We start from the raw sequence: 115,343 nt of genomic DNA, 5'->3' as shown, positions 1-115,343 counted from the left end.
CGGGACAGCGCCAGCGCCAAGATCGATGCCGACCGCGCAACGCTTGCGTCCGATCAGGTAGCGTTGGAACATATGGAAATCCGTGCTCCCTTCGACGGGAGACTGGGTGATATCAGCGTCAGCCCCGGGGCTTACCTCAGTGCCGGCGTGAATATCGTGACCATCACGAAATACGACCCCATCTCGGTCAGTTTCCGGCTCTCTCAACGCTATCTGCCGCAATTGCGCGAAGGCGTAGCGAAAGACACGGCAGTTGATGTCGACCCTGCGGCGACCGGCGGCGAGGCGATGCGCGGCGTACTGCGTTTTTACGACAACACTGTGGACCAGACCTCCGGCACAGTGCTGGCAAAGGCGGAGTTCAAGAACGACCGCGGCCTTTTGTGGCCCGGTCAGTCCGTCAACGTCACCGCGCATTTTGTTTCCGAAGACGAAATGGTCGTCGTACCGACGGTCGCTGTGAGACCCGGACCGAAGGGCAATTTTGTCTACACGGTCGACGGCGATCATCATGCTCATATGACGCCAGTTGCGGTCGCGCGTTCGAACGGCGACCTCACCGCCATTGCGCGCGGCCTTAATGGCGGAGAGCATATCATCGTCGAGGGCCAGTCGGAACTCGCCGACGGCCAGCTCGTGATCGAGCAATTTTCCGATAAGGGCGGGACGGCAGGCAATCTGGCCGCCAATATTCCGCAGGAAAAGGCTGACCGCCAATGATCCCGAATTTTTGCATCAACCGGCCCGTCGCCACCACGCTTCTCGCCATCGGCCTCGTTCTGGCAGGCCTTGCCGGTTTCCGTTTACTCCCGGTCGCGGCCTTGCCGAAGGTGGATTTTCCGACGATCAACGTGTCGTCATCACTCTCCGGCGCCTCCCCGCAAACCATGGCCACTTCGGTCACCACGCCACTGGTCAAGCAGTTCGAGACAATTCCCGGCGTTAGCGAGATCAGCGCCACCAATACGCTTGGCAACAGCTCGATCGTGCTTCAGTTCGATCTCAACCGCGATATCGACGCGGCTGCTGCCGACGTGCAGGCCGCAATTTCCCGCGCGCAACGGCAGTTGCCGAGCAATATGACGACGACGCCCAGCTATCGCAAAACGAACCCGGCCGATGCCCCGGTACTCTTGCTTGCGGTCAACAGCAAGGAAATGCCCACCAGCAAGGTCGATGAAATCGCCGAGAACATTATCTCCCCGCTCCTTTCCACCATTTCCGGCGTGGCGCAGGTGAGTATCTACGGTGCGCAGACCTATGCCGTGCGCATTGGGCTCGATCCGGCGCAGCTTCAGGCAAGAGGCCTCGGCGTCGATACGGTCACCACCGCCATTGCCCAGGCGAACAATCAGGTTCCCGTCGGCGCACTGCAGAACGATAATCAGCGCCTGACGATCGAAGCCGATACCCAGCGCACGAACGCAGCCGCCTTCCGTTCGCTGGTCGTATCGACGAACAACGGCGCACCCATTCACCTCGGTGATATCGCCAACGTCACCGACAGCATTGACAACACCAATGCGGGCAGCTGGTTCGACGGCGAACAGGCCATCGTTCTCGCCGTTCAGCGGCAACCGGATGCCAACACCGTCGATGTCGTGGACGCCATCAAGGCCAAGCTGCCGGCGCTTCACCAGCAATTGCCACCTTCCGTCAACATCAACGTGATGAACGACGCCTCGACCGCGATCAAGGACGCGATTTCCGACGTTCAGTTTACCCTGTTCCTGACCATCGGGCTGGTGGTGGCAGTGATCTACCTCTTCACCGGGCATCTGACGGCAACCGTCATTCCGGGTCTTGCCGTGCCGTTGTCGCTGATCACGGCTTTCGGCGCGATGTATGTGCTGGGTTACAGCATCGACAATATCTCCCTGCTTGGGCTCACCCTGTCAGTAGGTCTTGTGGTGGATGATGCCATCGTCATGCTGGAAAACATATTGCGCCTGCACGAAGAGGGGCTGCCGATGCGGGAAGCCGCGCTGCAGGGCGCGGCGGAAGTCAGCAGCACCATCCTCTCCATGTCGATTTCGCTTGTCGCCGTCTTCATCCCCATTCTGTTGATGGGCGGGGTGATCGGCAGGCTCTTTAATGAATTCGGCATGGTCGTCACGCTCGCCATCATGGCCTCGGCTCTGGTATCGCTGACGGTCACGCCAATGCTCGCCTCGCGCCTTTCCGGCCACTCATCCCGGCCACCGGCGATCATCCGTTGGTTCGATGCCGGCTTTGAGCGGACGCTTCGTGCCTATGGAAACGCCGTGAGCTGGTGCCTTTCCCATCGCCGTATTGTTTTGGCGTCATTTCTCGCCTCGATCGCGGCATCTCTTTATCTATTCGAAGTGCTGCCCTCCAGCTTCTTCCCCCAGGAAGACATCGGCCGTCTTTCGGTTTCGACGCAGGCGCGAGAGGATATTTCCTACACGGCGATGCGCGATCTTCAGGCGCAGGTTGCCGATCAGATCCGCAAGAATCCGGCCGTGGTCCACGTTACATCCATCGTTGGCGGCAATTCGCGCAATCCGCTGAACAACGGCTCGATGTTCGTCGAACTCAAGCCCAAGGAGGAGCGTGCACCTCTGAGCCAGGTTCTGACGGAACTGGGCCAGGCCAGCTCGAAAGTCGCGGGCATCCGCACCTATATCAACCCGCAGCAGAGCCTGCGTTTCGGCGGGCGCAGCTCTGCCAGCCAATATCAACTCGTGGTGCAGGGCTTGAACGCTGATATCACCAATGAATGGTCGAACAAGCTGATGGAGGCGATGCGCCGCGACTATACCTTCACGTCAGTCACCTCCGATGCCCAAAACGGCGCCATCGCCGCCACGATTTCGGTCGATTCGGAAAAAGCCGCTGCCTTCGGGATTACCAATGATCAGCTGCGCAAGACACTGGAAATGTCCTTCGGCGGTTACACCGCCGCCCAGATCCAGTCGACCGGCGACAGCTACGACGTCATTGTCGAGTTCGACAGCTCGAAGCCGTGGAATGACGATTTTCTGAGCGACATCAATATTCTTTCGGCCAAAACGGGCGTACTGGTGCCGCTTTCCAACTTCGCTGCCATCACCCGGACGCAAGCGCCGGTTACCATCAATCAGACGGGCCAGCTCGTCTCCACCACCATCTCCTTCAACCTGCCGGATGGTGTGGCACTCTCCGACGCCACAAGTCGGATTGACCAGCTCAAGACCACGATAGGCCTGCCGCAGGATGTCTTCACCAGCTATGGCGGCACGGCGGCGATCTTCCAGCAGAGCCAGGGGAACACCGGAATCCTCATTCTGGCGGCGGTGCTCACCATCTATGTCGTTCTCGGCGTTCTCTATGAGAGCTTCATCCACCCGCTGACTATTCTTTCCGGTCTGCCGGCAGCGGCCTTCGGCGCCCTTGTGGCGCTGAAGGTAATGGGGATGGATTTCTCCATCATCGCCCTGATCGGGCTATTGATGCTTATCGGCATCGTCAAGAAAAACGCGATCATGATGATCGACGTGGCGGTGGAGCTGATGCGCGAAAAAGCGGAACCACCCGCAACCGCCATTCACGAAGCCTGCGTGCGCCGGTTCCGCCCGATCATGATGACGACATTCTGCGCATTGCTTGGTGCTCTTCCCATCGCGCTCGGCTCGGGCGCCAGTTCAGAACTGCGCCAACCGCTCGGCATCGCGGTGGTCGGTGGTCTCATCGTCTCGCAATTTCTGACATTGTTCATCACGCCTGTCATCTTCGTGGAAATGGACCGCTTCGGCCGCTTCCTCACAGGGCTATTTTCCCGCAAAAAAGCGACGGAAAAACACGCCGGGCCGCAAACGCCGCAAACAACAGGCGAACCAGACTCTGTTGCCGCTTGACAAAGATTTTCGAGCCGCATCGGTGACTCGAATATCTGTCGAAGATCATGAAAGTCCGGCCGGAGCATACTACTGCCGGGCAAACCGCCCGAAGGCTCCGCCCGAAAAGCACAGCGGATCGCCATCTCGATGGGCGGCGCGCAGCACTTCACCGACAATGATGGTGTGGTCGCCCGCATCATGCGCCGCCGCCTGCCGGCATTCAAAACGGGCCAGCGTTCCGGGGATGACCGGTACGCCTTCATCGTTCAATTCCCAGTCAAGATCATCGAAAGCACGGCCGTTGCGGGTGAAGCGGGCGCTCAGCACGTCCTGATCGGCGCTCAGCACATGAATAGCGAAATGGGTGGCGCCGCTGAAGGCCTGATAACGCGACGAGCTTTTCGCAGGTGACCACAGCACCAGCGGCGGATCGAGCGAGACGGATGCGAAGCTGTTGACCGTCATGCCGATCGGGCCTTCCGGGGTCGTGGCTGTTACCACCGTAACACCGGTGGTGAAAGCGCCGAGCGCATTGCGAAAGCTGCGGCTGTTTTCGCCGCCGGGAACGAATACATGTTCATTGGGCATCTTGATCGCCTCTGCAACTGTCATCACGCCACCTCTTTTCCAATCGCAAGGGTGTAGAGTTCAAACCATGTCTGGCGGTCCATCGTCACGCGAAGCGCATCGGCAGCGGTTTTGATGCGTTCGAGATTGTTGGTGCCAAGCACCGGCACGATCTTTGCCGGATGGCGCAGCAGCCAGGCGATCGCGACGGCCGTCGCGTCGACGCCCTGTTCCTTGCCGACGCGCTGCAGGTTAGCCATGGTGCCGCGATGCGCGCCGGAGAACAGCGAACCGCCACCGAGCGGCGACCAGGCCATGGGCGAAATACGCTTTTCCTGCAGGTAGGCGAGATCGCCATTCGTGAAGGAATCGGTGGCAAGCAGGCTCATTTCGATCTGGTTCGTCACCAGGCGGTTGCTCATGGCCGATTGCAGCAGCGAAAAATCCCACGGGCGGAAATTGGAGACGCCAACCGCCTTGACCTTGCCCGACGCCACCAAGGCATCAAGTGCCTTGCCGGTTTCTTCCGCGTCGATCAGCGGGTCGGGGCGGTGAATGAGCAGCAGATCGACGTGATCCGTTCCCATATCGCGCAGCGACGCTTCCACCGACGCGTTAATGTGGACCGCGGTCGTGTCGTAATGCTTGACGCGGGCGGCAGCATGACGGCCGGCCGGGGCGACGATGCCGCATTTGGTGACGATCTCGATTTTGTCGCGCAGTCCTGGCGCAGCTTTCAATCCGGCGCCAAGAATGGCTTCCGCCGTGTATCCGCCATAGATATCGGCCTGATCCATTGTTGTGATGCCCTGTGCGAGGCAGGCCTCGATCTTTGCCTGTACATGCGCCGGCGAGGTGTCTGCATCGTCACCAATGCGCCACATGCCGTAAACGATGCGGCTGAGTTCGAGTGTGTCAGAAAGAGCGATACGTTCCATCAGTGGCGTTCCCCGTTGCCGAGCGGCGTCGCTGGCGTTACAGAAGGCACCCGGCCATAGGCATGCGGCAGGGAGCAGGTTTTCATCTGCGGCAACACCTTGGTGCCGAAATGTTCCGCCTCGTCGAGATGCGGATAACCGGACAGGATGAAGGCGCGGATACCCATCCTCTGGTAATCCTCCAGCGCCGAAAGAACCTGATCCGTCGAGCCGACAAGTGCTGCACCGCAGCCGGAGCGCGCCCGGCCGATGCCGGTCCACAGATTGGGTTCGACATAACCGAACTTGTCAGCGAGTTCACGGGCCCGTGCCTGATGCGACACGCCGAGTGAACCGCTATCGTGGGCGCGGTTGCGGATCAGCTGGCCGTATTCATCATCGAGCTTGGAGACCAGATGTTCGGCATATTCGCGGGCTTCCTTTTCAGTATCGCGCACCACCATATGGACGCGCAGACCATAATCCAGCGTGCGGCCATGGGCGGAAGCGCGCTCGTTGGCGGCGCGCATGCGGTCCGCCAGCTGGTCCTTCGTCTCCGGCCACATCAGATAGACGTCGCATTGTGCGCCACAGAGCTCAAGGGCATCTGGAGAATAACCGCCGAAATAAAGAAGCGGGCCGCCATTCTGCTGGTAGGGTCTCGCCGGCTCGGTCGATACGCCCTTGAACTGGTAGATTTCGCCGTCGTGGTCGATGGTGTCGCGGGTCCAGGCCTGCCGCAAAATCTCGACGACCTCGTGGCTGCGCTTGTAACGAAAGGCGCTGTCGGCGACTTCGCCCGGGAAATCCGAACTAATGACGTTGAGCGTCAGGCGGCCCTTCAGCATGTGGTCGAGCGTGGCAACCGTACGCGCCAGCATGATCGGCTGCATTTCGCCACAGCGGATAGCGGCAAGGAAATTGATACGGTCGCTGATCGGCGCACAGCCGGCGACAAAGCTCAGCGTATCCTGCCCCACCTGATAGGACGACGGGCAGAGAATGTTGCGGAAGCCAAGTTCCTCGGCTTTTTTGACGATATCCGAGCAATGTTCGAAGCTGGAACGCAGGCCTCCATCCGGCACGCCGAGATAGGCGTAATCATCGGAACACAAAGCGGAAAACCAGGAGACCTCGGCAGCATCAAGATCAGCGGATGTAACGGGTACGACGGTCATGCAATTCCTCCTCAGGGCCGCTCTCGTTGTTCTTGCATAACATCAAGAAATATGTAAATCAATGATGTATCAATTTTTGTTTCGGGTGGAGGAAACGGCCTATGAGACACACTGGTGGCAGTTTGCCCATGTATCTGCAGATCGCCGAAATGCTGGTGCGCGAGGTGTCAGCAGGGCGGCTGATCGACGGCGAGAAGCTTGCGCCGGAGCGCGATATGGCTGCCGATCTCGGCATCGCCGTCGGTACGCTACGCAAGGCGCTCGCCGAATTGCAGGAGCGCGGCCTTCTGGAGCGCGTGCAGGGTTCCGGCAACTACATCCGCGCGGTCAGCGATCCGCAAAGCGTCTACGCTTTCTTCCGGCTTGAACTGATCGAGGGCGGCGGCCTGCCGACAGCGGAGGTTCTGGATGTGACCCGGTTAGCGAAGCCCGCCGATCTGCCCGCTTTTGGCACCTCCTCCGAAGGACACAGGATTCGTCGTCTGCGGCGCATCGCCGGCAAACCGGCCGCCATCGAGGAAATCTGGCTTGATGGTTCCTATGTTGACACGATCACCATCGAAAATATGTCGGAATCTCTCTACCTCTATTACCGCACTCGCCTCAACCTCTGGATATCGAAGGCGGAGGATCGCATCGATCTCGGTGACGTGCCCGAATGGACGCCCGAAGCGTTCGGCCAGAAAGCAGGCGCATCCGTGCCCCGCGTCCTGCGTCTCAGCCAGGCGCAGGATGGTGCGGTGGCAGAAGTTTCCTGGACCTGGTTTGACCACACCGTGGCGCGCTACGTTTCTCGCATACGTTGAGACTACGCAAAATTCGCATGATCTACAGGAGTGACGGAATTTGACGGCAGGCAAGCCAACAACTGCCCGCCAGCGGGCGATTTCGCGGATATATTTGTCTTAATCAATGACTTAGTAGTTTTTGATTTCTGTCAGAAATAAAATTGATACACTATTGATTTCCTTTTAGTGAAAGGTAATATCACGACCTCAGGGAGACAGGCGTTTCGCCACCCCACGTTATTGCCGGACAATCGGGCTCGATTTTCGAAGATGCAGTACGGGGAACTTGAAGGTTGATACCGGCTATTGCGTCCATTGAAATTTCGGGCGTGCCGGTCGTGAGGAGGAAAATATGGCTTCAGTCAGCCTGCGCAAGCTGGACAAGAGTTACGGTGCGCTTCGCATCGTCAAGGGCATCGACCTTGAAATCAACGATGGCGAATTCGTCGTATTTGTCGGCCCTTCCGGCTGCGGCAAATCAACGACGTTGCGCATGGTCGCAGGGCTGGAGAGCATTACTGGCGGCGAGGTGAAGATCGGCGACCGTGTCGTCAACCGGCTGCCGCCGCGCGAGCGCGACATCGCCATGGTGTTTCAGGACTATGCGCTTTATCCGCACAAGACGGTGCGCGAAAACATGGGCTTCAGCCTTAAGGTGCGCGGTGTCAGCGCCTCGCAGGCCAATGCCAGCATCGATGAGGCGGCAAAGATGCTGGGCATCGAGCACCTTCTCGATAGGCGGCCCGGACAGCTTTCCGGCGGCCAGCGTCAGCGTGTGGCCATGGGGCGCGCCATCGTTCGCCGCCCGCAGGTCTTCCTGTTCGATGAGCCGCTTTCCAACCTCGACGCTAAACTCCGCGGACAGGTACGCACGGAAATCAAACGCCTGCACCAGCAGCTCGGCACCACCATCATCTATGTCACCCATGACCAGGTGGAGGCGATGACGCTGGCGGACCGCATCGTCATCCTGCGCGGCGGTGATATCGAACAGGTCGGCACGCCGGATGAGGTTTATAACCGCCCGGAAAGCGTGTTCGTCGGCGGTTTCGTCGGTGCGCCCGCCATGAATTTCGCGCGAGCCAAGGTGAATGGCGACCGGCTGACATTCTCGGACGGCAATTTCCTGCCGATGGCGGCTATCCGGCCATCGCGCGAAACGGGACTTGAAGGCCGCGAAGTCATCGTCGGCATCCGCCCGGAGCATTTTGGTACTGCCGAGAGCCTCGACAGCCAGCTTGCCGTAAAGGTGCAGGTGGTGGAGCCGCTGGGCTCGGACACGCTCGTCCATTTCAGCCTCGGCGACGCGGCGCTGACCGCACGGATGCCGCCGCAGCTTCGGCCAACGCCGAACGAGGAACTGCGGATCGGGGTCGATCCGTCCAAGGTCCATCTTTTCGACGCAACAACAGAGCGCTCGATCCACTGATTGCCGGGCAAAATGCCACGGCCAAGGATTAATAACGGGAGGAACACATGACATTCAAAACTATCCGGGGCAAAGCCCTCATGGGCGCAGCGCTCTGCGCAACAGTGCTCACTTTTTCAGGTCAGGCCTTTGCCGATGCCGAGCTGAAGATCTTCGTTTCCAGCCAGCATCAGCCGGATGTCTGGCGCAAGGCGCTCGATCAATATGAGGCGAAGACGCCGGGCGTGAAGGTGGTCATTGAGACCGGCGGCAACACCTCGGAAATGCAGGCGCAATATCTCAACACTGTGATGTCGGCCAAGGATTCGAGCCTCGACGTATTGATGCTCGACGTCATCCGTCCCGCGCAATTTGCAACAGCCGGCTGGACCAGCGATTTTGCCGGCAAGGACATGTCCGCCTATCTGCCGACCTATGCCGAAGCCAACACGGTGGACGGCAAGATCGTGGCGTTGCCAGCCTTCGCCGACTCCATGTTCCTCTATTACCGCAAGGACCTTCTGGATAAATACGGCATCAAGCCGCCGACCACCTGGGACGAGCTGAAGGAAGCGTCCAAGAAGGTCATGGAAGGCGAAAAGAACCCGGAGCTTCAGGGCCTGTCCTTCCAGGGCAAGGCGATCGAAGGCGCGGTCTGCACCTTCCTCCTGCCCTACTGGAGCGACGGCAAGTCGCTGGTTGAAAACGGCAAGCTGAACTTCGACAACCAGGCGGCGGTGGATTCGCTGAAGCTCTGGAAGAGTTTTGTCGACGAAGGCATTTCCAAGAAGAACATTTCGGAGGTGGCGACCGACGACACCCGCAAGGAGTTCCAGGCCGGCAAGGTTCTCTTTGCCGTCAACTGGTCCTATGCCTGGACCCATTTCCAGGGCAAGGAATCGCAGGTGAGCGACAAGGTCGGCGTCGCCCGCCTTCCCGCCGTCAAAGGCGGTGAGCAGACGACCTGCCTCGGCGGCTGGGAATTCGGCGTGTCCGCCTATTCCAAACAGCAGGATGAAGCCAAGAAGCTTGTCGAATATCTCTCCAGTCAGGATGTATCGAAGTTCATGGCCATCAATGCAGCGCTCCTGCCCACCTACGCCGCTCTCTACAAGGATGCCGACGTGACCAAGGCAATCCCGTGGTTCGCGGATGCCCTGCCGGTCGTCGAAACAGCAAAGGCCCGTCCGGTGACGCCGCGTTACAACGAGGTCAGCGAGACCATCCGCACCACGGTCAACGGTGTGCTCGCCGGTGTCATGACGCCGGAGGATGGCGCAAAGCAGATGGAAAGCCGTCTGCGGCGCGTTCTGCGATAAGCTTCGGGCCGGAAGGCGGCGTGTGCACCGCGCCCCTTCCGGCCGTTTCGACTGACAGGATGAAAGGCGCCTCAAGGGCGCGAAACGGGCCGGACATAAACCGGTCCGACCGGGAGACGATGACGTGAATCCAGTTGCGGGAGTGGCAGACGTGACAATGCCGGAAAGAACCATGGTTCGGGTGGACGAGAAACCGCAGCCGCGCTGGACGCGGTGGCTCGATCTCGGCGACCGGTCGCTGGCCGTGCTGCTGCTCGCGCCAGCGGCGATCCTGCTTTCGCTCATCATCGTCTATCCGGTGGCGCGGCTCGTCTATACGAGCTTCTTCAGCCTGTCGCTGACCTCGGGCCTGCCGGCGGAATTCATCGGCTTTGAAAATTACACGGCGATGTTCGACGATCCGATTTTCTGGGAAACGACCTGGAATACGGTGCTGATAACGCTGATCACCGTACCCGGCGCACTGTTCATGGGCCTTGGCCTCGCATTGCTCGCCAACCTGCCTTTCTCCATGCAGTGGCCAATGCGGCTTTCCCTTCTCATCCCCTGGGCGCTGCCGCTGTCCTTTGCAGGTCTCATCTTCGCGTGGTTCTTCCATTATGAATATGGTGTGGTCAACGACGTGCTGAACCGGCTGGGCTTTGAAGGCATCATCTGGTTCAACTCACCGAACTGGGCCTTTGCCGCGATCTGCCTGACGATCATCTGGAAGACCTCCTCCTTCATGGCGCTCATGATCCTCGCCGGGTTGCAGACCATCCCGCGCTCGCTTTACGAGGCAGCGGATGTGGATGGCGCCGGCAAGATCAGGCAGTTCTTCGAAATCACCCTGCCGCTTCTGAAGCCATCGATTATCGTCGCCCTCATCTTCCGCACGATCACGGCGCTACAGACCTTTGATATTCCTTACATGATGACCGGCGGCGGCCCCGGCACATCCACCACGACGCTTGCCATGTATATCCACCAGAACACCGTCTCCTTCCTCGATCTCGGTTACGGCTCGGCCTTAGCGGTCATGATGTTTGCGCTTTCCATGTGCGTCACCGCCGTTTACCTCCGTATCATCAGGACAAAGGACTGATCCCATGAGCACCGTCGCCACCTCCTCCGGTCTGTCCACCTTCTTCTCTGGCAAGCCGCTGCGCTTCATCGCGGCCTCCATTCTTCTGATAAACGGCCTTTTCCCGGCTATCTGGATCCTCTTCACCTCGCTGAAAACCGAGGCGGAGCTGACTGTCAAGCCGATCACCTGGTTTCCGCACGCGCCGACACTCGCCAACTACATGCAGGCCTTTTCGGATCAGCCGCTGCACCTCTTCCTGTTCAACAGCTTCATGGTGGCGCTGCTTTCCACGGCACTGACCATCCTGATTTCGGTGTTGGCGGCTTACGCACTGGCGCGGCTGAACCTTAAATACCGGGCGCTTATCCTGTCGCTCATCATCGCCGTTTCCACCTTTCCGCTGGTGACACTGCTTGTGCCGCTGTTCGAAATCATGCGGGCGCTCAATCTGCTCAACAGCTGGACGGCGCTGATCCTGCCCTACACGGTGCTTTCACTGCCGGTGTGCACGCTGATGCTGGTTTCCTTCTTCGAAAGTATTCCGCGCGATCTCGAAAACGCCGCCATGATCGATGGCTGCACCCGCATCGGCGCGCTATTCAAGGTCGTCGTGCCGCTTTGCGCGCCGGGCGTCTTCACCGCAGGCATCCTTGCCTTCGTGAATGCCTGGGACGAGTTCCTGCTGGCGCTCTCCTTCAATTCCAATCCTGCGCTGCGCACACTGCCCGTTGGCATCCAGCTTTATCAGGGGGAGTTCGCTTTCCCCTGGCCGGTTATTTCGGCAGCGTTGGTGGTTGGCATCGTGCCGGTCGCGATCCTCATCGTCATCTTCCAGGAACGGGTTGTCTCTGGCCTCACCGCCGGCGGTCTCAAGGGCTAATAGGTTAAGTCATGCATTTCGAAAAGACCCACGATGGATTTAAGCTTGCGATCGGCAACCGCACCATCCTTTCCCATTCGCCCGACGAGCCGGCCTTCTTCGCCGGCTTCGGCAAGGAACGGATGGATATGTATCGCGGCAATTTCGATATCGAAGACTACGTCGTCGAACGAACTGCCCTGCGCCACGCCGAGATCAGCGGCGACAGCGTCACGCTTTCCTCCGCACCGGGACAGACCCCTCGCCTTCGCCTGACACTCGAAAGCAATGCCGTCCTGCTGACGGCGCTGGACAAGACCATCAACCGCCTCTGGCTGCGCATCTTTGCGGAAACGGACGAGCATGTCTGGGGCGGCGGCGAGCAGATGTCCTATTTCGACATGCGCGGACGGCGCTTTCCGCTCTGGACCTCCGAGCCCGGCGTTGGACGCGACAAGGCCACCGAAATCACCTTCAAGTCAGACGTCAACGGCAAGGCAGGCGGTGATTATTACAACACCAACTATCCGCAGCCGACCTATCTCTCGTCGCGTAGATACGCGCTGCATGTGGAAACGAGCGCCTATTCGGTCTTCGATTTCCGCAATGGCGATTTCCACGAGATCGAAATCTGGGCCATCCCTGAAAAGATCGAATTTTTCGCCGGCGACAGTTTCACCGATATCGTCTCCGCGCTGTCCCTACGGTTTGGACGGCAGCCGCAATTGCCGGAATGGATCTATAATGGAGCGATCATTGGATTAAAGGATGGCGTCAATTCGTTTGCGCGGCTGGAGAAAATCCGCGCAGCCGGAACGCTCGTCTCGGGCCTGTGGTGTGAGGACTGGGTGGGGCTTCGCCAGACATCCTTTGGCGCACGCCTGTTCTGGGACTGGCAGGCGAACGAAACCCGTTATCCGCATCTGCGCCAGAAGATCGCCGAGCTTGCCGATCAGGGCATCCGCTTCCTGGGTTACGTGAACCCCTACCTCTGCGTTGACGGCCCGCTTTTCCCGGTGGCCGAACAGGCCGGTTATTTCGCAACGGATGCGGAAGGAAAAACGGCCCTGGTGGATTTCGGCGAGTTCGATTGCGGCGTCGTCGATTTCACCAATCCGGCTGCCGCCGACTGGTTTGCCGAAGAAATCATCGGCAAGAACATGCTGGATTTCGGCCTTTCCGGGTGGATGGCTGATTTCGGCGAATATCTGCCGATCGATATAACGCTCTCCAACGGTGTCGACGCAAAGCTGATGCACAATGCATGGCCCACCCTGTGGGCCGAGGTCAATGCAAAAGCCGTCGAAAGCCGCGACAAGACCGGCGAAACGCTGTTCTTCATGCGCGCAGGCTTCACTGGAGTGCAGGCCCATTGTCCGCTGATCTGGGGCGGTGACCAGTCGGTCGACTTCTCCCGTCATGATGGCCTTGTCACCGTCATTTGCGGCGCGCTTTCATCCGGCCTCATGGGCAATGCCTATCACCATTCCGATATTGGTGGTTACACCAGCCTGTTCGGCAATGTCCGCACCGCGGAACTTATCATGCGCTGGACGGAGATGGCCGCCTTCACGCCGGTCATGCGCACCCATGAGGGCAACCGCCCGCGTGACAATCTGCAGATCGATCAGGATGAAGCGGTTCTCGCCCATTTCGCCCGCATGACGACAGTCTATGTCGCGCTTGCCCCCTATCTGAAATCGCTCTCCGCCGAAGCGGCCAGAACGGGGCTTCCGGTGCAACGCCCGCTTTTCCTGCATTACGAGAATGACCGGCAGACTTACGCCATTCAGGACAGCTATCTCTATGGCCCCGACATGCTGGTGGCTCCTGTCTGGAAAGCGGGAGAAACGCAACGCACTCTCTATCTTCCGGGCGATGGGCAGTGGGTACATCTGTGGAGCGGCGTGCATCATCGCGCTGGAAACGAGGTTACCGTGGAAGCACCACTCGGCCGGCCCGCGGTTTTCTACCGCGCCGATAGTGGCAACGTCACCCTGTTTGAACAGCTCCGCACCATCTGAGCCGTTGACAGCCAGCTAAAAAAACGACAGTTTCCGACCCATTCCGAGGGGAGCACCAGACGGTGCTGAGATGGCGTTGAGCCGGACCCTTGAACCTGATCCGGATCATGCCGGCGTAGGAACGGAAACTGTTGCGCCTTTGGGGCGCTGCCCTTTCTCTTCTCCGCTTTGTCCTGATCTTCGCGATTGTCACGTGTGGAGACCGAATGATGATGCTGAAAGTTTTTGTCCGTCGCACCCGGTGCGTCTGCGTCTGAGGTTCGGCTCATGCGTGCCGCCCATGCGTTGAACGGTGTCGGTCTCCTGCTTGTTCTCTGGCAGGCAGGCACGTGGCTGTTCTCGCCACCCCGTTATATCCTGCCGGCGCCGGCCGATGTCGCCGCGGCCTTCCTGCGCCAGCCCGGTTTCCTGTTGGGGCAGGCCATGGTTACATTTCTCGAAATGGCCGTTGGACTGACGGCCGGCGTCCTGGTCGGTATTCTCGTGGCTTTCACCATCGCGGCAATCCCCCGTCTCGGTCGCCTCGTCTGGCCGATGGTTCTGGTTTTGCAGGCCTTTCCGGTCTTCGTGCTGGCGCCCATCCTCGTCCTTTGGTTCGGCTTCGGCATGGCCTCGAAAGCGGTGATGACGGCGATCATCATCTTCTTTCCCGTCGCCTCCTCCTTCACCGATGGCCTCAACCGGACGGATCGCGCCATTCTCGATGCCGCCTCGCTGACGCAGGCAAGCCACTGGCAGGTTCTCACCCGGTTGCGCGTGCCACTGGCACTGCCTTCGCTTATCTCCGGGCTGCGGGTGGCCGCACCCCTCGCACCGCTGGGCGCCGTCATCGGCGAATGGGTTGGCGCATCGGCAGGGCTTGGATTCGTGATGATCCAGTCAAACGCGCGCATGCAGACCGACACGATGTTCGCCGCCATGGCGATACTCGCCATCATGGCGGTACTGCTGCGACTGGCGGTGGATCGCGCCACCGCCCATCTGGCGCCCTGGGCCAGGGAAACAGAACACACCATTCCTTTCGGGTATTTACGGAGAATTTCAGCATCATGAAGCGAACTCTTCTTTCTTTCGTCGTCGCGGCGGCAAGCATATTTGCCCCCGTTCAGTCACAGGCGGCCGACAGGCTCACGGTATTGCTGGAATGGTTCGTGAACCCCGACCATGCGCCGATGGTCGTCGCGAAAGAGCGGGGCCTTTTTGCGGATGCGGGGCTCGAAGTTGAACTTGTTCCGCCGGCAGATCCTTCCGCCGTTCCGCGCCTCGTTTCGGCAAAACAGGCCGATATCGGCGTGCACTACCAGCCCAACCTCTATCTGGACCACGATGCCGGCCTGCCGCTCGTCCGTTTCGGCACCCTGGTCGAAACGCCGCTAAACACCGTCACCGTGCTGGCTGACGGACCGATCAAAAGCCTGAAGGACCTGAAGGGCAGGAAAGTCGGTTTTTCCGTATCCGGCTTCGAGGATGCCATGCTGAAGCGCATGCTGGAAAAGGACGGTCTGACGAAAGACGATGTGGAACTCATCAACGTCAATTTCTCCCTGTCGCCATCGCTCGTCGCCGGCAAGGTGGACGCCACGCTCGGCGGCTTCCGCAATTTCGAACTGACGCAGATGAAGCTCGAGGGCCACGAAGGCCGATCCTTCTTTCCGGAGGAACATGGTGTTCCGGCTTATGACGAGCTGATCTTCGTCACCCATCGCGATCTCGCAACAGACAGCCGCCTGCCGCGTTTCCTCTCCGCCGTGGAACAGGCCGCTATTTTCATCACCAATCACCCGCAGGAATCCTGGCAGCTCTTCATCAAGGCCTATCCCAATCTCGATGACGCACTGAACAAGCAGGCTTTCTTCGACACATTGCCGCGTTTTGCCAAGCGCCCTGCCGCGCTCGACCGCGCCCGCTATGCGCGTTTTGGCGCTTTCATGCAGGAAATGCAGCTCATCAAGCAGGCGCCGGCGGCGGACGAAATCGCCGTGGAGCTACAGCAGCCATGACCGTCCCTTTCCCCACGACCACGCAGGCCGCCGAAATCCTTGAAAAAGTCAGACAGGCGCGTCCGCGCGTACATTGCCTTATGAATACCGTGGTGCAAAAATTCACCGCCGACGGGATTACCGTTGTCGGCGGCATTCCCTCCATGACCACGTCGCTGGAGGAAATCGAAAGCTTCGTTGCCAAGGCGGATGCGCTGACCATCAATCTCGGCACGCTGGATGCGGAACGGCGCAAGGTTATCCTGCTGGCAGTGGAGATCGCCAACGCCTCAGGCAAGCCCTGGATCGTCGACCCCGTGCATTGTGACTATTCTCCATCCCGGCTGGCCTTCGCGCGTGAGCTCATCACTCTCTCTCCCGCGATCGTGCGTGGCAACCGTGCCGAAATGAGCCTGATCGGCGAGGTGCCAGATGCAATCAGGATCGAGACCGGGCCGGTAGATCACCTGAGCGACGCGACGCGACGCGTCAGGATCGTAAACGGCCATCCCTGGATGGCTAAGGTAACGGGTACGGGCTGCCTCTCGGGAGGCGTCATCGCTGCTTTCATGGCGGTGGAACAGGATGCTTTGGCAGCGGCGGCGTCCGCCCTTGCCGTCACCGGCGTCTCCGCCGAACTGGCCGCGTCCTGTGCCAGAGGTCCCGGCACGTTCGAACCGGCATTCCTGGACGCGCTTTCGGCGATTACCGGCGAGGATATCATCAATCATGCGAGGATCGAGAATGAACAAGGTTGATTACCGCCTCAACGCGCTTGTGGATGCGAGCCTCGGCGATGTCGCGCCTCTCTTTGAGCTTGCTCTGGCGGCTGCACTTAATGGCGCGACAATCCTGCAATATCGCGACAAGCACGGCTCGACACGGGAGATGATCGAAAACGCCCGCGCCATCCACGAGGCCATCGCCGGCACCGGCGTGCCGCTCGTCATCAATGACCGGGTGGATGTTGCGCTCGCCTCGGGCGCAGATGGAGTGCACCTTGGCGCCGACGATATGGACGCCAGAACCGCTCGGCGCATTCTTGGCGAAAAGGCGATCATCGGCCTCACGGTCAAGAACCGCGCCGACGCCGAGCGGGCAGCCTCCATGCCCGCCGATTACGCCTGCATCGGCGGTGTGTTCGACACGGTTTCAAAGGTCAATCCGGACAAGCCTGTCGGTATCGATGGGTTTTCGACACTCCGCGCCTTGCTGAGGGAATGGCGGCCGGACATGCCGGTGGGCGCCATCGCCGGCATCGATCTTTCCCGCGTCCCCTCTGTCATTGCCGCCGGTGCGGATGGAGTCGCGGTGATTTCCGCCATCTTCCGCGCGGCGGATATTGCCGGCGCGACCAAGGAGTTCCGCTCCGCAATCGATGCCACCCTGAAAGCGAGACAGCCATGACATCAATTGCGTTGACCATTGCCGGGTCCGACAGCGGCGGCGGTGCAGGCATACAGGCCGACCTCAAGACATTCTCCGCGCTCGGCGCCTATGGCGCCAGCGTCATCACCGCCATCACCGCACAGAACACCAGAGGCGTAACTGCGGTCGAGGATATTTCGGTGACCACCATCATCGCGCAGATGGATGCGGTGTTTTCCGATCTCACCGTCAATGCGGTGAAGATCGGCATGGTTTCCCGTATCGAAACCATTGCAGCCATAGCGGAGCGGCTCCGGCGACAATCGCAGCCCGTGGTGCTGGATCCAGTCATGGTAGCGACGTCAGGCGACCGTTTGCTGCAAGAAGACGCCATCGAGACATTGCGGCGCGAGCTTCTGCCAATCGCGACCATCGTTACGCCGAACCTGCCGGAAGCGGCGCTTTTAACCGGCACGCCGATAGCGGAGACGGAAACGGACATCAATCATCAGGCCGCGGCGATCCTGAAAGCGGGCGCGAAAGCGGTGCTCATCAAGGGCGGACATGGTGCGGGGCCTGAGAGCACGGATTATCTGTTTGCAGATGGCACCATGCAGGCGCTTTCCGCTGCACGCGTAGAGACGAAGAACGATCACGGCACCGGCTGCACGCTGGCGGCGGCGATCACGGCTCATCTTGCGAGGGGAAGCGAGTTGCTGGAGGCCGTGGAGCTGGCGAAGGATTATTTGAATGGGGCGCTCGATGCTGGGCGGAGCCTTGCCGTTGGACATGGGCGGGGGCCGGTGCATCATTTTTATCGGTGGTGGGGGTGAAGCCCCACACTCGATGCTACCTCGCCTTCGGCGTCGCCAGCACATTCCGGATCGCGAAACTCGAATGAATACGCGAGACCCCCGGCAGCTTCGAGAGTATCTCCTTGTGGATGCGCTCGAAATCCCCCGCACTTTCTGCCTCGCAACGCAGGAAATAATCCGAACCGCCGGTCATGAGATAACATTCGCGGATTTCCGGATATCGCCGCACCGCATTCTCGAAACGGTTGAGAAAATCCTCCGTCTGCCGGTCGAGCGTGATCTGCACGATGACTGAAATCACCTCACCGCCGGCGAGGCCGCTGGTAAGCGCCGTGTAACCGCGGATGATCCCTTCGCGTTCGAGAATATCGACGCGACGCAAGCACGCGGATGGCGAAAGCCCGACCTCTGCAGCAAGCTTTGCGTTGCTGATGCGGGCGTTGAGCCGAAGCAGCCGTATGATATGGCGGTCGGTCGCATCGAGTGACGACATAGAAAATTCCAATCAACAAAAGAAAATTGCGCGATTGCCAATTCTATCGCAGTTCCTTCGAATAATCGCCAAGAAATTCGATAATCGTTGCAATACTCTCATAAGATAAAAATGAGGGTGAGCGACTATGGACATGCAGATCAGCCGCCAGCAGGCAGCCGGTGGTGCGAGCGGCCATCTGACCATCGATCTCGGCGCATTGCGCGACAATTATCTGGCACTTGCGGCGATGGCGCCCGCATGCCAGACGGCGGCGGTCGTCAAGGCCGATGCATACGGCCTCGGTGCCGATATGGTCTCGCAAACCCTGTTCGATGCGGGGTGTCGCCATTTCTTCGTCGCTCATATTGACGAGGCGCTGGCGCTCCGGCTGCGTCTTCCCGCCGAGGCGCGGATCTTCGTCCTCAACGGCCTTCAACCCGGCAATGAGACCTCCTGCGCCGCCATGGCGATCACACCGGTTCTCAATTCGCTGGAGCAGATCGCCCAATGGGCGGCCCATGCCAAGACGCTCGGCAGGAAACTTGCAGCTGCCGTACAGATCGATACCGGCATGTGCCGCCTCGGCCTTTCCCCCGAAGAGCTGGAAACCCTCACTTCCCAGCCGCAACTGCTCGATGGTATCGACATCGCCTTCGTCATGAGCCACCTCGCCTGCGCCGACGAACCGGGCCATGCCTGCAATGCGGCACAGCTGTCGGCGATGCGGCAGGCCACGATTGCGTTTCCTGATGTCCCGGTCTGTTTTTCCAACTCCGGAGGTATTTTTCTGGGTCGTGAGTACCACAACCACCTGCTGCGCCCCGGCATCGCGCTTTACGGCGGCGCACCCTCTGCCGACCGCCCGAACCCGATGAAGCCGGTCGTTCGCCTCGATCTCGCCGTGATCCAGACCCGCACCGTTCCCGCCGGTTCGCTGGTTGGTTACGGCGGTTCCTTCGAAGCCTCCGGCTCCACGCGTCTGGCGACCATCGCCGCCGGTTACGCAGACGGCCTGCCGCGCTCGCTCAGCAATCGCGGCGCGGCATGGTATGATGGCGTGCGCCTGCCGATTGCGGGGCGCGTTTCGATGGACAGCATCATTCTGGACATATCCGCCCTGCCCGAGGGAACATTGACCCAAGGCAGTTTCGTGCAGATGATCGGCCCCGAGCAAACGCTTGAAGACATCGCGGACGATGCGGGCACGATCGCCTACGAAATCCTGACCGGCCTCGGTCGTCGTTATCGCCGTACCTATATTCAGCCGAACGAAACCCCGGCCTTTGCTTCAACATCAGTCAATCACAAGTGAGACGATCATGAACGTCACTATCCTCGGAGCCGGCGTCGTCGGCGTGACATCCGCCTGGTATCTGGCCAAAGCCGGGCACAAGGTGACGGTGATCGACCGGCAGCCGGCTGCAGCGCTCGAGACCAGCTTTGCCAATGCGGGTGAGGTTTCCCCCGGCTATTCTTCGCCTTGGGCCGCGCCGGGCATTCCGGTCAAGGCCATGAAATGGCTGTTCATGAAACATGCACCACTGATCATTCGCCCGACGGTCGATCCGGCGGCCTGGCGCTGGATGAGCCAGATGCTGCGCAACTGCACCTCGGCGCGTTATGCCATCAACAAGAGCCGCATGGTGCGCGTCGCGGAATATAGCCGCGACTGCCTGATGGCACTGCGGGAAGAGACAGGCATCCAGTATGACCAGCGCATGCAGGGCACGCTGGAGGTATTCCGCACACAAAAGCAGTTTGACGCCATCGGCAAGGACGTGGACGTGCTGACGGCGGGCGGCGTGCCTTTCGAAATTCTCGACCGAGACGGCTGCGCCGCCGTGGAACCCGGCCTCTCGCCATCGAAGGAAAGGATCGTCGGCGGGCTGCGCCTGCCTGGCGACGAGACCGGTGACTGCTACATGTTCACCACCGAGCTTGCCCGCATGGCGGAAGAAGCGGGCGTTACCTTCCTGTACGACACGGGGATCATGCGCCCCATCGTTGAGGCAGGACGCGTTAAGGCGGTGGAGACCACCCGCGGGCTTGTGGAAGCGGATATTTTTGTCGCCGCGCTTGGCAGCTACTCTCCGCAGTTCCTGCGTCAGCTCGGTCTGACCCTGCCGGTCTACCCGGTCAAGGGTTACTCCATCACGGTGCCGATTGTGAAAGAGGAACGGGCACCCGTCTCCACGGTGATGGATGAAACGTTCAAGGTGGCGATCACCCGGCTCGGTTCGCGCATCCGTGCTGGCGGAATGGCGGAAATCGCCGGCTTCAGCAAGGACTTGCCCGCAGCGCGGCAGGCAACACTCGCCCATTCGGTGGAAGACCTGTTCGGCGGCGCGGGCGATCAGTCGCAGGCGAAATTCTGGTGTGGCCTGCGCCCGATGACGCCGGATGGTACGCCTGTCATCGGCGCTACCCGCTACAGCAACCTTTATCTCAACACCGGCCACGGCACGCTCGGCTGGACCATGTCCTGTGGCTCCGCGCGCGTCCTTTCGGACATGATCAGCGGTGCGACGCCTGAGATCGACACTCACGATCTGGCAATCAGCCGCTACGCGGCATGACCGGCACGCCGCGGTTTCCGCTGATATCGCCCTCGCACGTCGTGTGAGGGCCGATACACCGATATCCTAAAGCGCCAGAGCGTCCCTAAGGGCTAGACCTTCCTTGGTACGAAGGTCAAGATCGGCCTCTATATGATTGAGATGTTGCAGCATCAGCGCCCGGGCCCTTGCCGCATCCTTCGCCTCCAGCGCATCCAGAAGATCGGCATGTTCGTTGTGACCGCAGCTCGATACGCCGGAGCGCCCATAGAGCGCGATGACCAGCGATGATCGCGCAACCAGTTCATCCATGAATTTTTCCAGGATGGCATTGCCGGCAATTGACGCCAGCATCAGGTGAAAATCACCCGAGGCCTTGATTTCGGCCCGCCGTGCGCTCGGCCCGCGTTCCTGCTGATGCCTGCTCTCCTCCAACAGATGTTCCCGCAGCTTCTTTACCGCCACAGGCGTGATTTTTTCGATTGCCGCGTCAACGACGCCGGGCTCGATCAGCCGGCGGGACGCAAATACCTGCCGCGCCTCGTCGGGCGTTGGATTGGAAACGAAAGCGCCCCGATTGCGCTCGGCCTTCACGAGGCCCTCATAGGCAAGCATCTGCAGCGCCGCGCGCACCACCGTGCGGCTGACATCGAACAACGTTCCCACTTCCGATTCCGACAATTTCGTTCCCGGCGCCAGCCGGCGATCGACAATGGCGTCGCGCAAAGTGTCTCGAATGGCCTGGGCACGATCCTCATGCGATGAATCGGGAGATACGGTTATGTGGGCAAGGCTCATGGGCGCGTCCTGTTTGCTCCCGAGTTTTAGCGCGAAGCGTGGGACGCAGGCAAACGGGAATTGTGGGAGACAGCCGGTCTGCCACAATTCATTCAGCGACCGTTCAGCAGGCGGGCTGTATTTCCTTAACCATCGAATTTGCAACTGGCAGCACCCTGCCACCTGGATGGAAAAACACCATGTCGTCCTTTGCAGCTAAAACCGTTATGGCTATCGCCGTCGCCGCCGCAACCATCGCTCCCTTCAACAGCGCATCCGCCGGTGACTGGGACCGCCACGACCGCCGCGACGCGGCGCTTCTGGGAGGTGTGCTTGGCCTTGCCGCCGGTGTTGCCGTTGGTTCCGCCCTTTCCCGCCCGGCACCAGTGGAGGAGGAACGGGTCTATATCGATCCGGCACCGCGCCGTTATCAGGCCTATGAGCCGAGCTATGTCTATGAAGAGCCGGACTATCGTTACTACCGGCCAGCACCGCAGCCGGTTTATCGCCCGGCGCCGGTCTATCGCGCCCAGCCGGTTTACGACAGCCGCCCCGTTTATAATCAGCGTCAGACCTATCGCACCATCGAGCCGTGGACCAACGCCTGGTACGATTATTGCTCGCAGCGTTACCGCAGCTTCAATTCCCGCACCGGCACCTACACGGATTATGACGGTCAGCGTCATTTCTGCGTAGCAGGCTGAAACGACGGCCGTTGCCGCAATTGCTGCGATTATTGCCAGGCCGCAGACGGAAAAATCTGCGGCTTTTTCAATGGGGCTCGGAGCAGGACGACTTCACGCTGTCGCCATAAGTCGTCCTCTGCGCAGTTTCAGGCCGCGCCGTTCTTCACATAGTCCGCCCGGTTGATACCATGGCGTTGCAGCTTGTCGTAAAAGGTCTTGCGGGCGATACCGAGCGTGGCGATGGTTTCCGTAACGTCGCCATTGGATTGCTCCAGTGTCTCGCGGATGATGCGCGCCTCGATCTCGTCCATACGCTCCGGCAAGGTGCCGGAAGCCGGGATTTCCGACTGCAGAACAGATGTGGCCGCCAATTCCGTCTCAAGCCCCAGAACTACCCTTTCGGCAAAATGCCCGAGTTCCCGGACATTGCCAGGCCAATCATGATCGTTGAGACGACGGGAAACCCCGGCGCCGATCTGCGGCACCGGCATGTTGAAGCGGTTGGCTGCCTTGGTGACGAAGTGGGAAAACAGGAGTGGAATATCCGCCCGGCGTTCACGAAGCGGCGGTATCGACAATGTGACGACATTCAGCCGGTAATAAAGGTCCTCACGAAACACGCCGCGTTCGGCCGGATCGCCAAGGTCGACCTTGGCCGCCGCAACCACGCGGATATCGACAGGTCGCTCCTCGTTTGAACCAAGCGGCGAAACCTCGCGCATTTCCAGCACACGCAGCATTTTCACCTGCACGGCAAGCGGCATGCTTTCGATCTCGTCCAGGAACAATGTGCCACCACTTGAATGTTCGATGCGGCCGACACGTTTTTTCTGTGCCCCGGTAAATGCCCCCGGCTCATGGCCGAAAAGCTCGCTCTCGATCACCGTTTCCGGTAGCGCACCACAATTCAGCGCGACGAAATTGCCCTTAGCGCGCTTCTTGCTCCAGCGATGAAGGGCCGTTGCCACCACTTCCTTGCCGCTGCCCGTTTCGCCAGCCACCAGCACATCGACATCCGTATCGGCAATATGCCTGAGCGTCATGCGCAAGCGCTCCATGGCGGGTGTCTGCCCGATCAGCGGCAGGTCGTCCTCCGCCTGCCCGGCTGCCCGGCGAAGTGCGCGATTTTCCAGCACGAGGCGGCGCTTTTCGAGGGCTCTGCGGGCGCTTTCCACCATCCGTTCGGCGGGAAACGGCTTGGCTATGAAGTCATAGGCGCCGTTGTGGAGCGCATCGACGGCCATGGGTACATCGCCATGGCCGGTAATGAGGATGACAGGCAGATCCGCATCGATCTTGCGGACATGGTCGAAAAATTCCAGCCCGGTCATGCCGGGCATGCGCACATCAGTGATAACGACGCCGTCGAAATCTTCACTCAAAGCTGCAAGCGCCTGCTCGGCTCGGGAAAAGGAAGTGACCGGCAGCCCGTCTAGCTCCAGCGTCTGCACCATCGCCTTGCGCAGCTGCGAGTCGTCATCGACCAGAAATATAGTACCATCCGCCGTCATGTCATGCTCGCTTCAGATATACGGAAAAACACGTGCCTGCCTCGCCACTCTTCACCTCAATGCGCCCGCCATAGTCCGAAGCAATATCGTTTGAGATGACAAGGCCAAGGCCGAGACCGCCCTCCTTGGAGGTATTGAAGGGTGAAAAAAGCTGGGCACGGATGGCTTCCGGAATGCCCCCGCCATTGTCGCCAACCGAGATTACAACCGCGTCGCCTTCTTCGCGAACACGCACCTCCACCCGGGCCGTATCAATCGCTTCAGTCGCTTCCAGCGCATTTTGCAGAAGATTGATGAGGATTTGCTCCAGCCGGATGCGGCTGCCGAGCACTTTCATATCCTGATCGGGCAAGACAATATCGAGCGCGTCCATCTGACCGGAAAAACGGCTGCGCAGCAGCATCACCGCGCCTTCGATGACGGTTCGAACACTGACAGGTTCAGCGCCGGTTCGGCCCTTGCGCGCGAGTATCTTCAGATCGCTGGTAATCGTGCCGATACGCTCGGTAAGGGCGGCAATGTCCTCAAGATTATCACTGGCTTCAGCCAGACGTTCACGCTTCAGCAGAGTGCGCGCATTATCGGCAAAGGCGCGGATTGTCGCCACAGGCTGGTTTATCTCATGGGCCACGCCAGCCGCCACCTGCCCAAGAATGGAAAGGCGGTTGGCCTGCACCAGCTCATGCTGGACATTGCGCAACTCCCCGGTGGGTCTTTTCGTGCAGGGCGATTTCCGCCTGAAGATGATCGCGCGTCTTCGTCAGATCGCGGGTTCTCTCCTGTACCTTCAGTTCAAGCTCGGCGCGGGCCCTTTGTTCTTCTTCCTTTTCCGTCAGAGCCTTGTGCCTGCGCCACAGCCACAGCGCTGAAAGCGCAATCAGCGGCATGAGCGTCGCCAGCGCCACCGCCCTGCCCTCGCGGATGGCGGCATTCAGAGCGGGTGCGACGGGCTGAAGATAATGCAGGGTCCAGGATGTCGTCGGCACCGGCATTTCCAGGCGAAGATAATCGCCGCGTTCGCGCCCCGGCTCGTCGACGTGGATGAGCGGAACACCGTCGCCCAGTGATCGAGCCGTTCGGAAAGGCAGCGTCGCCAGCGCCTCATTGCCGAATTGCAGGCTTTCGGAAATGGTGTTTCGTTGCGCCTCGTCGATGGCCGCGACTGTCTTGAAGCGCCACTCCGGCACGCTCGTCATCAGCACGACACCGTTTCTGTCGACGACATAGACCGGCTTGCCTCCGATATTCCAGTCCGCTTCCAGCCGGTTGAACTCGACCTTGGCAATCACGACGCCAAGCGGCCGGCCATCAGCCGCATCGATTCGGCGGGAGATATAGAGACCTGGCCGGCGACTGACATTGCCGAGCGCATAATGTTCGGACATGCCAGTCTTCATCGCCGCCTGAAAATACTCGCGGAAGGCATAGTTGGAACCCACAAAGCTGTCCGCCTGCCGCCAGTTGCTCGACGCGATGGTCAGGCCGGTCGGCCCGGTCACGTAAATAACAGAGGACTGGGTTCCTTCGATAAGCCCTTCAAGCTTTCGATTGAGCCGATCAAGAGCCGAAGAGCCGCCGCCATCGAGAGCGACGGCAAGATCGGGATCGCCGGAAAGAACCAGCGGAATGGCCCGCGGCCGCTCCAGTGCAACATTCAAAAGGGCGATCTTCAGTTCCGCATCGGTGGAGGCCTCGGAACCCGCCGCACGCAGGGCCTGATGGCGGGCAAATTCATCGGCGACAAGCAGCATGCCAAAACCGATAAGCAGCCAAAGCCCCGCGAGCGCCAGCCACTGCGCCCGTCGCTTCGCCTGGGAATGGAGTGAATTCTCTATCCGGTTCATGGGCCAATTGTGCGGATTTACACACAGACCGCAAGAGTTTTTGTCCGGAATTCCGCACAGTCAGCTGCCGCGACTTCTATCCCTCCAAAAAAGAACTTTTTGAATCAGTCAGTTACGGCAAATAATCAAGTCTGGCATGCGTATTGCACATGACTCCGCAATCGGCGCGAAGCCGTCAACGACACGGCGATCCCGGGAGGCCAATCAAGGCAGGGTGAGGCCGAGGAGGAAAAAATATGATCGATACGACAGCCGTGGCCGCGGGCCACGCCAAATTGCCATTCTACAAGCATCTGTATTTTCAGGTTCTGGTGGCCATCATAGCCGGTATCGCACTCGGCCATTTCTATCCGGCCTTCGGTGAAGAACTGAAGCCGCTCGGCGACGGCTTCATCCGCCTCGTCAAGATGATCATCGCGCCCGTCATCTTCCTCACTGTCGCAACCGGCATTGCCGGCATGAACGACATGAAGAAGGTTGGCCGCGTGGCTGGCAAGGCCATGATCTACTTCCTCGTATTCTCCACACTTGCGCTTATCGTCGGCCTCATCGTCGCCAACACCGTACAGCCCGGCGCGGGCATGAACATCGATCCGGCAACGCTGGATGCCAAGGCCGTCGCGACCTACGCCGACAAAGCCCATGAGCAGACCATCACCGGCTTCCTGATGAACATCATCCCGACGACCATCGTCGGCGCATTCGCCAGCGGCGATATCCTGCAGGTGCTGTTCTTCTCGGTGCTCTTCGGTATCGCACTCGGCGTCGTCGGCGAAAAGGGCAAGCCGGTCACCGATTTCATGCACGCCCTGATGTATCCGATTTTCAAGCTGGTCGCGATTCTGATGAAGGCCGCCCCGATTGGTGCTTTCGGCGCCATGGCCTTCACCATCGGCAAATACGGCATCTCGTCCGTCACCAATCTTGCGATGCTGATCGGCACTTTCTACGTCACGTCCTTCCTGTTCGTGTTCGTGGTCCTCGGCGCCGTCTGCCGCTATAACGGCTTCTCCATCGTCGCGCTGATCCGCTACATCAAGGAAGAACTGCTGCTGGTTCTCGGTACCTCGTCTTCCGAGGCTGCCCTGCCGGGCCTGATGAGCAAGATGGAAAAGGCCGGCTGCAAGCGCTCCGTCGTTGGCCTCGTCATTCCGACCGGTTACTCCTTCAACCTTGACGGCACCAACATCTACATGACGCTGGCAGCCCTCTTCATCGCGCAGGCGACCGGCATTCACCTCTCCTTCGGCGAACAGATTCTGCTGCTGCTCGTCGCCATGCTCTCCTCCAAGGGTGCCGCCGGCATTACCGGTGCAGGCTTCATCACGCTCGCGGCCACGCTCTCCGTCGTGCCTTCGGTTCCGGTCGCAGGCATGGCGCTGATCCTCGGCATCGACCGCTTCATGTCGGAATGCCGCGCGCTCACCAACTTCGTCGGCAATGCGGTCGCCACCATCGTCGTCGCCCGCTGGGAAGGCGAACTGGACCAGGACCAGCTTGCCCGCGTGCTCAGCGGCAAGGAAGAATTCACCGGCATCGCCGATGTGGATCAGCTTCCGGCCTCGGTGCAGCCGGCAGAGTAATACGACCTCCCAAGGTCCTGCCTGCCCGGCCTCGTCCGGACAGGCCTCGCATGAAGGCCGGCGCGTCATCTCGATGTGTCGGCCTTTGTCGTTCAAGCAGGTCTCGGAAAACAGTTTTTATCGGACGGGCGATGCTGTAGGCCAGATCAAACACGAACCGTTGCGATGAATGGAGTGGCCCATATGAGAAACATTTTCCTGGCGTGGCAGTTCTGGGCCCTGTTATCGGCGGCATTCGCGGCTCTGACTGCCATTTTCGCCAAGATCGGCATCGAAAACGTCAATTCCGATTTCGCCACTTTCATCCGAACCATCGTTATTCTCGCTGCCGCAGGCCTGATGGTTTATATCACCGGCAACTGGCAGCAGCCTTCCACCATCCCGGGGAAAACCTGGGCCTTCCTCGTGCTCTCCGGTCTGGCAACCGGCGCATCCTGGATATGCTATTTCCGGGCGCTGAAAATCGGCGACGCGGCCCGTGTCGCACCCATCGACAAGCTCAGTGTCGTCTTTGTCGCCGTCTTTGCAGTGCTGTTTTTGGGCGAAAGGCTTTCGCTGCCTAACTGGCTCGGCGTCGTGCTGATCGCCTGCGGTGCCGTACTTGTGGCCTACCGGGGATAGGTCGGCCGGATCAACCGGCCGGCACAATTGCCAAAATTTTCAGCCTCGGGCGGCCGCGACCTTGTCGAGACCGCGCCTCACGCCAGCAAACAGCTCATCCAGTTGCTCCGCGGTAATAATCAGCGGCGGGCAGAAACAGATGGATTCACCGATTGGCCGGGTTATGACACCCTCCTCCTCAATCGCGGCGGCAAGGGCAAACGTCGTATCGCCCGGCTTCATGCCTTCCCATGGCTTCACCTCCAGCGCGCCGATGAGGCCGATACCGCGCGAGGAATGAATGAGCGGGTGATCCGCAAGTGCCTTCAGATGATCGAGGAACCGGCCTTCGAGCCGCGCGACATTGCCGACCAGATCGCGTTCCTGAATGATCTTCAGGTTTTCCAGCCCTACAGCCGTTGCGACCGGGTGGCCGGAGGCGGTGTAGCCATGGCCGAACGATCCGATACGGTCGGACTCATCGGCGATAGGCTGGTAGAAATTGTCATTCATGATGATCGCCGAAAGCGGCATGTAGGACGACGAAATCTGCTTTGAGACCACAAGCACGTCCGGCTTGATACCGTAGGTCTCGCAGGCGAACATCTTGCCCGTGCGGCCAAAACCGCAGATGACCTCGTCCACCACAAGCAGGATGTCGTATTTCTTCAGGATCGCCTGTACGCCTTCCCAATAGCCCTCCGGCGGCAGGAGAACGCCACCGGCGCCCATTACCGGCTCGCCCCAGAAGGCGGCGATGGTTTCGGGACCTTCGCGAAGGATCAGATCCTCCAACTCCCCGAGGATACGCGCGGTGAAATCCGCCTCACTTTCGCCCTCCTTCCCGAAATGCACATAGGAGGGGCAGGCCGTATGCAGCATGCGGTCCAGCGGCAGATCGAAACTCTCATGGTTGCGCGGCAAGCCGGTGATCGAGGCCGACGCAATGGTCACGCCATGATAACCCTTGATGCGGCCGATGATCTTTTTCTTTTCCTTCTTGCCCAGCGCATTCGAACGATACCAGACCATCTTGGCGACCAGATCGTTGGCTTCCGAGCCGGAGGAGGTGAAATGAACTTTCGACATCGGCACCGGCGAAAGCTCGATCAGCAGTTCGGCGAGATCGACGGACGGGCTATGCGTCTTGTAGGAGAAGGTGTGGTAATAGGGCAGCTTCTGCATCTGCTTTGTCGCCGCTTCCACCAGCCGCTGTTCACCAAAACCGAGCGCCACCGACCACAGTCCCGCCATTGCCTCGATATATCGCTTGCCACTGCTGTCGGTGACATAGATGCCCTCGCCGCTTTCAATCACCAGGCCACCGGTCTTTTCGAATTTGCGCAGATTGACATTGGGATGCATCTGATAGGCGATATCGCGTGCCTCGACGGAATTCGGCAGGATGGTCATCGATAATGGCTCCGTTTCGGTTGATTGACTGAGGCGTCAGACGTGCTGTCCGCCATTGATGTGGATTTCCGCGCCGTTGATGTAGCTGGACTGTTCCGAGCAGAGAAAAAGGATTGTCTGCGCCACCTCCGCCGTGGTGCCGAGCCGCCCGAGCGGAACCTGGGCATCCACCAGCTCGGCCGTACCCGGAGACAGAATGGCAGTATTGATTTCCCCAGGCGCAATCGCGTTGGCGCGAACGCCCCGCGGACCGAATTCATGCGCCAGTTCGCGCGTCAGTGCGGCGAGTGCCGCCTTCGACGTGGCATAAGCAACACCGGCGAAGGGGTGAACCCGCGAACCGACGATGGAGGTGACATTGACGATCGAGCCTTTCGCCGCCTCCAGCTCCGGCAGGAGCGCGCGGGCGAGCAGCGCTGTCGAGACGAGATTGACATTGAGCACCCGCGTCCAGATATCCGCCGTCGTATCCATTACACCAAGGCGGCTTCCGCCTTCGCCCTTCGGCGAAATTCCGGCATTGTTGACAAGCGCCGCAAGCTTTCCTTCCGGCAGGCGTGAACGCACCTCATCTGCCAGGTCTTCTACGCGCGACAGGTCTTCCAGATCGGCCTGGATATGGCTCTCGCGTGCGGAGGGCCAGCGGCATTCCTCGGAAAAGGGCTGCCGCGAAACGGTCAGAATCCTCCAGCCCTTTTCCTGAAACAGCTTGACGGTGGCATGCCCAATTCCCCGGCTGGCACCGGTCAGAAGCATGTAAGGAACAGCCATAGAGAACTCCTGTGCCATGCGGATCGTTGAGCCGGCCTCGCATTCAACACGCATGTTAGAGCGCTTCGGCCGGGTGACAAGGGCTTTTTTGTCGCGGTGGGCGAAGCAAGGCCGCTCGCGGGCTAATCCCATTTGATGCGGGGGTTTCACCCGAACGGAATATTTGAAGCGGATCATTTGCCCATAAAATGAAACCTCCCGAATGTGTGATCTGTATTGGGAGGGGGACACATGCGCATCGACATCATTGACAGCGACGCCGGCTTCGAGGCGGTTCGGGAAAACTGGGAATCGGTGTTCATGGCCGATCCCCATGCCCGGCATTTTCTCTCCTGGGGCTGGCTGCGCGATTACATGCCGCGCCGCAGGCGCTGGTTCGTTCTGGCTCTGAGGGAACGTTCGGAAGGCTCGCCCTATGTGGCGTTTTTTCCGCTGCGCATCGTCACCGAACCGGACAAGAAAACCGGCCGCTTTCACGACAGCATCGTCATGGCCGGCAATGCTGCCGCGGATTATACTGGTTTCATCACCCTGCCGGACTATGAAGATCACGCCGTCGCCGGTTTCTGCGCCTATATAAGACAACAGAACTGGACCGAGCTGAAACTCGATTATCTTTCAGGCCCGCCGGAACGGCGCGATGCCATGATCAGGGCGCTTCAGGGCCCGCTCGTCATGTTCCGCGACAATATGCCGACCAACCCCTACAACATCAACAATTGCATCTGCCCGGTCGTGACCCTGCCGGACACGTTTGGGGGGTATCTTGAAAGCCACATGAGCAGCCAGACCCGGCAAAAGCTCAGGCGTTTCATGAGAAAGGTCGAGGGCGGGGACGAATATCGCATCAGCTTCGCGACGAAAGACACCATCAAGCGGGACATGGACATCCTCTTCGATTTCTGGCGTATCCGCTGGGCGCCGCATAAGGGCAAGGAACGCACCGAGCTCCTGATCGGCGCGACCCGCCAGATGCTGATGGATGTCTATATTCGCGGTGATCTAGAGGTACCTGTGCTGTGGTTCGGCGACCAGCCGCTTGGCGCACTCGCCAACATCATCGATCGCCGGAAAAAATCTGTAATGTTCTACATCACCGGCCGCGACGAGAACTGGAAGACGCCTTCCCCCGGCCTCGTGCTGCACGGGCATTGCATCCGAAGGGCAATCGAGCAGGGTTTCAAGACCTACGACTTCCTGCGTGGCAACGAGCCCTATAAATATTTTTTCGGGCCGGAGGAGCAGAAGCTGAGCTGTACGCTGTTTCGCACCCGCTCGGGTGATAATCTCGGCGGCACGCTTCACCCGCGCAGTATCCGATTTGTCTACGAACAGGGACTCAAATTTTACAAGGCGGGCAGGAAGGCTGCCGCAAGCATCGCCTTCAGCCAGGTGCTTGCCGCAGCGCCCGGTCATTCCGGCGCCCAATTCGGGTTGGCCAACCTGTCTCTTGATCGGGGCGAGTTCCGGGAGGCGGAAATCGCCTTCCTGGCGCTTCTCGCCAGCGGCCAGGACCCGGTTCTGCTTTGGCTCCGCATCGGTGAAGCACGGCTGGCGCAGCAGCATTATCACGAGGCATCCGAGGCCTTCCGCCAGGTCACCAATCGCGCGCCGTTCCACCGCGAAGCGCTCTACAAATGCGCCGTTGCTCTCATCGCCGCCGAACGAAAGATGGAAGGCGCCGAAATCCTTGAAAGATTGCAGCATTATCATTCGGACGAGGCCCAACATCTCGAATATGCGGAGAAGGCGCGGGCCGCACTTGCGCGGCTGGAACTGACGAAAACAAAGATCACACTCCCTGCCGATGTCATCCCGCTCACCGTCAAACCGAAAACGGCGGGCAAGCGCTGGCACCCGCCAAAGGTTTTGCATTGAAGACAATGATCTGTAAGTTGCGGCAGCAAAAAGCCGACCGACCTGCAGGGAATTTTGATGTTTCTGACAAACAAGGACATGCTCGATCTCATCGAGCTTCGCCACGATTTGCATCGCCATCCGGAAATTTCCGGAGAGGAGAAAGAAACCGCCCGCCGCGTCCATGCCTTTCTTGAGCAGGCACCACCTGACCGGCTTCTTGCCGGCCTCGGCGGCCATGGCGTGGCGGCTGTCTATGACAGCGGCAGAAGCGGCCCCTCGGTTCTGATCCGCTCGGAAATCGACGCGCTGCCTATCCACGAAAAGGGTGAAGTTGAATATCGTTCGAGCGTCGATGGAAAAGGCCATCTGTGCGGTCACGACGGCCACTCCACCATTCTGACGGCACTGGCGCTTGGCCTTGCCCGCCAGCGGCCGGAGACAGGACGGGTCATTCTTCTCTTTCAGCCGGCGGAAGAAACCGGTGCGGGCGCAGCCGCCGTTATTGCCGATCCCCGCTTTGCGGAGATAAAACCGGACTATTCATTTTCACTTCACAACCTCCCCGGCCTGCCCTTCGGCCATGTCAGCGTGGTGGAAGGGCCGGTCAATTGCGCATCGCGCGGCATCAAAATCACGTTAGCGGGCAAGACGGCACATGCCTCCTCACCGGAACACGGCATTTCGCCCATGCGGGCGATTGCCAGGCTGATGCCGTCCCTAAGCGATCTCGGTTCCGGTTTTCCGCCGGCACCGGATTTTTCGATGGTGACGATCACCCACGCGATCATGGGGGAAGCGGCCTTCGGCATTTCCCCGGCTGACGCGGAAATCTGGGCGACACTCAGAACGCTGACCGACGACCGGATGGAAAACCTGTGCAACGCCGCGGAGACGCTCGCAAAAAGGGTGGCAGACGAAGAGAGGCTGGCGCTCGATATCACCTATGACGATATTTTCCTGCATTGCGAAAACGCCCCGGACGCCGTCGATCATATCCGGCAGGCGCTGGACGACGAGAAAATCTCCCACGGTTCCGAAGGTCTGCCCATGCGCGCTTCCGAGGATTTCGGCCGTTTCCGTGGCGTCTCGTCGTCGGCGATGTTCTTTCTCGGCGCAGGCCGGGACTATCCCAATCTGCACAACCCCGACTACGACTTTCCGGACGCACTGATCGGTATCGGTGCGCGCATCTTCATGCGGCTCATTCGTAATCTCACTGGCGGGAAATAAGCCGTGGCCGGCTGCACGCCGGCCGCTGTCAACCGCCTTGCGGACCGTTGCTCGGCCGGGCGGCGCGCACTGCCGCGAGCCCCCTGATGCCATCGCGATTACCGATGGAGGCGAGGCTTTCGAATATCTGGGCGGCTTCCCCATAACGGCGCATGGCGAGATAGGAGTAACCGCGCAGCACCATCAGATCAGCACGCTCGTCAGCCAGCCGGGCCCGCTGGTCGAGGAGCAGAAGCGTTTCGGCATAACGTTTCGACTGGAAGGCGGAAACCGCGCGATCGGCAAGGATCGAAACCTGCAGCTCCGTGGCTCGCGGACGATCCATGCGCGATTTCGTCGCCGAGACCGCAGCATGATCCGTCAGCCCCATGCGCAGATAGGCGAGGCTCTGACCATAGGCCGCATCGCTTTTGACACTCGACTGGCCGCCGGCAATGGCGGCTTCAAAGGCTTTCAGCGCCTCGGCCGGTCTATTCGTCTCCATCAGGCACCAGCCGAGATCGAGTGCCTGCTGCGGCGGCAATCGCTGCGGATCAGGATAGGCGGCACAAGAGCGTGGACGCGAAGCCGTGTTGTTTGCTCTCTGCGCTGGCGAAGACAGTCTCGCCTGCTTGCGTGACGGTTCAGGCGCCTGGACGACGGGTTGAACATAGGTCACCGTCCCTCCCTGCGCCGTCTGAGGCACGGGCGCTGTCTGCTGCGGGGCTGTGGCGAGAGGCGGCGCGGTTACCGCCACGGCCGGCTGGCCGGACTGATCCACCATGCGTGCAGTACCCACATCGCCAATACGCTGCGAGCGACCCGCCCACTGCTGCTGAATGCCCCGCAGGCCAGCGAGGTTGCGCAGGTCGTGATAGCTCAGTGCCACGCCATAGGCAGACGGCTCATCATCCGCTTTCCAGCCAAGCGCAGTGCTGAACCATTGCAAGGCGAGCTGGCTCTGACGGAACGCAAGCGAATACCAGCCGAACTGTTGTGCCGTCGCCGCGTCCTTGCGCGCAACGGTTTCCGCTGCGATGCGCTGCAGTACATCCGGCGGCAGCACCACGGGCGGCTCCAGCGCGAGAAGATTGGCGGTTGCGGCAAGATAGGTTGCGAGCGCATCGTCGGATGTCGCGCGCCATTTGTACATGACGTCCTCGGCTTCACGCGGCTCGTTGCGGTCGATCAGCGCCAGCGCCAGCCCTTGCGAGGCCGACGCGCTGTCCTCTTCCTCTCGCGCCTTGCGGAACCACTTTTCGGCCTCCGCCATATTTTTCTGGCGAATATTATACCAGCCGAGCAGCAGCGCGTCGCTTGGGAGCTTTTCCGTTTCGGCAAGCCGTTCAAGCCGCATCAGATAGGCAGAAGGGACGGTGATCCCCTCTTTTTCTCCTGCCTTCGCCACGAACTGGCGCGCGAGATCGTTCTTGACCGGCTCGAATTCCAGCTGTCCATCGGCGCCGGGCTTTTCCTTGGCCAGAAGCTCACCCATCATTTCCGCCGGCAGCAGCGCGGATGCCTTTTGCACGGTGGCGAGCCTGTCACTTGCGACAGTGCAATTGTTGAGAATGTAGAGATAGGCGTCGAGCGCCCGTGCCATCCTGTCCGTATTGGCAAAGGCATCGGCAACCCGCCACAGAACGTCGACCTCGCTGCAGGTCAGCAGACCGGAATTATTGGCGGCGGTATCCACCACCGTCGCATATTGCTTGAGGTCAGACGCATTGATGAGGCGCTGACGCGCCTCGGCCAGAGACAGCATGCCGGTCAGGTTGTCCGGCGGCTGCCAGCCAGGCTCTGTCTGCTGGCGGTCGGCAATCGCTTTCCTGACCTCGGCATAACGGCCGTCGGTATAAAGCTGCCACATGGCATCGAGCTTCGCATCGCCATTTTCCGGAACAGCAAGCGGATCAGCCGGTGGCGTCCAGTTTGGATAAAGCGTGCGAAGTCGCGCGATTTCGGCCTGAAGGCGTTGCGTATCGCCTCTCGCGGCGAAATAGCGCAATGCACTGAGATCGACTTCCGGCATATCACCCGACGCCGCCTCCGCCACGCGCTCGGCAGGCGCCTGCGCCGTCTGTGTTTGCATTGTCTGGGCGCCGGTCTGTGGCAACGGTCGCGGCTCGGTTGCCGGCACCGTTACCGGCGGGGTCGAGGACTGCGCTAACTGCGCCATCTCGCGATTCTTGACGAAAGCGTTGATTTGAGCCGGATTTGCCGCAGGAGATATCCGCTGCGCGGCGCGATTGTCCCCCACCGCGGAGGTGTGGACGTCCGACACGCGACCGAGAATGCTGTCACGCCAGTGGAAGGCGGCAAGCGCGACTAGAAGCAGGATGAGGGCCGAAGTCGATAGAGGCTTGTTCATCGGCATTCCCCGTTATTTCTTGCCAGAAACGACAATGCCAGAAGATGCAATGTGGAAGGATAATAAAGTGTTGGCTGAAAGCTCTTCAGTTCTTCCGGAACGGCGGCCCCGCCTGCGACACAGGCCGCAAGTGCCGGAATGATGCGATAGCCTGGATCCGACAGCACATCCTTGACCGCTCCGCTCTTCAGATCGAAAGTGCCGGCCGCACCGCTTTCCAGCGTCATGCCGTTCTTCAGCCGGTTGAGCAGCTCGGGCGAGCCCATATTCGCCCGAGAGAGATAAAGCGGAATGCGCACCGCATTGTAACCGAACTCCGGCGGGAAACCCGATGCCGGCTGGGCTCGCGTCCGCACCGATACCCAGTCGGCCGGTAGTTTCCTCTCGCCAAAGGCAAAGGCACCAATCTGCGTCACCCCGTCATCGGCTACCGCTTTCCAGAGCGGCGACGGCGCGACGAGATTGAGAACCGGGAAGGCCTCGAATATCAGATACGACGGATTAACCACCGGACCGTCATCCCGGTCTCCCTCGCCAAAACCGGTTGCAGCCGGCAGGAGCAACGTACGCCCTGCGCGCTCAACCACGGTTTTTTTGAGGATGGCGGATGCCATGGCTGTGGATGCCTCGGCGTAGTCCTGCCGATTCCATTGCCCGGCAGCCAGCGCCAGCGCATAGGCGATCAGGATATCGCCATCCGTAGCGTTGTTGATATCGGTCACATGCGGACGTGTGCGCGGATCCCATTTCCAGGCGGACAGTCCGTCATCCCGCACCAGCAGTTCGGTGCGTGTGAAACTCCAGATCAGCTCGAAATCGGCGAGGCTGTCGGACAACACGGCAAGCCACATGCCATAACCCTGACCCTCGCTGTGGCTGATATTGCCGTTGCCCGTATCGATAATGCGGCCACCGGGATCGAGAAACGCACTCTTATAGGCCGACCATGCCTCCGGCGGGATCGACGCGGTGCGGCCCGCTGAAACGGCTGTCAGCAACGTCATGATGGAAAGGACGACAACACCGGCCAGTTTCGAAATTCCGCTCTTCATCGATGTCGCCCCATCATGCGCAGCATGGCAAATGTCGCAAGACCGAGGAGCGACACGAACCCAATGAAGGCCAATGAATAGGAGAGAACGTTAGAAGACAGCCAGTTGGCTGCAATCAGCCTGAAGTTCGAGAAGGAAAATGGCCGGGTGCTATAAAGATATGGCCGTTCCACTTCGACGGTCTCGATTTTTTCAGCACCCGCGTCGTAAGCGGCGACACGCCCTGTGACGCCACCCCACCGGTCTTCACGCGTCATCGCCGCCATGCCCCCCAAAAGCTCTCCCGAACTTGGCGCGGTTGCGAGCGTCCAAACCCCTTCACCTGAGGGGCTCAGTCCCTGGGCCAGCATGAAGGAAACATTGGCAGGCGGCGCATAGGGCTGCTCGGCTGCAGGCAGGAAGCGCAATGTATCCGAACTCAGGTCGAAGTTGCGCTTCATCCATTCCTCAAAGGACGAAACCTGTCCTTCCCAGATGCCGCCATCGACCCGTTCACGCCAGTCATTAAAGAGGTTTTCACTGTTTTGGGCAGGCTGCTGAACACCGGCTCCCACTTTCCAGGAGATCTGGCTGGAGGGAACGAGATTGAACTGGCTGATCAAAGCCTGCGGAAATTGTGAGATCGTACCAACGAACAACGCGTCCCGGTCGCCGATCACCAGTGGCGACGCGACGGTCTCGATGTCGATCGGATGCCCCGCCACGCTCGCCAGCCGGCTGATGAGCGTAGCCGCCGCGGACATCGTGTCCGTGTCAAAACGATCAAGAGACAGGGCGACGGGAGTAGTCCCAGTGCGGTAGGGTTGCCCGGCGCCAGCCATAGCAGCGAGATCGGGTTTGCGACCAATCTGCGCATAGTCCGGAATATGAATTTCCGATGTGTCGAACAATGCAAAACGGGGCGTTGTGCTCGCTGGCGCACCCGGTGCGCAGGCCTGATCCTGCGCCGTCATCAACACCGCTTCAATGGTCACCTTGTTCGGACCCGGCTTGAAATGCCGCATTGTCACATTGATCGGCAGATGTCTGAAAATACCCCCGCCATTATTGGAGATAGGCACGGTGGAGGCGATCTGGTCATTGACATAGATGTCGACATGGCTGCCGGGCAACACCTGCGAGGAATAGGCTGCATCCAGGAGAAGCGACGCTTCGCCATAGGCCGACGCATAAAAATCGGCGGGCATGCCGATGTAAAATTCATTGCGGAAACGCCGGCCGCTGAACTCGCTGCTTTCGATACCGAGTTCCGAAAGCGCGATCCGACGGTCCGACATGATCAGTGGCACATCGGGTGCGTGCCAGCTGCGCGTCGAAAAAGTGGCTCGCTGAGCGCCCGGTGTTCGCGAGATCGAGGAAAACAGCGTCTCTATCGCCGCTTGCACCGCCTGGGGGGTCGGACCAGTGACGAGAAGCGGCGACGCTCCGCCCGCGATGGAGCTGCCGAAGCCTGCGAAAGCGCCCGCTGATGCTTCAGGTGGCAAAGTTCCGGCCATGCCGGCGATTTCCCGAGCGGTGCCGACGAGGACCGAAAGCGTTCCCGCTTTCCGTTCGACGGGAGGGGCCGTCACAAAACGGACCGTCTGGTTCGGCATTTGGGTTCTGAGCGCCAGCGCCTGCGAAAGACGCAGGAGAGAATCCGCAAATGCCGGATTGCCGAGCGCCGGTGCCACGATTTCGATCGACGTCGTCGCCTTGCCATCGGGTCCGGTCGCCTGGATGTCGTCGATGTTGGCGAAACTGCCCGCAACATCGGCGTTAAAGCCTATGAAGGTATTTGCCGGATCGACATCGGTCCATAGATCGTAAGTGGACTGGATCGTGCAATCTGTTCTGTGGCGCTGCTGCACCCCGAGCGACACGACATTCGCGCCGACCTGAAGGACACCGGGCGGAATTTTAAGGGAAATATTCCCCTGACTGTCCGGCGCCTCGATACGCGCTGCACCAAGCCCGACATTGTTCACGCTGACCTGAAAGTTCGAGCTTTCCGGGGCAACAACGATCGCGTTCTGATAACCGACATTCAGCGATACGGCTGCATTCACCTGCTCTGGCGTCAGATAGATACTCCATTGCCGCCGGTCCATTTCCCCCGAAAGGCTGAGCTTTTCATAGGGAAGGATATAGCGGCGGCGGCCATCGGCTGAAGAAGACGAGGCGCGCATGGAACCGGGTGAGATGCTTTCCCGGCGCGCGGGCACGGTCACCGGGGGAACCGGCGGCGGTTGGGCCGTCACGTCTGGGGAAGGCGCAGGCTGAGCCGTGAGGGGTGGCGGAACAGGTGGCTGCGCTGGCGTCCGGACCTCCGGCTCACGACGCGGTTCCACCGGAGAAATGGCGGGCGGCTCCGCGGGCTTTGGCGCGGTCTGGGCCGGCCTTTCCGGGGACATGTCGAAGGGGGATGACTGCGCAATGGCGCTCGTCGCGACTGCACCCCAGATCATCACTGTCAGCGACTGCCTGATAGGTCCGCGGCCGGTCATTTTACGGCTCCAGCAGGTTTGACGGCCTTGGAACCCGGCCGCAGCGCGCGCGCCAGATAAAAGAGACCACGCTGCGTCTGGAAGAGCGATATTGCCAGGAAGGTCGCCGTACCGCGAATGAGGCCGGGGTTCCTGCGTCGCACACGCTGAAACTCGCTCCATTGCTCGGAATTGGCAAAAATCAGGTCGGCGATAAGGCGGTGATCGACGGCCCGCTGTGGGGAGAAGGTGCAGCCGATCGAAATGAACCCCTCGCCTCGCACCGTCCGCACAATATTGAGAGGCATCGTTTCCGGCACGCCCTCGCTGTGGGGTTTGACCCTGATGATCGCAGTCTCGCCTTTTTGGACCGTGGTTGCGTTATCGAATAGATTGATGAGCAGACCGTGGACGGAAACATTGTCGATGGAGGCCGGCACCCAGGTGTCGCTGCCCTCAAGCTTGACCTCGCAGCGCCGCTTCACGGTGATGCGCCGCGAGGCGGACTTGTCGCCGCGTTCAGAAACGACCCCCAGCGCGCAACCGGCGAAGATGAGGTTCAGCAGGTTCCAGCCGCCGACCACGAGCGTGACATCCGCCTTGTAGGGCTCGCTGTAGATACGCCAGACGGCAAAGATCATCGCCACCACCAGCAATCCGAAAATCACGAAGAACGGCCGGCTGATTTCCGAGAGTCGCGCCTCAGCGATGGATTCATCCTTCGCCGTGACCTTGAAGGTTGGCTTGCCCGGATTGAAGATCACCGAAACGACGGCGGGCAGGAGGTGAACCGTCTGCACATATTCGTAGAGTTCCGATATCCACGGCCAGCGGAAACTGCCGTAGAGATAGTTCTGCATCATGAGGTTCACGAGCATGTAGGCCGCCGTATAGGCTAGAAACTCGCCGCCCGAGGCCACAAATATCTGCAGGTCGAAGAAAAGATAGAACAGCGGCGCAAACAGGAAGATCGTGCGCGGAAACGGAAATAGCCAGAACAGCGTCGAGGACATGTAGCAGAGGCGCTGTGTGAATGTGAGGCCACGCTTGAACAGGGGCTGACGGAAAATCAGGATCTGCATCATGCCCTGTGCCCAGCGGCTGCGCTGACCGATGAAGCTTGCGAAAGTGGCCGGCTGCAACCCGGCAATCAGGGGCTTGTCCACATAGATGCTGTTCCAGCCGCGGGAATGCAGTGCGAGCGCCGTTTCACAATCTTCCGTGATGCTGACACCGCTGAAACCTTCGGTATCCTGCAGGGCCTCGCGCCGCAGTACGGCGGCGGAACCGCAGAAGAAGGCGCCGTTCCACTTGTCGAGACCGCGCTGGATGATGCCGTAAAACATCTCATTTTCGCTCGGCATCGTCTCGAAGGTTCGCAGATTGCGCTCGATCGGATCGGGATTGACGAAGAAATGCGGCGTCTGCACCAGGAACAGCCGCGGGTCTTCTTCGAAATAACCAACGGTTTCCAGCAGGAAGTCGCGCGCGGGCGCGTGGTCGGCGTCGAAGACCGTGACGAGTTCGCCGGTCGAATGGGCAAGGCCGTTATTGAGATTTCCGGCCTTGGCGTGGACATTGCGCTCGCGCGTCAGATAACGCACGTCGAGGTCTTCGCAGAGCTTCTTGAGCTCTTCATGGCGGCGCTGCGCGGCCTGCGCTTCGACAATATTGGCGGCATTGCGCTTCTGAACCGAGCCGCCATCGTCCAGCAGCCAGACCGTGAAGCGGTCCGCCGGATAATCCATGTTTTTGGCCGCCGCCAGCGTATTGGCCAGAAGCTCCGCATCCTCGTTGTAACTGGGCACGAAGACATCCACTGTCGGACGGTATGTGGGCGAGCCGGGCCTGGTCTTGCGCGACGGCAGCGGCATGGACACGATGACAAGGCTGAGCGCCAGCATCACCACGCTATACATTTCCGCCAGATAGAGCAGAAAACCGGGAATGAAGTTCTCAAGCTGATTGATGGGCGGCAACGTGCTTGTCGTGCGCCAGTAGACGTAACGAAGCACGATGGCCGTACCGAAACCGAGGGCCACCAGCCGCCAGACCCCCTGCCCGTTGAAGCCCTTGATCGTTGCGAGGAGAATAAGCGAGATTGCTGTTGCGACCAGGTGGGTCTGCAAGCTGACCGGCATCGTGATGATGGCCAGAACGCAAAGCGACACAAGCAACCAGACAATGATTGTGATGGCCTTGTTCATCCAGAAACTTTCCGTTCTTGTCCCCATCCGGAATTTCGGCCCGGCATCTCCGCTCTCGTCCCCGCCATCATCTGCATCCCTGGCCCGCCCCCGAACCGGAAAGGCACGATGGCGAGGGAATGGACACCTGCGGTACGCCCGATGATTGCTGTTGGCCTGTGACTGCCCCACCGCCGGCGGTGCGCGGGGCCGTCACCGCAGGCTGACCCGACGCACCCGCCGATACCGGCGAAGGAATGTTAACTGCTGCAACGGGCGGCAGCGGCTGTTGTTCCGGCTGAACCGGGGCAGTGGCCGCCGCACGACGAACCGGCCGGACCGGCACGCTGGCGGTGACCTCGGCGCCGGGTCGCATCGGCACCTCTTCCGACTTTATCGGATAGACCGGATTGCCGGGACGGCCGAGATTTTTGTCCACCGCCTGCGGCGTGCCATAGGGGTTCCAGCTTGGCGAGGCATAAGTCCCGGTGATGGTATAATTATACATCACCGCCAGAAGCCGCTCGATGCTTGCGCCGGATTGACAGAGGCGTAGCCGCACCTTGATGCGCCCCAGATTGCGGAAATCCTGCCGCATGCTTTCGGGGGAACGTATATCCTGCCAACCATAAAGGCAGGTATCCTCACCACGTCCCTTGCCAGCGGCATAGGAAAACGCGCCGTAACTGTTCTGCAGGTAATTTGCCGACATGGCGATAGTTTCACCGGGAAATTCCGCACGGATTTCCCGTGCGAGGGAGGAAGCCCTGAAACCGGTGAACGCCAGGGAATCGAGATCTGTATCGCCCGCCTGCTGCGGACCGAAGAACTCCGCCTTGAGATAATTCTGTCCCGGCGTAGCGGCCTCGGAACGCAATATGACCTGCTGCGCCACGGCATTGGAATAAGTACGGCTGACGACGGTAACGATTTCGGGACCGCCAGGCGGCGGAAAAATCAGCGCTTCGGAAGGGGACAGAAGCTGCGTCCCGCCGAACGACCGAACGCCCGCGGGAGTATTGCAGCCAGAAAGAACCGCAATGGAAAACAGCAATGAAGTATAGGTAGAAAATTTCACTGCCCTTCGCCCCTTTTTTTCCCCGACGCCGCCCAGATTAAAAGGAAACCGAATCACCAATGACCAGACCATTGTTACGAAATACGTGAGGACTGCGAATAAGCAATCGCAAATTTCCGTTGCAATTTCTGATAGTTTATGGCCTGCGAATCGCTTTTTCGCTGCCGTTGGCGAGGGGAAAAAGGTGGAACCAATCACGCCGCTGCGGGTTGGCTTTGCGTCAGATCGATAATTTTTGCGGTTGCAGCGCAATATGCCACATGGTCTATTTGCCTCCATAGTCACGTATTTTTATTGATCTCAATTTATTCAACTGTAAAAACAGAGAGTTACCGCATGACCGTGCAATTTCCGAGTATCGCGCAAACACTTGCCGAGGAGATCGGAACATTACGCAAATGGCTGGATGAGGACGCCCTTCCATTGTGGTGGGAGGCGGGGTCAGCCCGGCCGGATGGCGGTTTTTACGAGCGTCTCGCTCAGGATGCGAAACCGGTTTTTTCCGATGACCGCCGCGCCCGCGTCCAACCGCGCCAGGCTTATTGTTATGCCGCCGCCGGCCAGCATGGCTGGCATGGCCCCTGGAAAGACGCAGTGTTGCACGGGCTGTCCTGGTTCGAGAGGGTCTATCGCCTTGAAAACGGCCTTTACGGCAACCTGGCCGACCAGACCGGAAAACTGATCGACCCCTCCTTCGATCTCTACAACCAGGCTTTTGCGCTTTTCGCCGCAGCACAGACAGCTGCGATCCTTCCCGAGCGGAGGAATGAGATGCGCAGCCGCGCGCTCGAAATCCTTGCCATTCTCGAGCGCGACTACAGACACCCGGTCGCCGGCTTCGAGGAGGCGAACCCGCCGCGCACACCGCTTTGCTCCAATCCGCATATGCATCTTTTCGAAGCGATGCTGGCCTGGGAGGAACAGGATCGTGACGGCCCGTGGTCGGCGCTGGCGGACGAGATTGCCGGCCTCGCACTTTCCCGCTTCATCGATGACGGCAATGGCGGCCTGCGCGAATTCTTCGCCCATGACTGGACGCCCTACGAGGGGGAGAAGGGCCGGATCATGGAGCCGGGCCACCAGTTCGAATGGGCCTGGCTTCTGGTGCGCTGGGGCAGCCTGCGTGGAAACGAAGAAGCGATCAGGAAGGCGAAACGCCTGTTCGAGATCGGCGAAGACCACGGTATCTGCCCGCGCCGCAAGGTGGCGGTGATGAGCCTTTACGACGATTTTTCGCTGCGTGACGGGCTTGCGCGACTATGGCCACAGACGGAATGGCTGAAGGCGGCGGTGCGGCTTGCCAGTGTGACTGATGGCGAGGAGCGGCAGCGTTACCTTGCCTCAGGTCTGAGCGCCATCGGCGCGCTGCAGCCTTTCCTTGACACGCCGGTCAAGGGCCTGTGGTTCGACAAATGGCCGGCGGATCGGCCCATGCTCGACGAACCGGCGCCGGCAAGCACGTTTTACCACATCGTCTGCGCCATCTATGAGGCAGAGGCGGTGCTGGCAGCAGGGTGAGGAACGTCACGTACCGGGCGAGCGGCATCGCCGCTCGCCGGTTTTGATACCGGTCAAACCTTGGCCGGACGCACCACGCGCCAGTCAGGTCTGCCGAGATTGTGTGGCCAGGCATGAACATCCTTGTCATTGAAGTAGACGACTTCTTCCAACTTCGGAAAATCCGCCTGTTTCAGCGTCACGTCGTTCATCCACGGACGAACATAGGAATCGCTGCCTTCATAACCCAGTTCGGCGACCCAGACCGGCTTGTCGAAGGTCTCGACGAGTCCGTAGCCCTTGCGCAGCAGATCCGTGAAGGTCTTCGGCGCGCCATATTCGATCTTGTCGTAATCTTCGAGACCGAACACCGACAGACCGACCAGATCGGCGTAATTGTCACCGGGATAATAGGCCCGCAAACCATCCAGACCTTTCGGTGACCACATCACTTTCACACCGGGAACAGCCTTGCGCGTCATATCCACCACGCGCTTGTAGGCGGTGATGTAATCACGCGGGTTCCAGCCCGACCACGAGAAGCGGCCGGTCGTGTCTTCCATTTCCTGTCCCCAGCGCAGGATCAGCGGGCTCTTCATGGCCGACATGCGTGCGGCGATCGCCTGCATGTTCTTATCGTAATCGCCACTCAGAACCTTGCGGCGCAACTCGTCTGAAGAGAGGCGCCAGTTGACGTCCCACGACCAGGGTTCGACCGTGATCATCACATTGCGCTTGCGCTCCAGGGCATAGGCATCCGCAAGTGCGAGACTATCGAGATCCACGTCTTCCCAGGGCAAGAACAGGTGTTCCGTCGCCACCCCGGACTGGCCGGTGAAATCGCCGTGCGGATCATATGCGCCGAAACGTATTCCGTCCGCATGCAATGTCGGTCTTTTGTCGGCAAGTGTCTTCATGCCCGTCGAGGTCATGGGGGCGACCCCTTGCGCGTCGAGCTTGAGCACCGGATACATTCCGGCGGTAAAGGCTGCGGCGGCACCACTCGCGAACAGAAGTGTTCGTCTTGTTATCTGCATGACACCTTACTCCCTACCTTGTTGCCGTCATCGCCTTATCGTAGGCGGCGATCTGGGGCGTGACATCGTCCTTGCGGACGAGCTTGAGGAATTCATCGCCAGGGCGGGGCGGATTGTGCCGGAACACGTACCATTGCCCGCCCTGTTTGCGCTGGTAGAGCACGTTGCCGATACGGCCATGGTCGAAGCAGGTATCGGCCTTGCCGCTTCCCGCCTCGGCTTTCCAGGTGGCGCGCATGCACAATGTGCCATTGGCATCGACGGTCCAGCGGCCTTCACCGATGGACTTCTTGCCCTTTTCTTCCGTTGCAGCGATGAATTTACGGCCGTCGGCGATGAAGCGCCCGCCGCCCGTATCCCATTTCCAGGTCTTGTCGAAATACATCTCCACGACCTCGCTGGTTCTGAGCGGCTTCGGCGTCTTCGTGCCGCCTGCAGCATGGACGACGCTTGGCGCGACCACCGCAAGACAGAGTACGAAAGCGGAGAATCCGCATGTGCTTATTGTTGTTTTCATCACAGCCTCCTCCTTCATTGTCCGACCCTATTGTCGGCCAGCATGATCTCTCCGGTTGCCACCGCCGGCGGCGGCGCAACGATTGGTTCTGCCTGCATTTCCTGCGGCCCGCGCAGTCCAGGCAGTGCAATGCGCAGTTTCAGACGCACCGACCTCGCACCTTCCGCGCCCGCGCCTGCGACCGTGAACCGTGTTTCGGTAAAACTGACATAGGGTTGTCCATGCGAGAGAGCTTCCAGCCCACCAATTGCATGGGAGCTGAGCTCCGCAGCACTTCCCGCCACCAGCAGCAAGGAACAGGCGGCAGCACTCGCTCCACCGCGCAGGGCCGGCAGCTTCGGCAAACCGTTTTCCACTGCATGGCGGATGAGCAGAAACACCGACAGGCCCGCATAGATCGCCACATTGATGGCAGCGAAGATAAAGAACCCCTCCGCGCCGTTTTGGCGCGGCGCCAGAACCATGGCAAGAAGGCTGAGCGCCGCGAGGACCATGTATGGTGCGACTACCCGCAGCGGCAGCGGCGGTTTTGCCTGCGTGCCCTTAGGCGTGATGCGGAAATCGACAAAATCGCCACGGATCGTGTCACGTATGGCTGCCAGCACACCCATCAGCGACCATGGCCAGCGCAGGAACAGGAACACCATGGCCTCCCAGCTGAAAAGCTTCGCATCATGCGGACGGAACGCGCCCGTGGCCCGCCAGAAGAAAGCAAACACGATCATGATCAGCGAAACCGGAAGGAAATGCGCCAGAAACGCCGGATAGGACGCGTTGACCAGCACATGGCCTCTCATCAGCGCCACGGCCGGAAGCACGAACATCAGAGCCATGAAGCCGGAGAACAGCGGATACCAGAGTTGCGAAAACAGGAACTGGAACTTCAGTCGCGCGGGTAGCTTCGGCACGTAATGCCGTGAATACTGCAGCAGAATGGTCATGAGGCTGCGCGACCACTGGAACTCCTGCACGATGAGATCGGCAAAGGTCACCGGCCCGTCGCCATGGGCGATAGCATTGACGGCGTGGACGCCGCGCCAGCCGCCGGCATTCATCAAAAGCGTGGTGGAATGATCTTCGGCAAGCTCCGGCCCGAGGCCGCCCACCTCCCGAAGAGCCTTCGTGCGCACGGCGTAATGCGAGCCGATGCAAAGCGGCGCCCAGCCATTATTGTATCCCAGCTGGAGCGCACCATGCAGGCTTGCTTCAGCATAAAGCCTGCCGCGTGCGGCCCAGCTTTCATTGGCATTGGCGTCGCAAATGCTTGGGGCGGACACATATCCAATCCTCGGATCGGCAAAGGGACGGATTACCTCGCTCAGATAGTCGGGTTCCGGCACGTGATCCGCATCGAACTGGGCGACGAAATCATAACGCTCGTAACCGTAACGGTCGTAAAAATAGGCGAGATTGCCCTCTTTGCAGCGCGTGCGCCGCGGCCAGGTCTTGCGGTGATACTCGGCAATGCCCTGTCGGGTGGAAACGAAAACGCCGTGCGCGCCACACCATTTCAACGTTTCCGCATCCGGGGCTTCATCGGCAAGCCAGACGTCGAACTCCAGCCCCTTCTGCTCCAGCATGGCCAGCAGTGTCTTTTCCACTACCGCGAAAGGTTCCGACGGCGCTTTGGTGACCACCATCGCCACCCTGCCCCGCGGCAGAGGCGAGCGCGGGTCAACAACCCTCGCGTTGAGAAATATGAAGATGAAATAGGATGGCAGAAGCGTGATCCACGCCAGCGCCAACGTGACCACGGAGTAGTAGGGCCAGTCGATGACGCGATCTCGATCGAGCCACCAGATCCAGAAATAGGCGAGCGTCACCAGCCAGCCACCGATGCCAAGCAGGTAGGCAAGGCGGTTCCAGCCTGTGAAAACCGGCAGCATCCGCAACACGCCTGCAGCGGCACGGGGGGATGCGACGGAGGGCGTGGAGCGCATCGTCATGACAGCACCTCCAGTCCAAAACCGGGACCGGCCGTGCGGATGATAGTGTCTATATCGGAGCGTCTGGGCGCAAAGCCGAGCGTCTGCCGTGCGCGTTCTATATCGGCAAAGAGCGCCGGAGGGTCTCCTGCGCGCCGTGCGCCGAAATGAACAGGGACTTCCTGCCCCGTCACGCGATGGATTGCCCGAATGATGTCACCGACCGATGTGCCGTGACCGGAGCCGAGATTAACACGCAACGTCTCGCCGCCATCGGCAAGATAGTTGACGGCGGCAACATGGGCATCGGCTAGGTCACTGACATGGATATAATCGCGAATGCAGGTACCGTCACTGGTATCGTAATCGGCACCGAACACATCGAGTTGCGGCACCCTTGCAGCAGCGGCCATCAGCGCACGGGGAATCAGATGCGTCTCCGGTTCATGACGTTCGCAAAGCTCGCCATCCGGGTCCGCACCGGCGGCATTGAAATAACGCAGCGCAACGAAACGCAGACCATAGGCCGCGGCATAATCGTCTAGCGCCATCTCGAAGATCAGCTTGGTGCGGCCGTAAGGATTGACCGGCGTCTGCGCCGTCTCCTCACGGATGGGCAGTTGCGGCGGCACGCCGTAGGTGGCGCAGCTGGACGAAAACACCAGTCCGCCGATATTCTGGTCAAGACAGGCGTCCAGCAGCGAAAGACTGCCACCGACATTGTTGCGGTAGTATTTGCGTGGATCCTCGACGGACTCGCCCACATAAGCGTTGGCGGCACAATGAATGACGAAGGCTGGTGAGAATTCCTGGAGCGTGGCTTTCAGGAGACCACGATCCAGAATGTCGCCTTCGATAAAGGGACCCCAGCGGACCGAATCCGCGTGACCGGTCGATAGATTGTCATAAGCTATGGGCTTGAAGCCGGATTGCGCCAGCGCCTTGCAGATGTGGCTGCCTATGAATCCGGCCCCGCCCGTGACGAGGATTGTGCGGGGCATCTCATACGGCCTCCACCACTTTCCGGCCAGCCAGCAACGCATCGAAATAGACGATCGTTCTTTCAAGGCCGATTTCGAGCGGTACACGCGGCTGCCATTTCAGCAGCTCGTTTGCCCGCGAAATATCCGGACGACGCTGCTGCGGATCGTCGATCGCGGCAGGCAGATGGACGATGCGCGAGCGAGACCCTGTCATCCGGATAACAATGTCGGCCAGCTGCCGCACCGGAATTTCTGCGGGATTACCGAGATTGATCGGCCCGGTGCAGTCTTTCGGTTTGGCCGAGAAGCGCAGGAAGCCATCGATCAGGTCATCAACATAGCAGAAAGAACGGGTCTGGCTGCCATCACCGTAAATGGTGATGTCGTCCCCCTTCAGCGCCTGGACGATGAAGTTCGAAACCACACGGCCGTCGTCAGGGCGCATACGCGGCCCGTAAGTGTTGAAAATGCGTCCGACCTTGATATCGACACCGAAAGTGCGGTGATAATCGAAAAACAGCGTTTCGGCGCTTCGTTTCCCTTCATCGTAGCAGGCGCGCGGCCCGATCGTATTTACATTGCCGAAATAGGTTTCCGGTTGCGGATTGACGCGGGGATCGCCATAGACTTCCGAGGTCGAGGACTGCACCACGGTAGCACCGCATCTGCGCGCGACTTCCAGCACATTAACTGCGCCGAGTACATTGGTGAGGAGGGTACCGACGGGATCGCGCTGATAATCAGGCGGCGAAGCCGGAGAGGCAAAGTTGAAGATCAGCGAAACATCGATGTCATAGGGTTTGCGCACATCGTGCTCGACCATCAGAAACCGCTTATTGTTCCGCAAATGCTCCACATTCGCGGTACGGCCGGTCGAAAGATCATCGAGACAGATCACCTCGTGACCGCTGCTCAGCAACCGCTCGCAGAGATGGGAGCCCAGGAAACCGGCGCCACCATTAACGAGTACCCTTTGCCCGGGCTTCCAATCTGAGTAAATGGTAACGCCGTTATCATGTTCGTTGGGAACGAAATTACGCATAACACACACCTCCCCACGGTGAATCAGCACAGCCGATTCAACTAAGTGAATTAAACTCTCCATTTGACGCTATCTGAATATCATCCCTCTATTTTTTCTTCTTCCTGAGGTTTTAATATTCACATCTGATAAATTTCCACTTTCATGATAAGCGCAGGCAAAAACAGGTCAACTTCAATTTATCGAAATATTACAATTGATTACCCAAACTTACTCAAAATAGCCCGTTGTTTTAATACTTTTTAACTACGCCTCCATTATGCCTTTCTTATTGAGCATTAGCGCAAGCTTCGCTCAACCAGTCGGGGCTATCCTGGTTTTGTAAGGCTCGGTCCACCGGGAACAAAACCGCCCGGCGAGATGCGACAGACAGTCGATTTCAGGGGACACACATGATGAATGAAATGCCTTATTTCCGTGGCGGCAAAAAAGTCCGTCAATGTCGTCTTGCGCTCGTTGCCGGCGCACTTTTGACTTTCACTTTCGCGACCGCTTCATGTTCCGTCGTCGAAGACGCCGTTCTCACGACCGCATCGGCCAGCCCGACTACGATCAAGAGCCGCGTCACGCCGGCGAAGGCGGCCTATGGCTATCAAAAAACCGGCAACGCAGCCGTTACGCTTGTTGCAGATGCTTCGGACACACCGACAGTGTCGCGACCTTCCTATTCGGGCTCTTCTCCCTATATCTGCTCGCCGAGCGGATTTGGGCAAAAGTCCCGCTGCTTCCTGAGGCCCTGAGCCTCCTGCATAACGTCCGGGCTGCCTCTGGCAGCTCGACGCTCAGTTCTTCCAGTCGGAGAAAGTCGCGCCTTCATCCTTGTTGAAGAAACGCGACGCCGCCTCCGTGCGGTTGCGAACGTTCATCTTCTTGTAGATGTTGCGAACGTGGACCTTCACCGTGTTCTCGGACAGATGAAGCCGGTCGGCAATGATCTTGTTCTGCGTACCCTTGCATAACAGGTCGAGGATTTGCACCTCCCGCGTCGTCAGCGTCGCCATGTCGCTCCTGCTCTCGGCGAGGGCATCGGCACGGTTGGCGATGACAGGGCTGTTCTGCACGCTTTTACCACCGACTGCGGTGGGATAGGGCGTAAGCTTGCCTAGAAGGGCCGCCGGGAAATGCTCCCCGCCCTTCATGAGCAGGTCGACCGCCGCCATGAAGACGTCGAGCCGGAGATTGAGCGGCAGCACACCATCGATGATGCGCATTCCCACCAGCCGCTTCAGGGGCTCTTCAATTTTGTCGATCGTTTCCACGACAAGCGCAATCGGCGCTTCAGGATGTTTTTCACGGATCGCCGACAATACGCTGTGAAGCCGCTCGCCCGCCAGGCGATAGGGCAATACGAGCCGGACATCGGCGCCGTAATCATCGTCAATCGTTGCTGACGATGTCACGCTTACCACGGAGAATGTAGGGAACTTTTTGCCCAACGCCTCCATGAGGCACTCGGAAAACAGGTCCGGATCCGCTACGATCAATAAAGTTCCATTTATATGTGTAACGGCGTTTTTTTGTTTTGCCGCATAATCTGACGTTCCCATGAACATTGACGCCTCCCTCAAGCGCTTACGCATTACTTTCTTTTGATTGCGCAGTCTGTCATCCGCCCGGCGACCTACCCCTTAAAACTTGGGGGCGATTCTCCGCTTCATGTCATGTCAACTATTATTAATCACCCGTTAATTCGTACACGCTAATACGAAAAGCTGTGTAAATAAATGGCCCAAACGGGTTATTTTTACAATTGACATACAAAATAGGTTAAGCCGGATCAGAATCAGTGAACCGGGAACCGGCGTAAAAACAAATATATCGGAAAAGCTTTCGTGCTGGTTTTGCGTTCCGACGAAATGTAACTTTCAGTTGATATCCCTCGACATAGCTCGCCTGCTGCACATGCCGAAGCCTGTGCCTTTTCGGGATGAGAGCATCTCTCCACCGAAATAAACCACGTTTCATGAAAGAGCCGCTCTGCCCTGCCGAAGCGGTGTTTTTTCGAGAATGAACCGGCGAACGATGCCCAAGACAACCGCTGGCGACGTATATATCCGAGTGGAACGCCGATAGGTTTAGCCCAAATTGATATCTAGGAAGCGCAATTTTTCTGCGGCACAGTCTGACCGTCGCTGAACGGCGGCTGATGGAAAGACACTCCCGGCCTTGACGTGTGTTTGAGAGCGCCGGACCCTTTTCAAGAAAACATGCAAGCGAAAAGACGAAGCCACCGCGCTCCCCTGCTGGAGCGAGGAACGGATTTGTGCGCCCTTTTTTACCGAGTAGCGCACAAGGGCTGAACAAAAAGAGCCCGTCCACGGGCCAATACCGAACCGCAGATGATGCGTAACCGAGTCCATCTGCAAAACATCAATCTTCATGCTATCCGGAGCAAGCGCGAAAAAATCCCATTTGAGATGAGAGGGATTTCGAAAGCTGCTCCGAGCTTTTTCGGAGGAAATCGAAATGGGTTATGATCATAAATCCGCTGGCAGCGACGACGATATCACCAAGATCGGCGCGCTTTCCGATGGTTTTGCCAACACGTCTACCAATGACGCCAAGGTGGAAGACAGCAACGTCGGCACCGCGAACGGTGAAAACCGCAACAACGACAATAGCGACAACAGCACCAATGTGGATGTTGATGCCAAGATCGATGTTGCAGTCGGCAATGGTGACAATCGCGATAACGACTATGACTGGAGCTATGACAGCAAGTCGTACAGCGATAACGACACGACGACCAAGACGAGCACCGAAACCAGCACCGAAATCAAGACCGATTACGACTGGAGCTATGAAAGCAAGTCGTACAGCGACAACGACACCAACGTGAAGACGATTACGGATACGGACAACAAGACGTTCTCCTATTCCGACAACGACACCTCCACCAAGGTCTCGACAACCACCGACAGCTTCAACTCCTCGGACAGTTTCTACAAGTCGGATGACGACTTCGGCAACATCACGGGCGTCAAGGATGTCGGCAATCTCGGCATCGCCGGCGGAGACCTCACCTTCAATCTGGGTGACGACTTCTCCTTTACCCTGGATGTCGACAGCATCCTCAACGACTCGCTCAACGGTGACGGCAACGACACGGGCTTCAGCCTCGTGCAGGCCAACCACCTGGCGGATCAGGATGAGGCTTACGACATCAAGATGCAGAACGGTGGCGCCGAAAACCACCTGAGCGCCAATGCAGGCGACGCCTATGGCGCAGAAGGCATCGACGGCAAGGGATGGGATCTCAAGGCCGGCGACGACGCAGCGGGCACCAGCACGGCCGATGCATCGGCAATCCTTGCAAATTCCGGCTTCCATCTGGAGCTGGTGCAGGGCGCCAACATGCTCTCCAATGCCGTTGACGTCACGGTCACAGGGGGCAACTCCAGTGTCTCGGACGTCGGTGAGGATCACTCCTGACAACCATCTCTTGACGAAAAGAGCTGCACCGGCGTCCGCCGGTGCAGTTTGCGGTTCATGGACAGGCCTGGCGACAGAGAAGCACCGCTTCCAAGACGTGTGCCGCCCGCCATCTGTGACGTGCCGCAATGATCGGGGAGGGACCTCCAATGCATATTGACAAGATTTCAGACATGATCGCGCATTTCATCGGCCTGTTCGACACGATGGCCGAAGAAGCACGTCTGCGAAACAACTATAGTGAAGGCCCCGCACGTTCCGGGCCTGAGCAACTGCCGGAAGAGGAAGCAGCAAGGCTGCTCGACAAGAACTATGACGTTGCACTTCAGGACTACGATCCTGGCGTCAAGTACCATGCCGGCTATTACGACTTCGATTATCTGCCGCCGCATTTCGCACGCACGGTCGAACATGACATGCAGCAGTTTGCGAATTCGATACCGGTCGATATTTCCGCTGCGAATTTCCGCTTTCCAGGTCGCCTTTCCTTCGAGGACGAACGTGAGCTGGTAATTCATACCGGCCCAGGCTCGGTTGTCGCCCATATCGCGCAGGTGAATATTCTTCAGGACGATGATTATCTGAATATGACGGACGGCCCCAACGTGGCCCGCGACACCAGCTTCGTCACTGAACGTACAGTCGAATTCTACAACGAAGCGTCCGTCTTCACCCCTTTTTCCGGTTTCCAGCGCACCGACAGCTATGATGCGCTGCAGGCTCTCGCCAGGACCGCGCATGATTATATCGAGCACGCCCGAGACAACGACGTTACCTCACTCGGGACCGGCGCAGATCAGGATTTCGTCCTGGCCGGCAACGACATCAATGGTCTTTATATCAATGGCGTTGCCGCCGCTGAGAAGCCGGCGCTGGACGACTACATGCCGGATCGCGGCATTGCCAAGCCTCCGGAAGAACCGGAACGAAGTGACGTTGCGCTGCATGAAGAAAGTCCCGCCGGCAACAGTCTTGATGTGGCCGCAGGCGCGAATGTCGTCGCCAACGTCGCCACATTGGTCAACACCGCCGTCATGACCTCCGTCACCGCCGTAATGGGTGACTACCACCAGATCGATGCGATCACCCAGGCCTATATCTATAGCGACAGGGACGAAATCGCTTCCGTTTTCACCCGTTCCGAGGATCAGGCCGACACGGCCGCCTACAACATCGCCAATTTCGAACGCAGCGTTTTCCCCGGCGCGGAAAATACGGCTGCGGAGAGCCCTGAAACCGGCGAAATGCCGATTTTCCCCACCGCGTGGCGCGTCAGCGTATTAGAGGGTGACGTTTCCTTCGTGCACTGGATCGAGCAATACCAGTTCGTCAGCGACAACGACACGATGACGATATCGACCTCGGGCGCCACCGTCAGCCTGCTGACAGGCGGCAACGCCGCGCTCAACATTGCGAATTTCCTCGGCATCGGCATGCAATACGATCTGATCATCGTCGGCGGCAATGTGCTGGACATGAACATCATCAGCCAGATCGCCGTGCTCTACGACAATGACTGGGCGCGCGCCAACTCCGATGCGCCGGAAGGCGCCGCCATCCAGTCCGGCAATAACCTGCTGTGGAACGACGCCGCCATTCACAATGTCGGCAGCGATGACCGTTTCGAAACCATGCCGGACTATATGAACCAGACTGTGAACGCCATCAACGAGCGCGATCCCAACATGCCGGATGCGCTTGCCCATGACGTCAATTTCGCCGGCTATGAGGGTCTGAGCGTCCTCTATATCACCGGCAATCTCTACGATGTCAGCATCATCAAGCAGGTGAGTGTGCTCGGCGATTCCGACGACGTTACCCAGGCCGCGGCCAAGGTACTCGAAAACAACGAGAATGCCGACGTCCATATCGATACCGGCAGCAATGCCGTCATCAATCTCGCGCAGATCATTGATTATGACAGCTTCGGTTCCACCACCTATGTTGCCGGCGGCGTTTATTCCGACGCCATTCTGATACAGGGCGGCATCATCGAAAACGATACGTCGCAGCCGGCGCAACCGGGTCAACTTGCGAACGAGGTCATCGCTTTTCTCCACGACGATCCCGCCACCATCGAAAACGAATCCGACGGCGTCATCAATGCCGGGCACGACCTGTCGTGGTCCAATGCCCACTCATCCGACGTCATGCAAGCGGTCACCGCGTAGGTTTTGCCGGCGGTAGTTCCGCCTGTGTAACCGCAAAAGCCGCAAGATCACCGAGGGGACCGATAAAAATGGATCATATTTCAAGAAGAACGATTGCGGATGGACGCTCGCTGGATTTACCGCTGGATCAGGACGCGGAAGACAGCAAGCTGACGGACGCCTGTATTTCAGCTATCAATGAAGCCGTAGAGAACCTTCGCCAGTTGTCGGGTGCGGAACAGATCGCTAGGGCAACCCCGCCCTCTCCGGAGGTGGCCCCACAGCCCTCGCCTACGACTCCGCAACCCGGCACATTGCGGGATATGCCAGCGGGAAATCCGGCACCGCAACAGGAGCCACACCCCGCGTCGCGACCTGCCCCCAAAGCCAAGATCGACAATGCAGAACTGAAGAGCGCGCCCGACCTCCCCTTCGTCAAGACTATCGACAACAATGACGGTCCGATCCGTGAAAACGAACGACGCCCGGCGACGGGCGGTGGCGGCGATGGCAAGGAACCAACGGGCAATGGCGGCGGTGGTGGCGGCGGCGGTGGCAGCAGCCAGAGCGGCTTTCATAAACGCAGCGAACCGATCAATTTCGCCGCAAGCCTTGCCAAGGGCATCGCCGCGGTGCGCCGCAACATGATTGTGGTGATGCTGTTCACCGTCGCCATCAACGTCCTGCTTCTCGCCATACCCCTTTATCTGTTTCAGATTTCGGACCGCGTGCTGACGAGCCGCTCGATGGATACGCTCGTGATGCTGACGGTCGCGGTTCTCGGAGCGGTACTGCTGCAGGCTTTCATGGATGCCATCCGCCGCTTCATCCTGATGCGTACCGCTGTGGAGCTCGAGGTTCAGCTCGGCGCTCCCATCCTGTCTGCCGCCGCACGCGCCTCCCTGCATGGCAGCGGCAAGGATTACCAGATATTGCAGGATTTACAGCAATTGCGCTCATTCCTCACCTCGGGAACCCTTATCGCTTTTCTCGATGCGCCGCTGATGCCGCTCTTCATCGTGGTGGTTTATCTGGTCCATCCGCATCTCGGTATTATCATCATGGTCTGCTGCGCCGTGCTGTTCACCATCGCCTGGCTGAACCAGCGCTTCACCGCACGGCAATTCTCCGAAGCCTCGGGTTATCTGAGCCGCGCCAATTTCCATCTCGATTCCATGTCGCGCAATTCGCAGATCATCAATGCGCTCGCCATGATCCCCGAAGCGGTAAAAATGTGGGGCCGCGAAACGGCGGGCTCGCTGAAATCGCATGTGGCCGCACAGGATCGAAACATCATGTTCTCTGGCGTGTCCAAGGCCGCGCGTATGATCACACAGGTTGCGCTTCTCGGCTGGGGCGCGCATCTTTCGCTCTCCGGCGAGCTGACAGGCGGCATGGTGATTGCGGCCTCCATCGTCTCGGGCCGTGCGCTCGCGCCCATTGAAGGAGCGATCGAGGGCTGGCACCAGTTCAACAAATCGGCCGCCTCCTATGGCCGCATCAAGCAGCTCCTCATCAGCTCACCGCTCAATTTCCCACGCCTGCGCCTTCCCAATCCGGAAGGACGCCTGGATGTTGAGCGCATTCTCTTCGTACCGCCACCGCAGAAGAAAGTGATCCTGAACGGCATCTCCTTTTCGCTGAAAAAGGGCGAATCGCTTGCCATCATCGGCAATTCCGGCTCTGGCAAAACGACACTGGGCAAAATGCTGGTCGGCTCCATCCTGCCTACATCGGGCAATGTCCGCCTCGATCTCATGGATCTGCGCAACTGGGACCAGCGGCAGTTCGGGGAAAGTATCGGTTATCTGCCACAGGACGTGCAGCTGTTCCCGGGCACCATCAAGGCCAATATCTGCCGCATGCGCGACGATATAGAGGACAGGCAAATCTATGAGGCCGCAGTGCTGGCCGACGTTCACGAGTTGATTGCCGGTTTCCCGCAGGGTTATGAAACCGTGGTCGCCGCCGATGGCGCACCACTTTCCGGCGGGCAGAAACAGCGTATCGCACTTGCTCGGGCCTTCTTCGGCGACCCCAAATTCGTGGTACTGGACGAACCGAACTCAAATCTCGACACCCAGGGTGAGCAGGCCCTGGCCAAGGCTCTGCTGCACGCCAAAAGACAGGGCATCACCACTGTCACAATCACCCAGCGGCCGGCGCTTCTGCAATGCGTCGACAAGATCATGGTGCTGAAGGACGGGTCGGTCGCCATGTTCGGCGAAAGGATGGACGTGCTGAAAGCGCTCTCCGGCAATGGCCGCCAGGCCAGCCAGTCCCCGCAGATCGAGGGTTGAGGATCGTCATGTTCAGGAAAAAGAACGCCATTGCCGAAGTCAAACCACAGGGTCAGCTGGAATGGTACAGCGAGGTACCGCGCTCAATCCGCCTGCACAGCTCGATCGGTCTTGCCGTGCTGCTCGCCTCCTTCGGCGGGTTCGGGTACTGGGCTGGCACCGCACCGCTCTCCTCCGCCATCATCGCCCAGGGCAGCTTCGTCGCCACCGGCAATAACAAGGTCGTGCAGCATCTGGAAGGTGGCATCATCAAGGAGATGATGGTCAGCGAAGGCGACACGGTCAAGTCGGGCGACGTGCTGCTCACACTCGACAAGACGACGGCGCTCGCCAACGAACGCATGTTGCAACTGCGGCGGCTTCGGCTTGAGACCATCGTCACGCGCCTGCGCGCCGAAGCGCAGGGCGCAAAGAGCTTCAAAGTGCCCGACATCGTCATGAAGGAAGCCGGCGATCCGGATATCAACGCCATCATCCAGAGCCAGAACATCGTGTTCCACAGCAAACTGATCAAGCTCGAAGAGCAGTTGAACCTGATCGAGAAGAACATCAGGTCGCTGGAGTTTCGTTATGCGGGTTATGACGGGCAGAAGCAGTCCTTCGACCGGCAACTCGCGCTTCTCACGCAGGAACGCGATTCCAAGGAGAGGCTCGCCAAGGATGGTGTCATCCGCAAGACCGACATGCTGGCGCTGGAGCGCGCCATTGCCGATGCGATGGGGGACATTGCCCGTCTCAGCGGCGAAATGAACCAGAGCGAAGCGGAGATCGCCAAATTCAAGCAGGAAGCGATCATTGCGGTCAACGCCAACAAGCAGGCGGCGCTTGACGCGCTGGAGACGGCGGAGTCCGATCTTGACAGCGTGCGCGAACAGGTCCGTGGGGCCGCCGAAGTGCTGGAGCGCACCGTCATCCGCTCCCCCGTCAACGGAACTGTCGTGCGCGCTTATTATCACACGCCCGGGGGCGTCATAACGACAGGCAAGCCGATCATGGAAATCCTGCCGGCCCATGTTCCGCTGATCCTCGAGGCGCAGGTGCTCAGAACCTCGATTGACCAGCTGCACGAGGGGCAGACGGCGGCGATCCGTCTTTCGGCGCTCAACCGCCGCACCACGCCGGTCCTGAACGGCAAGGTTTTTTACGTTTCCGCCGATAGCATCGAGGAGAACGCCGGTCTGCAGGTCAAGGATGTTTATATCGTGCGCGTGCAGGTGCCCGATGAGGAGATCGCCAAGGTCCATAATTTCCGCCCCGTGCCGGGCATGCCTGCCGACGTCTTGATCCAGACTTCGGAGCGTACTTTCTTCGAATATCTGACCAAGCCGATCGCTGACAGCATGTCCCGTGCTTTCAAGGAAAGATGAAGAAATATCAGTAACCTACCCTGTCTTTTCCGCGACAGTCGGCATATGATGTCGAAGGATGTTTTGTCGGGGCGGGAGAAGCGTCATGGCGGCGATGTCGGATGTATTGCTGCTGGTCGGCAGGCTGAACTATGTGTGGACCAACACCGAGAGCCTGATGATCTATCTGATCGTCCACCTTTTGAAAGTGGACAAGGAGGCTGCCATCGTCGTGTTCCTCACCCTCAATACCACGCGGGCGCGCATGGATCTCATCGAACGCCTGGCAAAGCTTCCCTCCACCGACGCGAAGGACCGGAAGACTGTCCTCTCCATCATGGCGCGGCTGAAGAGGGAAGCGAAGACACGCAACAAATACAATCACTGCATCTATTCTTTTGACGAAAAGGGCGATATCGCCAGCACCCAGCTGATGCGTCTGGTGGAAGATGACAGCCAGGTCCGCTACGGCAAGGTCGAGCGCATGGACGAAAAGGAAATCGGCCAGCTCGAAAAATCAATCGCCGACATTGTCGAGGTCAGCAAGGACATGTGGAGCTTCATTCACGCCAGTCCACATGTCTCGGCGGATTATCTCTAGGGTCTGGTCTGCAGCCTCATGCCGATCGCGGGGTGAGTCTCACCGTTCCGCGCCGCCTTTACCGGAAGGCAAAGTTTTCCGGCCGCGAAATAAAGCAGGAACGAACCGATCTGATAGGGGAAGATGATGTCAATCTCCACGAAGGATCGCACCACGAACAGCGCGCAAATCGCAAAAAGGATAACGCCCTGCGGGTCGCTTCGACGCATCAGCACCGATCTCAGATGCCCCAGCAGCGTGCCGTAAAGCACCATGCCCAGCAGGATCATGCCGACAAAGCCGTTTTCCACCACTGTCTCGATATAGGTATTGTGGAAATGGAAGCCGCTGCGGCCGGTGATGAAGAAGTCGTTCCACAACCGTTCGGCATCGGCAAACCCTGCGACCCAGAATCCCTGATAGCCGACCCCCAGGATCGGAGCCTGCTTTGCAGCCTCTATGCCCTGCTGCCAGAGATAGGTTCGGCCGGTCAGCGTCGAATCCTTGCCGAAGATACCGAGAATGGCATCTAACAGACCGAATTGCAGCGAAGCCACCGCAAGCAGTGCTCCGAGACCGCCGAGAGCAAAAAACATCATTTTACGGTTTGCGGGCGAAAGCATCCCGATCGGGATAAAACCGATGATGAGGGCGACAACGGCCGCGGTGGTGATGGCGGAGGTGGCAGATTGGGATGCGATGAGGCTATAGGCAGACAAGAGTCCCGTCACGCCTGCAATCGGCAGCCAGATGCCCCTTTGCTTGAGTACCAGCACAGACGAGGCAGCAAAAATGACGCCCAGCGACGCATAGAAACCGAGCTGGTTTTTGGATGAGAAGGCACCGACGAAACTGTAGGTCCCATCAAGCGCGTCAAAAAGATAGATGCCGAACAGCAGCGAATAGAGCAGGACGACGCCTATGCCAATCAGAGCGCCCCGCGTCAGGGTGCGGATTGAAATCACGCGCATGGCAACCAGCGCGCAGACGATATGGGTAAGGTATTGAATGGAGGCGCGCATGGTTACAGACACCGCCTCCGACCAGAAGCTGGACAGGACGGTAAGAATGCCGAAGGCGAAAATCCACAGGTAACGTGGATAATTGCCGAGCACGCGCCGGTAGTCGACCGCCACCAACGGCAACCACATGCCATAATAGGCCAGAACCGAGACTTGCCCGAAACGCGACGAATAGGCGAAGACGAAGAATGACAGCGCAACGGCCGTCATTCCATAAATCTCATTGCGTTCGGGATCGATCAGCGCCGACTTGGCGATCCGCATTGAAACCTCACTGCATCAGGATTTCGGAAGAGACCTTGATGACGTCGCCGGGCTGAAGCAAGGCATTTTCATCGACTTTCAACTCCTTCGGCTTGCCGTTTTCTTCACGCACCACGACATAGCTTATCGTCGCGGACTTACCCGATGGATCGAAGCGGATCGCCTCGGCCGATTGCGCCAGTGCCTCCGACATCAATTCGCGACTGGTGGTCAGCTGCAGATTGAGCTTGTCGAGTTCCGCTTCCGTATCCTGCAACTCCTTGGAGCGCTGCGCCACCCAGTCGTTGCGCAGGTTGATCTCGTCCTGGGTTGCCTTGTTGATATCCTGTTTTGCGCGCAGCGACTGCGTGTCGATATCGAGGAGGGTTGATTCCACCTCGGCCGCACGTTCTTCTGCCGAAATGCGCCGCTGCGACAAGGCAAGGCCTTGCTCGTTCAGCCTGTTGACGCGGTCGCGGTCCTCATTGGCGAGTTGAAGCTGCCGGTTTTGCGTTTCCGACTTTTTCTTCAGGGATTCGACTTCGCTCTGCAAAAGCGCGTGCAAGTCCGTCAGCGCCTTGAGCTGAAGTGTATAACGCTCGGTCCGCGATTTCATCAGCGCGCTTTCGCTGGCGAGAAGCGTGTCGATCTCGGCGATCTTTTCCATCTCCGGCGTCTTGGTAATCGTCTGATCGCCCTTTACCTCGGCGATCAACCGCGCCTGGCGGGCAAGCAGCCTTGCCCGCTGGTTATCATAAACGGCGGCATCACCACGTGCATTGATGAAGTCGCGGGCAAAACGCTGTCCGGCGTCGGACCTCCGCAAGCCGCCTGCAAGACTGACAGCCTTCAGCACGGTGATGTTAGGGGCATAGGGATATTCACCCGGTGTCTGCACATCGCCACTCAGAAAGATCGGCCGGAACTGGGCGATCTCTACGGAGGCCGAAGGCAGGTTGCGGAGGGCGAACTTGCTCTGAAGCTGAGCGCCGATCTGGTCGCTCACCTCGGAAGGCGTCTTGCCTGCGACGTCGAGCTGACCGATGAAGGGCAAGGACAGCGTACCGGATGGCCCGACGGAATAGTCGCCGTTGATGACGTCCCAGTTGCGGATGCTGCCGTCGGCCGGTTGCCATTCGGCAACGCGAATACGCAGCTTGTCCGCGGTACCGAGCTTATATTGAGCGCCATCCGCAGCCATTGTGGAAAGCGGCGCGGAAAAAGCGACGGTAGCAGCAAGAACGAGGGCCACAAACGGGCGGTGGGCGGCGGAAAAGCCGTTCATCGGGAAACTCCCTGTTAGCGGATCGCCATACAGGCGATCAGGCCGTCGCGAGACCGGCAAGGCGGCGCCGCAAGAAGCGGCCGGTATGATTAGCACCAATGACGCACCCGAAGACCGGACTTGGGATCCCGGTCGGGGTGCGTGTCGAAGCGAAGATCGATATAGCCGAACTCAATATCGGTTTTCAGTAGCTTCCGCGTGACAGGCACACGGCGGGAATGGTCTTGACGATGATGAAGACATCCTGCCGCATCGACCAGTTCTGGACATATTGTGTGTCGAAGGCAACGCGGGTCTTGTAAGACACGTCGTTACGGCCGCTGATCTGCCACAGGCCGGTCAGACCCGGGCGGGTGCTAAGATAATAGGCGGCAGCGCTTTCATAGTAGCTCAGCTCCTCGTCCACGACGGGACGCGGGCCAACCACACTCATTTCACCACGAAGGATGTTAATGAGCTGCGGCAGTTCATCAAGGGAGAGCTTGCGCAGCACGGCGCCAACGGCCGTAACACGCGGATCGTTCTTGAGCTTGCGGGTAGCCCGCCATTCCTCGGCGGCTTCCGGATTGGCGGCAAGATATTGCCGCAGGATCTCATCGCCGTTCATCGCCATCGTCCTGAATTTCAGGCAATGGAAATAGCGGCCATTATGTCCCACACGACGGTGACCATAAAAGATCGGACCGGGGTCGGACATCTTCACCAGAACGGCGATCAGCAGGAATATCGGGCTGAAGATGAGCAGCGCAAGAGCAGCCGATGTCATATCGAAGCTGCGTTTTGCGATGCCCCCGATAGGGAAACTGACATCGAAATCTTCGGAGCTGCTGAGTGTCTGTTCAGCCGATTGGGTCGCGGACTTCATAGAGAGAACTCCATTTATGTTTTGCGATTGGTCGGTGCCCGGAGGCGCGTCTTTCCGTCTAAAGGAGATAACAAGTCTGTGTTCGGAATTTGATGCTAATGGATTTTTTGTAAGGCACATTGCCCATAACCGTCTATGCGATTTCTTGCGTGAGCGGCCGATCAATGTCCGGGCAATATTAACGGTTGCATAAAAAAGCAACAAATGTGCTGGAGGCCATGTCTTGAGAGCATGGGTGACGCCGTCTCATGTATTGGTTTTTGTGCGAGCGATAGCCTTTTCTTATGTGTTTCTTATAACTTGGCGAGATGAGACAGGAACGTTAAGAACAGCGCAGCACATGACAGACTATTAAATTTTTTTGCGGCGCAGCAAGATTGTGGCAATGCATATAAAATTTGACATATTGGCTGGGATTTTTTTACCCCCTACCTGCACCTCGCCAAGAAAAAGCAATAGAAAAATCGCTAAAAGGCGGCAAAGGCGGCAAAAGAGTGGCGAGAAACTGCATTATTGTCATGGCAGCCACGCGAAAACCGCATAGCTAACGGCCACTTTTTTTGAACGCAGCCCTGCGGGCCTGTCCTGAAGGTGCTTCGAGGCCCAAATTTGGGGGAATCAGAAGGTTGGCGGTGTGCAGGCGCTGATGACCTCACAGGCCACCGGTCCGACGCAGCGGAAGCGATGTGGCCTTCGGCTTTCGAAATAATAGGCATCACCCGGGCCGAGCACCCGCCTCTCCTCGTCCACCGTCACTTCCAGTCGCCCTGAAAGGATAATGCCGCCTTCTTCGCCATCATGGACCAAGGGCACCTTGCCGGTATCGGCGCCGGGCTGGTAGCACTCTTTCAGTATCTGCAGGCTGCGGCCGAAGACATTCTCGCCCACCTGGCGAAACGAGATCGGGCCCTTGCCAATTTCAACCAGCTCGTCCGCCCGGTAAAAAGCCTTACGGCTCGTCTCCGGCTCAAAGGCGAAAAATTCGGCCAACCCTATCGGTATGCCATCGAGAATGCGTTTCAGCGCGCCCACAGAGGGGTTCGAGGTGTTCGATTCGATCAGGGAAATCGTAGAATTAGTGACACCAGCACGCCTTGCCAGTTCCCGTTGGGAAATATTGTGACGCAGCCGCAGATGGCGCAAACGTCCCCCTATATCCACCGACATCCCGTCGCCCCCGTTGCCGTTGTTCGAAATATCGAAAACCCGTCTTCACGCCTACAGTATTTTCAATCACTTCGCCACATGGAGAAAAGGGCTTGTCCGGTGAAGAAAATAGCTTTCAATCGTCGGCCATGAACAGGAGAACCGTGATGGACAACCCGAGCCGATCTAATTCCACATCGCTTGACAGCTACTGGATGCCTTTTACCGCCAACCGGCAGTTCAAGGCCAATCCCCGTCTGCTGGCGAGCGCCGAAGGCATGTATTACACCAGCAATGATGGCCGTCAGGTTCTCGATGGAACGGCTGGCCTCTGGTGCGTTAATGCCGGCCACGGACGCCAGCAGATTGCCTCCGCAGTGAAGCATCAGCTTTCCACTATGGATTACGCACCTTCATTCCAGATGGGTCACCCGGTCGCATTCGAATTTGCCGAACGGCTGGCGGAAATCGCCCCCGGCCCGGAAGGCGGCAAACTGGACCGCGTCTTCTACACTGGTTCGGGATCGGAATCGGTCGATACGGCGCTCAAAATCGCGATCGCCTATCAGCGAGCCATTGGCCAGGGGACGCGCAGCCGCCTCATCGGCCGCGAACGTGGGTATCACGGTGTCGGTTTCGGCGGCATTTCCGTGGGCGGCCTCGTCAACAACCGCCGCGTCTTCCCGCAAATCCCCGCCGACCATCTGCGTCACACCCACGATCTTGCGAAGAACAGCTTCGTCAGGGGCCAGCCAGAGCACGGCGCCGAGCTCGCGGACGATCTGGAACGATTGGTCGCCCTGCACGGTGCGGAAACCATCGCCGCCTGCATCGTGGAACCCGTGGCGGGCTCCACCGGTGTCCTCGTGCCACCGAAAGGCTATCTGGAACGCCTGCGCGCCATCTGCGACAAGTACGGCATTCTGCTGATCTTCGATGAGGTCATCACCGGTTTCGGACGGATGGGCTCATCCTTCGCCAGTAATTACTTCGGCGTGACGCCCGATATCGTCACCACGGCGAAGGGGCTCACAAACGGAGCTATCCCCATGGGTGCGGTCTTCACCAGCCGCAAGGTTCATGATGCCTTGATGCATGGCCCCGAAAGCCAGATAGAACTGTTCCATGGTTATACCTATTCCGGCCATCCCGTCGCCTGCGCCGCAGGCATCGCAACGCTGGACATCTATCGCGACGAGGGCCTCTTCACCCGCGCCTCCGAATTGCAGGACGCCTGGCACGATGCCATTCATTCGCTCAAGGGCTCGCCCAACGTCATCGACATCCGCACCATCGGTTTCATCGCCGGCATAGAACTACAGCCGCGCGACGGCGCGATCGGCGCCCGTGCCTATGATGTCTTTGTGGATTGCTTCGAACGTGGCCTGCTCATTCGCGTCACCGGCGACATCATTGCTCTTTCACCGCCGCTGATCGCCGAAAAATCTCACTTCGACGACATCGTTTCCATTCTCGGCGACGCGCTGAAAAGAGCGGAATAACTGGATTTACCAGGAAGGCTGCAATCTAAATTGCAGCCTTTTTCATTTTTCTACCAGTAACATGGAAAGTTCCTGAATCGAGCGCAGGCCGCCCTCGCCCGTGGGACGCCCATATGTGCCCTGTCAGATCACCATGCGGCCGGGACCGGCGCTTGAGCTTGGCCAGGCGGCTGGCGATGGCACGCACCTTTTCGACAAGGGGGCTCTCTTTTCAGATCGTTCTGCCAGTGCCACGCCGGCGAAGCGTATCGGCAACCGTATGGATATGCGCAGCGCCAATACCGCAGCAGCCGCCGATCAGGGTGGCCCCCGCATCTGCCCAGGAGCAGGCGAAGCGGGAATAGACATCATCGGTCAGATCCACTCTCGTGCCGTGCAGCCCCTCATTGGCGGCGGAGTCGCCCTGTTCGCCTTCGAAGGCATTGGCATAGACGCCAATATCCAGAGCAACACCCTTTTCCTTGAAGACGGCGGCTGTGGTTTCTAAGGCAGCCCTCATCACTTCCGGCTTGCTGCAGTTGAAGAGCAGCGCTGTGGCACCTGATCCGGCGGCCCATTCGGCGGCGGAGCGCACGGTCTCGCCGGAACGCAGCTTGGGCTCCGCACCGTTCACCTGAGCGGGTTCGTCGTTCAGCGTGAAGGAAATCCAGAAAGGCTTGCCCGTCTCGGCTACCGCCTGCCGCACCGCCTCACCCTCAGCGACAAGGCTCAGGGTCTCTCCAAGCCAGACATCCACATGTGGCTGAAGATTTTCGACCAGCACCTTCAGATAGTCCTGAACGCGAGAGGGATCGAAATTTTCTGGCTCGTAGGAGCCAAAGATCGGAGGAAGCGAGCCGGCCACGGCCACATTACGCTTCGAAGCATCCGCCGCTTCACGCGCCAGGCGACCGGAAAGGGCGATCAGTGAAGCACCTTCTTTGTTGAACCGGTCTTCGCCGATATGAAAAGGGACCAGCGCATAGGAATTGGTGGTCACCACATCCGCGCCGGCCTCGATGAATTCCGCATGCACCTGGCGGACGATGTCCGGGGCGTTGATGAGCGCGAGCGCCGACCACTCGGGCTGCTTCAGTTCAGCGCCCAGCCGCTGCAATTCGCGGCTCATGCCACCGTCCAGAATACGAATATCGCTCATGAGAACTCCTTGATAGGCTATCGGCGCACCGGCACCTGCGCCTCGATGAAACCGAAGCAGCGGGCAATGATGGCGGTGAGGATGAGATAAAAAATCGTCACGACGAAAAGCGGCTCGTAGACCAGCAAGGTGTCCTGCCGCACCTTGTAGGCGACGGCGTAAAGATCCATGACTGTCACCGTGAACGCAAGCGGCGTGGCTTTCAGCTGCATCACCACTTCACCCGCGATCGTCGGCAGCGCCGCGCGGATCGCGCGCGGCAGCCAGATGCGGCGCGCCAGCGTGAAGCGGCTCATGCCGAAGGCCCTGCCCGCCTCGAGTTCGCCTTTTGGAACGCCCAGCAACGCACCACGAAGAACTTCGGCTTCATAGGCTGCGTAGTTCAGCGTGAAGCTGACCGCCGCAAAAAAGAAACCTTCGCGCAGCACCGGCCACAGAAAGCTTTGCCGCAGCCCCGGCACCATGGGCAAGAGCGACCCCACGCCGTAATAGAGCAGCCAGAGCTGTATCAGCAGCGGCGTGCCCCGAAAAAAGGTGCAATAACCACGCGCGAGAATCCGGGTCATTCGGCCGCCGCTGACCTGCGCGAAGGCAAGTCCGATGGCGAGAACGAAACCGCAGCAGACGGAGATCACGAGCAGGGCGATCGTCTGCCATGCTCCGGAGAGAAGAAGCGGCCAGTATTTCCCGACCCAGGAAAAATCCATCGCCAATCTCCCTCACGCCAGACTGGGCTGACCACGGCGCACGTGCCGTTCGATCTGCCTGAAGATGAAATTGGAGACGAGGGTGATCGCCAGATACATCAGGGCCGCGGCCATGAAGAACAGGAAATACTGCTTGGTACTTGCACCCGCGAGCCGGGTCGCGAGCGCCAGTTCCTGATACCCCACAACGGCGACAAGCGCACTGTCCTTGGTGACGGCGAGCCACAGGTTGGAAAGCCCCGGCAGGGCATTGGGCAAAAGCGCCGGCAGAACGACACGGCGAAACCGCAGGAGGGGAGACATGCCGAAAGCCCTCGCCGCTTCGATCTGGCCGTTGGGGATCGCCATTATCGCCCCGCGCAGCACTTCCGTCATGTAGGCGCCCTGCACGAAGCCCAGAACCGCCACTGCCGCTATGAAGCCGTTGACTTCGAGCACCGGCAATCCGGCCAGCTGCAGCAGGCGATTGAGCCCGTCGGTTCCGGCATAATAAAGCCCGACAATCAGGATCAGTTCCGGCACGGAGCGGATGAGCGTGGTGTAGAGATTGAGGACGGTTTCGAGCACGCGGTTGCCCGAAAGCTTGCCCAAGGCGCCCGCCATGCCGATGACGATGCCGATGAGATAGGCCCCGGCCGAGATGGCAAGCGTCGCTGCAGCACCCGTCAACAGGGTACCACCCCATCCCGGAGGATAGGGCGACAGAAGCTGCAACATTGTATCCAGGCTTGCCATCTGCCGAACCCGACCCGGATTACTTCGCGCCGTAGATATCGAAGCTGAAGTACTTCCTGGTGATCTCATCATATTTACCGCTGGCGCGGACGGCGGCGATGGCGGCGTTCAGCTTCTGCTTCAGTTCGGTGTCGTCCTTGCGTACGCCACCTGAAACGCCAAGTCCGAGGATTTCCGGGTCGTCAGCAACATTGCCGGCATCCGCGCAGCAATCCTTGCCGGCATCGCTTTTCAAGAACGTGTCGAGAACAAGTGAGTCACCAAAGACGTAATCGATACGACCCGCAGCCAGATCCTGAAACGCCTCATCCAGCGTCTGGTAGGTTTTTTCGTCGGCTACATCCTTGAAATACTTTGCATAATAGGCAGACTGAATGGTGGCGACCTGGATACCGATGGTCTTGCCTTTCACGTCTTCAGCCGTTGCCCCCGGCTTTCCGTCCTTGGCCCCGATCAGCTTGCTCGGGGTATTGTAATATTTGTCGGTGAAGCCAATCACCTTCTGGCGCTCCTGCGTGTTGGACATGGAAGACCAGATCACATCGAATTTCTTGCTCTCAAGCGCGGGAATGAGACCGTCCCAGGATAGCGCGACGATGGAGCATTTCTCCTTCATCTCGGCGCAGACGGCATCCATCAGGTCGATTTCCCAGCCCTGCCATTTGCCGCTGGCGTCCTGCGCGAAGAAAGGCGGATAGCTTTCGTTCATGACGCCGAAGCGGACGTCTGCGCTGGCGGAGAAAGCGGACAGTGCGAAAGCCGCACCGGCCAGCATTGAGGCGAAGAATTTCATTTAAATCTCCTGTTACGAAAAAATCAGCTCGCGAGCGCGCCGGTGAATTCCCGGCACCTCGCACTCAGAGGATTGCCGAAGACCCGTTCCGGCGATCCTTCTTCTTCCACGCGGCCTTGATGCAGAAACATGACATGGCTCGACACATCGCGCGCAAAACGCATCTCATGTGTCACCAGAAGCATGGTGCGGCCTTCCTCGGCGAGATCACGGATCACCTTCAACACCTCGCCGACCAGCTCCGGGTCCAGCGCCGAGGTGGGTTCGTCGAACAGCATCACCGCCGGCTCCACGCAGAGCGCGCGGGCTATGGCTGCCCTCTGCTGCTGACCGCCGGACAGGAACGCCGGATAAGCATCCTTCTTCGCGTAAAGCCCGACCTTGTGCAGCAGCGCTTCAGCCTTCTCGATGGCTTCCGCACGTTTCACGCCCATCACATGCACCGGGGCTTCTATGATGTTCTCAAGTACAGTGCGGTGGGCCCATAGATTGAAATTCTGAAAGACCATGCCAAGACCGGTGCGCAAACGCTCCACCTGGCGCCAGCTCTGCGGCAGGGCATTGCCGTCCCGACCGTACTTCACGGCCACTTCCTCGCCATTCACGATAACGCGCCCACGATCCGGAACTTCGAGGAAGTTGATGCATCTGAGGAAGGTGCTCTTGCCGGAGCCTGAGGAGCCAATGACGGAAATGACGTCCCCTTTGTGCGCCTTGAGCGAAATACCTTTCAGAACCTCGTTAGAGCCAAAGCTCTTGTGGATATCGTCAACCGCCAATGCGCAGGGAACGTCAGTCGTCATCAAAGGGTCCGGGTCATGTCAATAGCTGCGCACATCTAGCAAAGTGCGCGTTTTCTGACGCGGAAATAACCGCTCTATTGCATCGCGGAAAGGAAAAAACACTCCCGCCAACGGAAAAGAAAGAAAATTGCGGTCAACTGCCGATATCCGGCCACCGTTCTCCGTACCGCCCTATGGCGCAGTCGGAGCGATATAGCTGCGGAAATACCGCTATTGCGGAGATGCGCCGCGTCCTTCGGCCACGTCAACCGGCGGCGCCTGATTTTGCTGATCTCTTTTCACACCAAACTCGCATAACGCCAACCGGCGCATCGTCGCGAGCAACTCGAGGTCGATGGCTGCACCATCATCCTTCAGCAGAAAATCCTGAAGAGTTTTGCGTATCGTCTTTTCCACGAGTTTGGCCTGCAACGTCTCATCTGATGTGAAACGGGCGGCCCAACGAACGAGAATTCGTCGTAGCAGACAATATTCGAAATTTGACGGATACAACATATGTGCATCTCCGCAAAAAGCAAGCGGGAGCACATAGCAACCCTCAGTTGCCACCGCCTACGAATTCGGTTGATGGCAATGTATGAACCATAGCATCATTCGGATCGAAGTCGACCCCTGAATTCTGGCCCGTACAGAGTGCCCGCCTCGCATGGACATTATCCCGAGGCGATGCGTCAACTCCGGCAACCGGCAACGCCGTTCAAGCGGGCTTTTCTTCCACCCCGAGGAACATTTCTTGCCCATCACGGTTGGTGGAGCCTCAACCATCAGGAGGCTCAACAATGAAGACCATTCTTTCCCTCGCGTTCGCACTCGTCGCCGGAACTGCTTTGGCGCAATCCGCGACGGAATCCACCGGCGTCAATTCCGCACTTGGCGTCGCGCCAAAAACCGAGGATTTCATCTTGCAGGCCTCGGCAAGCGATATCTTCGAAATTGAATCAAGCAAACTCGCCCTCACCAAAGGGAACGAGGAAACCAAAGCCTTTGCGCAGCAAATGATCGCCGAGCATGAGAAAACCAGTTCGGAACTGAAAACCCTGTTATCCGGCGGCAAGGTGAACGGGACACCGGTCACCGCTCTGACAGATGATCACAAGGAAGAAGTAGACGACCTCGCAAAACTCGACGCCAACGAGTTCAACGAAGAATATATCGATGATCAGGTCGATGCGCATGAAGACGCCGTTGATCTTTTCAAGCGCTACGCCGAAGGCGGCGATAATCCGGAGCTTAAGGCGTGGGCGGCAAAAACTTTACCGGCGCTCCAGCATCATCTGGAAATGGCCCAGGGCCTCGACAAAAACTGACGATAGATGGCTGCTGGTGATCTTTGTGTGATGGAGAAGCTGGCGCGACACGGCTAGGCTCGCACCCGGACGTGCGAGTTGATCAGGCGGCGCGCCGGCGAAGTTCTTCAGACCGGATCCCGGGCAGAACTTCACAATCCTCCGCGCGTTCATCGCAAGAAGGACGGCTGAAAAATGAACGATGCGAACACCCGGAACTACACTATCGAACAGATTCAGGAAGTATATGCGTTGACCTTGGTGCAGGCGGCAGAACTGTTTGAACGGTTTGCAGGTGATAGGGCGGCCATCGACAAAATGATGAAGCGCTGTCCGCACAGGGAGGATAAAGAACAACGCTAGGTGCCGACGCTTATCGGCGCAGCGAAAATTTGTGTGTCCGATCTTGATCCGGGGCGCCGCCGCTCCAATATTTTTCAGGCTTCTTGATCTGGTTGTTTAAGATTGGAGGTAAAGATGAACAGCCCGGAAGTTTTGTTTAGAGCGCCTGTTCGGGTGCGCATGCAATGCGGCCTTGAGAGATCGTTTCTCAGCGTTTACGACGCCCTGGATTTTCTGGAAAACGAATGGCCGCTTCGCCGTGGTGAACGCTATAAGCGCGCCGTGCAAAAATGCCGCGCCGCGCTGTCCAGGCTCGAAGCCGCGGAAGTGGCACGGGAAGCATTCATCTCCGCCTGCCTTGAGGCGAGCATGCCGCTGGTTATGGCCGGTCCGGTCCATTTCGATGAAATGTTGCCCATGAGCCGCGCAGTCGGCTAGAGGGCTGTGCCAGAACACATTCCCTGGCTAAGCCCCGCTGTTCCGGCGGGGCACCGGTAACGTGCTGCGCCGTTTACCTGGGAGGTACAACGCCATGAATGATACCGACAGCGGACCGCCCGACGCGGTTGAGCCGCCGTTGCCGGCGGCCCACATCTCTTAAGGTCAGTAGGTCTGCATCGGCTGTGACAAACCGTCACCGACTGCGCCATTGCCATATTGCGCGACAGGCACGCCTTCCTGACCAATCGGCACACCCTGCTGTGCGGGACCGAGCGCTGTCACCACAATCGGCGTCCCATCTGGCACGCGATTGTAGAGATCGACTATGTCCTGGTTCAGCAGGCGAACGCAGCCTGAAGACACGGATTTGCCAATTGTCCACCATTCGGGCGAGCCGTGCAGACGATAGATCGTGTCCTTGCCATCTTTGAAGATGTACAGTGCACGCGCACCGAGCGGATTCTTGAGACCCGGCTCCATGCCGCCATTGCGGCTGCTATAAGGCTCCAGCTCCGGCTGACGGGCGATCATTTCGTCTGGCGGTGTCCAACGCGGCCATTGCCGCTTGTACTGGATGACGCCGCGGCCCGACCACTCGAAGCCCGCGCGGCCAAGACCCACGCCGTAACGCATGGCCTGCCCGTTTTCATAGGTCAGATAAAGGGAAATGGTTGGCAGTATCGACCACGATCACGCCGGGGCGCTCGCCGGTCGGGTTCGCCACCATCTGCCGCAGGAACTGGCGCGGAATGCGCTTATAGGGAATTTCCGGCAGCGGGAACTGCTCGTCCGGTTTCGGGCCGTACATCAGCGCATACATCGGATCTTCCGCGGGAGCGGCCGGCCTCGCGGTTTCACGTGCCGTGGTGTTGCAACCCGCAAGTCCGGCAAGTGCCAAACCGCCTGCTCCAAGCAGGAAACCCCGCCGGGTCGTCATCGTCTCGTTCAATTGAAAAACCTCATTTACGTCATCTCACACTGGCAAAGGGATCTGCCAGCGCCGCCTCGGGGCGGCTTATAGGGTACTTCGTGCCGGAAACCTGCGATGCCATTGCCTTGGCGCCGCTCGATTTCAGTATGGCCCGGAAGCTCGGATGCATGCCGCCGTCTACATACGCGCTGAGGGGGGCGGAAGTTCCCTCGCTCATCGCCGCGGCAAGTTTTTGTTGCTCCTCGGCCAGCCTCGATGCCACCAGCGGGTCATTCTGGTTGACGGCCGGCGGGCATGCTGCCAGCGGATCGGCAGGCTCGCCTTCGGCAAATTCACTATTGAAGACATAACGGCGGCCGCAGACGGAGACCTTGGGCTGGCGCCGCGTCACCTCGAAATAATCATAACCTTCCTTCAGCGTCTTCCAGAAGGGCATGTTGGGATCGTTCCGGTGCGCCACCATGTTCCTTGCGGTCATGCGGAAGGGATAGGCCTGGACCTGGAAGCGGTCCTGCCCACCCTGCAGCGCACGCGCGACAATGGCATAGATCTCACCCACCTGCGCGTCTGTCATCGCGTAGCAGCCGGAAGATGAACAGGCGCCGTGCACCATCAGCGCCTCGCCGGTATAGCCGAGCGCGGATTCCAGCCGGTTGGGGTAACCGAGATTGAATGAGACGTAATATTGCGAATTCGGGTTCAACATGCCGGCCGAGACATGATAAAAACCCTCCGGCGCCTGACGGTCTCCCGTTTTCATCTTCGGCCCGAGTTTTCCGGACCAGCGGCACATGGGATATGTCTTCAGCAACGCATAATTGCCGGTCTTGTCGATCTTCCAGACCTCGAGCTCGCTCTCCTGCTTGAAGATGCGAACGAGAACCGGGCTTTCCGGACGCATGCTTTTGGCTGACATCTGCGCCATCATCTTGGACGACAGCTTCGGCGGATCTTTTTTCACGCTGTCGAGACCCATTGAGGTGCACGCGGCAAGGCTACCGCCGATCGCGATGACCGCAGCCAGTTTTGCCCCCGTCTTGAACTTTTGCCGCAACCCCGCCACCGCGAAGTTCAGCACAGCCTGCATACCCATGGATATTTCTGCCCGCCTGATTTGCCCGCCTTTCCGGCAGACGCTTAACTATCGAAGGTGGCCACAACACGGCAACCTCATCCATGGACAAAGTCTCGTGAACAGACGTTACCCTTTCGTTAATCATAGGGACACAAGCCCGTGATGGTCTCCGGGCATGACGCCGGAGAAGCATCTAGCGGAGAAGCCCCTGGCCGCCGTCGATCCAGACCGGTGTGCCGGTCACGTGGCGGGACGCATCGGAGGCGAGAAAACCGATCAGTTCGGCGACATCCTCGCTCGTTCCCGCCACACCGCCCGTCACCGGAATATCTCCTGCGGGGAAGCGAACCGGCACCTCGGTTTTTTCCCGTGCGCGTATCTTCGTATTCTCGTCGATTGCCGTTTTGATCGCACCCGGGCACACTGCGTTGACACGGATGCGGTGCCGCCCAAGCTCCAGCGCCAGTTGCTGGGCCATGGCAAGCTGCCCTGCCTTCGTGACCGAATAGGCGGTCGCGCCGGGCGAAGTGAAGGTGCGCGTGCCGTTGATCGAGGAGACAATGACGATGGAACCGCCGCCTGCCGCCTTCAGATGTGGCACGCTGGCATGAACCGTGAGATAGGTGCCGCGGAGATTGATGCGTATCGTGTCGTCCCACTCCGAGGGTTTGAGTTCATCGATAGGCGCCCAGACACCGTTGACGCCAGCATTGGCCACCACGACGTCAAGGCGGCCAAAATCCTCCACCAGCGCTGCAACGGCGCTCCGCATGGCCTCCTCATCCGACACGTCGGCGATGAGAATTTTCGAGGCGCCGGAACGGGCGGTAATGTCGTCGGCAACGTCCTCCAGTTCGGACTGCGTGCGCCCGAGCAGCCCGAGCGAAAAACCCTTGGTGGAGAGATGAAGGGCGGCGGCGCGTCCGATACCTGAACCGGCCCCGGTCACGAGAGCGACTTTACGAACAGTCAATGTCACAGCCCCCCTTTTCGCGAGGCGATGGAGGTAACGGTCGCCGAGACGGGATCACTGGCCGGAAAGCTGTCCTCCAGCCCCTCTTCCAGCTCCTCCTCCAGAACGTCACGGTCCCTCGCGGTCCGGGCGCTCGCCTGCACGCGCTCACCCTGCTCGCGCGTTCCATCATTCTGAGCCGTTCCAAGGCGGGAAAATTGCGAGGGTGCGTCGGCACCCTGGCGCGTTCCAAATGCGGTGAGTTGGACCATCACGGCGCTCGCCCGTTTAATCGCTTCTGCGTCGTCGATCCCTTCCAGACCATCGGCAAGGCGAACCGAAACGTGATCGCCGTCGCTGCCGGCAAACTCGACGGAGATAGATCCGTCATTGCGTTTTACATAAGTCGTCGAAAGTTGCATGACATGCCCTCCGGCTGGATTCATCGACAAGGCCGATGCGGGAAATGAGTAAAAGCTCACTTCAGAACGACATAGCGTGGAAGGGGTTCCGATGAATCAGGTCTTTGGTCCGGAAATGGACAAGAGTTTTTTCCTTCGCGACGCAGTGGATGTGGCCCGCGCGCTCATCGGAGCGGAATTTCGCGTCGGTAATACCGGCGGCGTCATCGTCGAGACCGAAGCTTATCATCCAGATGATCCGGCGTCGCACAGTTTCAATGGGAAAACCCCGCGCAACCGGGCAATGTTTGGGCCAGCCGGACGTCTCTACGTCTACCGGTCGTACGGCATTCACTGGTGCGCCAACTTCGTCTGTTCCCCGGGTTCAGCCGTGCTTCTTCGCGCGATCGAACCGCGAACCGGTATCGACATGATGAAACTGCGACGGGGAACTGACAAACTCAGACTCCTATGCTCCGGCCCGGGAAGGCTTTGCCAGGCAATGGCCATCACGGGAGAAATGGACGGCGCCGCGCTCGAGGCGCCACCTTTTTTCCTGCAGCTGCCGAAAACGGCAACCGCCGTCAGCATCGGCAGGCGGATCGGCATCAGCCGAGCGATCGATTATCCTTGGCGTTTCGGACTCGCGGACTCACCTTTTGTGAGCAAAAAATTCGAGTCACCCGATCCGGCCTAAAACACCTTCGGAGGCTCGTCGTTTTCGTCGGGATTGGGTGTGGGCACCTCGTCGGGCAAACGATCGGGCTCCGGCTCTTTGATCGGGGGGATGTCGGGCTGGGGTGGAACCGGCATCGGCGGTTCCGGATAGGGCTCAACCGGAATTGTCGTCATTGCGGTCTCCTGATGTCAGCGCGGCGGACCTCACGGAAGTCGCTGCTCTTGATCTATCGCGACACTGCGTTGCAACGCCGCCACTCAGACGGCGCAACACCCAGTTCGCCCATCGGTCATAAAGCCGGGAAGGTCCTCTGGATCAAGTTGCGCCGCCCTGCGGGTCGTAGGAAGGAAACGCAGGCGCGGTCCGTCCGTTCCGTTTCTTTCGAGGAAGATTTCGTGATCGCTCAGGCAAAACCGAGAGCGCTACGGGAAATGTCGCGATTTTCACAATAATCGCGTGAATGGGCTTCATGCCCGTGTTCGCGCGCCGTGGAACGTGTCAATTCCGGGCTCGTTACGTTGAGCAACGCATCGGCATAGGTGCCGGTCGCCTCGACGTCATCGATTACAGGCTGCTGTTGCGGTTTTAGAAATTCAAACATCCATCGTCCTCCATCGACACGTCCCTCAACGCGCCGGTCCGGGTCTCTGTTCCATGAACCCGATACCCTTCCGATTATACATGAGACGATGCTGTCGTATAGATGACTAAAGGCGAACGTTCTCAATCGGCGTTCACAAAATGGAGTGGAATCAGTGAGCTATGGCCCAAAGCTCAGGCAGGGCCGACCGATTCTCGCAAAATCAGCTCCACAGGCCACAGTTCCTGAACCTCGCGGACGGGGCGACCGCCGATGATCTGCAGAAGAAGGTCCGTCACCCTTATTCCTGCCATGCGCATGGGCGAGCGGGTGGTCGAAAGCGGCGGCATCATGCTTTCAGGCGTGAGGTAAGGAAACACATCGTCATGGGCGATGACGGAAACATCCTTGCCGATTGTCAGCCCCATCTGGGTCGCAGCACGGTAGACGCCCTGTGCCGTCATCATGGCACCCGCAACAAAGGCTGTCGGGCGCGGTGTCTGCTCCAGCAGCGAACGGGCGAAGCGGAACGCGGTCTCTTCGCTGAAGTGCTCATTCATCATGAAGCGCGGATCGGGCGTAATGCCGTGGGTAGCCAGCGCCTCGCGGAAACCCTGTTCACGATCCCGTACGAAGGTTCGTCCGACCGGCCCATTGATGAGGGCTATACGCCGGTGGCCGCGCTCGAGAAAATGGATCGTCGGGCGATAGGTCACATCATGGTTGTCTATATCGAGCCAGGCATGTTCGAAGGGTGTCTTTGAGCGCCCGTGCACGATGAAGGGTACGCCGAGCCGGTTGAGCAGCGCGATACGCTCATCCTCCGGACGCGGTGAGTGCACGATAATGCCATCCACACGACCGCTCGCCGCTAGCCGGCTGAAAATAGCCAGCTCCTCATCGAGATTGTTGTCAACTGTCACGCTGACGAGAATGTCGGTCTCTTCCCGTTCCAGCCGGGTGGCCATGCCGCCCATGAATTCCGAAAAGAAATGTCCTCCGCCCGACCGGCCCATAACGACACCGATAGCGCCGGCCCTGCCGGTTGCCAGCCGCACGGCATTGGCATTCGGCAAATACCCGTATTTGAGCGCAGCCTCCATGACCCGCTGACGCGTTTCCTCACGCACTTCGGGATAGCCGCCCAGCGCTCTGCTAACGGTGGTGGGCGACAGGCCAACCTTTTCTGCGAATTCCTTGAGCTTCATGTTTTTTTGCCAATTCGCCCCCTGCATGCGTCGCCGCTGCGGATTTTTCAAGTCGACAAAAATTGAAAACGATTTCAATTTCTTCCCACCTGAAACCTTACAGTCCATCATCTTGAAAGGCAAATGGTGAAAATTTGCAGGCAAAAACGCCCGATTTTCGCTCGATTAGAAAGAGTATTGACAGATTGCCCGGCTTTTGCGAGCTTCCTTTTAGTCAAAAGCGCTTTCAATTTTGAGGACAATCGGGAGCGTCAACGGAGGAGTTTGACAATGAATATTTCCATGAAGACTTTGTTCCTGTGCGGCAGCGTACTTTCCGCCGCCGTTTCCGCGCAGGCGGCCGAGATTTCCATCGCCGCCAATTCCACCGGCAAGAACGTCGCATTCTTCAAAGAACGCATTGCGGCTTTCGAAAAACAAACCGGCCACAAGGTCAATCTCGTCACCATGCCATCATCCTCCAGCGAGCAGTTCAGCCAGTACCGGCTGTGGCTTGCCGCGGGTAACAAGGATGTCGATGTCTACCAGACGGACGTTATCTGGGCGCCGCAGCTTGCCGACCAGTTCGTGGACCTGACCGCGGCGACCAAGGATGTCATCGGAGATCATTTCCCCTCCATCGTCGCATCGCAAACCGTGGACGGCAAACTCGTCGCCATGCCGATGTTCACAGACGCGCCCGCGTTGTTCTATCGCAAGGACCTGCTCGAAAAATACGGCAAGCAACCGCCGAAAACCTGGAAGGAGCTGAGCGAAACCGCGAAGGAAATCCAGGACAAGGAGCGTGAAGCGGGCCAGAAGGACCTCTGGGGTTTTGTCTTCCAGGGCAGCGCCTATGAAGGCCTCACCTGTAATGCCCTGGAATGGATTGCTTCCGCCGGCGGCGGCCATATTGTCGAAAGCAATGGCGATATCTCCGTCAACAATGAAAAGGCTGCTGCCGCCATCGAAACTGCCAAGGGATGGGTCGGCACCATCGCGCCGCAGGGCGTGCTTGCCTACAAGGAAGAGGAAGCGCGCGGCGTCTGGCAAACCGGCAACTCCGTCTTCATGCGCAATTGGCCCTACGCCTACGCGCTCGGCAATGGCGACGACAGCGCCATCAAGGGCAAGTTCGGCGTAACACCGCTCCCGGCTGGCGCCGAGGGCGAGGCACCGGCCTCAACGCTGGGCGGCTGGAATCTCGCCGTATCCAAATATTCAGCCAACCAGGAAGCTGCCATTGAGCTCGTGAAGTTTATCGCATCCAAGGAAACCCAGAAGATGCGCGCCGTTCAGCTTTCCAACATGCCGACGATCGCTTCGCTTTACGACGACAAGGATGTTGCGGCCGCGCAGCCCTTCATGCCGACATGGAAGCCGATCTTCCAGACCGCTGTCCCGCGTCCTTCCGCCTCGGCCAAGGTGAAATATAACGAGGTTTCGGCCAAGTTCTGGGGTGCGGTCCACAACACGCTCTCCGGCAACGGCACGGCCGCTGAAAATCTTGAGCTTCTCGAGGTTGAACTGACCGATCTCAAAGGCAACGGCTGGTAATCCGGCCCGCGCGGGAACGGTCTCGCCTGATCGTCTCCCGCGCCCCAACCGCGAGATATCCCCATGAACGACATCGCCCTTCAAAGACCGGTCACGGCATCCGGCACAGGTTCCGATCTACAGTCAGAACGCTTGAAATCCGCTTGGCTGTTCCTTGCCCCCACATTTCTCGTGCTGGCGCTGGTGGCGGGCTGGCCGCTCGTGCGCACCGTGTGGTTCAGCCTCACCGACGCCTCGCTCACCAATCTGGAGGGAGCACAATTCGTCGGCCTCAAGAACTATCTCACCTGGATCACGCTCAGCAGCGGCCGCACGATCTATCGAGGCCTGCTTGCCGACCCCGCATGGTGGGGGGCGGTTCTCAACACGCTGAAATTCACCATCGTCTCGGTCAGCCTCGAAACGGTGCTCGGCCTCATCGTCGCTCTGGTGCTGAATGCCGAATTCAAGGGACGCGGCCTCGTGCGCGCTGCCATTCTTGTGCCATGGGCCATTCCCACCATCGTCTCTGCGCAAATGTGGGCGTGGATGCTGAACGACCAGTTCGGCATCTTGAATGACCTGTTCCTTAATCTAGGCCTGATCTCCAACAAGATCGCCTGGACCGCCAACCCCGAGACCGCGATGATCGCCGTGCTTATCGTCGACATCTGGAAGACCACGCCCTTCATGGCGCTGCTCATTCTCGCCGGTCTGCAGATGGTGCCGAAGGACATGTATGAAGCGGCCAAGGTGGATGGCATCCACCCCGTCAAGGTGTTCTTCCGCGTTACCCTGCCGATGATCCGCCCTGCCCTGATGGTCGCCGTCATCTTCCGTATGCTGGATGCGATGCGCGTTTTCGACCTCATCTACATCCTGACGCCGAATAATGCCCAGACCCGCACCATGTCGGTGCTGGCGCGCGAGAATCTGTTCGATTTCGACAAGTTCGCCTATGGCGCCGCCGCCTCCACCATGCTGTTCCTCATCATCGCCTCGATCACGGTCATCTATATGTGGCTCGGGCGTGTCAACACCGATGGAGCCCAGCGATGACCTTGCCCAGCATCCTGAAGACCACCGCCTTTTATGCGCTGGTCGCCGTCATCATGGTGATTTCGGTATTCCCGTTTTATTATGCGATCCTGACCAGTCTGAAATCGGGCTCGGCGTTGTTCCAGGTTAATTACTGGCCGCGCGAATTTTCGCTCACCAATTACAGTTTCGTCATTGGCAACGGCACGTTCCTGCGCAATCTCGGCAATTCGTTGCTTGTTGCATCATCCGTCGTCATCCTGTCGCTGTTTCTGGCGGTCACCGCATCCTATGCGCTTGCTCGCGTCCGCTTCAGGGGCCGCGCATTGCTGCTGCTCACCATTCTGTCGGTTTCGATGTTCCCGCAGATTGCCGTTCTCGCCGGCCTGTTTGAACTGATCCGCTGGGCAGGCATCTTCAACACGCCCTTGGCGCTGATCTTTTCTTATATGATCTTCACCCTGCCTTTCACGGTTTGGGTCCTGACAACCTTCATGCGCGACCTGCCGATCGAAATCGAGGAAGCAGCCATCGTTGACGGCGCATCGCCCTGGGTCATCATCACACAGGTGTTCATGCCTTTGATGTGGCCGGCGCTCGTCACGACGGGGCTCCTCGCCTTCATCGCGGCATGGAACGAGTTCCTCTTCGCGCTCACTTTCACCTCATCGAACGAGCAGCGCACGGTGCCGGTCGCCATCGCGCTGCTGTCGGGCGGCTCACAGTTCGAAATTCCCTGGGGAACGATCATGGCCGCGTCCGTCATCGTTACCGCGCCCCTCGTCGTCCTCGTTCTGATCTTCCAGCGACGCATCATCTCCGGCCTCACGGCCGGCGGCGTCAAAGGCTAGGAGAAACATCATGACCACCATTCAATTGCGCGATCTTCGCAAATCCTTTGGCGCCTTCGATGTCATCAAGGGCATCGACATGGATATCCGCTCCGGCGAATTCATGGTTTTTGTCGGCCCTTCAGGCTGTGGCAAGTCCACGCTGCTACGCCTCATATGCGGGCTGGAGGAAATCACCGGCGGCACGCTCTCCTTCGACGGTGAGACAGTAAGCCGCCTGCCGCCCGCCAAACGCGGCGTCGCAATGGTCTTCCAGTCCTATGCGCTATATCCGCACATGACCGTGTTCGAAAACATGGCTTTCGGCATGAAGTTGTCGGGCGCAGACAAAGAACAGCGCAAGAAGCGCGTCGAAGCGGCAGCGGAGATGCTGCAGCTCACGCCCTATCTGGAGCGCCTGCCGAAGCAGCTTTCTGGCGGCCAGCGCCAGCGTGTCGCCATCGGCCGCGCCATCGTGCGCGATCCGAAGGTCTTCCTGTTTGACGAGCCGCTCTCCAACCTCGATGCGGCGCTGCGCGTGGCCACGCGTCTCGAGATCGCCAAGCTGCATCGCTCGATGCATGACACGACGATGATCTACGTCACCCACGATCAGGTGGAGGCGATGACACTCGCCGACCGCATCTGCGTCCTGCGCGACGGTCGGGTCGAGCAGATCGGCACGCCGCTCGAGCTTTACGAAAGTCCTGTCAACACCTTCGTCGCCGGCTTCATCGGCTCGCCGAAGATGAACTTCCTGGCAGGCAAGTATGCGGAATCAGAAGGCGCAAAAACGATCGGTGTCCGGCCGGAACACATCACCATCGCCAGCGACGGCAGCGGTTGGAGTGGAGAAATCGTGCATTCGGAAATGCTCGGATCGGACAGCTACATCTATGTCGAGATCGGCGCCGGCGAGCCTGTTGTCGTACGTGAAGAGGGCGTGACCGGCCGCAAGGCGGGCGAGCATATCACCATCGTGCCGGATACGGCGCAGATCCACCGGTTTGACGCCGAGGGTCGGGCCATTGCCCGCAACCCCGCTCGCGGCGCCGCCTGAACCTAACTTCCGCCGGGACAACCCAAGTAGCCGGCTTTCACCAAGGAGCATGAGAATGACCATCAACACCGTTGTATGGGGCGAAAATATTCACGAACACATCAATGACACGGTGCGTTCGATCTATCCAAACGGCATGCACAACACCATCGCCGATGCGCTGAACCAAAATCCCGAGATCAATGCCACCACCGCCACGCTGCAGGAGCCGGAGCACGGCCTTTCACAGGAGCGTCTCGACAAGACCGACGTTCTCGTCTGGTGGGGCCACAAGGACCACGGCGCAGTTCAGGATGACATTGTGGAGCGCGTCGCCAAGCGCGTCTGGGAAGGCATGGGCCTGATCGTCCTGCATTCCGGCCACTTCTCCAAGCCGTTCAAGCGCCTGATGGGTACGCCTTGCGCACTGAAGTGGCGCGAGGCGGGCGAACGCGAACGCCTGTGGACCATCAATCCCCGCCACCCGATCGCCGCCGGCCTGCCCGAGCATTTCGAGCTGGAAAACGAGGAGATGTATGGCGAGCAGTTTTCCGTACCGGAGCCGCTCGAGACCGTCTTCATTTCCTGGTTCCAGGGCGGTGAGGTTTTCCGTTCGGGTCTCACCTGGCGTCGTGGTGCCGGCAATATCTTCTATTTCCGCCCCGGCCATGAAACTTATCCGACCTATCACGACGCCAATGTGCAGAAGGTCATCAGCAATTCTGTAAAATGGGCCTATAATCCGGTCGGCGCCCTGAAGAGTATTCACGACGCGCCGAATGTTCCCGTCGATAAGGCGCTCGAGCCTATCGAGGAACGTGGTCCCAAGCTGCATAAGGCAGGCGAAGCAGGTTACAGGTAAGGGCTTGGAGATACTGGCATGAGACTTCTCATTCTCGGAACCGGTGGCATGGCCAACAACCATGCCACATATTTCTCTCAGATCCCCGGCGTCGAACTGGTTGCGGCGGTGGATGTGGACGACGTGGTGGCACGGGCCTTTGCGCTGCGCCATAACATCCCGCTCTCTTTCACTTCGCTGGATGACGCCATTGCCTGGGGTGAATTCGATGCGGCGGCGAATGTCACGCCCGATGCCATCCATCACCCCACGAGCCTGAAGCTGCTTGCGGCGGGCAAGCACGTTTTCTGCGAAAAACCGCTGGCGGAAAACTACGCGAATGCCGCCGAAATGGCCGACGCGGCCGAAAAGGCCGGCCTCGTTGCCATGGTCAATCTCACCTATCGCAACGTCGCCCCCTTGCAGGCGGCGCGCGAGATGGTGCTGGCCGGCAAGATCGGCAAGGTTCGCCATCTGGAAGCCTCCTATCTCCAGAGCTGGCTCGTTTCCAAGGCCTGGGGCGACTGGATGACGGAGAGCAAGTGGTTGTGGCGGCTTTCCACCAAGCATGGCTCGAACGGCGTGCTGGGTGATGTCGGCATCCACATACTTGACTTCGCCTCTTATGGCGCAGGCAGCGATGTGCAACGAATCTTCACTCGGCTGAAGACCTTCGACAAATATGAGGGCAACAAGATCGGCGCTTACGATCTGGATGCAAATGACAGCTTCACCATGACGGCCGAACTGGAAAACGGCGCCATGGGCGTCATCCATGCCAGCCGCTGGGCGACGGGCCACCTCAACGAACTTCGTTTGCGCATCCACGGCGACAAGGGCGCACTCGAAGTCATTCACACGCCCGACTATTCCAGCCTGCGTGCCTGCATCGGCGAGGATGTGGAAAAGGCCATCTGGAAGACGATCGATGTCGATCCCGTGCCGACGAACTACGAAAAATTCGCCAAGGCCGTGATGGAAGGCGGCGTCGCCGATCCCGACTTCCGCCACGCCGCCAATCTGCAGAAGGTACTCGATCTGTCGATCATTGCGGATCGGGAGAGACGCGAGTTGGCCGTTTCGGCTTGATGTGAGAGAACAAGCTGCGGCATCACTTTGCCGCAGGTTTCTTCTCGCCGAGGGGAGAAGGTGGCCCGAAGGGTCGATGAGGGGGCAACGTTGCCGGATTTCGGAGAGCTTGACCCCTCATCCCGCTGCCGCGGACGTCTCCCACTGGGGGAGAAGAAACAAGCGGCTTACACTCGCTCAATACATTCTGCGCTTCTTGAGGATGCAAACTAAAGCGTGGAATTTCACTCCCGCGCAACTTCACACCCCGCGCTTGTTCCCCCATAACAACACATGCAGCTGCGGCAGCACGCGGGCGGAAAACCAGCGATCTTCGCTAACCTTATCCACCAGCCACAACATCCGCTCCATTACACCATCGATATCGACACGCGCATCGTCATCATCCGGCGGCGGCGGGGTGTGGTTGCCGGGCTGGAGGTAAACCGGCAAATACGGGAAACGCGCGGATGCCGCTTTGGCATAGGCGTAATCCGCATCGTCAAAGACCACGATCTTCAGGGCCACCTGCGGCCCTTCGCCGGCAGCGGCAAGACAGTCTTCGAAAGCCTGCCAGTCCGTTCCCATGCCGCTCGATGGCGGCTTGGGGCTCAGAACCAGATGGTCGAGATCGGCAAACCAGTTTTTGGCGATACTGCCCTGCGTTTCCAGCGCGAAACGATAGCCTTCAACGTGCCCTTTTGCGATCAGCGACCCAAGCGGCTGGATGGCCGGATTGCCGCCAGACAGCGAGACCGTCAGCGGTACGCCACCGGAAAGCCGCCGCACCTCCTGCCAGATTGCATCGACCGGCATCGGTTTCCACGTGTCGCGATAATCGCTATCGACCGCGTGCAGCGTATCGCACCAGGAACAGCGATAGTCGCAGCCGCCAGTGCGAACGAAAACCGTCGGCAGACCGATCAGCAGACCTTCGCCCTGAATGGTCGGGCCGAAGATTTCACTGATGCGGATCGTGGTGTCCTTCGCTGCACTCTTTTGTTGGGCCGCCGTCATGGCCGGTATTCTGCCCAGGTCTTGGCGGTTTCGCTAACGCGGATGGCACTGGTTTCAGGCAGACGATCCTTGCACCAGTCATAGAAATGCTTCGCCAGGCATTCCGCCGTGACCCGGTCATGGCCGAGGACATCATTCAGGTGACGATGATCAAAATGATCGTCGATATAGCGCTTCAACGGTGCGAGCTCGTGATAGTCGCGCACGAAACCGTGCTCGTTCAGCTCTTCGCCTGACAGTTCCACTTCGACGATGTAATTATGCCCGTGCAGCCGATTGCACTGGTGATCCGACGGCAGGCTTTTCAACTGGTGCGAGGCGGAAAAGTGAAATTCCTTGGTGATGCGGAACATCAACGCACCTCCTGCGCCGCGAAAGCATGGGTCGCGGCCACCCAGAAATCCGGGTCCTCATAGTCTGTCGGATCGGTGACGCCGGCAAGATGGAAGGCTTCGCGCCGCTCCACGCAGGTGCCGCAGCGGCCGCAGTGACGCAAGCCGCCCTTGTAACAGGACCATGTTTCACCGAAGGGCGTTCCATATTTCGCGCCATCGGTCACGATGGCCGCCTTGGAAACGGTGACGTAGGGCGCAAAAAGTTTCACATCAGCATAGCCTTCAAGCGCATGCGCCTGCATGGCGTTGAAGCTGTCAATGAAGCCCGGCCGGCAATCCGGGTAGATGAAGTGATCGCCGCCATGAACGGCAATCGCCACTGCTTCCGCCTGTTGCGCGGCAGCCAGGCCGAAAGCGATGGTGAGCATGATGGCATTGCGGTTCGGCACCACGGTGGAGCGCATGGTCTCTTCGGCGTAGTGGCCATCAGGCACCTCCACATCGTCGGTCAGTGCGGAACCGGTGAGATGCGCGCCGATGGTTCTGATGTCGATGACATGATGCGGCACGCCGAGCCGTCTGGCGCAATCGGCGGCAAAATCCAGTTCCTTCCTGTGGCGCTGGCCATAATCGAAGGAGACGAGAGCTAAAAGTTCATGTTCCGCGGCGATTTTATGCGCAAGCGAAACGGAGTCCAATCCGCCGGAGCAGATGACGATGGTTTTCATAAGTTGGGATCCCTTGTTTTGACCGGGTGGGCTGCGACCGGATTACAGGGGCGGCTTTAAAGCAAAGCGGGGAATTTGTGAAGGCCCTAGCTGAAATCACGAAAAGCGGCAAAGTTACCTTCACCGCTTTTCAAGGAATGATCTTCCGTCCTCAGCGCAGCAACGCCTGCGCCTCCTCAATGCCGAGCGCGGCCGGCTGCGTGCAGGTCGTCGTCATCTCGATGAAACGGCCCTCTTCGCCGGACTTCAGGATCGACGTCATCACGTCGATACCGTGCAGGGAACGATCCAGCGAGCAGCGGGCGTCGCGCCCCTCCAGAATGGCAATCGCCATATCGGCAAGACCGGCCGTGCGGTAATTTGCACGCGGGCCGTTCGGGCTTTCCTGATTGGCGATGCCGAAGGGGTGAGCCCAGTCTTCCAGCGGCTGGATATTCTTGTCGCGACCGCTGGCTTCGACAACACCGCCGAAGAAATTCGGATCCGGCACGTAGATCGAGCCTTCCGTGCCATAGAGTTCCATATTGGCATGACGATGCGACCAGACATCCCAGCTCGCCGAAAGCGTGATCGTCGCACCATTCACGAATTCCAGTAGGGCATGGATATTTGTCGGGGTCTCGACAGGGATGACCTCACCGTTCAGCGGCTGGCTGGTCACCGTACGGGTCGGATTTGCCATCGAGGTGAGCGCGCCGACACGTTTCACCGGGCCAATGAGGTTGATAAGATTGGCGATGTAATACGGACCGAGATCGAGGATCGGCCCGCCGCCCTTGAGGAAAAAGAAGCCCGGATTGGGGTGCCACATTTCCATGCCGGGGCTCATCACATGGCATGTGCCCGACGTAATGCGGCCGACCTTGCCGTCATCGATATATTGCCGGGCAAGCTGATGCGCGCCGCCGAGGAAGGTGTCCGGTGCGCAGCCGACGGAGAGGTTCTTCTCGCGGGCGATGCGCCGCAGTTCCTCGCCCTCTTCCAGCGACAGCACCAGCGGCTTTTCCGAATAGACGTGCTTACCCGCCTCGAGAATGGCTTTCGATACCGGAAAATGCGCGGCGGGGATTGTAAGGTTCACCACCACGTCGATTTCCGGGTTGGCGAGCAATTCCTCGATGGACTGCGCGACAACACCGAATTCTTCCGCTCTCAGTTCCGCTGCATTGCGGTTGAGGTCGGCGCAGGCCAGCACCTTTATGCCCTTGAAGAGCGGTGCCAGCGAAAAATAAGCAGACGAGATATTGCCGCATCCGATGATGCCGACGCCAAGATCTCTGGCCATGATGAAACTCCGAAATCTGAGACTTAATAGGTTTTGAACGACGCGATAGAACGGGTAATCAGCCGATCGATATCTTTCGGGTTGTCGTGTTCGACCACGAAATGTTTCGTGGCGGATTTCGTCTTCAGCGCTGCGACGAGGCCTTTCCAGTCCACCGTGCCGTGGCCGACATCGGTCCAACCGTCTTCATCCTTATTCTCCCCTGCGGGCGCGATGTCCTTCACGTGCACGGCGGTGATGCGCTTGCCGTAGCTTTCGATCCAGGCGAGCGGATCGGCATTGCCCCTGATAATCCAGGCGATATCCGCCTCCCATTTCAGGTCGGGGCCACCGGCAAATATCTGCTCCTGCGGCGTTGAGCCATCGGCAAGCGCCTTGAACTCGAAGTCGTGGTTATGCCAACCGAAGACCAGCCCGGCATCCACGAACGGCTTTCCGGCTTCCTGCAGGCGCTTGCCAAAGGCGAACCAGCCGGCGGCATCGTTAGGGCGCTGGTCGGGCATCAGGTAAGGGCAATAGATCGCTTCCACACCCAGAGCGCTGGCGATATTCAGCGCCTTTTTGGGATCGCCTTCAAGAAGATCGAGACCGAAATGACCGGTGGGCATAGTCAGGCCGTTGGCGTCCAGTTCGGCACGCAGACCTTTCAGGCCGGCTTCATCCAGCGAAGCATACATGGCGCCGTAACCTTCCACGTGTTTGTAACCTGCCGCTGAAAGCTTCTTCAGAATATCGGAAAAGGGTTGAAAATTACGGGCGCTGTAAAGCTGAAAACCGAGTTCTGTCATTGTCTCCTCCATAGAGATGTGGGTCTTGGGAATGTGTGGGAGTGGTCGGCGCCCTTTAGAGCCGTTCCTCGCTTTGCGCGTCGAACAGCGAGGCCATGGTCATGTCGAGGCCAAGGCGCACCTTGGTGCCGGGTGAAAACCGTCTGTGACCGCCAACGCGCACGGACATGGTATGCCCGGCATGTTTAAGCCAGATTAGATTGTCGGCGCCCATCGGCTCCTCGATATCGACGATTGCCTCGTGCACCTCCCCGCCGACGATATCGGCATCAACGCGGACATGTTCGGGGCGAACGCCCAGAACCACCGCGCGACCGGCGACAAGCGGCGTTTCCGCATGATAACCGTCAAGTGCGAAAGTCACGCCATTGGTGGTGAAGACCACCTTGCCGTCTTTTTCGATCAGCTCGCCGCGCAGGAAATTCATCGAAGGCGAGCCGATGAAGCCTGCGACGAACAGGTTCCTTGGCTTGTTGTAGATGGTGACAGGGTCAGCCAGCTGCTGGATGACGCCGCTTTTCATGATGGCGATGCGATCAGCCAGCGTCAGCGCCTCGATCTGGTCATGCGTCACATAGATCATGGTGTTCTTCAGCGACTGGTGCAGCCGCTTGATTTCGACGCGAAGCTCCGAGCGCAGCTTGGCATCGAGGTTGGAGAGCGGTTCATCGAACAGAAAGACATCCACATCCCGCACCAGTGCCCGGCCGATCGCCACGCGCTGGCGTTGACCGCCGGAAAGTTCGGCTGGCTTGCGTTTCAGCAGCGGCTCGATCTGCAAGATGCCGGCTGCCCTTTTGACGCGGCGGTCAATCTCCTCTTTCGGCACTTTGGCGACCTGAAGGCCGAAGGAAAGGTTCTTTTCCACCGTCATTTGCGGATAGAGCGCATAGGACTGAAACACCATGCCGATGCCACGATCCTTCGGTTCTTCCCAGGTAACGTTACGGTCCTTGATGTATATCTGTCCGTCGGTCGGCTCCAGAAGCCCGGCGATGCAGTTGAGAAGGGTCGACTTGCCGCAGCCGGAAGAGCCGAGCAGCACGAGAAATTCGCCGTCGTAAATATCGAGATTGAGGTCTTTCAGCACGGTAACGGCGCCGAAGGACAGCGAAAGATCGCGGATGGAAACGCTTTTGTTCATATAGCTCAACCTTTTACTGCGCCTGCAGCAATGCCGCGGACGAAAAGCCTGCCGGAGAGGAAATAGACGATCAGCGGCACGGCCCCGGTCAAAAGGGTTGCGGCCATGTTGACGTTGTATTCCTTCACGCCCTGCACGGAGTTGACGATGTTATTGAGCTGCACCGTCATCGGGTAATATTCCGGCCGCGTGAACACCACGCCGAACAGGAAGTCGTTCCAGATGCCGGTCACCTGCAGGATCATCGCCACCACGAAGATCGGCAGTGACATGGGCAGCATGATGCGGAAATAAATCTGCCAGAAATTGGCACCATCGATCCGCGCCGCCTTGAAAAGTTCCTCCGGCAGCGAGGCGAAATAGTTGCGGAAAAGCAGCGTCAGGATCGGCATGCCGAAGATGGTGTGAACGATGACGAGGCCGCTCAGTGTGCCGTAAATGCCCAGTTCGCGAAGCACGATAACGATCGGATAAATCATCACCTGATAGGGGATGAAGGCGCCGATGATGAGGATGGAGAAGAACAACTCCGATCCCTTGAACTTCCAGTTCGCCATGGCATAGCCACTGACGGAGGCGACGATGATGGAAATGACGACCGACGGCACGAGGATGCGTACGGAGTTCCAGAAGCCCCGCGAAAGCCCGTCGCAATTCAGCCCTGTACAGGCATTCGCCCAAGCCTTGACCCAAGGCTCGAAGGTAATCTCCACCGGCGGTGCGAAAATGTTGCCGAGCCGGATTTCCGGCATGCCCTTCAGCGAGGTAACGACCATCACGTATAGCGGCAGCAGGTAATAGGCAGCAGCCACGAACAATGTGCCGTAGAGAATGATGTTGCGGCGGGAAAAGGTTTTCCTTGGCTTCTTGCCGCGCGGGCCGGAGAGCTCATTGGAAACCGCATCGTTGGCGGCAACAACCGTGTTCAATGCGCTGAGATTAGCCACGTTTCTTGCCTCCGAATTCAAGGTAGGCCCATGGAATGATGATGATCGCAACCGTCAGGAGCATCATAGTAGAGGCGGCAAAGCCCTGCCCCAGATTCTGCGCCTGGAACATGTAGTCATAGACATATTTTGCCGGGACCTCGGACGCGATGCCCGGCCCGCCGCTTGTCTGCGCCACCACGAGGTCGTAGACCTTGACGATGCCGCTGGCGATGATGACGAGCGTGGTGATGAAGACGGGACGCATCATCGGTATGATGATGAGGGTGTAGGTTTTCCACATCGGAATGCCGTCAACGCGCGTCGCCTTCCAGATGTCTTCATCAATGCCACGAAGACCGGCCAGCATCAGGCACATGACGAGCCCCGTGCCCTGCCAGAGCGCCGCGATCAGAATGCCATAGATAACGATCTCGGAATTGTAGAGCGGGTCGAACGTGAAGCTTTCCCAGCCAAGCGAACGGACAACGGACTGGATGCCAAATTCCGGGTTCAGCAGCCACTGCCAGACGAGGCCGGTAACGATGAAGGACAAAGCGAAAGGATACAGGAAGATGGTGCGGAACGCGTTTTCAAAACGTATTTTCTGATCCATCAACGCCGCCAGCACGAAGCCGATGACAAGGCTGAAAATTAGCGACAGGATGCCGTAAATCGCCAGATTCTGGATTGAGACGATCCAGCGCGGCGCGGCCCACAGCCGCTCATATTGATCGAAACCGATGAAGTTCGCCCGCGGCAGAAGCTTGGAATTGGTGAAGGAATAAACCACCGTCCAGACCGTGCCGCCAAGAAAGATCACCACGGCGGTCAGTATCATCGGAATGGAGGCAATCTTCGAATTGAGATTGCGGAAAAGCTGGTTGGGCCGCCGTGAGCGCGCTTGACCTGCCATGTTACCTCCTCCTGTAACGTTACAGTCAACGGCCGAGCACGGGGCTCGCCGCGAGAAACTCCGGCCATTGCCTGTTATCCTGGCATAGCCCGGACGTTGGAAGGGGAGCGGCGAACCGCTCCCGATCCGAAGAGATTACGATCAGTCAGCCGAACCGATAATGTCCGCGAAACGCTTCTGCCCGTCTTCCGCCGACATCGAGCCCGCGAAGAATTCCGCCATCAGATCTTCCTTCTGTTTCTGCGTATCGGCGGAAATCAGCTGGTCGGTGCTGGTCAGCGCATTGCCCTTGGCCAGAATTGCCAGACCCTTTTTCATGCAGTCATTGGCTGCATTCAGGTCGACGTCGCCGCGGATCGGCAGCGAGCCTTTCTTCAGGTTGAAGGCAACCTGCGTTTTCGGATCAACGATGGTCGCGGCAAGAACATCCTGCGCCTTGGTTTTCGCCTCGTCCTTCAAAACGGGGAAATAAAAGGCGTCGCCACCCGTGGTCAGGTATTCACTCAGGCCAAGGCCAGGAAGGCAGGAATAATCAGTGCCGGCTTTCTGGTTGGCGAGCTGGAATTCACCCTGGGCCCAGTCGCCCATGATCTGGCCGCCGGCCTTGCCGGTGATGACCATGTTGGTGGCCTGGTTCCAGTCCTGAACATTGGTGCCCTTGGCCATGTCGCGCGCCTCGACGGCAGCCGCGAAAATCTTTGCCATTTCAGGACCCGCCGCCGCTTCGGCATCCTTGTCGCCATAGACCTTCTGATAAAGGTCCTTTCCGCCGATCGAAAGCGTCAGCGTGTCGAACAGGCCGTTCGCCTGCCATGCCTGGCCGCCAAGCGCGAGCGGCTGGATACCGGCCTTTTTCAGCGCCGGCGCTGCCGCAACAAATTCCGTCCAGTTCTTCGGAACTTCGACGCCCGCTTTCTTGAAAGCCGCATTGGAAAGCCACAGCCATTGCCACGAATGGATATTGACCGGCGCGCAATAAATCTTGCCGTCGATGGTGCAGCTGTCGAGCAGGCTCGCCGGCTTGATGACCTCTTTCCACTTACCCTTTTCGGCAACGTCGGACAGGTCCCGCATCAGGCCGGCCTGCACGAGTTCTTCCGCCTGCCGGCCGTGGTTGAACTGGGTGGCGCCCATCGGATCGCCGCCGGTGATGCGGCTGATCATGATCGGCCGGGCCGTGCCGCCCGAACCGGCAATCGCGCCGTCCACCCATTTATTGCCGGTCGCGTCGAAAGCCTTGGCCAGTTCGGCCACCGCCGCGGCTTCGCCGCCCGATGTCCACCAATGGGTCACCTCGAGATCAGTGGCCCCGGCAAAGCCCGCCGGAATCATCACGCTGGCCAGAAAAGCCGCAGAAATAACACGCATTCGCATGAGTCTCCTCCCTCACTGAAACGTTGCAGTTGGAACGTATGCGAAGATTTTTGATTAGGCAACCGCCTAAAATACGAATCTCGTTACTGCATTCAGCGGCGTCTCGAAGGATGGCAAAATCCGCCTGACAGGCGGACCGTAGAGGGGCTTGCGCGCCGTAATCCACACGCAATGCCACTGGTTTAAAAAACCTGCGCAGCAAGGAAACAGGTGCAAGAGACAATGAAACGCTGGCATATTCTCCTGATCATCGGATTGATCGGTGTCGCATCGCTCTTACTCGCCGCGTTTGAGCAGCTCATACCGGGACAGCAGGTTTCAATGGCGATGCGCCTGTTGATACTCCTCCAACCAGCAGTTCTGACCGTCGCCTCGGTCGCCACCGGCCAAGCCCTCGCCGCAAAAATCGGACTCCATGCGCCTTTGATCGATGGCTGGCTGACGGGCGGCGATCCGCGTGCGGTACTGCGAAAACAAGTGCCTCCTGCACTTGCTGCGGGTGTTGCCGTTGCCATTGTGATGATCGTCTATTCGTCGGCGATCCTGCCCTTGGTCACAGATGCAGCAACCGTGGCAAATATGATCAGATTTGACATTCCCCTGGCCACCCGGCTCCTCTATGGCGGCGTCACCGAAGAGCTATTGACCCGATGGGGCATGATGTCGTTTTTCGCGTGGATTCTCTGGCGCTCTACAGGAGGCGGGCAGGTTCGAGCGTTCATAATGTGCGCTGCCATCGTGATCGCTGCCGCTCTGTTCGCCGCTGCTCATCTGCCGTTTCTGTTTACCATTGCCGCGCAGCCCCGGCCGGCACTCGTGCTTGCAGTGCTGACCGGGAATTTTATTCCCGGACTCATCTTCGGATGACTATTTTGGCGCCGGGGACTGGAGGCGGCAATTCTCTCTCATGGCTTTGCCCATTGTATAAATGCAGTGGCTGCCTGAACCAAAAGGCGAAGCGGGCAGACGTCCGCTTCGCTTATTCTCTTGGCGTAGGTAACGCCTATTGCCTCTTGTAATCATCCTCGATGCGGATGACATCGTCCTCACCGATATAGGCTCCGGTCTGGATTTCGACCAGTTCGAGCGGGATCTGCCCCTCATTGGCAAGACGGTGCGGCTGGCCGATCGGGATATAGACCGACTGGTTTTCCGTCAGCAGCCGGGTCTCGTCACCAATCGTCACGGTGGCCGTTCCCTTGACGATGATCCAGTGTTCCGAGCGGTGATAGTGTTTCTGGAACGAGATGCGGTGGCCAGGATCGACGGTGATATGACCAACCCGATAACGCTCGTCCACATACATGTGTTCGATGTGGCCCCAGGGCCGGTAAACACGCTTGTGGGTCTGCGTCTGTGGCGCATGTTCGCCGTCCTTCAGCGTCTCCACCAGACCCTTCACGTCCTGCACCCGGTTCTTCGGCACCACCAGAACCGCATCCTTGGTGGCCACCACCACCATGTCCTTCGCGCCCACTACCGTCGTCAGCAATTGCGTCGAATGGATGAGGCAGCCTTCGGAATCGATGAAGACGCCGTTACCTTCCAGCGCATTGTCATTGCTGTGTTTGTCGGCGATCTCCCAGATCGCGTCCCAGCTGCCGATATCCGACCAGCGAAAATGGCCGTGCACGACAGCCATGCGCCTGGTCTTCTCAATCACGGCATAGTCGATGGAATTCTTGGGCGAGGCTTCGAAGCTTTCCTGATGCAGACGCACGAAGCCGAGGTCGCTTTCATATTGCTCGACGGACTGCGTTACCGCGGCCAGAATTTCCGGCGCAAAGGCCTCCAGTTCGGCAATCATCACGTCGGAGCGGAACAGGAAGTTTCCGGAATTCCAGAGATAGCCTTTTTCGAGATAGGAGATCGCCGTCTTCATGTCAGGCTTCTCCACGAAGGCCTCGACCTTGCTCAGATCCTTTTCACCATCAATCGCCTCGCCCGGCTTGATGTAACCATAGGAGGTGCGCGGCTCCGTCGGCACCAGGCCGAAGACGACGATATTACCCTGATCGGCGGCTTTGGCGCCGAGTTTCACGGCATCGGAAAACTTGTCGGCATCGAGCACCACATGGTCGGCAGCAAGCGCCAGAACCAGGCATCCGGGCTCGCGACGCTCGGCCAGCACGGCGGCGGCGGCCATGGCGGCTGCGCTGTCGCGGCGGGCGGGCTCAAGCACCACGGTGGCCGGCAGATCGATCTCTTCCGCCTGACGGCGGGCAAAAAAACGGAAATCCTCGTTGGTGATGACAAGTGGCTCGGAATAAAGCGTTTCGTCACCCACCCGCTGCAGGGTCTGCTGATAGGTCGAAAGATTGCCGACCAGCGGCTGAAACTGCTTGGGCAACTGATCGCGCGAGACCGGCCAAAGTCGGGAGCCAGCACCACCGGCCAGAAGAACCGGCGTGATCTTTCGAGATTGTTCCTTCACAATAAAACCTTTCCAACGTCAAAAAATTTCCCGGCGCGCCGGACAATATACATATTTCCCAATACCGCCATCATCGGTTCATGGGCGGACAAGCGCAAGCTCATAAATCCCCCTTGTGAAAGCTTGGTGAACAGCTGGGTGTCTGCCCCGGCACGCTTTCCTAACGCCACGCGGCAGGTGAGGTTCCGCTTGATTTCTTCGCGCGGATCGATGCAGAGCAAATAAAAACCCCGGGATTGCTCCCGGGGCCGGCTTCAAGTGAGGCGTGACGCAAGCGTCAGCCCGGCAATGCATAGGCGATGACATAGTCGCCACGGTCAGGAGACTGGCGTGCGCCGCCAGCTGAGATGACGATATATTGCTTGCCGGTCTTCGGAGACTTGTAGCTCATCGGGCCGCCCTGGCTGCCGACCGGAAGGCGGGCCTTCCAGACTTCCTTGCCGGTCGCCGTATCGAAAGCGCGCAGATAATAATCCTGCGTGCCGGCGATGAAGACGAGACCGCCCTGAGTGGCCAACGTGCCGCCGAGCGTGGGCATGCCGATCGGGATCGGAAGGCCCATCTTGATGCCGAGCGGACCGGTATCCTCGACAGTGCCCACGGGCACCTGCCACTTGATCTTCTGGGTCTTCATGTCGATAGCGGTCATCGTGCCATAGGGCGGGGCCTGGCAGGGTATACCGAGAGCCGACAGGAAACGGTTCTTGTTCACCGCATAGGGCGTGCCCTTCATGGGAACGACGCCCATGCCGGTATTGACGCTTTCGCCGCCACTCGCGACAGCCTTGGTCGGTGCCGCTTCCTGCATCTGGATCCAGAGACCGAGGCGCATGTCGTTGACGAAGATCGTGTTCGTGGTCGGGTCCGTCGAAAGACCGCCCCAGTTCATGCCGCCGAGCGAGCCCGGGAACGACAGGGAGAGGTCCGTGCCCGGCGCCGTATAGAGGCCCTCATAACGCATGCCCTTGAAGGCAATGCGGCAAAGAAGCTGGTCAAACGGGGTCGCGCCCCACATGTCCGCTTCCGTCAGGGTCTGCGCACCGATCTGCGGCATGCCGACCGAGCGTGGCTGTGTCGGCGCGTAGCGCTCGTTCGGAATATTGGCGGGCTTGACCGGAACTTCTTCAACCTTGGTCAGCGGCTGGCCTGTCGCCCGGTCGAGAACATAGATCTGCGCCGCCTTGGTGCCGAAAACCAGTGCCGGAACAGTGGTTCCATCCGCTTTCGGGAAATCGACGAAGCTTGGCTGCATCGGCACGTCGAAGTCCCAGAGGTCGTTATGAACCGTCTGGTAGACCCATTTTTCGCGACCGGTGGTGGCATCGAGCGCCAGCATCGAAGCACCATATTTATGGTCGAGCGGTGTGCGAGTCGCGCCGTACAAGTCCACCGAAGGGCTGCCGACCGGCATGAAGACGGTGTTCAGCTCCGGATCATAGGACATGGACGCCCAGACGTTGGGTGTGGAACGCGTGTAGGTCTGCCCCTCGGGCGGAAGTCCGGTAATATCAGGGTTACCAGGGTCGAAGGCCCAGCGAAGCGCGCCCGTCACCACATCGAAACCGCGCATCACACCGCCGGGCATATCGACCTGAACGTTGTCGGCGATACGGCCGCCGACAACGACAGTCGTGCCGGCAAGCGTAGGTGCGGAGGTCAACACATATTGCGGGTCCGGCGCATCGCCGAGACCGATCTTCAGATCGACGCGGCCATTGGTGCCGAAGTCAGGGCAAAACGCGCCGGTGTCGGCATCGAGCGCTATCAGTTCCGCATTGATGGTGTTCATCAGAATGCGACGCTGGCAAAGCGCGCCCTCGGCCACCACAGCCGGGGTAACCGGCGTGGAGCCCGGTGCGGTCGGCTGCTTCAGCGGCGACTTGGCGTCGAAATAGGCAAGACCGCGGCAACGCATCCAGACGGAAGATTTCGCGTTGATTTCCGTCTTCCACTTTTCTGCGCCGGTATCTGCATCAAGAGCGATGACATTGTTATGCGGCGTGCACAGGAACACGGTGTCGCCAACCTGCAGCGGCGTTTCCTGATCTTCCGCACCATTCGCGCCGGGGCTGATCGGGGTATCGCCGGTGTGGTAGGTCCAGGCGACTTCGAGGTTCTTGACGTTGTCGCGCGTGATTTCATCGAGAGCGACAAAGCGGCTGCCGCCGGATGTATTGCCGTAATGTTCCCAGTTCTTCTGCTCCGTTTCCGGTGTGACAGGCGTCAGGGCTGCCGGTTCACCATTGAAGGCGACGGTGGGGTGCGGCACGAACATGCCGGCAAAACCCGCGCCGGTGGCGATGGCGAGAATGGCGGCAAGGGCGAAAGAGGCGCCGTATGCCGGAGCCTTGCCGGCCGCGCGACGCAAGAGAGGATAGGAGAGCGCAACGACAATGGCACCGACGCCCATCGCCAGAAGGCGTGAAATGAGCGGCCAGAAGTGCAAGCCGGCTTCCCACACCGCCCAGATGCCGGTGAGGACGAAGACCAGGCCGAAGAGAACCGCACCGGCAGGCTTGCGCAGCAGGATGAGCAGGCCCGAGACGATGAGCGCGATGCCCGCCGTGACGAAATAGAGGCTGCCGCCGAGGGCCACAAGCTGGCCGCCGCCAATGGCGAAGAACAGGCCTGCCGCAACGATGACAGCGCCGAGCACCAACAGCCACAATCTGGCCGGGAGCGATAAAGAAGTTGCTGGATTACCCATGAAAGAATGTCCGGTTAGAAGAGCTGCCCCAAAAGGCTGAAGCCCGGTGATTGTTCAGCGTCCGGCGAAGCCGGGACAGCCTGCGGCCGCAATGGCCAGGCGAAAATGCGCCGAAGGCGGCGCGGCTGAACGGGGAACAATGGTGGGGAAGGCTTCCGTCGTGACTGTCATGCGTGACCCATTCACTGCAGGTAACCGCCGGCCCCATGGACGGCGGGCAAGATGCTTGAACAAATCCTCCCCGGTTTCTCCCATCAAAGTCTGCAAAGCGGCAAAGACGATCGAAACACTGGCTGCGGTATAACGTCGCCTGCGACAAGATGACAATGCGCAAGCTGGGCAATTTCGATAAGCTATGCTTATATCACATCACACCGGACAAAACAAAGAAATCTCCCGATGGATATTCGTCAACTCACGATATTCGTGGAAGCGGCAAGGGCGAGGAACTTTCGTGCCGCCGCCCTGCAGCTCGGCATTGCCCAGCCCGCCGTCACCCAGCGCATTCGACAGCTGGAGGAAAATCTGGGCTTCAGGCTCTTTCACCGCATCAATCGCGGTGTGGAACTTACCCCGGCCGGTCAGTCCATGCTCATCGAGGCGGAAGAAATCCTTGCACGAACCAAAAGTGCGCTGGAAAGGGCGCAGCAGATCCGCCGCGGCCAGCTTGGCACGCTGCGCATCGGTTACGGCACGAGTGTCATGGCCGAGCGTAAACTACCCGCGCTCATTACCCGCTATGGTGACGAGCACCCAGACGTGACTCTTGAACTGTTGCCGGGCATGACAATGGAACAGCTGATCGAGCAGGTGACGACCCGCGAGACCGACGTTGCCTTCATCCGCGCGCCTCTTCCCACGCTGCCGCAGACCTTGCGAACCATGCCGTTCGACCGCTCGAGGCTTTGCGTCGCTTTGCCGGAACGTCACGTACTCGCCAAGCGCCCGCAGGTTTCCGTCAGCGATATCCTGCACGAAAAACTGCTGCTGCCGGTTGACGAGATTGGCCTCGGCCTCAGCAGCAGCGCGCTTTCGCTTTTCGAAGATGCCGGCTGCACGCCGCAAGTCGGCATGCGCATCGCCAACGTCAATACGATTCTCGCGCTCGTGGAGGCCGGTGCAGGCATTTCCATCCTGCCGGAAAGCACGGTGCTTTCCGCAAGGGGCACTGCCGCCGTGTCACTCGATAGCGCGGAGGCATGGTCCGACTGCGTACTGCTCGTCAGGCGCGGCGCGCTTGCCCTGCATGTCGAAGCCTTCGTGAATATGGCCCGCCGAGCCTACAGACTGAGCCTTTGACAAGCAGGACGCGGAATTAATCGATTGAATCGGCCGCAAATTTCATCCCGCTTAAATTTGCTGCACTGAACAACATTCAAGGCTTGGCAGGCGCGCGAAAAATACAATAACAACGGCGGATATTTTTACATTGTTATAGACACGAAAGCACACACAGCCCATGTCCGACACGACCAAGCCCGCCAGCACAAGAACATCGGTTACGGATCAGGAAGCCCTGGATTTCCACGCGGAAGGCAGGCCGGGCAAGCTGGAAATCACCCCGACGAAGCCGATGGCAACACAGCGGGATCTGTCGCTCGCCTATTCGCCCGGCGTGGCGGTGCCGGTGAAAGCCATCGCCGAAAATCCGGCGACCGCTTACGATTATACGACACGCGGCAACATGGTGGCCGTCATCTCCAACGGCACCGCGATCCTCGGGCTGGGCAATCTCGGCGCGCTGGCCTCGAAGCCGGTCATGGAAGGCAAGTCGGTCCTCTTCAAGCGTTTCGCCGATGTCGATTCCATCGATCTCGAGGTCGATACCGAAGACGCCGATGAATTCATCAATTGCGTGCGTTACCTCGGCCCCTCCTTCGGCGGCATCAATCTGGAAGACATCAAGGCGCCGGAGTGTTTCATCATCGAAAGCCGCCTGCGCGAATTGATGGATATTCCCGTATTCCATGACGACCAGCACGGCACCGCCATTATTGCCGCCGCCGGCCTCATCAACGCCATCGAACTGACCGGACGTGACTTCAAGACCACCAAGCTCGTCTGCAACGGTGCGGGTGCGGCCGCAATCGCATGCATGGACCTCATCAAGGCCATGGGTTTCAACCCGGAAAACATCACGCTCTGTGATACCAAGGGCGTCATCTATCAGGGCCGAACCGAGGGCATGAACCAATGGAAATCCGCCCATGCGGTGAAAACCGACAATCGCACGCTGGCGGAAGCCATGAAGGGTGCTGACGTGGTGTTCGGCCTCTCACAGAAGGGCGCGTTCAGCGAAGAAATGATCCGCTCCATGGCGCCGAAGCCGATTATCTTTGCAATGGCCAATCCCGACCCGGAAATCACCCCGGAAGAAGTGTCCCGCATCCGCGATGACGCCATCATGGCGACGGGACGTTCCGACTATCCGAACCAGGTCAACAACGTCCTCGGCTTCCCCTATATCTTCCGCGGCGCGCTCGATGTGCGTGCCCGCCAGATCAACGATGCCATGAAGATCGCCGCCGCGCAGGCGCTGGCGGATCTGGCCCGCGAAGATGTGCCTGACGATGTGGCCGCGGCCTATCAGGGCAACCGCCCCCGCTTCGGGCCGCAATATATCATTCCGGTTCCGTTCGATCCGCGCCTGATCTCCGCCATTCCTGTCGCCGTGGCAAAAGCCGCTATAGAAACCGGCGTCGCCCAGCGCGAAATTCCCGATCTCGACGCCTATGCCCGCGAGCTTTCGGCCCGTCGTGATCCGATGGCCTCGACCACGCAACGCCTTTACGAGCGTGTGCGTCGTTCGCCCAAGCGCGTGGTCTTTGCCGAAGCGGAAGAAGAACAGGTCATGCGCGCGGCGATTTCGTTTACCGCTCAAGGGCTTGGTACCGCCATCCTGCTCGGCCGTGACGATATCATCAAGGCCAATGCGGAGCGTGCCGGTATCGATCTCGACCGCGCCAATATCGAAATTACCAATGCCCGCCTCTCCAGCCGGGTCGATGCCTATATCGATTACCTCTATGCGCGGCTGCAGCGCGGCGGCTTCCTGCTGCGCGACGTGCAGCGCCTGATCCACAACGACCGCAACCACTTCGCCGCCTGCATGGTGGCGATGGGCGATGCGGACGCGGTGGTGACGGGCGTGACGCGCAATTATTCGACGGCGCTGGAAGATATCCGCCGTTGCATCAACACCAAGCCAGGCCATCGCGTCATCGGCGTGTCCCTCGTTGTCTCGCGCAACCGCACCGTCTTCGTGGCCGACACGGCCGTGCACGACATGCCGAATGCCGAGGACCTCGCCGATATCGCCGAGGAGGCAGCCGGCCTCGCCCGCCGTTTCGGTTACGAGCCGCGCGTTGCCATGCTCGCTTATTCCACCTTCGGCCAGCCGGTCGGCGAACGCTCCGACAAGGTGCGCGAGGCGGTGAAAATTCTCGACAAGCGCAACGTCAATTTCGAGGTCGATGGCGAAATGTCGGCGGATGTGGCGCTGAACCATCACCGCATGCAGAGCCAGTATCCCTTCGCGCGCCTTTCCGGCCCCGCCAATGTGCTGGTCATGCCCGCCATCCATTCTGCCTCCATCTCCACCAAGATGCTGCAGGAATTGGGCGGTGCGACCGTCATCGGCCCTCTCCTCGTCGGCCTCGACAAGTCGGTGCAGATAACCTCGATGGGGGCCAAGGACAGCGATATCGTCAACATGGCAGCAATCGCGGCCTATAATGCCGGACGATAATTGAAACGCAGTGCGGCTTGCTTCTCGCCTCTTGGTTGAAACAAGCCGCACACCACTAAAACCTAAAGAACAAGATTCTACGATTTTAAATTATTAGGATATTTTCTTCTGTCCGACAACATTATTGGAACTCGTTTCTATTCAGAGTATTTTTTGCGCAATGACAATTCTCGCTCTCTGCAAGTCCGTCATGTAGGTTCCAGCCACAAGCAAAAGGAAATACCCATGGCCTTCTCCCTCCCCAAGTTTGCCGCGAAACTCATCGCCGGAACCGTTGTCATCGCCTCGCTGGCAACCACCGCTCATGCGGACGCAACGCTTGACCGCATCAAGGGTCGCGGCAAGCTCACCGTCGGCGTCATTCTTTCCGGCGCTCCTTTCGGCTTTATTGACCCAAAAACGCAGGAGCAGAAGGGCCTCAACATCGACGTCGCCAAGGCGCTCGCCGCAGGTCTCGGCGTTGAACTGGTGACTGAGACCGTGACCCCGCCAAACCGCGTGCAGTTCCTGCAGCAGGGGAAGGTCGATATTCTTATCGCCAACATGCAATACACCGAAGAACGTGCGAAAACGCTCGACTACGTGCCCACCCCCTATGACCGTCAGGGCGGCGCCGCCATCGGTCGAAAAGACTCTGGCATCAAGGACTGGTCCGACCTGAAAGGCAAGATCGCCTGCGTGTCTCAAGGTTCCAACTACACTCAGCCGCTGATCGAGCAATATGGCGCGCAGGTAAAGGCGCTGCCGAGCCAGCCGGAATCGCTGCTGGCGCTGAAGGGTGGCAATTGCGATGTGTCCGTTCACGTCAACGGCACGCTGAGCCTGATGCTTCAGGACCGCGCTGATGAGTGGAAGGATTACGGCATCCTCATCCCCACAGATCTCATACCGTCGGATTCCGTGATCTGGCTGCGCAAGGGTGAAAGCGACACGCAGGCGGCTCTCGACAAGATCGTCAAGGAATTGCACGCTTCCGGCAAGATGCTGGAATTCGCTAAGGCAAACCGTCTGCCGAGCATCGGCTATATGGAAGAACAGCAGAAGAAGCTGTCCGCCGCGCAGTAAAGGTCGGGCGCAGGGCTTTCCTGTCATCCCCCGTCACGCCGCAACGTGGTGAGGACGATGGCATAGAGATGGTTCCCATCATCATCAGGAACGGCCGGTTCACCTGCCGTTCTTTTCTGCTTTATAATGGCAGGCCATTCTGGCGCCGCCCGCGTTGCGGCACCCGCAATAACAGCATGGATTTCCAATGCAGGATTCATTTACAGCGCGTTTCATAGAACTGACCGCGCATCTTGGCCTCAACTATGATTTTCTGAACAGCGGCTATGAGGTTCAGATCTGGCTCGACGGCATGAAGATGACGCTGATCCTCGTTGCCGTCACCTTGCCGCTCAGCCTCGTCTTCGGCTTCATTTTCGCGGCAATGCTCACGTCCGGGAAGACCTGGCTCGCCGGTCCCGTGCGCGCCTATGTGGAACTGACGCGCAACACGCCGACGCTGGTACAGCTGATGTGCGGTTTCCTCGTGCTCAACATGCTGATTTCCAATGCGCTGGGTGGCGCGCAGAACAATCCGCTGACGCCGTTTTTCTGGGTCGTTGCGGTCACGGGACTGCACATTGCCGCCTTCCATGCCGAAGCGCTGCGCGGCGGCATCGAGGCGGTGCCCGGCACCACAATCGAGGCAGCGCGTGCAATCGGTTTCAGTTCCTTCGAGATTCTGCGTTATGTGGAGTTTCCGCTGGCGATCCGCACAGCGCTGCCCTCCATCATCAACAATCTCGTCAATCTGGTGAAGCTCACCACGGTCGGCTCTGCAATCGCCGTGGGTGAGATCACCTATGCCTCCATCCTGATCTGGACGCAGCGCGACAATGTGGTCGAGCTGATGATCGTTATCCTCGTTTTCTTCAGCGTCATCAATTTCATCGTCGCAAGGGCCGGTCTCTGGCTTGAACGGCGTCTTGCGGTTCCGGGGTTCGGTCAATGAGTGCGGTGGTTTCTCCAACACGGGCGGTGAAGAAGCCGCCTTTCGGCACCATTCTGCTGCTGGGCGTCTTGGTTGCCGTCATCCTGTGGCTGGTATTCGATCCGTCGCTCGGCCAGGTGCTGCTGGAATGGCTGCCCTATCTCGCCAAGGGCTTCGCCATGAATGTGCTGATAAGCATTCTGGCGATCGCCATCGGCACATTTATCGGCGTTCTTCTCGGCATCATGGAGCTTGCGCCCTACCGTCTGGTTCGCGCACCGGCACTGACCTATGTGCAGATTTTTCGCAATGCCCCGCATCTGGTGCTGATCTTTGCCGCGACTTACATCTTCCCCTTCGAGATCGTGGCCTTTGGCAACTACATTCCTTTTCCGGACTGGATCAAGGCGGTTGTGGGCCTTGCCATTCCCGCCAGCGCCCATATCGCCGAAATCACCCGCGGCGCCATCCAGTCCATTCCGACAGCGCAATGGGAAGCCGCTCAGGGGCTGGGCTTTTCGCGCAACCAGACCCTGCGCTGGATCATCCTGCCGCAATGCATAAAACGCTCCCTGCCGCCGTGGATGAACCTCTACGCATCGATCACCATGGGCACGGCGCTCGCCTCGCTGGTCGGCGTGCATGAGCTTCTTCACGCCGCGACCGACGCCAGCACCGCCGTGCAGCGCAACGATTTCACCGTGGTGGTCTATCTCACCGTTCTGATGGCGTTCTTCCTGTTCTGCTATCCCGTCTCCCGTTTCACGCAGCGCCTCGAGCGGCGCTTCGCTTCCCGCTGATTGGAACAAGCCATGTCCGCATCCATCGCCCAAAACGCCCAGCCGCTTGTTGAACTCGAAGCAATCCATCTTGCTTTTGGTGACAACCAGGTTCTGAAAGGCATTGATCTCACCGTCAACAAGGGGGACGCCGTCTCCATCATCGGCCCTTCCGGCTCCGGCAAGTCCACCATCCTGCGCTGCATCAACGGCCTGCTCATTCCGCAATCGGGTAAGATCACCGTCGGCGGCACCCGTGTCGACCAGCTGAAGACCGAGGCCGAGCGCATCGCGCTGCGCAAGCGCATCGGCATCGTGTTCCAGCAGTTCAACCTCTTCCCGCATCTGACGGTGATGGAAAACATCACCATCGCGCCGATCAAAATACTTGGTACGTCAAAAACGGAAGCGGAGCGCCATGCCCGCGAATTGCTGGAAAAGGTCCGCCTGTCCCAGAAGGTCGACGCCTATCCCGGCCAGCTTTCCGGCGGCCAGCAGCAGCGCGTGGCGATCGCCCGCGCGCTCGCCATGCGGCCGGAGCTGGTGCTGTTCGATGAAGTCACCTCGGCACTCGATCCCGAAACGGTTGGGGAAGTGCTCGCCGTCATCCGCGACCTCGTCAACGACGGCATGACGAGCATTCTCGTTACCCACGAAATGCGCTTTGCCGAAGAAATCAGCGACAAAATCGTCTTCACCGAAAACGGCCTGATCGTCGATCAGGGCACACCGGAGCACATATTCTACAAGTCGACCAATCCGCGCATCAACGCCTTCGTCAAGGGTCTCGGCGGACAGGGCGCGCGCGTGAATGACGGCGAAGGGATCTGATGCCATGGTCGCGGAGGAAAAAACTCACACTTCGTCTTGCAGGGGCCATTGCCGCTTCCGATCCGCTACACGATGAAGAGGCGGTCACCATTGCCCGCACGGCACTGATCGATTTCTTTGCCTGCCTGCTGGGCGGCGCTGCCGACAGGAGCACGAAAATCCTGATCGACACCTTCACGTCAGGCACGCAAGGCGCAGCCGGCATCGTCGGCCACGATCTGCGTACGGATGCCTTCACCGCCGCCCTTATCAACGGCCATGCCGGTCACGTGCTTGATTACGACGACGTCCATGGCAGTGTGCGCGGCCACCCCACCGTCGCCATTGTTCCAGCCCTGCTGGCTGTTGCGGTCGAGGAAGGCTCGACGGCGGATGCATTCATCGCCGCCTATATCGTCGGGTTGGAAACCATGGCCCGCATTGGCCTGTCGCTCGGCACCAGACATTACGAAAATGGTTTCCACGCCACCGCCACACTTGGCCCCATGGGTGCCGCGGCGGCGATCGCTCATCTCCTGAAATTCGATCCGCAGACAACGGCCGTGGCGCTCGGCCTCGCCGCCACGCAATCGGCCGGGCTTCGCCTGCAATTCGGTTATGACGCCAAGCCGCTCCATGCGGGGCTTGCCACGCGTGCCGGCCTCACCGCAGCACGGCTGGCACGATCCGGCTTTCAGGGCGCGCCGGATTTTCTGGAAAATTCCATCGGCTTTTATTCGGCCTTCGCCTTCGGCGCCGAGCAGCCGAAGCGTGTTCTCTCCGGCTGGGGCGCACCCTGGCAGATCGTCTCGCCGGGCCTAACCCTCAAGGCCTTCCCGTGTTGTACCGCGGCACACCCCGTCGCCGTGGGCGCGCTGGCGCTGCGCAGCACCCATGAGCTGCAGCCGGAAGAAATCGAGGCGGTCACCATCACCTTCCCGCCCGGCGGCGATGCCGCGCTTGTCGGCCCTGCCACGCCCGCAACCGGCATAGACGCGCGCTTCAGCCCCGAATATGTCTTCGCTGCGGCGCTGACGGATGGGTCACTGGGGATCAGCCATTTCGACGAACGCCCGGCACGCGCCGACCTGCTCGGCCTTTCCGCGAAAGTCTCGCGCCGGCATGACGAGACCGCTCGCCGCCTGTCGCCAGACCCAACCACCCGTTTCGTGGTGATAGATGTCACGAAGAAGGATGGTACGGTGCTATCGCGCCGCGTCGACGGGCTTCCCGGCATTGATGACCCGGCCGAAAAATTTGCCGACGCGACCGGCGGCAGTGAAAAATTCGCCGGCATCCCGGCCTTGGTGCGGTCCATGAAAACCGCAGCCGACCTCAGGAAGCTCGAAATGCTTCTGGTATCGCCAATATAACTCGACTGACATGAAGGCATGATTCCCATGACCACCACGACCCGCAAAAGACAGATGCATCTCGGCCTTTTCCTGCAGGGTGCCGGACACCACGTTTCCGGCTGGCGTCACCCCGATGCGGAGGCCGGCAGCGAAAACCTCGATCTGCTCACCCGCGTGACGAAAATGGCCGAAGCGGCGAAGTTCGACATGGTATTTCTCGCCGACGGGCTGACCAGCGGCGTCGACGCCCATCCTTCGATGATCGCACGTTTCGAGCCGTTGACCTTGCTTGCCGCGCTGGCAATGGTGACGGAGAAGATCGGGCTGGCCGCAACCGCCTCCACCACCTATGGCGAGCCCTATCACACCGCTCGCGCCTTCGCCTCCATAGACCATTTAAGCCATGGTCGAGCGGCCTGGAACATTGTCACCACCTCTTACGCACGGACGGCAGCGAATTTCTCCAAGGACCACCCCGAGCATGACGAGCGTTATGCGGTGGCGGAAGAATATGTGAACGTCGTTCGCGGCCTTTGGGACAGCTGGGATGACGACGCCTTCATCAAGGACAAGCAGGCGGGCCGCTACGTCGATCCCGAGAAAGTCCATGTTCTCAACCACGAAGGCAAATATTTCACCGTCAAGGGACCGCTCAACATTCCGCGCTCGCCGCAGGGCCATCCGGTTCTCATCCAGGCCGGTTCCTCCGGACCGGGTCAGGATCTCGCCGCACGCACCGCCGATATCGTCTTCACCGCCCAACAGGCAATTTCCGAAGCGCAGGCTTTCTACACGAGCCTCAAGGCGCGCGTCGAAAAATTCGGCCGCGATCCCGCCAGCGTTGCCGTGATGCCCGGCTTCATGCCGATCATCGGCAGGAGTTTCGAGGAGGCGAGTGAAAAGCTGAAGGAACTGAACCGCTGGACGGACATCAAGAGCGCGATGCCGCTGCTCGAAGAACGCATCGGCCACAGCCTGGCCGACTATGATCTCGATGGCCCGTTGCCCGAACTTCCCATCTCCGACCAGTTGCGCAGCCGCGCCGAGTTGCTGACCGAGCTGGCACGGCGCGAAAAGCTCACGATCCGAGAACTGGCGCTGCGCGTCGCGGCCGGCCGTGGCCACCATATCGTCATGGGAACGGCGAGCGACGTTGCCGACAGGATGCAGCAATGGTTCGAGAACGGCGCAGCCGATGGCTTCAACGTCATGCCGCCCTTCTTCCCCGGCGGGCTGGAGGAGTTTAATCGCGAGGTGGTGCCGCTCTTGCAGGAACGCGGCCTGTTCCGCCGGGAATATGAGGGCTCCACATTGCGCGACCACCTCGGCATCACGCGCCCGGCCTTGCGGGGTTAACCGCGCGCAGATGCCCTATCAAGGGCATCCGTATCAATTGATGATCAGCAATAAGCGGGGGCCGGCGAAAGCCGGCTCCCTTCATGCTGCTGCGCGCCCGACCTCCTGATCGTGCCGAGCAGCAGTCGAAAAATCAGACCGTATTGAGGCACCATCCTCACGCTGAACCGTGCGGCGGTTCAGTTTGAACAGGCTGACAAGCTGGGCTAATGCATCCGCACCCTGCGCGAGCGTGGTGCTGATTACGGTGGTGCGTGCGCTCATGGCGGCATTTTCCTGCGTCATCCGGTCCAGCCGGTTGACCGCCTTGTTGATCTCACTGATGCCGACAGCCTGCTCGTCCGCTGCCTTGGCGATCATGTCAACGTTGCCGTCAATATGCCTGACCAGCGCGTCGATCTGCTTCAGCGCTTCGCCCGTTTCACCCACGAGCCTTACCCCTTCAAGGACCTCGCTGCCGGAATTGTTGATCAGCGCCTTGATTTCCTTGGCGGCACCAGCGGAACGCTGCGCAAGCTCGCGCACCTCCTGCGCCACCACGGCAAAGCCCTTGCCGGCTTCACCCGCGCGGGCGGCTTCCACGCCCGCATTCAGCGCCAGCAGGTTGGTCTGGAAGGCGATCTCATCGATAACACCAATGATCTGACTGATTTCCCGCGATGCTGTCTCGATGCGCTGCATGGCATTGACCGTGCGCTCAACGACCTCGGTCGAGGCCGCGGTGGATGTGCGTGCACTGTGAACCAGCTTGCGGGTCTCTTTCATGTTTTCCGTGGATGAACGAACCGTCGCCGTGATTTCCTCCAGTGCCGCAGAGGTTTCTTCCAGCGCTACGGCCTGTTCGCGCGAACGTTCGGCCAGATTGACGGAAGCCTCGCTGACTTCCTGGCTGCTGCGGGTCAGATCGCCCGTCTGGCCGAGAACATTTTCCAGCGTCTTCTGGAATTCCGCGATGGACTTGTTGAAATCGCGCCGCAGGCTCTCAAATTCACCCACGAAGGGTTTGTCCAGCGTGACGCGGATGTTGCATTGGGAGAGCCGCTCAAGCGCCGCGCCAAGCTCCTCCACCGCATGCATGCGGTCCGTCACGTCGAAGGCAAACTTCGCCACCTTCAAGACACGGCCCAGCTCATCCAGTATCGGATTATAGGACGCCTGGATGAAAACGCGTTTGCCGTCCTTGCCGAGCCGCATAAACTGCCCGGCAGAGAAACGGCCGCTCCTCAGCTCCTGCCAGAAATCACGATATTCCTGGGACTGGGCATAAGCTGGCTCACAGAACATCGAATGATGCTTGCCTACAATTTCCTGCGCCGTGTAACCAAGCGCCGCGAGGAAATTCTCGTTGGCGCTGAGGATCTTCCCATCTGGTGTAAATTCGATCATGGCCTGCGCGCGGGAGAGAGCGGCCAGCTTGCCGTCATCTTCCATGCTCTTGCGCTTGATCACGGTGATATCGGTTGCAACCTTGACGATCTTGTAAGGTTTGCCGAAACGAAAGACGGGATTATAGGAAGCTTCGATCCAGATTTCGTCGCCGTTTTTTGCCCGGCGCCGATATTGACCCTGATCATATTCGCCGCGCGAGAGTTTCGCCCAGAACGCCTTGTATTCCGCATTGGCAGCCTCTTCGGGAGCGACAAACATGCTGTGGTGCCGTCCGATGATTTCGGACTGCTGATAACCCACCGCTTTGCAGAAATTATCGTTCGCCTTCAGAATTTTCCCGGTCAGATCGAATTCGATGATGGCCTGCGAACGGTTCAGGGCGTCAAGTACCGCAGATGCATCCAGACCGAGTTTGGAAAAGTGGGACATGCCTTTAAAACCCCCAAATTAACCGCTGTGCAGACCCACTGCCCCTCCGAATGAGAAGGGATGAACATGGATGGGCCTGACTGCACGCGAAACTAGCCAGACACTGTTAAATAGCGATTAATAATGGCTCATAACTATCTAAACCGCGACCTAGCAGATGGGCAAAACGCACTGATGTGCATGGCGGCCTCCCCCACCACAGAACCGCTTATTTGCCACAGTGCTGATATTTCTATCGCCGCAGCGTGATGCGACCTTTCATACCCTCTGCATTCATTGTTATGGCGGGCTTGAGAGATTTGTATTGCAGGAGCGCCGATGACCAAAACCCTGAAATGCGACGTGCTGGTGGTCGGCACCGGCATTATCGGTTCCATGGCAGCGCTTTATCTGCAGAATGCCGGGCGTGACGTCGTGCTTCTTGAGCGTGGTGACATCTCCCGCGGTGCGAGTTCCGGTAATGCCGGCATATTGGCCTTTCCGGAAATCATCCCCATTCCCGCGCCCGGTATCATGAAAAAAGCCCCGCGCTGGCTTTTTGATCCGCTCGGACCTCTCAGCGTGCCACCGGCCTATGCACCGAAGATCGCCCCGTGGCTTTGGCGTTTCTGGCGCGCCAGCGCCGAACGCAATTTCCGTCATGGGCTGAAATCACTCATGGAAATCAACCGGCTGGCAGCCATCGAAATGGCCCACATCGCTGCCATGCCCGAGCTCTCGCCCTTCATCTCAAAAACCGGCACGCTTGATATCTATGATAGCGAGGCGAGCCTCAACGCCGCCGGTAAGGATTGGGACGAAAAGGAAAAAGCCGGCTTCGCATTCCAGCGCGTTGACCGCAACAAAATCGAAGAGCTGCAGCCGGGCCTGGCGCCGCAGTTCCGCCATGCGGTGTTTTCGGCGGATGGCCTGCAGGTCTCCGATCCCTATGATTTCACCCGCGCCATATTTGATCTTGTGATCTCACGCGGAGCCAGCCTTCGCAAAGGCGAAGCTCAGCGTATCGACGCAGTGGGCGAAAGTACGATCGTCACGCTGGAGAACGGCGACAAGATCGACGCCGACAAAGTGGTGATCGCCTGTGGAGCATGGTCCAAAAAACTTGCGGCGACGCTTGGCAACATCGTGCCGCTGGAAACGGAACGAGGATACAACACGACGCTGCCTGTCGGTGCTTTCAACCTGACACGCCAGCTTTATTTCAACGACCACGGCTTCGTTGTGACCCCCTTGTCGACTGGCATCCGCGTCGGCGGCGCCGTCGAACTCGGCGGGCTGGAACTGAAGCCGAACTTCCGCCGCGCGGAAGCCATGTTGAAAAAAGCGGAACGTTTCCTTCCCGGCCTTAAACTGGAAGGCGGACGGCAATGGATGGGGTTCCGCCCCTCCATGCCGGACTGTCTTCCCGTCATTGGCACCGCGCGGACGACACCCTCCGTTATCTACGCCTTCGGCCACGGTCATTTGGGGTTGACCCAGTCGGCAGCCACAGCCCGGCTGGTGACGCAGATGGCAAACGGCGACGAAACGTCCATCTCGGTCGATCCCTTCCGCCCGGGACGGTTTTCCTGAAATGGGGTAGCACTGGCGACGCCACGGCCCGGCCTCGCCAGCAATATGGGTTATTTCACCGTCTGCGTGGAATCGTCAGGGAATTCCACCGTCGCGAAGGACGGGTAGACCTTTCGCAAGATGGTCACCTGCTGCTGATCGCTCACCCGGAGCAAATACCAGTCCGAACCGTCGATAAGCGCCAGCGTGTGGGACTTCGCCTCTATGGTCTGACCGCCGGTTTCCATCACGGTTTTTGTCGGAATGAGCGCATACGGCGTGCCATCCGGCGTCTCAGCCAGGCTGATCGCCTGCGCGTCCATGGTGAATTCGGTTATCTTGACCACCGCGAGCGCCATCTGCATCTGCGCCGTCAAGGCGCTCCGCAACTGCTCCACGGTGACACCCGCGTCACTGGCGATGAACTCGAAGATTTTCGGCGGCACAGTCTTGCCGACCGTTTCGAAATCCTGCGCATTCAGGGCGGTGCTGAAACGCTCGATCTGGGCACGCAGCCTCTCCTGCTCGGCAGGAGAGAGATCACGCGCGGAGACGGGACATGCAACCGCAATCAACAGAAACAGACAGGATAAAAGGCGTTTCATGCCCGGCCTTCCCGGTTGTCCGGCAGAACCCTTACCCGTAAGGGCAACAGCCCGCAAACGGTTCGATCAGCGCAGCAGAACGAACCCGGCCGCCGACAGAACGAGAAAGACAACGAGACCGCCAAGGAAGCCCGCGGATGTGAAAAAACCGGCAACCATGGCCAGCATCAGCACGCACAGCATCATCGTGCCGTATTTGGTCAAGGCCAGAAAACCGTTATAGGTCTTTTCGTGTTCGGCGTAGTTCATTTCAGCGCCAAGTTCGACCGGACCTGTATGGTGTTCGCTCATTCCACTTCCCCTTTGCTCCATCCGTCATTCCCGTCCTGCGGGGAAATCTGCCCCGCGGACGATCACGGGCCATGCCGGATTCTCCGGTGCCAGAGGTAACATGAAGTGGTCGAAAAGCGCAATGCGTTCCGCGCGAAAGTGTCACGCCGCCATCCGTCGGACCGGCTCTCAAGGACAATACTTGCCTTCCGGCAACATTCTTTCGTTAATAGTTGAAAAGGGCCACCGTTCTTGCTCTTTGCGTGCGGTTTCGGTTGCTTTTCGAACCGCCTGCCCATACACGGATTCTGTGGGGAGGAACTCCGGAACCGATGGGTGCGGACGCGCGTGGAGGCGCGGCCGTTGCAGGGGTATCGGGCTTTGCTCTCCGCCATAAACCCGCAAAGGGCCCGGCAAGGGAAGAGGGGAAAGTCATGAAATCGCTTTTAAAAATAAGTGCGTTGATAGATTCTGCGAGCGAGGCACTGGGCAAGGTCGCCGGTTATCTCGTGCTCATCTGCTGCCTCGTCAGCGCCGGTAACGCGATGGTCCGTTACGCCTTGAACTACAGCTCCAACGGCTGGCTCGAAATCCAGTGGTACATGTTCGCCTTCATCGTGCTGATCGGCGCTTCCTATACGCTGCGCATGAACGAGCATGTTCGGGTCGACATCATCTATGGTGCGATTTCGCCACGCAGCCGCATCTGGGTGGATATTATCGGCATTGTGCTGTTCCTGCTGCCCGGCTGCCTTTATCTAGCCTGGCTGTCCTGGCCCATGTTCACGCTGTCCTGGAATCAGGGCGAAATGTCTTCCAACGCCGGCGGCCTGATCCGCTGGCCCGTGAAACTCATCATCTTCGCCGGTTTCGCCCTTCTGGTTCTTCAGGGTTTTTCCGAACTCATCAAGCGCATAGGCGCCCTCAACGGGCTTTATGCGCTCGATACGAAGTACGAAAAACCCCTGCAATGATCGCGCCGATCTGAACCTTCAGGATATTCCCATGTTTGAATACGGTATTCTTCCGCCACTGATGTTCATCGGCATGATTATCTTCATGCTTTACGGATTTCCGGTGGCTTTCTCGCTTGCCACCGTCGGCCTCGTTTTTGGCGTCATCGGCATCTTCACCGAGCATTTTTCACCGGCTTTTCTTCAGGCCCTGCCCCTGCGCATCTTCGGCATCGTTTCGAACGACCTTCTGCTGGCCATTCCCTTCTTCACCTTCATGGGCGCTATTCTGGAGCGTTGCGGCCTTGCGGAAGACCTGCTCGAAGGAACGGGGAAGCTTTTCGGCGCTATCCCGGGCGGACTTGCCTATGCCGTCATCATTGTCGGCGCGATTCTGGGCGCGATCACCGGCACGGTTGCGGCCTCGGTCATCACCATGGGCGTCATCTCGCTGCCCATCATGCTGAAATACGGCTATAATCCGCGACTTGCCACCGGCGTCATCGCCGCCTCGGGCACGATCACACAGGTCATTCCGCCCTCGCTGGTGCTGATCGTCCTTGCCGACCAGCTCGGTAAATCCGTGGGCGACATGTATCTCGGCGCGATCGGTCCGTCGATCCTGCAGGTGGCGATCTTCATGCTCTTCATCCTGCTGATGTCGATCTTGCGGCCGAAGGATCTTCCGGCTTTGCCGCCGGAGGCGCGCGGTGAGCTTGACCGGGCGCTGGTGTTGCGTGTGCTGGCGGGCATGATCCCCTCCATCGTGCTCATCTTCCTCGTGCTCGGCACCATCTTTCTCGGCCTCGCAACACCGACGGAAGCCGGAGCGCTCGGCGTTGTCGGCGCGATGGCGCTGGCGGCGGCACATCGGCGGCTCAGCTGGGACCTCGTCAAGCAGGGAATGCATTCCACCATGCACATCACGTCGATGGTGGTGTTCATCCTGGTCGGCGCGACCTGCTTTTCGCTCGTTTTCCAAGGCATGGATGGTTCGCTTTGGATCGAGCACATGTTGTCGGGCATTCCGGGCGGTCCTATCGGCTTCCTGATCTTCGTCAATATCTTCATCTTCTTCCTTGCCTTCTTCCTGGATTTCTTCGAAATCGCCTTCATCGTCATTCCAATGCTGGCGCCGATAGCCCAGTCGCTCGGCATTGACCTCATCTGGTTCGGCGTGCTGATCTGCATCAACATGCAGACAAGCTTCATGCACCCGCCCTTCGGATTTGCATTGTTCTACCTGCGTTCCATCGCGCCGCGCACCGTCAAGACATCGGATATCTACATGGGCGCCATTCCCTGGCTTGGCATGCAGCTCATCCTCGTCGCCATCGTGATATTCTGGCCGGAATCCGTCACCTACTGGATAGACAAGGCTCCCGACGTCGATCTGAACTCCATCAAGATCGAGGTGCCCGCCTTCGGTAATCAGGGTGGCAACACCATGCCCAATTTCGGCTTGCCAGGAGGCCAGCCAGGAGGAATGCCGGGCATGCCAAATCTGGGCGAGCCGCCGAAGATCGGGCCTTGACAGGCATCCTGTAAGGGAGCGGAAACGCCTGTGATTGCGAAGACGGGGCACGCCCCCCCTTCCGTTCATTCTCTTTAGAAACGGACCCCGGCAGTCACTATACTGCCTGTCCGGTTCTTCTTGATGACGAATGCAACGCTCAGCGTTTTCCACATCGCGTCACGTCCACAATTGAGACCAATGGCCGGGGCTGGGGGCGCCGATCTCAGCCGGCACTCCGGCTGGTCGCCCATCCTGCGATTGTGCTCTGAAGGACCCGATCATAATCCATCCATTGTTGTCGAATGCATGAGGGTACCCGCACAACAAAAACCCCGGAGACCGAAATCTCCGAGGCCTTTGCCCGGTCCGCCGCCGTTACTGAATAATCAGAGCTTGCCGTTACGCTGCTGGATCATCATGAAAGTATCGAAGGTGTATTCCGCCAGCTGCATCCACAGATAGCCTTCGCGCTTGAAGGCGACCTGGTCCTCGTAAATCTTCTTGAAGTCCGGATTGGAAGCCGAAATATTGGCGTATACCTCAAGGGCCGCCTTATAGCACGCTTCCAGAATTTCCTGGCTGAAGGGTCTGAGTACCGCGCCTTCAGAAACGAGCTGCTTGATGGCAATCGGGTTTTTGGCGTCGTATTTCGCCATCATGCTGGTATTTGCGAAGGCGCAGGCGTCCTGCAGCGCCGTCTGGTAGTTCTTGGGCAGGCTGTTCCACTTGTCCAGATTGACAAAGGAATGAATGACCGGGCCGCCTTCCCAGAAGGCCGGATAATAATAGTACTTTGCGACCTTCTGGAAGCCGAGCTTGTGGTCGTCATAAGGGCCGACCCACTCGGCGGCGTCGATGGTGCCCTTTTCCAGCGCCGGATAGATATCACCGCCGGCGATCTGCTGCGGCACGACACCAAGCTTTTCAACCACTTTGCCGGCAAGGCCGGCAATGCGCATCTTGACGCCTTTGAAATCGTCAACCGTATTGATCTCCTTACGGAACCAGCCTCCCATCTGCGCGCCGGTATTGCCCGAAATCATGCCGTAGAGGTTATGTTTGGCGTAGAATTCATTGAGCAGTTTGTTGCCGTTGCCCTCATAGAACCACGAATTG

At 59.2% G+C, this 115,343-nt stretch carries 101 protein-coding genes, 2 pseudogenes and 1 riboswitch (2 of these 104 only partly in view); of the genes and pseudogenes, 50 read left to right on the top strand and 53 right to left on the bottom strand.

The genetic code is table 11. The features are described from left to right. Both QE453_RS07490 and QE453_RS07485 read left to right on the top strand, forming a co-directional pair. Positions 1-720: the 3' portion of an efflux RND transporter periplasmic adaptor subunit gene (locus tag QE453_RS07490; protein WP_309776632.1), read on the top strand. 579 nt of this gene lie to the left of the window's left edge; the window shows 720 of its 1,299 coding nt (coding positions 580-1,299); the start codon falls outside the window, past its left edge; its stop codon occupies positions 718-720. Further along, positions 717-3,857 (top strand): efflux RND transporter permease subunit, encoded by a 3,141-nt coding sequence (locus QE453_RS07485; RefSeq protein ID WP_309776631.1) that lies wholly within the window; start codon positions 717-719, stop codon positions 3,855-3,857. Before QE453_RS07490 ends, QE453_RS07485 begins: the two co-directional genes overlap by 4 nt. A 69-nt stretch (positions 3,858-3,926) precedes the next feature. Here the strand turns inward: QE453_RS07485 and QE453_RS07480 are convergent, their stop codons facing one another. Genes QE453_RS07480 through QE453_RS07470 form a run of 3 tightly spaced genes read right to left on the bottom strand, consistent with a single transcriptional unit; the run spans position 3,927 to position 6,501 of the window. Next, entirely contained in the window at positions 3,927-4,451 is a 525-nt protein-coding gene (locus tag QE453_RS07480) for a flavin reductase family protein (RefSeq protein WP_004438731.1), read from the bottom strand. Beyond that, positions 4,451-5,344: an aldo/keto reductase family oxidoreductase gene (locus QE453_RS07475; RefSeq protein WP_309776630.1), complete on the bottom strand. Its 894-nt coding sequence runs from the start codon at positions 5,342-5,344 to the stop codon at positions 4,451-4,453. Before QE453_RS07475 ends, QE453_RS07480 begins: the two co-directional genes overlap by 1 nt. After that, on the bottom strand, positions 5,344-6,501 hold the full coding sequence (locus QE453_RS07470; protein WP_309776629.1) for an LLM class flavin-dependent oxidoreductase: 1,158 nt from the start codon (positions 6,499-6,501) through the stop codon (positions 5,344-5,346). Before QE453_RS07470 ends, QE453_RS07475 begins: the two co-directional genes overlap by 1 nt. A gap of 101 nt (positions 6,502-6,602) precedes the next feature. On the opposite strand from QE453_RS07470, the gene QE453_RS07465 reads away from it, so the two are divergent. The 11 genes from QE453_RS07465 (at position 6,603) to thiD (ending at position 18,145) form a co-directional block, all read left to right on the top strand. After that, positions 6,603-7,307, top strand: a complete 705-nt coding sequence (locus QE453_RS07465) for a GntR family transcriptional regulator (RefSeq protein WP_111814065.1) — start codon at positions 6,603-6,605, stop codon at positions 7,305-7,307. Positions 7,308-7,641: 334 nt separating this feature from the next. After that, positions 7,642-8,718, top strand: coding sequence for an ABC transporter ATP-binding protein (locus tag QE453_RS07460; protein ID WP_142186543.1), 1,077 nt, complete (start codon positions 7,642-7,644; stop codon positions 8,716-8,718). A 47-nt stretch (positions 8,719-8,765) separates the two neighbouring features. Then, positions 8,766-10,016: an ABC transporter substrate-binding protein gene (locus QE453_RS07455; RefSeq protein ID WP_142186541.1), complete on the top strand. Its 1,251-nt coding sequence runs from the start codon at positions 8,766-8,768 to the stop codon at positions 10,014-10,016. A 172-nt stretch (positions 10,017-10,188) separates the two neighbouring features. Continuing rightward, positions 10,189-11,100, top strand: coding sequence for a carbohydrate ABC transporter permease (locus QE453_RS07450; protein ID WP_035208133.1), 912 nt, complete (start codon positions 10,189-10,191; stop codon positions 11,098-11,100). 4 nt (positions 11,101-11,104) lie between these two features. After that, positions 11,105-11,962, top strand: coding sequence for a carbohydrate ABC transporter permease (locus QE453_RS07445; RefSeq protein WP_107340073.1), 858 nt, complete (start codon positions 11,105-11,107; stop codon positions 11,960-11,962). A gap of 11 nt (positions 11,963-11,973) precedes the next feature. Next, positions 11,974-13,965, top strand: a complete 1,992-nt coding sequence (locus QE453_RS07440; RefSeq protein WP_142186537.1) for an alpha-glucosidase — start codon at positions 11,974-11,976, stop codon at positions 13,963-13,965. Positions 13,966-14,001: 36 nt separating this feature from the next. Continuing rightward, positions 14,002-14,104: riboswitch (TPP riboswitch) on the top strand. A gap of 128 nt (positions 14,105-14,232) precedes the next feature. Beyond that, entirely contained in the window at positions 14,233-15,018 is a 786-nt protein-coding gene (locus QE453_RS07435) for an ABC transporter permease (protein WP_112555664.1), read from the top strand. Further along, positions 15,015-15,965: an ABC transporter substrate-binding protein gene (locus QE453_RS07430; protein WP_309776628.1), complete on the top strand. Its 951-nt coding sequence runs from the start codon at positions 15,015-15,017 to the stop codon at positions 15,963-15,965. Before QE453_RS07435 ends, QE453_RS07430 begins: the two co-directional genes overlap by 4 nt. Next, positions 15,962-16,702, top strand: coding sequence for a hydroxyethylthiazole kinase (locus tag QE453_RS07425; RefSeq protein ID WP_309776627.1), 741 nt, complete (start codon positions 15,962-15,964; stop codon positions 16,700-16,702). The genes QE453_RS07430 and QE453_RS07425 overlap by 4 nt, the downstream gene beginning before the upstream one ends. Continuing rightward, entirely contained in the window at positions 16,689-17,351 is a 663-nt protein-coding gene (gene thiE / locus QE453_RS07420) for a thiamine phosphate synthase (RefSeq protein ID WP_004438698.1), read from the top strand. Before QE453_RS07425 ends, thiE begins: the two co-directional genes overlap by 14 nt. Beyond that, positions 17,348-18,145 (top strand): bifunctional hydroxymethylpyrimidine kinase/phosphomethylpyrimidine kinase, encoded by a 798-nt coding sequence (thiD, locus tag QE453_RS07415; RefSeq protein ID WP_309776626.1) that lies wholly within the window; start codon positions 17,348-17,350, stop codon positions 18,143-18,145. Before thiE ends, thiD begins: the two co-directional genes overlap by 4 nt. Positions 18,146-18,161: 16 nt before the next feature. On the opposite strand, the gene QE453_RS07410 is transcribed toward thiD, so the two are convergent. Further along, the gene (locus QE453_RS07410) at positions 18,162-18,620 is read right to left on the bottom strand and encodes an Lrp/AsnC family transcriptional regulator (protein WP_004438693.1); all 459 of its coding nucleotides are present in this window, start codon (positions 18,618-18,620) and stop codon (positions 18,162-18,164) included. 127 nt (positions 18,621-18,747) lie between these two features. On the opposite strand from QE453_RS07410, the gene alr reads away from it, so the two are divergent. Both alr and QE453_RS07400 read left to right on the top strand, forming a co-directional pair. Next, positions 18,748-19,914, top strand: a complete 1,167-nt coding sequence (gene alr / locus QE453_RS07405; protein ID WP_309776625.1) for an alanine racemase — start codon at positions 18,748-18,750, stop codon at positions 19,912-19,914. Positions 19,915-19,921: 7 nt separating this feature from the next. After that, complete coding sequence (locus QE453_RS07400; RefSeq protein WP_309776624.1) at positions 19,922-21,178, top strand: D-amino acid dehydrogenase; 1,257 nt, start codon at positions 19,922-19,924, stop codon at positions 21,176-21,178. 66 nt (positions 21,179-21,244) lie between these two features. On the opposite strand, the gene QE453_RS07395 is transcribed toward QE453_RS07400, so the two are convergent. Then, the gene (locus tag QE453_RS07395; RefSeq protein WP_044459853.1) at positions 21,245-21,955 is read right to left on the bottom strand and encodes a GntR family transcriptional regulator; all 711 of its coding nucleotides are present in this window, start codon (positions 21,953-21,955) and stop codon (positions 21,245-21,247) included. A gap of 179 nt (positions 21,956-22,134) precedes the next feature. On the opposite strand from QE453_RS07395, the gene QE453_RS07390 reads away from it, so the two are divergent. Next, positions 22,135-22,638, top strand: coding sequence for a BA14K family protein (locus QE453_RS07390; RefSeq protein ID WP_004438678.1), 504 nt, complete (start codon positions 22,135-22,137; stop codon positions 22,636-22,638). Between the two features lie 128 nt (positions 22,639-22,766). On the opposite strand, the gene QE453_RS07385 is transcribed toward QE453_RS07390, so the two are convergent. After that, on the bottom strand, positions 22,767-24,131 hold the full coding sequence (locus QE453_RS07385; RefSeq protein ID WP_309776623.1) for a sigma-54 dependent transcriptional regulator: 1,365 nt from the start codon (positions 24,129-24,131) through the stop codon (positions 22,767-22,769). A gap of 1 nt (position 24,132) precedes the next feature. Further along, positions 24,133-25,975: pseudogene (locus QE453_RS07380) on the bottom strand (ATP-binding protein). A gap of 236 nt (positions 25,976-26,211) precedes the next feature. Between QE453_RS07380 and QE453_RS07375 the strand changes: the two are divergent. Beyond that, entirely contained in the window at positions 26,212-27,558 is a 1,347-nt protein-coding gene (locus QE453_RS07375; RefSeq protein WP_004438672.1) for a dicarboxylate/amino acid:cation symporter, read from the top strand. Positions 27,559-27,741: 183 nt separating this feature from the next. Next, positions 27,742-28,179, top strand: a complete 438-nt coding sequence (locus QE453_RS07370; protein ID WP_309776622.1) for an EamA family transporter — start codon at positions 27,742-27,744, stop codon at positions 28,177-28,179. Between the two features lie 39 nt (positions 28,180-28,218). Here QE453_RS07370 and QE453_RS07365 read toward each other — a convergent pair whose 3' ends face one another. Further along, complete coding sequence (locus QE453_RS07365; protein WP_035208105.1) at positions 28,219-29,571, bottom strand: aspartate aminotransferase family protein; 1,353 nt, start codon at positions 29,569-29,571, stop codon at positions 28,219-28,221. Between the two features lie 36 nt (positions 29,572-29,607). Continuing rightward, positions 29,608-30,342, bottom strand: a complete 735-nt coding sequence (locus tag QE453_RS07360; protein ID WP_004438662.1) for an SDR family NAD(P)-dependent oxidoreductase — start codon at positions 30,340-30,342, stop codon at positions 29,608-29,610. A 231-nt stretch (positions 30,343-30,573) separates the two neighbouring features. Here QE453_RS07360 and QE453_RS07355 point away from each other — a divergent pair, with 231 nt between their 5' ends. Both QE453_RS07355 and QE453_RS07350 read left to right on the top strand, forming a co-directional pair. After that, the gene (locus tag QE453_RS07355; RefSeq protein WP_309776621.1) at positions 30,574-32,220 is read left to right on the top strand and encodes a GNAT family N-acetyltransferase; all 1,647 of its coding nucleotides are present in this window, start codon (positions 30,574-30,576) and stop codon (positions 32,218-32,220) included. Between the two features lie 57 nt (positions 32,221-32,277). Then, on the top strand, positions 32,278-33,432 hold the full coding sequence (locus QE453_RS07350) for an amidohydrolase (protein ID WP_309776620.1): 1,155 nt from the start codon (positions 32,278-32,280) through the stop codon (positions 33,430-33,432). A 28-nt stretch (positions 33,433-33,460) separates the two neighbouring features. Here the strand turns inward: QE453_RS07350 and QE453_RS07345 are convergent, their stop codons facing one another. The 5 genes from QE453_RS07345 to bcsN all read right to left on the bottom strand — a co-directional run bounded on the left by QE453_RS07345 (position 33,461) and on the right by bcsN (position 42,563). Further along, complete coding sequence (locus QE453_RS07345; protein WP_309776619.1) at positions 33,461-35,788, bottom strand: cellulose synthase; 2,328 nt, start codon at positions 35,786-35,788, stop codon at positions 33,461-33,463. Beyond that, positions 35,779-36,834: a glycosyl hydrolase family 8 gene (locus QE453_RS07340; protein WP_064263058.1), complete on the bottom strand. Its 1,056-nt coding sequence runs from the start codon at positions 36,832-36,834 to the stop codon at positions 35,779-35,781. The genes QE453_RS07345 and QE453_RS07340 overlap by 10 nt, the downstream gene beginning before the upstream one ends. Then, on the bottom strand, positions 36,831-39,320 hold the full coding sequence (locus QE453_RS07335; protein WP_309776618.1) for a cellulose biosynthesis cyclic di-GMP-binding regulatory protein BcsB: 2,490 nt from the start codon (positions 39,318-39,320) through the stop codon (positions 36,831-36,833). The genes QE453_RS07340 and QE453_RS07335 overlap by 4 nt, the downstream gene beginning before the upstream one ends. Next, positions 39,317-41,506, bottom strand: coding sequence for a UDP-forming cellulose synthase catalytic subunit (bcsA, locus tag QE453_RS07330; RefSeq protein WP_309776617.1), 2,190 nt, complete (start codon positions 41,504-41,506; stop codon positions 39,317-39,319). Before bcsA ends, QE453_RS07335 begins: the two co-directional genes overlap by 4 nt. A gap of 67 nt (positions 41,507-41,573) precedes the next feature. Then, the gene (bcsN, locus tag QE453_RS07325) at positions 41,574-42,563 is read right to left on the bottom strand and encodes a cellulose biosynthesis protein BcsN (RefSeq protein ID WP_309776616.1); all 990 of its coding nucleotides are present in this window, start codon (positions 42,561-42,563) and stop codon (positions 41,574-41,576) included. A gap of 336 nt (positions 42,564-42,899) precedes the next feature. On the opposite strand from bcsN, the gene QE453_RS07320 reads away from it, so the two are divergent. Next, on the top strand, positions 42,900-44,081 hold the full coding sequence (locus QE453_RS07320; protein ID WP_142186512.1) for an AGE family epimerase/isomerase: 1,182 nt from the start codon (positions 42,900-42,902) through the stop codon (positions 44,079-44,081). A gap of 53 nt (positions 44,082-44,134) precedes the next feature. Here QE453_RS07320 and QE453_RS07315 read toward each other — a convergent pair whose 3' ends face one another. From QE453_RS07315 to QE453_RS07295, 5 genes are read right to left on the bottom strand one after another with little or no spacing between them, the layout of a single operon-like run. Next, positions 44,135-45,097: a glycoside hydrolase family 26 protein gene (locus QE453_RS07315; RefSeq protein WP_004438632.1), complete on the bottom strand. Its 963-nt coding sequence runs from the start codon at positions 45,095-45,097 to the stop codon at positions 44,135-44,137. A gap of 13 nt (positions 45,098-45,110) precedes the next feature. Continuing rightward, positions 45,111-45,614 (bottom strand): DUF995 domain-containing protein, encoded by a 504-nt coding sequence (locus tag QE453_RS07310; RefSeq protein WP_004438628.1) that lies wholly within the window; start codon positions 45,612-45,614, stop codon positions 45,111-45,113. A gap of 14 nt (positions 45,615-45,628) precedes the next feature. Next, on the bottom strand, positions 45,629-47,560 hold the full coding sequence (locus QE453_RS07305; RefSeq protein WP_142186510.1) for a glycosyltransferase family 2 protein: 1,932 nt from the start codon (positions 47,558-47,560) through the stop codon (positions 45,629-45,631). After that, the gene (gene galE / locus QE453_RS07300; protein WP_142186508.1) at positions 47,557-48,540 is read right to left on the bottom strand and encodes a UDP-glucose 4-epimerase GalE; all 984 of its coding nucleotides are present in this window, start codon (positions 48,538-48,540) and stop codon (positions 47,557-47,559) included. The genes QE453_RS07305 and galE overlap by 4 nt, the downstream gene beginning before the upstream one ends. A 1-nt stretch (position 48,541) precedes the next feature. After that, positions 48,542-49,564 carry a UDP-glucuronic acid decarboxylase family protein gene (locus tag QE453_RS07295; protein ID WP_142186506.1) on the bottom strand — a complete coding sequence of 341 codons (1,023 nt, stop codon included), beginning with the start codon at positions 49,562-49,564 and terminating at the stop codon, positions 48,542-48,544. A 392-nt stretch (positions 49,565-49,956) separates the two neighbouring features. Between QE453_RS07295 and QE453_RS07290 the strand changes: the two genes are divergently transcribed. After that, on the top strand, positions 49,957-50,304 hold the full coding sequence (locus QE453_RS07290; RefSeq protein ID WP_309776615.1) for a hypothetical protein: 348 nt from the start codon (positions 49,957-49,959) through the stop codon (positions 50,302-50,304). Positions 50,305-50,346: 42 nt separating this feature from the next. Here the strand turns inward: QE453_RS07290 and QE453_RS07285 are convergent, their stop codons facing one another. After that, complete coding sequence (locus QE453_RS07285; RefSeq protein WP_142186504.1) at positions 50,347-51,117, bottom strand: response regulator transcription factor; 771 nt, start codon at positions 51,115-51,117, stop codon at positions 50,347-50,349. Positions 51,118-52,030: 913 nt separating this feature from the next. Between QE453_RS07285 and QE453_RS07280 the strand changes: the two genes are divergently transcribed. The 5 genes from QE453_RS07280 to QE453_RS07260 all read left to right on the top strand — a co-directional run bounded on the left by QE453_RS07280 (position 52,031) and on the right by QE453_RS07260 (position 59,393). Next, positions 52,031-52,996, top strand: a complete 966-nt coding sequence (locus QE453_RS07280; protein WP_006698576.1) for a hypothetical protein — start codon at positions 52,031-52,033, stop codon at positions 52,994-52,996. A 149-nt stretch (positions 52,997-53,145) separates the two neighbouring features. Further along, positions 53,146-55,167 (top strand): hypothetical protein, encoded by a 2,022-nt coding sequence (locus tag QE453_RS07275; protein WP_309776613.1) that lies wholly within the window; start codon positions 53,146-53,148, stop codon positions 55,165-55,167. A gap of 68 nt (positions 55,168-55,235) precedes the next feature. After that, positions 55,236-57,446 carry a type I secretion system permease/ATPase gene (locus tag QE453_RS07270; RefSeq protein WP_309776612.1) on the top strand — a complete coding sequence of 737 codons (2,211 nt, stop codon included), beginning with the start codon at positions 55,236-55,238 and terminating at the stop codon, positions 57,444-57,446. Positions 57,447-57,454: 8 nt separating this feature from the next. Then, entirely contained in the window at positions 57,455-58,813 is a 1,359-nt protein-coding gene (locus QE453_RS07265; protein WP_309776611.1) for an HlyD family type I secretion periplasmic adaptor subunit, read from the top strand. 85 nt (positions 58,814-58,898) lie between these two features. After that, positions 58,899-59,393, top strand: a complete 495-nt coding sequence (locus tag QE453_RS07260; protein ID WP_004438593.1) for a hypothetical protein — start codon at positions 58,899-58,901, stop codon at positions 59,391-59,393. On the opposite strand, the gene QE453_RS07255 is transcribed toward QE453_RS07260, so the two are convergent. The 4 genes from QE453_RS07255 to QE453_RS07240 all read right to left on the bottom strand — a co-directional run bounded on the left by QE453_RS07255 (position 59,390) and on the right by QE453_RS07240 (position 63,954). Next, on the bottom strand, positions 59,390-60,658 hold the full coding sequence (locus QE453_RS07255; protein WP_173615847.1) for an O-antigen ligase: 1,269 nt from the start codon (positions 60,656-60,658) through the stop codon (positions 59,390-59,392). The two genes, QE453_RS07260 and QE453_RS07255, sit on opposite strands and share 4 nt — an antisense overlap. A gap of 7 nt (positions 60,659-60,665) precedes the next feature. Further along, positions 60,666-61,922 carry a polysaccharide biosynthesis/export family protein gene (locus QE453_RS07250; RefSeq protein ID WP_035211043.1) on the bottom strand — a complete coding sequence of 419 codons (1,257 nt, stop codon included), beginning with the start codon at positions 61,920-61,922 and terminating at the stop codon, positions 60,666-60,668. A gap of 184 nt (positions 61,923-62,106) precedes the next feature. Next, on the bottom strand, positions 62,107-62,787 hold the full coding sequence (locus tag QE453_RS07245; RefSeq protein WP_004438583.1) for a sugar transferase: 681 nt from the start codon (positions 62,785-62,787) through the stop codon (positions 62,107-62,109). A 618-nt stretch (positions 62,788-63,405) separates the two neighbouring features. Continuing rightward, complete coding sequence (locus QE453_RS07240; protein ID WP_004438580.1) at positions 63,406-63,954, bottom strand: cupin domain-containing protein; 549 nt, start codon at positions 63,952-63,954, stop codon at positions 63,406-63,408. 146 nt (positions 63,955-64,100) lie between these two features. Between QE453_RS07240 and QE453_RS07235 the strand changes: the two genes are divergently transcribed. After that, complete coding sequence (locus tag QE453_RS07235; RefSeq protein ID WP_111813354.1) at positions 64,101-65,435, top strand: aspartate aminotransferase family protein; 1,335 nt, start codon at positions 64,101-64,103, stop codon at positions 65,433-65,435. A 211-nt stretch (positions 65,436-65,646) separates the two neighbouring features. Here the strand turns inward: QE453_RS07235 and QE453_RS07230 are convergent, their stop codons facing one another. The 6 genes from QE453_RS07230 to QE453_RS07205 all read right to left on the bottom strand — a co-directional run bounded on the left by QE453_RS07230 (position 65,647) and on the right by QE453_RS07205 (position 70,022). After that, positions 65,647-66,573 carry a homocysteine S-methyltransferase family protein gene (locus QE453_RS07230; RefSeq protein WP_309776610.1) on the bottom strand — a complete coding sequence of 309 codons (927 nt, stop codon included), beginning with the start codon at positions 66,571-66,573 and terminating at the stop codon, positions 65,647-65,649. Between the two features lie 17 nt (positions 66,574-66,590). After that, positions 66,591-67,280 carry an ABC transporter permease gene (locus QE453_RS07225; RefSeq protein ID WP_037091118.1) on the bottom strand — a complete coding sequence of 230 codons (690 nt, stop codon included), beginning with the start codon at positions 67,278-67,280 and terminating at the stop codon, positions 66,591-66,593. A 12-nt stretch (positions 67,281-67,292) separates the two neighbouring features. Further along, positions 67,293-68,015, bottom strand: coding sequence for an ABC transporter permease (locus QE453_RS07220; RefSeq protein WP_044459830.1), 723 nt, complete (start codon positions 68,013-68,015; stop codon positions 67,293-67,295). Positions 68,016-68,034: 19 nt separating this feature from the next. After that, positions 68,035-68,808 (bottom strand): transporter substrate-binding domain-containing protein, encoded by a 774-nt coding sequence (locus QE453_RS07215; protein ID WP_044459829.1) that lies wholly within the window; start codon positions 68,806-68,808, stop codon positions 68,035-68,037. A 23-nt stretch (positions 68,809-68,831) separates the two neighbouring features. Beyond that, the gene (locus QE453_RS07210) at positions 68,832-69,611 is read right to left on the bottom strand and encodes an ABC transporter ATP-binding protein (protein WP_309776609.1); all 780 of its coding nucleotides are present in this window, start codon (positions 69,609-69,611) and stop codon (positions 68,832-68,834) included. Between the two features lie 210 nt (positions 69,612-69,821). After that, a complete protein-coding gene (locus QE453_RS07205) occupies positions 69,822-70,022 on the bottom strand; it encodes a hypothetical protein (RefSeq protein ID WP_035211052.1) in 201 nt (66 codons plus the stop codon). A gap of 368 nt (positions 70,023-70,390) precedes the next feature. Here QE453_RS07205 and QE453_RS07200 point away from each other — a divergent pair, with 368 nt between their 5' ends. The 3 genes from QE453_RS07200 to QE453_RS07190 all read left to right on the top strand — a co-directional run bounded on the left by QE453_RS07200 (position 70,391) and on the right by QE453_RS07190 (position 71,677). Then, complete coding sequence (locus QE453_RS07200) at positions 70,391-70,918, top strand: DUF4142 domain-containing protein (protein ID WP_309776608.1); 528 nt, start codon at positions 70,391-70,393, stop codon at positions 70,916-70,918. Between the two features lie 174 nt (positions 70,919-71,092). Beyond that, complete coding sequence (locus QE453_RS07195; RefSeq protein ID WP_309776607.1) at positions 71,093-71,260, top strand: hypothetical protein; 168 nt, start codon at positions 71,093-71,095, stop codon at positions 71,258-71,260. A 114-nt stretch (positions 71,261-71,374) separates the two neighbouring features. After that, complete coding sequence (locus QE453_RS07190) at positions 71,375-71,677, top strand: DUF982 domain-containing protein (RefSeq protein ID WP_004438551.1); 303 nt, start codon at positions 71,375-71,377, stop codon at positions 71,675-71,677. A 165-nt stretch (positions 71,678-71,842) separates the two neighbouring features. Here the strand turns inward: QE453_RS07190 and QE453_RS07185 are convergent. From QE453_RS07185 to QE453_RS07170, 4 genes and pseudogenes are all read right to left on the bottom strand, one after another. Next, a pseudogene (locus QE453_RS07185) lies at positions 71,843-72,629 on the bottom strand (L,D-transpeptidase). A 19-nt stretch (positions 72,630-72,648) separates the two neighbouring features. Then, positions 72,649-73,704, bottom strand: a complete 1,056-nt coding sequence (locus QE453_RS07180) for a murein L,D-transpeptidase family protein (RefSeq protein ID WP_162701979.1) — start codon at positions 73,702-73,704, stop codon at positions 72,649-72,651. Between the two features lie 175 nt (positions 73,705-73,879). Further along, positions 73,880-74,665 (bottom strand): SDR family NAD(P)-dependent oxidoreductase, encoded by a 786-nt coding sequence (locus QE453_RS07175; RefSeq protein ID WP_309776606.1) that lies wholly within the window; start codon positions 74,663-74,665, stop codon positions 73,880-73,882. Continuing rightward, positions 74,662-75,060, bottom strand: a complete 399-nt coding sequence (locus tag QE453_RS07170; RefSeq protein ID WP_034498252.1) for a hypothetical protein — start codon at positions 75,058-75,060, stop codon at positions 74,662-74,664. Before QE453_RS07170 ends, QE453_RS07175 begins: the two co-directional genes overlap by 4 nt. Before the next feature lie 91 nt (positions 75,061-75,151). Between QE453_RS07170 and QE453_RS07165 the strand changes: the two genes are divergently transcribed. Beyond that, complete coding sequence (locus QE453_RS07165) at positions 75,152-75,736, top strand: DNA-3-methyladenine glycosylase (RefSeq protein WP_220359993.1); 585 nt, start codon at positions 75,152-75,154, stop codon at positions 75,734-75,736. Here QE453_RS07165 and QE453_RS07160 read toward each other — a convergent pair. The 3 genes from QE453_RS07160 to QE453_RS07150 form a co-directional block, all read right to left on the bottom strand. Beyond that, entirely contained in the window at positions 75,733-75,891 is a 159-nt protein-coding gene (locus tag QE453_RS07160; protein WP_004438532.1) for a hypothetical protein, read from the bottom strand. The two genes, QE453_RS07165 and QE453_RS07160, sit on opposite strands and share 4 nt — an antisense overlap. A 230-nt stretch (positions 75,892-76,121) precedes the next feature. Continuing rightward, positions 76,122-76,319 carry a hypothetical protein gene (locus QE453_RS07155; protein WP_006698591.1) on the bottom strand — a complete coding sequence of 66 codons (198 nt, stop codon included), beginning with the start codon at positions 76,317-76,319 and terminating at the stop codon, positions 76,122-76,124. Between the two features lie 173 nt (positions 76,320-76,492). Then, positions 76,493-77,506 (bottom strand): substrate-binding domain-containing protein, encoded by a 1,014-nt coding sequence (locus tag QE453_RS07150; protein WP_044459944.1) that lies wholly within the window; start codon positions 77,504-77,506, stop codon positions 76,493-76,495. A gap of 270 nt (positions 77,507-77,776) precedes the next feature. Between QE453_RS07150 and QE453_RS07145 the strand changes: the two genes are divergently transcribed. The 6 genes from QE453_RS07145 (at position 77,777) to QE453_RS07120 (ending at position 83,858) form a co-directional block, all read left to right on the top strand. Next, positions 77,777-79,042: an ABC transporter substrate-binding protein gene (locus tag QE453_RS07145; protein ID WP_004438522.1), complete on the top strand. Its 1,266-nt coding sequence runs from the start codon at positions 77,777-77,779 to the stop codon at positions 79,040-79,042. 63 nt (positions 79,043-79,105) lie between these two features. Beyond that, the gene (locus QE453_RS07140) at positions 79,106-80,080 is read left to right on the top strand and encodes a carbohydrate ABC transporter permease (RefSeq protein ID WP_004438520.1); all 975 of its coding nucleotides are present in this window, start codon (positions 79,106-79,108) and stop codon (positions 80,078-80,080) included. Further along, the gene (locus tag QE453_RS07135; RefSeq protein ID WP_004438518.1) at positions 80,077-80,910 is read left to right on the top strand and encodes a carbohydrate ABC transporter permease; all 834 of its coding nucleotides are present in this window, start codon (positions 80,077-80,079) and stop codon (positions 80,908-80,910) included. Before QE453_RS07140 ends, QE453_RS07135 begins: the two co-directional genes overlap by 4 nt. Before the next feature lie 10 nt (positions 80,911-80,920). After that, positions 80,921-81,949 (top strand): ABC transporter ATP-binding protein, encoded by a 1,029-nt coding sequence (locus QE453_RS07130; protein WP_309776605.1) that lies wholly within the window; start codon positions 80,921-80,923, stop codon positions 81,947-81,949. Positions 81,950-82,004: 55 nt separating this feature from the next. Next, the gene (locus tag QE453_RS07125; protein ID WP_142186480.1) at positions 82,005-82,790 is read left to right on the top strand and encodes a ThuA domain-containing protein; all 786 of its coding nucleotides are present in this window, start codon (positions 82,005-82,007) and stop codon (positions 82,788-82,790) included. A gap of 18 nt (positions 82,791-82,808) precedes the next feature. Beyond that, complete coding sequence (locus tag QE453_RS07120) at positions 82,809-83,858, top strand: Gfo/Idh/MocA family protein (RefSeq protein ID WP_004438510.1); 1,050 nt, start codon at positions 82,809-82,811, stop codon at positions 83,856-83,858. Between the two features lie 240 nt (positions 83,859-84,098). Here QE453_RS07120 and queE read toward each other — a convergent pair whose 3' ends face one another. The 9 genes from queE to QE453_RS07075 form a co-directional block, all read right to left on the bottom strand. Further along, complete coding sequence (gene queE, locus QE453_RS07115) at positions 84,099-84,854, bottom strand: 7-carboxy-7-deazaguanine synthase QueE (protein WP_309776604.1); 756 nt, start codon at positions 84,852-84,854, stop codon at positions 84,099-84,101. Continuing rightward, entirely contained in the window at positions 84,851-85,207 is a 357-nt protein-coding gene (gene queD / locus QE453_RS07110; protein ID WP_004438504.1) for a 6-carboxytetrahydropterin synthase QueD, read from the bottom strand. The genes queE and queD overlap by 4 nt, the downstream gene beginning before the upstream one ends. Next, positions 85,207-85,917, bottom strand: a complete 711-nt coding sequence (gene queC / locus QE453_RS07105) for a 7-cyano-7-deazaguanine synthase QueC (RefSeq protein ID WP_004438501.1) — start codon at positions 85,915-85,917, stop codon at positions 85,207-85,209. The genes queD and queC overlap by 1 nt, the downstream gene beginning before the upstream one ends. A gap of 151 nt (positions 85,918-86,068) precedes the next feature. Continuing rightward, positions 86,069-87,202 carry a Gfo/Idh/MocA family protein gene (locus QE453_RS07100; RefSeq protein WP_004438498.1) on the bottom strand — a complete coding sequence of 378 codons (1,134 nt, stop codon included), beginning with the start codon at positions 87,200-87,202 and terminating at the stop codon, positions 86,069-86,071. Positions 87,203-87,225: 23 nt separating this feature from the next. Then, positions 87,226-87,990, bottom strand: a complete 765-nt coding sequence (locus QE453_RS07095) for a sugar phosphate isomerase/epimerase (RefSeq protein WP_125270824.1) — start codon at positions 87,988-87,990, stop codon at positions 87,226-87,228. A 55-nt stretch (positions 87,991-88,045) separates the two neighbouring features. Further along, positions 88,046-89,134, bottom strand: a complete 1,089-nt coding sequence (locus QE453_RS07090; RefSeq protein WP_111813377.1) for an ABC transporter ATP-binding protein — start codon at positions 89,132-89,134, stop codon at positions 88,046-88,048. A 5-nt stretch (positions 89,135-89,139) separates the two neighbouring features. Continuing rightward, on the bottom strand, positions 89,140-90,081 hold the full coding sequence (locus QE453_RS07085) for a carbohydrate ABC transporter permease (RefSeq protein WP_309776603.1): 942 nt from the start codon (positions 90,079-90,081) through the stop codon (positions 89,140-89,142). After that, complete coding sequence (locus QE453_RS07080; protein WP_004438488.1) at positions 90,074-90,976, bottom strand: carbohydrate ABC transporter permease; 903 nt, start codon at positions 90,974-90,976, stop codon at positions 90,074-90,076. The genes QE453_RS07085 and QE453_RS07080 overlap by 8 nt, the downstream gene beginning before the upstream one ends. 141 nt (positions 90,977-91,117) lie before the next feature. Beyond that, a complete protein-coding gene (locus QE453_RS07075) occupies positions 91,118-92,350 on the bottom strand; it encodes an ABC transporter substrate-binding protein (RefSeq protein ID WP_034498262.1) in 1,233 nt (410 codons plus the stop codon). Positions 92,351-92,572: 222 nt separating this feature from the next. Here QE453_RS07075 and QE453_RS07070 point away from each other — a divergent pair, with 222 nt between their 5' ends. Continuing rightward, positions 92,573-93,217 (top strand): type II CAAX prenyl endopeptidase Rce1 family protein, encoded by a 645-nt coding sequence (locus QE453_RS07070; protein WP_309776600.1) that lies wholly within the window; start codon positions 92,573-92,575, stop codon positions 93,215-93,217. Positions 93,218-93,353: 136 nt separating this feature from the next. Here QE453_RS07070 and QE453_RS07065 read toward each other — a convergent pair whose 3' ends face one another. The 3 genes from QE453_RS07065 to QE453_RS07055 are packed head-to-tail and all read right to left on the bottom strand — an operon-like array spanning position 93,354 to position 97,491. Next, positions 93,354-94,784 carry a mannose-1-phosphate guanylyltransferase/mannose-6-phosphate isomerase gene (locus QE453_RS07065; protein ID WP_309776594.1) on the bottom strand — a complete coding sequence of 477 codons (1,431 nt, stop codon included), beginning with the start codon at positions 94,782-94,784 and terminating at the stop codon, positions 93,354-93,356. Next, positions 94,781-95,005, bottom strand: a complete 225-nt coding sequence (locus QE453_RS07060) for a hypothetical protein (RefSeq protein WP_113344126.1) — start codon at positions 95,003-95,005, stop codon at positions 94,781-94,783. Before QE453_RS07060 ends, QE453_RS07065 begins: the two co-directional genes overlap by 4 nt. Positions 95,006-95,061: 56 nt before the next feature. Continuing rightward, positions 95,062-97,491 carry a glucose/quinate/shikimate family membrane-bound PQQ-dependent dehydrogenase gene (locus QE453_RS07055; RefSeq protein WP_309776589.1) on the bottom strand — a complete coding sequence of 810 codons (2,430 nt, stop codon included), beginning with the start codon at positions 97,489-97,491 and terminating at the stop codon, positions 95,062-95,064. 399 nt (positions 97,492-97,890) lie between these two features. On the opposite strand from QE453_RS07055, the gene QE453_RS07050 reads away from it, so the two are divergent. The 8 genes from QE453_RS07050 to QE453_RS07015 all read left to right on the top strand — a co-directional run bounded on the left by QE453_RS07050 (position 97,891) and on the right by QE453_RS07015 (position 107,514). Continuing rightward, positions 97,891-98,790, top strand: coding sequence for a LysR substrate-binding domain-containing protein (locus QE453_RS07050; protein ID WP_309776587.1), 900 nt, complete (start codon positions 97,891-97,893; stop codon positions 98,788-98,790). 160 nt (positions 98,791-98,950) lie between these two features. Then, complete coding sequence (locus QE453_RS07045; RefSeq protein WP_034498268.1) at positions 98,951-101,239, top strand: NADP-dependent malic enzyme; 2,289 nt, start codon at positions 98,951-98,953, stop codon at positions 101,237-101,239. Positions 101,240-101,464: 225 nt separating this feature from the next. Next, positions 101,465-102,304, top strand: a complete 840-nt coding sequence (locus QE453_RS07040) for a transporter substrate-binding domain-containing protein (RefSeq protein WP_004438468.1) — start codon at positions 101,465-101,467, stop codon at positions 102,302-102,304. 187 nt (positions 102,305-102,491) lie between these two features. Beyond that, entirely contained in the window at positions 102,492-103,235 is a 744-nt protein-coding gene (locus tag QE453_RS07035; RefSeq protein ID WP_004438465.1) for an amino acid ABC transporter permease, read from the top strand. Then, complete coding sequence (locus tag QE453_RS07030) at positions 103,232-104,014, top strand: amino acid ABC transporter permease (RefSeq protein ID WP_142186462.1); 783 nt, start codon at positions 103,232-103,234, stop codon at positions 104,012-104,014. The genes QE453_RS07035 and QE453_RS07030 overlap by 4 nt, the downstream gene beginning before the upstream one ends. A 12-nt stretch (positions 104,015-104,026) precedes the next feature. Beyond that, positions 104,027-104,824 carry an amino acid ABC transporter ATP-binding protein gene (locus QE453_RS07025; RefSeq protein WP_309776576.1) on the top strand — a complete coding sequence of 266 codons (798 nt, stop codon included), beginning with the start codon at positions 104,027-104,029 and terminating at the stop codon, positions 104,822-104,824. Next, the gene (locus QE453_RS07020) at positions 104,824-106,176 is read left to right on the top strand and encodes an MmgE/PrpD family protein (protein ID WP_309776574.1); all 1,353 of its coding nucleotides are present in this window, start codon (positions 104,824-104,826) and stop codon (positions 106,174-106,176) included. The genes QE453_RS07025 and QE453_RS07020 overlap by 1 nt, the downstream gene beginning before the upstream one ends. A gap of 18 nt (positions 106,177-106,194) precedes the next feature. Further along, positions 106,195-107,514, top strand: a complete 1,320-nt coding sequence (locus QE453_RS07015; RefSeq protein WP_022563613.1) for an LLM class flavin-dependent oxidoreductase — start codon at positions 106,195-106,197, stop codon at positions 107,512-107,514. 81 nt (positions 107,515-107,595) lie between these two features. Here the strand turns inward: QE453_RS07015 and QE453_RS07010 are convergent, their stop codons facing one another. Next, complete coding sequence (locus tag QE453_RS07010; protein ID WP_309776573.1) at positions 107,596-109,332, bottom strand: PAS domain-containing methyl-accepting chemotaxis protein; 1,737 nt, start codon at positions 109,330-109,332, stop codon at positions 107,596-107,598. A gap of 318 nt (positions 109,333-109,650) precedes the next feature. Here QE453_RS07010 and QE453_RS07005 point away from each other — a divergent pair, with 318 nt between their 5' ends. Next, positions 109,651-110,904, top strand: a complete 1,254-nt coding sequence (locus QE453_RS07005) for an FAD-binding oxidoreductase (protein WP_309776572.1) — start codon at positions 109,651-109,653, stop codon at positions 110,902-110,904. Positions 110,905-110,954: 50 nt separating this feature from the next. On the opposite strand, the gene QE453_RS07000 is transcribed toward QE453_RS07005, so the two are convergent. Both QE453_RS07000 and QE453_RS06995 read right to left on the bottom strand, forming a co-directional pair. Further along, a complete protein-coding gene (locus tag QE453_RS07000; RefSeq protein ID WP_309776571.1) occupies positions 110,955-111,488 on the bottom strand; it encodes a hypothetical protein in 534 nt (177 codons plus the stop codon). A gap of 66 nt (positions 111,489-111,554) precedes the next feature. Beyond that, positions 111,555-111,779, bottom strand: coding sequence for an aa3-type cytochrome c oxidase subunit IV (locus QE453_RS06995; protein WP_004438441.1), 225 nt, complete (start codon positions 111,777-111,779; stop codon positions 111,555-111,557). A gap of 413 nt (positions 111,780-112,192) precedes the next feature. Here QE453_RS06995 and QE453_RS06990 point away from each other — a divergent pair, with 413 nt between their 5' ends. Both QE453_RS06990 and QE453_RS06985 read left to right on the top strand, forming a co-directional pair. Next, a complete protein-coding gene (locus QE453_RS06990; RefSeq protein ID WP_004438438.1) occupies positions 112,193-112,732 on the top strand; it encodes a TRAP transporter small permease subunit in 540 nt (179 codons plus the stop codon). Between the two features lie 31 nt (positions 112,733-112,763). Further along, positions 112,764-114,245: a TRAP transporter large permease subunit gene (locus tag QE453_RS06985; RefSeq protein ID WP_142186455.1), complete on the top strand. Its 1,482-nt coding sequence runs from the start codon at positions 112,764-112,766 to the stop codon at positions 114,243-114,245. Positions 114,246-114,613: 368 nt separating this feature from the next. Here the strand turns inward: QE453_RS06985 and QE453_RS06980 are convergent, their stop codons facing one another. After that, positions 114,614-115,343: the 3' portion of a TRAP transporter substrate-binding protein gene (locus QE453_RS06980; protein WP_003510333.1), read on the bottom strand. The gene runs 368 nt beyond the window's last position; only the last 730 of its 1,098 coding nucleotides appear in the window; the start codon falls outside the window, past its right edge — the gene reads right to left on this strand; the stop codon is at positions 114,614-114,616.

Source organism: Agrobacterium sp. SORGH_AS_0440, from assembly GCF_031453135.1.
GTDB classification, from domain to species: Bacteria; Pseudomonadota; Alphaproteobacteria; order Rhizobiales; family Rhizobiaceae; genus Agrobacterium; species Agrobacterium pusense.
The sequence above is the reverse complement of the archived record's forward strand: the minus strand, read 5'-3'. Positions and strand labels throughout refer to the sequence as shown.

What these genes read in the sequence shown, in the direction of transcription:
- QE453_RS07485 (WP_309776631.1), top strand. Translation starts at nt 717, where the DNA reads ATGATCCCGAATTTTTGCATCAACCGGCCCGTCGCCACCACGCTTCTC.
- QE453_RS07480 (WP_004438731.1), bottom strand. Translation starts at nt 4,451, where the DNA reads ATGACAGTTGCAGAGGCGATCAAGATGCCCAATGAACATGTATTCGTT.
- QE453_RS07475 (WP_309776630.1), bottom strand. Translation starts at nt 5,344, where the DNA reads ATGGAACGTATCGCTCTTTCTGACACACTCGAACTCAGCCGCATCGTT.
- QE453_RS07470 (WP_309776629.1), bottom strand. Translation starts at nt 6,501, where the DNA reads ATGACCGTCGTACCCGTTACATCCGCTGATCTTGATGCTGCCGAGGTC.
- QE453_RS07465 (WP_111814065.1), top strand. Translation starts at nt 6,603, where the DNA reads ATGAGACACACTGGTGGCAGTTTGCCCATGTATCTGCAGATCGCCGAA.
- QE453_RS07460 (WP_142186543.1), top strand. Translation starts at nt 7,642, where the DNA reads ATGGCTTCAGTCAGCCTGCGCAAGCTGGACAAGAGTTACGGTGCGCTT.
- QE453_RS07455 (WP_142186541.1), top strand. Translation starts at nt 8,766, where the DNA reads ATGACATTCAAAACTATCCGGGGCAAAGCCCTCATGGGCGCAGCGCTC.
- QE453_RS07450 (WP_035208133.1), top strand. Translation starts at nt 10,189, where the DNA reads ATGGTTCGGGTGGACGAGAAACCGCAGCCGCGCTGGACGCGGTGGCTC.
- QE453_RS07445 (WP_107340073.1), top strand. Translation starts at nt 11,105, where the DNA reads ATGAGCACCGTCGCCACCTCCTCCGGTCTGTCCACCTTCTTCTCTGGC.
- QE453_RS07440 (WP_142186537.1), top strand. Translation starts at nt 11,974, where the DNA reads ATGCATTTCGAAAAGACCCACGATGGATTTAAGCTTGCGATCGGCAAC.
- QE453_RS07435 (WP_112555664.1), top strand. Translation starts at nt 14,233, where the DNA reads ATGCGTGCCGCCCATGCGTTGAACGGTGTCGGTCTCCTGCTTGTTCTC.
- QE453_RS07430 (WP_309776628.1), top strand. Translation starts at nt 15,015, where the DNA reads ATGAAGCGAACTCTTCTTTCTTTCGTCGTCGCGGCGGCAAGCATATTT.
- QE453_RS07425 (WP_309776627.1), top strand. Translation starts at nt 15,962, where the DNA reads ATGACCGTCCCTTTCCCCACGACCACGCAGGCCGCCGAAATCCTTGAA.
- thiE (WP_004438698.1), top strand. Translation starts at nt 16,689, where the DNA reads ATGAACAAGGTTGATTACCGCCTCAACGCGCTTGTGGATGCGAGCCTC.
- thiD (WP_309776626.1), top strand. Translation starts at nt 17,348, where the DNA reads ATGACATCAATTGCGTTGACCATTGCCGGGTCCGACAGCGGCGGCGGT.
- QE453_RS07410 (WP_004438693.1), bottom strand. Translation starts at nt 18,620, where the DNA reads ATGTCGTCACTCGATGCGACCGACCGCCATATCATACGGCTGCTTCGG.
- alr (WP_309776625.1), top strand. Translation starts at nt 18,748, where the DNA reads ATGGACATGCAGATCAGCCGCCAGCAGGCAGCCGGTGGTGCGAGCGGC.
- QE453_RS07400 (WP_309776624.1), top strand. Translation starts at nt 19,922, where the DNA reads ATGAACGTCACTATCCTCGGAGCCGGCGTCGTCGGCGTGACATCCGCC.
- QE453_RS07395 (WP_044459853.1), bottom strand. Translation starts at nt 21,955, where the DNA reads ATGAGCCTTGCCCACATAACCGTATCTCCCGATTCATCGCATGAGGAT.
- QE453_RS07390 (WP_004438678.1), top strand. Translation starts at nt 22,135, where the DNA reads ATGTCGTCCTTTGCAGCTAAAACCGTTATGGCTATCGCCGTCGCCGCC.
- QE453_RS07385 (WP_309776623.1), bottom strand. Translation starts at nt 24,131, where the DNA reads ATGACGGCGGATGGTACTATATTTCTGGTCGATGACGACTCGCAGCTG.
- QE453_RS07375 (WP_004438672.1), top strand. Translation starts at nt 26,212, where the DNA reads ATGATCGATACGACAGCCGTGGCCGCGGGCCACGCCAAATTGCCATTC.
- QE453_RS07370 (WP_309776622.1), top strand. Translation starts at nt 27,742, where the DNA reads ATGAGAAACATTTTCCTGGCGTGGCAGTTCTGGGCCCTGTTATCGGCG.
- QE453_RS07365 (WP_035208105.1), bottom strand. Translation starts at nt 29,571, where the DNA reads ATGACCATCCTGCCGAATTCCGTCGAGGCACGCGATATCGCCTATCAG.
- QE453_RS07360 (WP_004438662.1), bottom strand. Translation starts at nt 30,342, where the DNA reads ATGGCTGTTCCTTACATGCTTCTGACCGGTGCCAGCCGGGGAATTGGG.
- QE453_RS07355 (WP_309776621.1), top strand. Translation starts at nt 30,574, where the DNA reads ATGCGCATCGACATCATTGACAGCGACGCCGGCTTCGAGGCGGTTCGG.
- QE453_RS07350 (WP_309776620.1), top strand. Translation starts at nt 32,278, where the DNA reads ATGTTTCTGACAAACAAGGACATGCTCGATCTCATCGAGCTTCGCCAC.
- QE453_RS07345 (WP_309776619.1), bottom strand. Translation starts at nt 35,788, where the DNA reads ATGCCGATGAACAAGCCTCTATCGACTTCGGCCCTCATCCTGCTTCTA.
- QE453_RS07340 (WP_064263058.1), bottom strand. Translation starts at nt 36,834, where the DNA reads ATGAAGAGCGGAATTTCGAAACTGGCCGGTGTTGTCGTCCTTTCCATC.
- QE453_RS07335 (WP_309776618.1), bottom strand. Translation starts at nt 39,320, where the DNA reads ATGACCGGCCGCGGACCTATCAGGCAGTCGCTGACAGTGATGATCTGG.
- bcsA (WP_309776617.1), bottom strand. Translation starts at nt 41,506, where the DNA reads ATGAACAAGGCCATCACAATCATTGTCTGGTTGCTTGTGTCGCTTTGC.
- QE453_RS07320 (WP_142186512.1), top strand. Translation starts at nt 42,900, where the DNA reads ATGACCGTGCAATTTCCGAGTATCGCGCAAACACTTGCCGAGGAGATC.
- QE453_RS07315 (WP_004438632.1), bottom strand. Translation starts at nt 45,097, where the DNA reads ATGCAGATAACAAGACGAACACTTCTGTTCGCGAGTGGTGCCGCCGCA.
- QE453_RS07310 (WP_004438628.1), bottom strand. Translation starts at nt 45,614, where the DNA reads ATGAAAACAACAATAAGCACATGCGGATTCTCCGCTTTCGTACTCTGT.
- QE453_RS07305 (WP_142186510.1), bottom strand. Translation starts at nt 47,560, where the DNA reads ATGACGATGCGCTCCACGCCCTCCGTCGCATCCCCCCGTGCCGCTGCA.
- galE (WP_142186508.1), bottom strand. Translation starts at nt 48,540, where the DNA reads ATGCCCCGCACAATCCTCGTCACGGGCGGGGCCGGATTCATAGGCAGC.
- QE453_RS07295 (WP_142186506.1), bottom strand. Translation starts at nt 49,564, where the DNA reads ATGCGTAATTTCGTTCCCAACGAACATGATAACGGCGTTACCATTTAC.
- QE453_RS07290 (WP_309776615.1), top strand. Translation starts at nt 49,957, where the DNA reads ATGATGAATGAAATGCCTTATTTCCGTGGCGGCAAAAAAGTCCGTCAA.
- QE453_RS07285 (WP_142186504.1), bottom strand. Translation starts at nt 51,117, where the DNA reads ATGTTCATGGGAACGTCAGATTATGCGGCAAAACAAAAAAACGCCGTT.
- QE453_RS07280 (WP_006698576.1), top strand. Translation starts at nt 52,031, where the DNA reads ATGGGTTATGATCATAAATCCGCTGGCAGCGACGACGATATCACCAAG.
- QE453_RS07275 (WP_309776613.1), top strand. Translation starts at nt 53,146, where the DNA reads ATGCATATTGACAAGATTTCAGACATGATCGCGCATTTCATCGGCCTG.
- QE453_RS07270 (WP_309776612.1), top strand. Translation starts at nt 55,236, where the DNA reads ATGGATCATATTTCAAGAAGAACGATTGCGGATGGACGCTCGCTGGAT.
- QE453_RS07265 (WP_309776611.1), top strand. Translation starts at nt 57,455, where the DNA reads ATGTTCAGGAAAAAGAACGCCATTGCCGAAGTCAAACCACAGGGTCAG.
- QE453_RS07260 (WP_004438593.1), top strand. Translation starts at nt 58,899, where the DNA reads ATGGCGGCGATGTCGGATGTATTGCTGCTGGTCGGCAGGCTGAACTAT.
- QE453_RS07255 (WP_173615847.1), bottom strand. Translation starts at nt 60,658, where the DNA reads ATGCGGATCGCCAAGTCGGCGCTGATCGATCCCGAACGCAATGAGATT.
- QE453_RS07250 (WP_035211043.1), bottom strand. Translation starts at nt 61,922, where the DNA reads ATGAACGGCTTTTCCGCCGCCCACCGCCCGTTTGTGGCCCTCGTTCTT.
- QE453_RS07245 (WP_004438583.1), bottom strand. Translation starts at nt 62,787, where the DNA reads ATGAAGTCCGCGACCCAATCGGCTGAACAGACACTCAGCAGCTCCGAA.
- QE453_RS07240 (WP_004438580.1), bottom strand. Translation starts at nt 63,954, where the DNA reads ATGTCGGTGGATATAGGGGGACGTTTGCGCCATCTGCGGCTGCGTCAC.
- QE453_RS07235 (WP_111813354.1), top strand. Translation starts at nt 64,101, where the DNA reads ATGGACAACCCGAGCCGATCTAATTCCACATCGCTTGACAGCTACTGG.
- QE453_RS07230 (WP_309776610.1), bottom strand. Translation starts at nt 66,573, where the DNA reads ATGAGCGATATTCGTATTCTGGACGGTGGCATGAGCCGCGAATTGCAG.
- QE453_RS07225 (WP_037091118.1), bottom strand. Translation starts at nt 67,280, where the DNA reads ATGGATTTTTCCTGGGTCGGGAAATACTGGCCGCTTCTTCTCTCCGGA.
- QE453_RS07220 (WP_044459830.1), bottom strand. Translation starts at nt 68,015, where the DNA reads ATGGCAAGCCTGGATACAATGTTGCAGCTTCTGTCGCCCTATCCTCCG.
- QE453_RS07215 (WP_044459829.1), bottom strand. Translation starts at nt 68,808, where the DNA reads ATGAAATTCTTCGCCTCAATGCTGGCCGGTGCGGCTTTCGCACTGTCC.
- QE453_RS07210 (WP_309776609.1), bottom strand. Translation starts at nt 69,611, where the DNA reads ATGACGACTGACGTTCCCTGCGCATTGGCGGTTGACGATATCCACAAG.
- QE453_RS07200 (WP_309776608.1), top strand. Translation starts at nt 70,391, where the DNA reads ATGAAGACCATTCTTTCCCTCGCGTTCGCACTCGTCGCCGGAACTGCT.
- QE453_RS07195 (WP_309776607.1), top strand. Translation starts at nt 71,093, where the DNA reads ATGAACGATGCGAACACCCGGAACTACACTATCGAACAGATTCAGGAA.
- QE453_RS07190 (WP_004438551.1), top strand. Translation starts at nt 71,375, where the DNA reads ATGAACAGCCCGGAAGTTTTGTTTAGAGCGCCTGTTCGGGTGCGCATG.
- QE453_RS07180 (WP_162701979.1), bottom strand. Translation starts at nt 73,704, where the DNA reads ATGGGTATGCAGGCTGTGCTGAACTTCGCGGTGGCGGGGTTGCGGCAA.
- QE453_RS07170 (WP_034498252.1), bottom strand. Translation starts at nt 75,060, where the DNA reads ATGCAACTTTCGACGACTTATGTAAAACGCAATGACGGATCTATCTCC.
- QE453_RS07165 (WP_220359993.1), top strand. Translation starts at nt 75,152, where the DNA reads ATGAATCAGGTCTTTGGTCCGGAAATGGACAAGAGTTTTTTCCTTCGC.
- QE453_RS07160 (WP_004438532.1), bottom strand. Translation starts at nt 75,891, where the DNA reads ATGACGACAATTCCGGTTGAGCCCTATCCGGAACCGCCGATGCCGGTT.
- QE453_RS07155 (WP_006698591.1), bottom strand. Translation starts at nt 76,319, where the DNA reads ATGTTTGAATTTCTAAAACCGCAACAGCAGCCTGTAATCGATGACGTC.
- QE453_RS07150 (WP_044459944.1), bottom strand. Translation starts at nt 77,506, where the DNA reads ATGAAGCTCAAGGAATTCGCAGAAAAGGTTGGCCTGTCGCCCACCACC.
- QE453_RS07145 (WP_004438522.1), top strand. Translation starts at nt 77,777, where the DNA reads ATGAATATTTCCATGAAGACTTTGTTCCTGTGCGGCAGCGTACTTTCC.
- QE453_RS07140 (WP_004438520.1), top strand. Translation starts at nt 79,106, where the DNA reads ATGAACGACATCGCCCTTCAAAGACCGGTCACGGCATCCGGCACAGGT.
- QE453_RS07135 (WP_004438518.1), top strand. Translation starts at nt 80,077, where the DNA reads ATGACCTTGCCCAGCATCCTGAAGACCACCGCCTTTTATGCGCTGGTC.
- QE453_RS07130 (WP_309776605.1), top strand. Translation starts at nt 80,921, where the DNA reads ATGACCACCATTCAATTGCGCGATCTTCGCAAATCCTTTGGCGCCTTC.
- QE453_RS07125 (WP_142186480.1), top strand. Translation starts at nt 82,005, where the DNA reads ATGACCATCAACACCGTTGTATGGGGCGAAAATATTCACGAACACATC.
- QE453_RS07120 (WP_004438510.1), top strand. Translation starts at nt 82,809, where the DNA reads ATGAGACTTCTCATTCTCGGAACCGGTGGCATGGCCAACAACCATGCC.
- queE (WP_309776604.1), bottom strand. Translation starts at nt 84,854, where the DNA reads ATGACGGCGGCCCAACAAAAGAGTGCAGCGAAGGACACCACGATCCGC.
- queD (WP_004438504.1), bottom strand. Translation starts at nt 85,207, where the DNA reads ATGTTCCGCATCACCAAGGAATTTCACTTTTCCGCCTCGCACCAGTTG.
- queC (WP_004438501.1), bottom strand. Translation starts at nt 85,917, where the DNA reads ATGAAAACCATCGTCATCTGCTCCGGCGGATTGGACTCCGTTTCGCTT.
- QE453_RS07100 (WP_004438498.1), bottom strand. Translation starts at nt 87,202, where the DNA reads ATGGCCAGAGATCTTGGCGTCGGCATCATCGGATGCGGCAATATCTCG.
- QE453_RS07095 (WP_125270824.1), bottom strand. Translation starts at nt 87,990, where the DNA reads ATGACAGAACTCGGTTTTCAGCTTTACAGCGCCCGTAATTTTCAACCC.
- QE453_RS07090 (WP_111813377.1), bottom strand. Translation starts at nt 89,134, where the DNA reads ATGAACAAAAGCGTTTCCATCCGCGATCTTTCGCTGTCCTTCGGCGCC.
- QE453_RS07080 (WP_004438488.1), bottom strand. Translation starts at nt 90,976, where the DNA reads ATGGCAGGTCAAGCGCGCTCACGGCGGCCCAACCAGCTTTTCCGCAAT.
- QE453_RS07075 (WP_034498262.1), bottom strand. Translation starts at nt 92,350, where the DNA reads ATGCGAATGCGTGTTATTTCTGCGGCTTTTCTGGCCAGCGTGATGATT.
- QE453_RS07070 (WP_309776600.1), top strand. Translation starts at nt 92,573, where the DNA reads ATGAAACGCTGGCATATTCTCCTGATCATCGGATTGATCGGTGTCGCA.
- QE453_RS07055 (WP_309776589.1), bottom strand. Translation starts at nt 97,491, where the DNA reads ATGGGTAATCCAGCAACTTCTTTATCGCTCCCGGCCAGATTGTGGCTG.
- QE453_RS07050 (WP_309776587.1), top strand. Translation starts at nt 97,891, where the DNA reads ATGGATATTCGTCAACTCACGATATTCGTGGAAGCGGCAAGGGCGAGG.
- QE453_RS07045 (WP_034498268.1), top strand. Translation starts at nt 98,951, where the DNA reads ATGTCCGACACGACCAAGCCCGCCAGCACAAGAACATCGGTTACGGAT.
- QE453_RS07040 (WP_004438468.1), top strand. Translation starts at nt 101,465, where the DNA reads ATGGCCTTCTCCCTCCCCAAGTTTGCCGCGAAACTCATCGCCGGAACC.
- QE453_RS07035 (WP_004438465.1), top strand. Translation starts at nt 102,492, where the DNA reads ATGCAGGATTCATTTACAGCGCGTTTCATAGAACTGACCGCGCATCTT.
- QE453_RS07030 (WP_142186462.1), top strand. Translation starts at nt 103,232, where the DNA reads ATGAGTGCGGTGGTTTCTCCAACACGGGCGGTGAAGAAGCCGCCTTTC.
- QE453_RS07025 (WP_309776576.1), top strand. Translation starts at nt 104,027, where the DNA reads ATGTCCGCATCCATCGCCCAAAACGCCCAGCCGCTTGTTGAACTCGAA.
- QE453_RS07020 (WP_309776574.1), top strand. Translation starts at nt 104,824, where the DNA reads ATGCCATGGTCGCGGAGGAAAAAACTCACACTTCGTCTTGCAGGGGCC.
- QE453_RS07015 (WP_022563613.1), top strand. Translation starts at nt 106,195, where the DNA reads ATGATTCCCATGACCACCACGACCCGCAAAAGACAGATGCATCTCGGC.
- QE453_RS07010 (WP_309776573.1), bottom strand. Translation starts at nt 109,332, where the DNA reads ATGTCCCACTTTTCCAAACTCGGTCTGGATGCATCTGCGGTACTTGAC.
- QE453_RS07005 (WP_309776572.1), top strand. Translation starts at nt 109,651, where the DNA reads ATGACCAAAACCCTGAAATGCGACGTGCTGGTGGTCGGCACCGGCATT.
- QE453_RS07000 (WP_309776571.1), bottom strand. Translation starts at nt 111,488, where the DNA reads ATGAAACGCCTTTTATCCTGTCTGTTTCTGTTGATTGCGGTTGCATGT.
- QE453_RS06995 (WP_004438441.1), bottom strand. Translation starts at nt 111,779, where the DNA reads ATGAGCGAACACCATACAGGTCCGGTCGAACTTGGCGCTGAAATGAAC.
- QE453_RS06990 (WP_004438438.1), top strand. Translation starts at nt 112,193, where the DNA reads ATGAAATCGCTTTTAAAAATAAGTGCGTTGATAGATTCTGCGAGCGAG.
- QE453_RS06985 (WP_142186455.1), top strand. Translation starts at nt 112,764, where the DNA reads ATGTTTGAATACGGTATTCTTCCGCCACTGATGTTCATCGGCATGATT.